Below are 114,951 nucleotides of genomic sequence, written 5' to 3'. Positions count from 1 at the left end.
CCTGGAGCGCATGGCCCAGCAGCCCTGCATCGACGGCAAGGCGATGCGTATCGCGATCATCGGCGGTGGCCAGAGCGCGGCCGAGGCGTTCATCGACCTCAACGACGGCTTCCCGTCGGTGCAAGTCGACATGATCCTGCGCGGTTCGGCGCTCAAGCCGGCGGATGACAGCCCGTTCGTCAACGAAGTGTTCTCGCCGGCGTTCACCGACCTGGTGTTCCAGCAGGTGGGCGAGGAGCGCGAACGCCTGGTCGCCGAATACCAGAACACCAACTATTCGGTGGTGGACCTGGACCTGATCGAGCGCATCTACGGCATCTTCTACCGCCAGAAAGTCTCCGGTATCGCGCGCCAGGCGTTCCGCACCATGACCGTGGTCGAAAAAGCCACGCCTGGCCCGCTGGGCATCGAACTGGTGCTGCGCAACAACGCCAACGGCGAAACCTGCGTCAACCACTACGATGCGGTGATCCTCGCCACCGGCTACGAGCGCCAGACCCATCGCGCCTTGCTGGCACCGCTGGAAGCGTACATGGGCGATTTCGAAGTGGCCCGCGATTACCGCATCGTCACCGACGAGCGCTGCAAGGCCGGCATTTATATCCAGGGCTTCAGCCAGGCCAGCCATGGTTTGAGCGACACGCTGCTGTCGGTCCTGCCGATCCGTGCCGATGAAATTGCCGCGTCGTTGCACGAAAACGACCGCAGCCGTGGCCAGGAGCGTTCGGTGAAGGACCTGCTGCTCGCTACCGCGAGCTGACAGGCTGCACTTGTGACATAGGGGGGGCTGCTGATACTGTACAAAAAACCAGTATCGGTAGCCTTCCATGCAGTTGATCGAAAAACTCAGCATCCTCGCCGACGCCGCCAAGTACGACGCTTCCTGCGCCAGCAGCGGCGCGCCCAAGCGCAGTTCCGAGGGCAAGGCCGGGCTGGGCTCCACCGATGGCATGGGCATCTGCCACAGCTACACACCGGACGGGCGCTGCGTCTCGCTGCTCAAGGTGTTGCTCACCAACTTCTGCCTCTACGACTGCCAATACTGCGTCAACCGCCGCTCCAGCGACGTGCCCCGCGCACGCTTCAGCCCGGAGGAGGTGGTGACCCTCACCCTGGATTTCTACCGGCGCAATTGCGTCAGCGGGCTGTTTCTCAGCTCCGGCATCATCCGTTCCTCCGACTACACCATGGAACAGTTGGTACGCGTCGCCAAACTGCTGCGCGAGGAGCATGACTTCCGTGGCTACATCCACCTCAAGACCATTCCCGATGCCGACCCGGCGCTGATCGCCGAGGCCGGGCGCTATGCCGACCGGCTGAGCGTGAACATCGAGTTGCCCACCGAAGCCAGCCTGCAGACCCTGGCGCCGGAAAAAAAGATCGTGTCGATCAAGCAGGCCATGCAGACCATCTACACCGGCGAGCAGACCGTATTCAACGAGCCGCGCGCGCCGCGTTTCGCGCCAGCGGGGCAGAGCACGCAACTGATCGTCGGCGCCGACGACACCGACGACAGCACCATCCTGCATGGAGCCGAGGCGTTGTACGGCAGCTTCAAGCTGCGCCGCGTGTACTACTCGGCGTTCAGCCCCATCCCCAACAGCCCGAAAAGCGTACCCCTGGCCGCGCCACCGCTGATGCGCGAGCACCGCCTGTATCAAGCCGATTTCCTGCTGCGCAGCTACGGCTTCAACGCCACCGAACTGTTCAAGGGGCCCGGTCACCTGGCCCTGGATATTGATCCCAAGCTGGCCTGGGCCCTGGAAAACCGCGACGTCTTCCCCCTGGACCTCAACCGCGCCGAACCGACCTTGATCGCACGCATTCCCGGCATTGGCCTGCGCACCACCCAACGGCTGGTGGACCTGCGCCGTGAACGCAAGATCCGCTTCGAAGACCTCGCACGCATGCGCTGCGTGTTAGCCAAGGCCAAGCCGTTTTTCATCACCAGCGACTACCACCCGCAACAGGCCGACAGCACCAGCGTGCTGCTGCGCGAGCAATTGCGTGATCGTCCGCAGCCGCAGCAAATGGGCTTGTGGGGATGATCAGCCTGGAATGCGACAACCTGTTCGGCACCTGGCGCGACCAGGCGCGCTGGCTGCTCAGCCATCAGGTCGATCCCAGCCAGGTAAGCTGGGGCGAAGCCGAGGTGGCCGACCTGTTTGCCACTGACGAGCCGATCCCCGCAGGGCTTGGGCCGTTCCAGACGCGGGTGCCCAAGGCGCTGCTCGAATTGCTCGAGTCGGCCGCCTGCTATCACGGCGAGCAGCGTTGGAGCCTGTTGTATGAAGTGTTATGGCGCGTGAGTCATGGCGACCGTACGGCGATGCTGGCGGGGGACAAATTGGGCAGCGAGTTGCAGCGGCGGATCAAACAGGTCAGCCGAGAGGCGCACCACTTGCATGCGTTTGTGCGCTTTGTGGCGCTGCCGGCCGGGGCTGGGCCCGAATTGCCGGAGTACGTGGCGTGGCATGAACCGGCACACGACATCTTGAAATCTGCCAGCCAGCATTTTGTCGGGCGCATGGGGCGCCATCGCTGGATGATCGCCACGCCGTTGGACGGGGTGTATTACGACGGCGAGCAGCTGATCCACCAGCGTGAATGCCCCGAGGCGTGGCGGCAGTTGGCGCAGAATGTCGAGGACCCCCACAGTGAGATGTGGTTGACCTACTACAGCCATATCTTCAATCCGGCGCGCTTGAACCCCAAGGTGATGGAGGGGCATTTGCCCAGTCGGTTCTGGAAGAACCTGCCGGAGGGCAAGTTGATCCCGGGGTTGATCAGCGAGGCGCGCACGGGCAAGCAGAAGGACGGGCAGGCCAAACTGATTGGCGCCAAACCTGGTAAACGAATTTCAAGCGGGCACGCATAAAAATGTGGGAGCGGGCTTGTGTGGGAGTGGGCTTGTGTGGGAGCGGGCTTGCTCGCGAATACGGTGCGTCAGTCGAAACATCTTTGGCTGATACACCGCTTTCGCGAGCAAGCCCGCTCCCACACAAACCCACCCCCACAAGGGTTATGCAGTGTTTGGTGAGTTGCCTTTCAGGTCAGCTCTGTAGCGGTGTTTTTGACCACGGCCAACTCCGGATGCGCCACCAACTTATCGATATGCAACTCGTCATTGTTCAACCAGGTCTCCGTCAGCACCCGGTAATGCTCCATGTCCCGGCAGCGCATGCGCAGGCTGTAGTCGAACGGCCCGCTGATCAGTTGGCATTCGAATACCTGCGGGCAGTTTTTCACACAGGCTTCAAACGCCTTCTGCGCCGAGCGCCCACTTTGGTTGGACAAGGCCACCAGCACCAGCAGTGACAGCCCCGGCGAGACCATCTGCACATCGATGATCGCCCCGTACCCACGAATCACCCCGCGTCGCTCCAGCTTGCGCACCCGTTCCAGGCAGGGCCTGGGCGTGAGGTGCACCAGCGACGAGAGCTTTTCGTAGGTGATGCGCCCCTGGTGACGCAGCACTTCGATGATGGCTTCATCGATGCGATCCAGCGCAGGGGAGGTATGGGGTCCGTTGGCCTTGGTATCCATGGGTTTCACTTCAAACGGTTGGAAAGAAATTGCTGCAAGCGTTCGCTCTTGGGGTGGTCAAGGATCTCGGCGCCGCCTTGTTCCTCGACACGACCCTGGTGCAAGAACAGCACTTGGCTGGACACCTGGCGGGCAAAGCCCATTTCGTGGGTGACCATCAGCATGGTACGACCTTCCTCAGCCAACGTCTGTATGACTTTGAGGACTTCTCCTACAAGTTCCGGGTCGAGGGCCGAGGTGGGTTCATCGAACAGGATGATCTCCGGTTCCATGGCCAGGGCGCGGGCAATCGCCACGCGTTGTTGCTGGCCGCCCGACAGGAAGGCTGGGTATTGATCGGCGACGCGGCCCGGCAGGCCGACCTTGTCCAGGTACATCCGCGCGCGTTTTTCCGCCTCGGCGGCGCTGACGCCCAGTACCCGGCGCGGGGCCATGGTGATGTTTTCCAGCACGGTCATGTGGCTCCACAGGTTGAAGTGCTGGAACACCATGGCCAGGCGCGTGCGCAGGTTTTGCAGTTGGGCCTGGTGCGGCGCGCGGGTGCCGGCGCGACCTTGCTGCATTTCGATGCTGATGCCGTCGAGCGTGATGACCCCGGCGTCGGGTTGTTCGAGAAAGTTGATGCAGCGCAGCATCGTACTTTTACCCGAGCCGCTGGCGCCGATCAGGCTGATCACGTCGCCGTTGCGGGCGTTGAGGGACACGCCCTTGAGCACCTCGTGTTCGCCATAGCGTTTGTGGATGCCTTCGACTTGCAGCTTGACGGCGGCGGTGGCGGCTTTGGCCACGGGTACATCCAGAGGGTATGCGGCCAGGGCCTGCGCGGACTGATTCATGGGTTAGCCTCGGGTAGGAACAAGAAAGCGCATCCAGCGACGTTCGGCCAGTCGGAACAGGCCCACCAGTGCAAAGGACAGCAGCATGTAGAGCAGGGCGGCGATGCCAAAGGCCTGGAACGTGAGGAATGTCTCGGCATTGGCGTCGCGGGCCACCTTGAGGATGTCGGCGACGGTGGCGGTAAACGCCAGGGACGTCGCGTGCAGCATCAGGATCATTTCATTGCTGTAGGCCGGCAATGCGCGGCGCAGTGCGGCGGGCACCACCACAAACAGGTTCAGCCGCCAGCCGTGCAGGCCGTAGGCGCGGGCCGCTTCGATTTCACCATGGGGAATGTTGCGGATCGCCCCGGCGAAGATTTCCACGGTGTAGGCGCAGGTGTTGAGCACGAAGGCGAGCAGGGTGCAGTTCAGCGCGTTGCGGAAAAACTGGTTGAGCAGGGCGTTGTCCTGCACCACTTCCAGGCTGTACAGCCCGGTGTAGCAAATCAGCAGTTGGATATACAGCGGTGTGCCGCGAAACAGGTAGGTGTAGACCTCCACCGGCCAGCGCAGCCAGAAGTGCTCCGAGACCCGCGCGAGCGCCAGGGGGATCGACAGGCAAAAGCCGAACACCACCGAGATGATGAACAACCACAGGGTCATGGCCACGCCGGACAACCCCGCGCCATCGCTGAACAGGTAGGCCAGGCCGTATTGCTGGAACAGTTCGATCATCGCGCCATCCCCTTGATGCCGAGGTTGTAGCGCCGTTCGAGGCGCTTGAAGATGCGGTTGGACAGGGTGGTGATCACCAGATAGACCAGGCCCGCGAGGATCAGGAAATACAACGGCTCGTTGGTGGTCTTGCCGGCGTTTTGCGCGGCCTTGACCAGATCCGACAGGCCGATGATCGACACCAGCGCGGTGGACTTGAGCAGCACCAGCCAGTTATTGCCCAGGCCCGGCAGGGCAAAGCGCATCAGTTGCGGGAACAGCACCAGATGGAAGCGCTGCCAGCGACTCAGGCCGTAGGCGGTGGCCGCTTCCAGTTGGCCGACGGGTACGCTGAGGATCGCGCCGCGGAAGTTCTCGGTGAAATACGCGCCGTAGATAAAGCCCAGGGTCACCACCCCGGCGGTAAACGGGTCGATTTCAAAGTAATCCCAGCCGGCCATTTCGCTCAGGTCGTTGAGCCACAGTTGCAGGCTGTAGAAGATCAGCAGGATCAGCACCAGGTCCGGCACGCTGCGGATCAGCGTGGTGTACAGCGTGGCCGGCACCCGTAGCCATCTGACGCTGGACAGCTTGGCGCCAGCGGCGATCAGGCCCAGGACGAGGCTGAGGGCCAGGGCGAGGAACGCCAGCTTGAGCGTCATCCACGCGCCTTGGGCGAGCATGGGGCCGTAGCCTTGCAAGTTTAGGAATTCGTTCATGGAGGGAGTATCTCTGAAGGGCACAGATATCCCCCTGTGGGAGCGGGCTTGCTCGCGAAGACGGAGTGTCAGTCACTGGATGTGTGTCTGGCACATCGCCTTCGCGAGCAAGCCCGCTCCCACAGGGTCGGTGTTGGCTTACTCGTTGTAGATGTCCTGATCGCCGAAGTATTTCTTCTGGATCTGTGCGTAGGTGCCATCCGCTTGCACCGCCGCGATGCCTTTGTTGATCAGCGCGCGCAATTCCTGGTCGTTCTTGCGCAGGCCCATGGCGATGTCCAGCGGCAGGGTGGGGTCTTTGAACGCCGGGCCGGTCTTGAAGTCGGCGCCTTCCGGCTTGGACAGGAAGTTGAGTTGGGCTTCGAGCTTGTCGGTCAGGGTCGCATCAAGGCGGCCGTTCTGCAGGTCGGCATAGTTCTGGTCCTGGGACTGATACGCCTTGATCTGCGCGCCGAGCTTGGCCAGGTGTGCACGGGCGTAGGCCTCTTGCAGCGAACCTTGCAGAACGCCGACTTGCTTGCCTTTCAACGACTCGGGGGTATCGCCGAAGTCGGCGCTCTTGCGGGTGATCACCGAGGTCGGGCTGAGGAACAGGCGGTCAGTGAAGTCGATGATTTTTTCGCGGGCCGGGGTCACGGCCATGGACGACATGATGGCGTCGAACTTGCGCGCACGCAGGGCCGGGATCATGCCGTCGAATTCGTTGTGCACCCAGGTGCATTTGACTTCGAGCTTGGCGCAGATGGCGTTGCCCAGATCAATGTCGAAACCTTGCAGGCTGCCGTCGGCGGCCACGGATTCGAAGGGCGGGTATTCGGGGAAGACGCCGAAGCGGATTTCTTTCCACTCCTGGGCGTGGGCGGCGGTGGCGCACAGTGGCAACAGCAACGCAGCGAAGAGTGATCGCAGTGGAGTCATGGTGTAGTCCCTATATTTTGTAATTGATGTCAGGGCAGTAAATGAGTTGAAACAAATCGTTCTTGTTGGCGGAGAGAATGCTTCATGGTGGTGCGTTTTTTGTGTCGTTTACCCCTCGCATAAAGCGCGAATTGCGCTGTTAAAACAGGCAATGCAGCGGAATCGGCTGTGACACCCGCTGAATCGGCTTTTGCTCCTTGAATATCTGGCCCACCCTCTGCGCAAAGCGGCAGGCCAGAGCGGTCTCAGGCGCGCTTTTTCTGCTGTGCGACCGGCTGGGCCAGACGCGCAAACAGGTCTTTCGGGTCGGCCAGGTCCGGCACCAGTTCAAGGGTGCTGCCCACGTCCAGGGCGGTGGCCACATCCAGCACGTAGCGCAGCGCCGAGTAGTCTTCGATGGCAAAACCCACCGAGTCGAACAAAGTGACCTGGCGTGGGTTTTCGCGGCCGGGTTTTTGCCCGTTGATCACTTGCCACAGCTCGGTCACCGGCGAATCTTCCGGCATGTGCTGGATTTCACCTTCGATACGGCTTTGCGGCTCGTACTCGACGATCACGCGGGCACGCTCGACGATACGTCGGTCCAGCTCGGTCTTGCCGGGGCAGTCGCCGCCGACGGCGTTGAGGTGCATGCCCGGTTCGATCATGTCGTCGGTCAGGATGGTCGCGTAGGCCTTGTCGGCAGTGACAGTGGTGACGATGTCCGCGCCTTTCACTGCGTCAGCCACGCTGCTGGCCAGGATCACCTTGATTGCCGGGAACGCCTTGAGGTTGGCCGCCAGCTTGGCGGTGGCCTTGGCGTCGATGTCGAACAGGCGGATTTCATTGATGCCGAGCATGGCGTGGAAGGCCAGGGCCTGGAATTCACTCTGCGAGCCGTTGCCGATCAGCGCCATGCTGCGGCTGTTGTCCCGCGCCAGGTAGCGCGCCACCAGCGCCGACGTGGCGGCGGTGCGGATCGCGGTGGTCAGGGTCATTTCCGCCAGCAGCACCGGTTTGCCAGTGTCTACATCGCCCAGGGCGCCGAAGGCCATCACGGTGAGCATGCCGGCCTGGGTGTTTTTCGGGTGGCCGTTGACGTACTTGAAGGCGTACAGCGAGGCATCCGACACCGGCATCAACTCGATCACACCGTCCGGCGAATGGTTGGCCAGGCGTGCACACTTTTCGAAGTCCTGCCAGCGTAGGTAGTCGGCGCGGATGTACTCGGCCATTTCGGTGATGCAGGTTTGCAGGCCTTTTTGCGACACCAGGTAGCTGAGGTCATTGACGTCGATGTAACGGGTCATGGCAAGACTCCTTATTGAAATGAGGGACGGGCTGGCAGATGCACTTCCGCCAGCATGCAGCGGGCACTGCCGCCGCCGATGCGTTCGATGTTGTCGATATTCACCACCACCGGCCGGGTGTGGCGTTCCACATGCGCACGCTGCGCCGGCTGCAGGGCACCCCAGGCGCTGGCCGACATCACCAGCAGCGGTTGGCCGTCGCGGTCGTGGACTTCGAGCATGTTGCCGGCGAAGGCTTCGAGCTGGTCGAAGTCGAGGGCGAGGATGTCCTTGCCGGTGTCGCGCAGCGAGCGTTCCAGGGCCAGGCGTTCGTCGGCATCCGGCAGGGCTTGCAGGCACACCACCGAGAGGTCGCGGCCGACGCTCATCATCACGTTGCTGTGGTAGATCGGCGCGTGGTGGCGGTCGACGGCGTGGAATACGCAGAGCTGGTAGTCGAGGCGCTCGGCGAACTGGCGCAGGGCGTCGTGATGGGTGCGCCCGGAGTGGCAGGCGTAGCTGATGCGGTGCTGACGGTCGAGCACCATGCTGCCGGTGCCTTCGAGAAAGATGTTCTGTTGTTCCAGGTGGCTGAGGTCGATGGTGCTGTTGATCGCAAAGCGTTGTTCCAGCACTTGCAGCACGCCTTTGTTGCGTTCCAGCCGGCGGTTCTGGCCTTCCATCGGGTACAGCACCAGGCTGCCGTCGGCGTGGCTGCTCCACCAGTTGTTGGGGAAGATCGAGTCGGGGGTGTGGGGCGCCGGGGTGTCCTGCACCACCAGCACTTCGACACCGTGCTGGCGCAGGGTGTCGACATAGCCGTCGAACTCTTCCAGCGCTTTCTGCTGTGCACTCAGTGGGTCGGCGGGCTGGCGTTGGAAACGGTTGTTGATCGCGGTGTCCGGGTTGAAGGCAAAGCGCGCCGGGCGAATCATCAAGACGGTGTTGGTGGTTTGCATGGGTGCACGAATCCATGAGGTTGAGCTGTGGGACTATTTTGTGGGTTGTGCGGGATGAATCCCGGCTGAAACGAGGGGGCGGCTCAGCCGGGAAAGCTGAAAGGGGAGGTGGCGCGACCGAATCGGCTGCCAGCTCTGGAATGCAATCAAAAATGTGGGAGCAGGCTTGCTCGCGAATGCGGTGGATCAGCCAGCTCATCCGTTACTGACACACCGCATTCGCGAGCAAGCCCGCTCCCACATTGGTATTGTGGCGTTTGCTAAAACGCCGTCAGCCAGGAGGAATCATGCCTACCGCCGTTCGTCTCGCCCAACCCGCCGATGCCGAGGGCATCAGCCAGGTCATCCTGGCTGCCCTGCACAGCAGCAACGCGAAGGATTACCCGGCAGACGTGATCGCCCGGGTCGCGAGCAACTTCACCCCCGATGCAGTCCTGGCCTTGCTGACGCGCCGGGTGGTGCTGGTGGCGGTGCAGGACGACGTCATCGTCGCCACGGCGGCGCTGGACGCCAATGTGGTGCGTTCGGTATTCGTCAATCCGGCGCTGCAAGGGCAGGGCATTGGCCGGTTGTTGATGAACGAGATCGAACGGCGCGCCCGAGAAGCCGGGGTGACGGTATTGAACGTGCCGTCTTCACTGACGGCCGAGCCGTTCTATACCAAGCTGGGTTTTCACACCGTGCGCGATGTCTATCACGGCAACGAGCGGACGCTGGTAATGGAAAAGACGCTGCTGTCGCGCCACCCCATCGGGCCGTATCGCGACCGCCAGCACCGGGCGCAGGTGGTGGCGTTGTGGCAGGAGGCATTTGGGTATGACACGGCGCACAACCTGCCGACCCTGGCGATCGATAAGAAGCTGGCGGTCAACGATGGGCTGTTTTTTGTGGCCACGGATAAGAAGGCCGTGATCGGGACGATTCTTGCCGGTTACGACGGCCATCGTGGCTGGCTGTATTCAGTGGCGGTGCATGCCGATTATCGGCGGCATGGCCTGGGGTCTTCGCTGGTGCGCCATGCGGAACAGGCATTGACGGCCCTGGGTTGCATGAAGATCAACCTGCAGATTTCCGGCGGGAACGAGGCGGTGACGGGGTTCTACGAGGCGTTGGGGTATGGGGTGGAGCCGCGGATCAGCATGGGCAAGAAGCTTACGCAGAATATCCCTACTCAATCTTGAGAGCACTGAAAACAAATGTGGGAGCTGGCTTGCCTGCGATGGCGGTGGGTCAGTCAATTTATTCAGTAACTGACAGACCGCCATCGCAGGCAAGCCAGCTCCCACACTGGTCCTGCGGTGTTGCTGGGGCAGTGATCAGACCTTGACGATCCAACCCTCTGGCGCTTCAACATCACCGGTCTGCACGCCGGTCAGCTCTTTGTAGAGTTTCTGGGTGATCGGACCCACTTCAGTCTCGCTGTGGAACACATGCAGTTTGCCGTTGTACTGGATACCACCGATCGGCGAGATCACCGCTGCGGTACCACAGGCGCCGGCTTCCTTGAACTGGTCCAGCTGGTCGATGAACACTTCGCCCTCGACCACTTCCAGGCCCAGGCGGGTCTTGGCCAGTTCGATCAGCGACAGGCGGGTAATGCCTGGCAGTACCGAAGGCGACTTCGGCGTGATGAACTTATTGTCGTGGGTGATCCCGAAGAAGTTGGCCGAACCGACTTCCTCGATTTTCGAGTGGGTCATCGGGTCCAGGTAGATCGCGTCGGCGAAACCGGCTTTCTTCGCTTCCGAACCTGGCATCAGGCTGGCGGCGTAGTTGCCACCGACCTTGGCGGCACCGGTGCCTTGTGGCGCGGCGCGGTCGAAGGTGGAAATCTGGAAGTTGTGGGGCACCAGGCCGCCTTTGAAATAGGCGCCGACCGGGATGCAGAACACCGAGAAGATGAACTCCGGCGCGGGGCGCACGCCGATGTTGTCACCGGTGCCGATCACGAACGGGCGCAGGTACAGCGCGCCGCCGCTGCCGTACGGCGGGATGAACCGCTCGTTGGCCGCGACCACTTGTTTGCAGGCGTCGATGAACACGTCGGTCGGCACATGCGGCATCAGCAGGCGGGCGCAGCTGCGTTGCATACGGGCGGCGTTCTGGTCCGGGCGGAACAGGTTGATCGAACCGTCCTTGCAGCGGTAGGCCTTGAGACCTTCGAAGCACTGCTGGCCATAGTGCAGGGCAGTGGAGCCCTCGCTGATGTGCAGCACGTTGTCGTCGGTCAGGGTGCCTTCTTGCCATTCGCCGTTTTTCCAGACCTGGAGAAACCGCTTGTCGGTCTTGATGTAGTCAAAACCCAGCTTGTCCCAATTGATGCTTTCGTTACCCATGACACCCTCTATCTTTGGTCAAGTCGGTTTTTTTCTGAATGGGCGCAACAATACTTCATTCTTGGCTTGTGTGGGAGCCACAGGGTGGACACCTTCAGCCTCTGTATTGGCTGATCCACCGCCATCGCAGGCAAGCCAGCTCCCACATTTTGAATGCATTGCCCTGTGGGAGCCGGGCTTGCCCGCGATGGCCTCGCCTCGGTTTTACAGGTGCAACGCGTGGCCCAAGGCTCTTAACGCCGCTTCCTGCACTGCTTCGCCCAAGGTCGGATGGGCATGGATCGTGCCCGCCACATCCTCCAGGCGCGCGCCCATTTCCAGGCTCAGGCCAAAGGCGGTGGACAGCTCGGACACGCCGACGCCAACCGCTTGCCAGCCGACGATCAGGTGGTTATCGCGGCGTGCCACCACCCGCACGAAGCCGGTTTTCGACTCCAGGGTCATCGCCCGGCCATTGGCGGCGAAGGGGAAGCTCGACACGACGCAGTCCAGGCCTGCGGCCTTGGCTTCATCCGGGGTCTTGCCGACCACCACCAGTTCCGGGTCGGTAAAACACACCGCCGGGATCGCTGCCGGAGTGAACTCACGATGCTTGCCGCTGATCAGTTCGGCGACCATTTCGCCCTGGGCCATGGCCCGGTGCGCCAGCATCGGCTCGCCGCTTACATCACCGATGGCCCACACGTTGCGCATGCTGGTCTGGCAGTGCTGGTCGATCTTGATCGCGGCGCCGTTCATCTCCAGGTCCAGCGCCTCAAGGTTCCAGCCCTGGGTGTTGGGTTTGCGACCAACGGCGACCAGCACCTGATCGGTGCCCAGTGACAAGGTCTCGCCGTTCGGATCACGCACTTGCAGGCGGCCGTCGGCAAACCCGGTGACGCTGTGCTTGAGGTACAGCTTCATCCCCAGTTGCTTGAGGGATTCGTTTACCGGCGCCGTCAGCTCGGCGTCATAGGCCGGCAGGATACGATCCTGCGCCTCGACCACACTGACCTCGGCACCAAGCTTGCGGTAGGCAATCCCCAGTTCCAGGCCGATGTAACCGCCACCCACCACGATCAGCCGCTTGGGCACACGGGTCGGTGCCAGGGCTTCGGTGGACGAGATGATCGGCCCGCCAATCGGCAGCATCGGCAGGTTGACGCTTTTCGAGCCGGTGGCCAGCAGCAGGTGTTCGCAGCGGATGCGCTGGTCGCCGACATCGACGGTCTTGCCGTCGACCACGCTGGCCCAGCCGTGGATCACCTGCACTTTGTGTTTCTTGAGCAGTGCGGCAACGCCGGTGGTCAGGCGGTCAACAATGCCGTCCTTCCATGCCACGCTTTTGCGGATGTCCAATGTCGGCACATCCACATCGATACCCAGGGGCGAACCTTGGCTGAGGTGCACGGTTTGCTGGAATTGCTCGGCCACATGGATCAAGGCCTTGGACGGGATGCAGCCGATATTCAGGCAAGTCCCCCCCAGCGCCTGGCCTTCTACCAGGATGGTCGGGATGCCCAGTTGGCCGGCGCGAATCGCCGCCACATAACCGCCGGGGCCGCCGCCGATAATCAGCAGCGTCGTGTTCAACGTTTGCATGACTTACTCCAAAAACAGGCTGGCGGGTTGTTCGAGCAGGCCGCGAATGGCCTGGATGAATTGCGCCGCGTCCATGCCATCGACCACGCGATGATCGAAGGAGCTGGAGAGGTTCATCATCTTGCGCACCACGATCTGGCCCTTGATCACCATCGGCCGCTCGACGATTCGGTTGACGCCGACGATGGCCACTTCCGGCAGGTTCAGCACCGGCGTGCTGACGATGCCGCCCAACGCGCCCAGGCTGGTCAGGGTGATCGTCGAGCCGGACAGCTCGTCACGGCTGGCCTTGCCATTGCGCGCGGCGGTGGCCAAACGCGCGATCTCCTCGGCGTTGCCCCACAGGCTGCGGGCTTCAGCGTGACGCACCACTGGCACCATCAGGCCGACGTCGCTCTGGGTGGCGACGCCCACATGCACCGCGCCGAGGCGGGTGATGACCTGGGCTTCGTCGTCGTAACGCGCGTTGATCTGCGGGAAATCGCGCAGCGCAACAACCATGGCACGCACGATGAATGGCAGCAGGGTCAGCTTGCCGCGTGTGGCGCCGTGTTTTTCGTTGAGGTGCACACGCAGCTCGTCGAGGGCGGTCACGTCGATTTCTTCCACGTAGCTGAAATGCGCGGCGCGGCGGGTGGCGTCCTGCATGCGCTGGGCAATCTTGCGGCGCATGCCGATCACCGGGATCTGCTCTTCGCTGTTGCGTTCGGCATAGGGGTTGGCGGTGGCTGAAGCCTTCGCTGTGCCTTGTTGGAGGTAGGCGTCGAGGTCTTCGTGCAGGATTCGCCCGGCCGGGCCGGTGCCCTGGACCAGGCGCAACTGAATCCCGGCGTCCAATGCGTGCTTGCGCACGGCCGGGGAGGCCAGGGGACGTTCGTCGGCTGCACGGCAAACAGGTGCCGGCGCGGGTTTGCTGACAACGGCAGCCGGCGCGGGCTTGGCTTCTACCACAGGTGCCACGGGCGCCGCTTTGGGCGCCTCCTTTATCACCGGCGCGTCCTTGGCATTGCCCGCGCCTTCCACTTCAATGCTGATCAAAATACTGCCCACGGCCATGACTTCACCCGGCTCGCCGCCGAGGGCGATCACCTTGCCGTGCACCGGCGAGGGAATATCCACCATCGCCTTGTCGGTCATCACATCCGCCAGCACCTGGTCTTCAACCACCATGTCGCCGACTTTCACATGCCACACCGACAGTTCAACTTCTGCGATGCCTTCGCCAATGTCCGGCATCTTGATTACGTGCGTGCCCATTCAGACCTCCATGACCCGTTTCAACGCCGCGCCCACACGGGACGGCCCTGGGAAATACGCCCACTCTTGCGCGTGCGGGTAGGGGGTGTCCCAGCCGGTGACGCGTTCGATCGGCGCTTCCAGGTGGTGGAAGCAATGCTCTTGCACCAGCGCCACCAGTTCGGCGCCAAAGCCGCAGGTGCGGGTGGCTTCGTGCACCACCACGCAACGGCCGGTCTTTTTCACCGACTTGACGATGGTTTCCAGGTCCAGCGGCCACAGGCTGCGCAGGTCAATGACTTCGGCGTCGATGCCGGTTTCTTCGGCGGCGACTTGCGACACATACACGGTGGTGCCGTAGGTCAGCACGGTCACGGCGGAACCCGGACGCACGATGGCGGCCACGTCCAGCGGCACGGTGTAGTAACCGTCCGGCACTTGCGCTTGCGGGTGTTTCGACCACGGCGTCACCGGACGGTCGTGGTGGCCGTCGAACGGGCCGTTGTACAGGCGCTTGGGCTCGAGGAAGATCACCGGGTCGTCGTTTTCGATCGAGGCGATCAGCAGGCCCTTGGCGTCATAGGGGTTGGACGGCATCACCGTGCGCAGGCCGCAGACCTGGGTGAACACCGCTTCGATACTCTGGCTGTGGGTCTGGCCGCCGTAGATGCCGCCGCCGCAAGGCATGCGCATGGTCAGCGGCGCGGTGAACTGGCCGGCCGAGCGATAACGCAGGCGCGCGGCCTCGGAGATGATCTGGTCGGTGGCGGGATAGACGTAGTCGGCGAACTGGATCTCGGCCACCGGGCGCAGGCCGTAGGCGCCCATGCCCACTGCGACGCCGATGATGCCGCTTTCGGAGATCGGTGCGTCAAACACCCGCGAGCTGCCGTACTTGCCCTGCAAACCTTCGGTGCAACGGAACACGCCACCGAAGTAACCGACGTCCTGGCCGAACACCACCACGTTGTCGTCACGTTCGAGCATCACATCCATGGCCGAGCGCAGCGCCTGGATCATGGTCATGGTGGTGGTGGTCATGGCGGTTTCCACTTCGATACTGTTGTTGTGATCGTTCATGTCAGACCCCCAACTCTTGACGCTGGCGCTTCAAGTGCTCCGGCATCTCTTTATAGACGTCTTCGAACATGGTCGCGGCGCTTGGAATCTGGCCGCCGGCGAGGGTGCCGTATTGTTCGGCTTCTTTTTGCGCGGCGATGACTTCGGCTTCCAGCTGCGCGCTGACTGCGGTGTGTTCCTCTTCGGACCACTGGCCAATCTTGATCAGGTGCTGTTTGAGACGTGCAATCGGGTCGCCGAGGGGGAAGTGGCTCCAGTCGTCGGCCGGGCGGTATTTGGACGGGTCATCCGAGGTGGAGTGCGGACCGGCACGGTAGGTGACCCACTCGATCAGCGTCGGCCCCAGGTTGCGCCGCGCCCGTTCGGCGGCCCAGGCGGAGGCGGCGTACACCGCGATGAAGTCGTTGCCGTCCACGCGCAGGGAGGCGATGCCGCAACCGACGCCGCGTCCGGCGAAGGTGGTGGCTTCACCGCCGGCAATCGCCTGGAAGGTGGAGATGGCCCACTGGTTGTTGACCACGTTGAGGATCACCGGCGCGCGGTACACGTGGGCGAAGGTGAGGGCGGTGTGGAAGTCGGATTCGGCGGTGGCGCCGTCGCCGATCCAGGCGGACGCAATCTTGGTGTCGCCCTTGATGGCCGAGGCCATGCCCCAGCCCACGCCCTGTACGAATTGGGTAGCGAGGTTGCCGGAAATGGTGAAGAAACCGGATTCCTTGACCGAGTACATGATCGGCAACTGGCGGCCCTTGAGCGGATCGCGCTCGTTGGACAGCAGTTGGCAGATCAGGTCCACCAGCGGCACTTCGCGGGCCATCAGGATGCTTTGTTGGCGGTAGGTGGGGAAGCACATGTCGTCGATGTTCAAGGCCAGGGCCTGGGCGCTGCCGATGGCTTCTTCGCCAAGGCTCTGCATGTAGAACGACATTTTTTTCTGACGCTGGGCGACCACCATGCGGTTGTCGAAGATGCGCGTCTTGAGCATGGCGCGCATGCCTTTGCGCAGGATCTCCACTGGCACGCCTTCGGCCCACGGGCCGAGGGCCTGGCCCTGGTCGTCGAGCACGCGGATCAGGCCCTTGGCCAGGTCGGCGGTGTCGGCGGGTTCTACGTCGATGGCGGGTTTGCGCACGGTGCCGGCGTCGGTCAGGCGCAGGTACGTGAAGTCGGTCTTGCAGCCTGGGCGGCCCGAGGGTTCGGGAACGTGCAGGCGCAGTGGTTCGTACTGCTGGGTCATGGCTTTCTACGCTCTATCTTGTGAATTTCTTGTAGTGGGCGCGCTAGCTGACAGTCAGACCCCGGGTAGGGGAAATCTTGTCCTACAACAATCATAGGCGGGGCGTAGGAGAATATTTATCTGTGTTTCGTTGCGCTCGCGATCATTTGCGGATAAAAAAACTGCATAAACATAATAAACAGGTGATTTTGTCTCATGCGCAAACTGGACCGTACCGATATCGGCATTCTCAACGCCTTGCAGGAGAACGCCCGCATCACCAACGCCGACCTGGCCCGCTCGGTCAACCTGTCGCCCACGCCGTGTTTCAACCGGGTCAAGGCGATGGAAGAGTTGGGCTTGATCCGCGAGCAGGTCACGCTGCTGGACCCGGATTTGTTGGGGCTGCACGTGAATGTGTTTATTCATGTGAGCCTGGAGAAGCAGAACGAACTGGCGTTGCAGCAGTTTGAAGGCGCGATCTCGGATCGGCCGGAAGTGATGGAGTGTTACCTGATGGCGGGTGACCCGGATTATCTGATCCGGGTGCTGGTACCGACGATCCAGTCACTGGAGCGCTTCATGATGGACTTTTTGACCAAAGTGCCGGGCGTGGCGAATATCCGCTCCAGTTTTGCCCTTAAACAAGTGCGTTATAAAACTGCGCTGCCGTTACCGCGCGATGGCCTGATGGTGTGAATATCGGCACAAGGCAGTCGCGTTTAATCTGATGTTTAGCTAAGCAATGATATGGGTCATTTTTATTCGCGCTAATTAATAAAAAATTGCATGACGGCTCACGCTTTTTTCACATACTTTTAAACAAAGTTAAACCCGTCAGGTCGTGTCCCATGCGACCAAGGGGAAGGGTGAGCCACGATGTCCATGAGATCCTTGAAGTTGAACTTTCGTACCACATTGTGCTTCGGTGTGGTTTGTTTCTTGCTGTTAATACAGGGCGCGATGACGCTGATAAAAGTCGATAAGGTTTATTCGTCGACGGTTGAAATCGAAAGTAACTGGCTGCCCAGTATTCGCCTGGCGGGCCAGATAGATTCCACGTTCTACAAACTTCGCCTGGATCTGCGTCGTTACGCCATGGAGTTCCCTGACAAGGACCCGGCCTCCCTGGAAAAACTCAAGGCTGTTCGCGCCGAAGTACTGCAGATTGCCGAAAGCTATGCGCCGATGGTGTCGAGCCCCGAGGAGCAAGCCAAGTACAACGACGCACTCAGCGAGATCAAGAATTACAGCCAGAAAATGGATGAATTCCTCGCGCAAGCCGCCACGTTTTCCCCGGAACAAATGTCGGTGTACCTGCGCGACGTCAACGGCCCTATCGCCCGTGAAGTGCAGGGCTCCATCAATGACCTGATTGTGCTCAATGAACAGGGGTCCAAGGCGGCCGTGCAAGTCGCGGCGAGCGAACACGATGCGGCCCGCTTGTTCACTTGGGTGCTGATGGCCAGTTCGGTATTGATCGCGGTGGTCGTCGCACGGTTGTTTGCCCGCAGCATCATTGGCCCGGTGCGTGAGCTGATGATCTCGACCGGCAAAATCGCCGACGGTGATTTGCGCGTGGCGATTGCCATCAACGGCAAGGACGAACTGACCGAGCTGCAACGCTCGACTGCCACCATGCAAATGAACCTGAAAAGCACCTTGCAGCATATCTCGGAGGCATCCGGGCAGTTGGCTTCGGCTGCGGAAGAAATGAGTGCAATCACCCGTGAATCCACCGCTGGCATCGAACGCCAAAGCATGGAGACCGACCAGGCGGCGACGGCGGTCAACGAGATGACGGCGGCAGTGGAGGAAGTCGCGAGGAATGCGGTTTCCGCTTCCCAGTCGACGCAAGACTCCCAGCGCTCGGCAAGCGTGGGCCAGGAGCGCGTCACGCAAACCATCGCCTCGATCGAAAAACTCAGTGCCACGGTGCAGCAGACCGGCGTGGAAGTCGAAGGCCTGGCCAAGCAGGCTCAGGACATTGCCCGGGTGGTCGAAGTGATTCGCTCCATCGCCGAGCAGACCAACCTGCTCGCCTTGAACGCGGCGATTGAGGCAGCAAGGGCCGGGGAGCAGGGCCGGGGCTTTGCGGTAGTGGCCGACGAAGTGCGGGCGCTGGCCCACAGAACGCAAACGTCGACCCAGGAAATCGAACAGATGATTGCGAAAATCCAGGCCTGTTCGAGCGAGGCGGTGGCGTCCATGGTCCTCAATCGCAACGAAGCGGTGGATTCGCTGAAGGTCGCCCATGAAGCCGGCGTGGCCATTACCCAGATCACCCAGGCCATTACCGACATCAACGAGCGCAACCTGATGATTGCGACGGCCTCGGAAGAGCAGGCCCATGTTGCCCGGTCCGTCGATCAGAACCTGATCAGCATCCGCGACCTGTCCATCCAGAGTTCGTCGGCGGCCGGGCAAACGTCGGTGGCCAGTCAGGAACTGTCCCGACTCGCCGTGGACCTCAAGCAGATCGTCGCGAAGTTCGCCGTGAGTTGATCATGTAGCGGGTCAAGCCTTGGGGGGGGTTATAGATGCTCAAATGCATTGCGTGTTCTCAGGTCAGCCTGGGCATGTACCTTCATAAACTGGATGGCCCGTGGATCGGCCACGGGTTCTGGAAGAGCAGCTTTTTATTGGACCGCGAAGACGACCTGCAGCGTTTGTTGACGTCGCAGGTCCAGCGGGTCTGGATAGACACTGCCAAAGGCTGCGACACGCCGCCGCCCGCCCGACCGGCCCAGGTTACGCTCAGCAGCCCGGTCAAAACGCGCCCGGTGGAACCGACTCCGGCAGAGACAAAGGCGGAGGTCGCGCGCGCAGTGAGGGTGTGTGCGGTCGCCAAACGTGCAGTGGTCAGTATGTTCAGCGACCTGCGCATGGGGCGGGCGGTGGATGTGCATCATGTGGCCGGCCTGGTGGAAGAGATTTCGCAGTCCATGCTGCGCCATCCCCATGCCTTGCTCAGCCTGGTGCGGCTGAAAAAGGCCGACGAATACACCTACATGCACTCCGTCGCGGTCAGTGGCTTGATGATCGCGCTGGCACGGCAGTTGGATCTCTCTGCGGAGCTGGTCCAGGAAGCCGGGCTGGCGGGGTTGTTTCATGATGTGGGGAAAATGATGATTCCCGAGGCGATTTTGAACAAGCCGGCCGGGCTTACCGAGGTGGAGTTTCACACCGTCCGCCAGCACCCGGTGGAAGGCGCCCGGTTGCTGCGTCTCTGCCCGCAGATCAGTGCCTTGGTGCTGGATGTGTGCCTGCATCACCACGAAAAATCTGACGGCAGCGGTTATCCCAATGGCTTGCTGCAAGAGCAGATCAGCCTGTTCGCCCAGATGGGGGCGGTATGCGACGTCTACGATGCGATCACCTCGGAGCGCCCTTACAAGCGCGGCTGGGGGCCCGCCGACGCGATCCGGAAAATGGCGGAATGGAAAGGTCATTTCGATGATCAGGTGTTCCAGGCGTTTGTGCGCTGCGTAGGGATTTATCCCGTCGGCGCCTTGGTGCGCCTGGAGAGTGGGCGCATTGGCGTGGTGGTCGAACAAAGCCCGAAATCGCTGCTCACCCCCAGGGTCAAGGTGTTTTTCTCTGCACGTTCACGCTTGCCGATTCCCCAGGTTGTGGTGAACCTGGCCGAACAAAGCGACAAGATTGTCGGCCGGGAAAATGCCGAAGAGTGGGGCTTCAAGCACGTCGACGAACTGTGGTCGGGGCTTGCCCCCTCCAAGACGTCGTATTTTGAGTGACATCGATTCAGAGCTGGTTGAGCGGGATTTTCAGATACACCACCCCATTGTCTTCCGCCGGCGGCATATTCCCCGCCCGTACATTCACCTGGATCGCCGGCAGCAGTAGGGTCGGCATGCCCAGGCCCGCATCGCGTTGGGTGCGCATCGCCACAAACTGCGCCTCATCCACCCCGTCATGCACATGAATATTCCCGGCCCGTTGTTCCGCCACGGTCGTCAGGCATTTCGCCGTGCGGCCCTGCGGTGGGTAGTCATGACAGACGTACAGTTCAGTCTCCAAGGGAAAGCTCAGCAACTTGCGCATCGACCCATACAACTGCCGCGCATCGCCGCCGGGAAAGTCGCAGCGGGCGGTGCCGACGTCGGGCATGAATAGCGTGTCGCCCACCAGGATCAGCCGGCCATCGATCAGGTAGGCCATGTCCGCCGGCGTATGCCCCGGCACGTGCAGGGCCTGGGCCGTGAGGTTGCCGATATGAAACACCTCATCCGGCGCAAACAGATGATCGAACTGCGAGCCATCGGCGCGAAACTCCGGCTCCAGGTTGAACAGGTTCTTGAACACACCCTGCACGGTGCTGATGCACTGGCCGATGGCGATCTTGCCGCCCAGGGTGCGCCGCAGGTAAGGCGCAGCGGACAGGTGGTCGGCGTGGGCGTGGGTTTCCAGCAGCCATTGCACGTGCAAGCCCCGCTCGCGCACGAAGGCGATGACCTTGTCGGCCTGGGTGGTATCGGTACGCCCCGATGCCGGGTCGTAATTGAGTACCGAGTCGACGATGGCACACGGGCTGCCGTGGTCTTCATAGACGACGTAGGTGTAGGTCGACGATGCCTCGTCCAGAAAGGCTTGAATCAACGCTGGCATGGCGGCTGTCCCCGGTGGAGAAAAAAGTGGTTACAATCAGTTTACGTTTTCACATAATGTTTTGAGCTTAAGTGACGCAAAGGACCCGAGGCAAATGGAATCTACTCTGAGTGAAGGCGAAGTCGCCCAGTTGCGCGCATCGGCGTCCAAGGCCTGTTCATTGCTCAAGGCGCTGGCCAATGAGGACCGCCTGCTGATCCTCTGCCAACTGACCCAGGGCGAACGCAATGTCGGCGAGTTGGAAACCATGACCGGCGTGCGTCAGCCCACACTGTCGCAGCAGCTGGGCATCCTGCGTGATGAAGGGTTGGTCGCCACCCGCCGGGAAGGCAAGTACATCTACTACGGGCTGGCCAGTCACGAAGTGATCCAAGTGATGAAGACCCTGTCCGGCCTGTACTGCGGCGCGGTCATCAAAAGTTGGGCGTGACGCCATCCGGCAGCGCCCCTTGTGTGCATTGAATAAAAAAAGGCAATAGACCATGACCGACCAACACTGGGGACCGACCATCAGTGGCGATATCGTAGTCATCGGCGGCGGCTCGGCAGGCATCGGCCTGCTGGCCAGCCTGCTCAAGCGCGACCCCCACCTGAACATCACCCTGATCGAACCCAACGATTACCACTGCTACCAACCTGCCTGGACTCTGGTGGGCGGCGGTGCCTACGACGTGCGCAAGACCCGCCGGCCCCTGGCCGATGTGTTGCCCAATGGCGTTGCCTGGATTCAGGCTGCCGTCAGTGAACTGCTGCCAAACGAGCGCACCCTGGTCCTCGACAGCGGCCAGCGCGTCACCTGGCAAAACTTGATCGTGTGCCCCGGCCTGCGCCTGGCCTGGGAGCAAATCGAAGGATTGCAAGCGACCCTCGGGCACAACGGCGTCACGTCCAACTACAGCTACGAACACGCGGCCTACACCTGGCAACTGGTGCAGCAACTCAAGGGCGGCAAGGCGATCTTTACCCAGCCCGCCATGCCGATCAAATGCGCCGGCGCGCCGCAGAAGGCCATGTACCTGTCCTGTGATCATTGGCTCAAGCAGGGCGACCTGCACAACATCGAGGTTGAATTCAACCTCGCCGGCGTGGCGCTGTTCGGCGTGCCGACGTTCGTGCCGCCGCTGATGAAGTACGTGGAGAAATACAACGCCCGCCTGACCTTCAGGTCCAACCTGATCAAGGTCGACGGCCCGGCCCGCAAAGCCTGGTTCGAGGTGCACGACGCTGACGGCACCGTCACGGTGGAAGAACGATTCTTCGACCTGTTGCACGTGGTCCCGCCCCAAATCGCCCCGGATTTCATCCGCCAAAGCCCGTTAGCCGACGCCGCCGGCTGGTGCGAAGTGCACCCCCACAGCCTGCAACACCTGCGTTACCCGCATATCTTCGGCCTCGGTGACGTGTGCTCCACCAGCAACGCCAAAACCGCTGCGGCGGTGCGCAAGCAGATCGTGGTGGTGGCCGAGAACCTGCTGGCCCTGCGTCAACAGGCGCCGCTGCCGCTCAAGTACGACGGCTATGGTTCGTGCCCGTTGACGGTGGAGAAGGGCAAGGTGGTGCTCGCCGAGTTCGGCTACGGCGGCAAGCTGTTGCCGACCTTTGCCCTGGACCCGACCCGTGCGCGCCGTTCGATGTGGTTGCTCAAGGCCACGTTGCTGCCGTGGTTCTACTGGAACGGCATGCTCAAGGGCCGTGAATGGCTGACCCGTCTGAGCAAGGTGGACTGAATGCTGCTCGCCACGGTGTTGGGATTATTGATGGGCCTGGTGATGGGCCTGACCGGCGCGGGCGGCGGCATCCTCGGGGTGCCGGCGCTGGTGCTGGGGTTGGGCCTGAGCATGACCCAGGCCGCGCCGGTGTCGTTGCTCGCGGTGGGCGCGGCGGCGGCGGTGGGGGCGATCGACGGTTTGCGCCACGGCCTGGTGCGCTACCGCGCCGCGCTGCTGATCGCCTTGTTGGGCGCGTTGTTTTCGCCGGTGGGTGTGTTCCTCGCCCATCAACTGCCGGAAGCCGTGCTGATGGGCCTGTTCAGCGCACTGATGGTGCTGGTGGCCTGGCGCATGTTGCAGCGCGAGAAAACCGAGCCGGGGCCAAGTGATCACGGCACCTCATCCTGGGGCCAGAAGAACTGCATGCTCAACCAGCAGACCGGACGCCTGGCCTGGACCGCCAAATGCAGTGCGACCCTGGCGGCGTTGGGCGCGGTGACAGGCGCTGTCTCCGGGCTGCTCGGCGTCGGTGGCGGCTTCCTGATCGTGCCCGCGTTCAAGCAGCTCACCGATGTACAGATGCGCGGCATCGTCGCCACCTCGTTGATGGTGATCAGCCTGATCTCGTTGATCGGCGTGGCGGGCTCATTCCATGCCGGGGTGCGGATCGAATCGGTGGGCTGGGTGTTTATCGGCGCGAGCATCGTCGGCATGCTCGCCGGCCGGCGCCTGTGCTCGGTGATTCCTGCGCGCACCTTACAGGTCGGGTTTGCCGGCCTCTGTGTACTGGTGGCGGTCGGCATGTTGATCAAGGCCGGTCTTACGCACTAAGTGCCGGGCCTGGCTTACGCCGAACTTGCCGGGCACCCGCGGCCCGCCCAAAGCACCCGCAAACCAAGGCCAAGGCAGCGTAGGCCGTGGCTTGCGGGGTTTCGATAATCGCCTCCGACATCAAGTCCCCGTTGCGGAGCGCGCCATGCATAACAATAAGAATGTCCCCCTGCGTCTGTTGCCTGCCTTCATCGTCGGCCTCGGCCTGAGCCCATTGGCCAACGCCGAAATCATGCTGTACGACAAGGACGAAACCACCTTTTCCACCGATGGCTACATCAACGCCTTCTACGTCAACAGCGACGTCGACCGCGCGGGTGACAAGTACGACCGCCGCCAGGCCCGCGTGAAGATGGGCTTCTTGCCCAACTACCTGGGCTTCAACATGAGCAAGCAGGTCGACGACCTCAAGCTCGGCGCCCGCGCTTCGTTCTGGGTGACCATCAACGACAGCGAAACCAACGGCACCGACACCGCCATCGACGTGCGCCAGTTCTACGGCACCGTGGCCAACCCGGAGTGGGGCGAAGTGCTGATCGGCAAGGACTTCGGCCTGTTCGCCCGCTCCAACATCCTGCTCGATGAGTTGCTCGCCGGTTACGGCCAGGTCAGCGATAGCCTCGGCCTGGTGGACGGCGGTGGCGTGTCGTTCGGCAACATCGGCAGTGGCTACCCGTACCCGTTCCCGAGCTCGCAGATCACCTACCGCACCCCGGTGATGGACGGCCTGCGCGTCGCCGTCGGCATCCTGGACCCGGTCGACACCAACGACAGCAGTGCCCTGGGCAAGGCCTACCAGAAGAACCCGCGCACCGAGAGCGAGATCACCTACCAGTTCGACGTCGGCGGCGCGAAGATCTACAGCTGGCTCAACGGTAGCTACCAGACTTCCGACAACACCGACTCCAACGTCGCCAGCGTCACCTCCAAGGGCCTTGGCTACGGCGTGCAGGCCAAGATGGGCGGCTTGTCGCTGACCGGCTCGGGGTTCCAGGCCAAGGGCATCAACCCGTTCTTCACCAACAACGCCGGGGAGGCGACGTTGCGTAATGTCGACAGCAACGGCTACCTGGTGCAGGGCTCGTACAAACTGGGCAAGAACCGCCTGGCGCTGTCCTATGGCAAGACCAAGGACGACGGCAATGGCGTGGTCGGCAGCGGCGCGGATTATGAAACCCGTGGGATTGCGCTGTTCCATGACGTGAATGCCAACCTGAAGCTGGTGGCGGAGTACAACCAATTCCAGATCAAGGGGCATGACACCAATGCGCAGAATGAAGACACCGACACCTTTGCCGTAGGTGCTGTCTTGACTTGGTAACGCAGTCATAAATGTGGGAGCGGGCTTGCTCGCGAAGACGGAGTGTCAGTCAACAGATTCATTGGCTGATTCACCGCTTTCGCGAGCAAGCCCGCTCCCACATTTTAGTCTCCAGTGTTTATCAGAGTCTCATCCCAACGCATCCCCCCACCCAGTACCCAAGTAGCATAGGGCCCACCCCTCGGCCTTCGTACACTGACGCCTTAGAGGGGGAACCAACGATGCACAACAGTGAAGGCGTAGTCAGTGCCATGTCCCAGGCCACCGATGCCGGGCAGGCCGCCGAAGAGTTGGCCCGGCAGTTGCTGCACCCGTACCTGGGTTTCGTGCTGTTTTTCTGCTCTGCGTCCTATGACCTGCAGGCCCTTGGCCAAGCGCTGCAACAGTGCTTCGGCAAGGTGCGCGTGGTCGGCTGCACCAGTGCCGGCGAGATCACGCCCCAGGGTTACGGACGCAACTGCATCACCGCGATGGGCTTCAACCACGCGCACTTTTCCATCGCCACCGAGCTGATCGATCAAGTCGAGCACTTCAGCCTGATCGGTGCCCAGGACATGGTCGAACGCCTGGTCGGCGGCTGTCGCAGCAACACCCTGGCGCCGATCAAGGGCAACACCTTCGCGCTGACCTTGCTCGACGGGCTGTCGAGCCGGGAAGAAATGGTCCTCGCCGCCCTCAGCGCGGCCCTGGGCGACATCCCGCACTTCGGCGGTTCGGCCGGCGACGACAACTTCCTCACCCACACCCACGTGTACTTCAATGGTGTGTTCCACAGCGGCGCGGCGGTGGTGGTGCTGGTCAATACCTGGCTGGATTTCGAGGTGTTCACCACCCACCACATCCTGCCGCGTACCGAAAAACTGGTGGTGACCGGCGCCGACAGCCCGTCACGCCGGGTGTTCGAACTCAACGCCGAACCGGCCGCCGAAGAATACGCCAGGCACATCGGCGTAGCCGTGGCCGACCTCGACCACCGCGTCTTCGCCGCTCACCCGTTGGCAGTGCGTATCCACGACCAGTACTACGTGCGCGCTATCCAGCAAGTGCACGAAGACCTCAGCCTGAGTTTCTACTGTGCGGTGGAAAACGGCATCGTGCTCACCGTGATGCGGCCCGGGCCGATCCTGCCGAACCTGCAAAGCCTGTTCGACGGCCTGCACACGCGCCTCGGCGACCTGCTGCTGACCATCGGCTGCGACTGCTTCCTGCGCCGCATGGAGTTGGAAGACAACGGCGACCTCGAACACATCGGCAATTACCTGCGCGAGAGACGGGTGCTGGGCTTCAATACCTACGGAGAACAGTTCAATGGCATGCACATCAACCAGACCTTCACCGGGGTCGCCATTGCCCGTGGCCGACGCTGAACTGCGCGCCCAGGTCGCCCAGCTGCAACAGGCCAATCACAAATTGGCGCGGATCAACGCGGCCCTGATCGAGCGCATCGAATCCGGCATGACCCAGGGCAACAACCCGTACACCACGTTCCAGCATTCGGTGGTGCTTGCCGAACAGGTGCGCGAACGCACCGACGCGCTGAACCAGGCGATGGCCGAACTCAAGGCCAGCAACCACCTGCTGATCAACGCGCGGCTGCGCGCCGAAACCCTGCGCGGCGAGCAGGCCGCGGCGCAAAAAGCCCAGGAAAGTGAACGCTGGATTCGTCTGATCACCGACAACGTGCCGGCGCTGATCGGCTACCTCAACGCCGACCTGGTCTACGAGTTCACCAACAAAGTCTACGAAGAATGGTACTGCTGGCCGCGCGGCATGATGCTCGGCCAGAGCCTGCGCGAAGTGCACAGCGAGCAGCACTGCCAGCGCCTCGACGCTTACGTCGCCCGCGCCCTGGCGGGTGAGAGCGTGACCTTCGAATTCGCCGAAACCAACATCAACAACCAGGAGCGCTACATGCTGCGCTCCTACGTGCCCAACCTGCTCGCCAGTGGCGAGGTGGTGGGGATCTTCGTGCTGATCCGCGACATCACCGAACGCCGCCGCACCGCCGAGGCCCTGCACCAGGCCTATCAGCACCTGGAGCAGCGCGTGGCCCAGCGCACCTCGGAACTGACTGCGCTCAACGATCAGTTGTTGCAGGAAATCGACGAGCGCCGACGCATGGAAACCCGCCTGCGCGAAGCCAAACAAGAGGCGGAAAAGGCCAACCTGTCGAAAACCAAGTTCCTCGCCGCCGTCAGCCATGACTTGCTGCAACCGCTCAACGCCGCACGCCTGTTTACCAGCGCACTGCTGGAGCGCCCCAGCGAAACCCTGGTGCGCAACGTGAGCAACTCCCTGGAAGACGTGGAAAACCTGTTGGGCACCCTGGTGGATATTTCCAAGCTCGACGCCGGGGTGATCAAGGCCGACATGGCGCCGTTCGCCCTCAGCGAACTGCTGGAAAACCTCGCCGCCGAATACACCGAACTGGCCCGCGCCGAAGGCCTGGAGCTGCACTTTGTCGGCTGCTCGGCGCTGGTGCGCAGCGACATCCAGCTGCTCGCACGAATCCTGCGCAACCTGCTCAGCAACGCGCTGCGCTACACCTACCAGGGCCGTGTGGTGCTGGGCTGCCGACGCCAGCAGCAGCGTTTGCTGATCCAGGTGTGGGACAGCGGCATGGGCATTGCCGAGGAGCGCCTGGAGGAGATTTTCCAGGAGTTCAAGCGCGGTGACGTCCAGCGCCCGGACCAGGATCGCGGGCTGGGCCTGGGCCTGGCCATCGTCGAGAAAATCGCCGGAATCCTTGGCCATCGCATCAGCGTCAAATCCTGGCCGGGCAAGGGCTCGATGTTTAGCGTGGAAGTGCCGCTCAGCGCCACCGCGCCCAAGTCGCTGCCGATGCCGTGCATGAGCGAAGCGCTGCTGGAACGTTTGCAGGGCGCGCGGGTGTGGGTGCTGGATAACGACGCGGCGATCTGCGCGGGCATGCGCACCTTGCTCGAAGGCTGGGGTTGCCGGGTGACCACCGCCTTGTCGGAACAGGACCTGGCCCGGCAGGTGGACAACTACCATGCCGAGGCGGACCTGCTGATCGCCGACTACCACCTCGACGACGACCAGAACGGCGTCGACGCCGTGGCCCGCATCAACGCCCGGCGCGGCACTGCGATCCCGGCGTTGATGATTACCGCCAACTACAGCAATGAACTCAAGCAGCAGATTCGTGAGTTGGGGCATACGTTGATGCACAAGCCCGTGCGGCCGATGAAGTTAAAGACAGCGATGAGTCACTTACTCGGCCGCCCCTGACAAAACGCAGATCAAAATGTGGGAGCGGGCTTGCTCGCGAATGCGGTGGGTCAGTCAATGAATCCAGTGACTGACCCACCGCATTCGCGAGCAAGCCCGCTCCCACAGTGGATCTCCATAGGGCAGGGGGATCAGCGGCGCAGGTACGAGCCGAAGTCGATATCGCCGGCACTCAGGATCGCCTGCACCCGGTTATGCACATTCAACTTGCGCAGGATCGCCGACACATGGGCCTTCACCGTGGTTTCGGCAATCTCCAGCGTGTAGGCGATCTGCTTGTTCGATTCGCCCTTGGTCATCCGCTCCAGCACCAGCAATTGCTTGCGGGTCAGCGCCTGCAGCAGCTCCGGGGCAAAGCCCGGGGTGTCGTTCATGCGGCGTTGGCTGGGGTTTTTCTGGGTGCGGATGATGTCGGGCGGCAGGTATACGTTGCCGTTGAGGATCTGCTGGATCGCTTCGGTCATTTGTTGGCGCGGCGACGACTTGGTGATGAACCCCACGGCGCCGTAGGTGATGGCTTGCAGCACGATCTGCTTGTCCTGCTCGGCCGAGACGATCACCACCGGGATGGTCGGCGATTCGTTGCGCAGGTTGATCAGGCCATTGAGGCCGTGCATGCCGGGCATGTTCAAATCCAGCAGGATCAGGTCAAGGTCGTCGTGGTCCTGGGTCAGCGCGAGGGCGCTGTCGAGGTCGGCGGTTTCCATCACTTCGCTGCCGGGAAAGCCGTCGCTGATGACGTTGTGGATCGCCTCGCGAAACAGCGGGTGATCGTCGGCAATCAGGATTTTGTACATGGCCGTTCACCTTCTTGTTGTGGTTTTTTATTGAAAGGGCTCGGGTGTCGCAGCCATCACTGGCAGTTTTGCCGCTTCCCATGCATCCAGGCCATCGCGATACCAATACACCGAGGTATAGCCCAGATTGGCGGCTCGTTTTACCGCGTTCCAACTCAACCAGCAATCGGAGCGGCAGTAGAAGACCAACGGCCGGGTCAGCTGACCGCCGGTGAATGTGTACAGGTGGCGTGCGAAGTAGCTTTGCCATTCGGGCGTGAGGTCGCCGTCGCCGGTATTGGCCAGCCAGTGGCTGCCGGGCAGGTTGGCGTGGGGCTGGTCTTCGATGAAGCGGCCTTGCAGGTATTGGCGCCGGTACACATCGATCAACACCGGCGCCGGGGTCTGGGTGAGCAGGGCTTGCAGGGCAGGGGTGTCGACGATGGTCGCACCGGGCGCCTGTGCCGGCGTGGGGCTGCGGTACAGGCTGATGCGGTAGCCGTCGGTGGAAAACAACGGCGCCTCAGCCTGGGCGTTGGCGCAGAGCAGGCACAGCAAGGCCAGCAGGGGCAGTCGGGCGGGCAGCATGGCAGGTCAATCCTTATCGTTATGCGGCCATTACACGTCAGTCCCGCTGCCTTGGGAATGCGACGATAGACACGAAAACCAGTACTAAAGGAGTAGATCAGCCGTTTTTGCGCAGGGCGGCATGCTGCGGATTGAAGGTCAGCACCGCCAGCACCGTGAACACCACGGTCAGCCCCAGGCACACCAGCAGGGCCAGGCCGGCGAAGCGTTGGTAGAGGGCAAAGCGCACCAGTTCCACCGCGTGGGTGAACGGGTTGACCGCGCACAGCCAGTACAGCCACTCGCTGGAATCGCGCATCTTCCACAGTGGGTAGAGCGCCGACGACAGGAAGAACAGCGGGAAGATCACGAAATTCATCACCCCGGCAAAGTTCTCCAATTGGCGTATCCCATTGGACAGCAGCAAGCCCAGCGCGCTGAGCATCAACGCCACCAGCAACAGCGCCGGCAAGGCGATCAGCAAGCCCAGGGCCGGCGGTTGCACACCATACACCCAGGCAATCGCCAGGAACCCGTAGACCTGCAACAGCGAAATCAACGAGGTCGCCAGCAGCTTGCTGCACAGCAAAAACGTGCGCGGCAGCGGGCTGGTCAGCAGTACGCGCATGCTGCCCATCTCACGGTCGTAGACCATCGACAGCGAGCCCTGCATGCCGTTGAACAGCAGGATCATGCAGGCCAGCCCCGGGATGATGTACACCTCGTAGGGGATGTAGGTGTCGTAGGGTTCGATCACCGAGATGCCCAGCGCTGCACGAAAGCCTGCGGCGAAGACCAGCAGCCACAGCAATGGCCGCACCAGGGCGCTGAGGAACCGTGTGCGCTGCAAGACAAAACGCAGCCATTCGCGCAGGACGATGCCGCTGAAACACTGCCAGTAGGCGTTCATGCCGCCACCTCTGCGTGGGTCAGTCGTGCGAACAAACCGCTCAGGTCGTCGCCTTGCTCCAGCAGCAGGTGGTCGAGTTGCCCGCTGGCCACCAGGCGGCCCCGATGCAAAATCATCAAGGCGTCGTCAGCCTGCACTTCATCGAGCAAATGGGTGGTCCACAGCACGCTGATGCCTTGTTCCAGGCACAGCGTGCGCACGTGTTGGTTCAGCGCCAGGCGGCTGGCCGGGTCGAGGCCGACGCTGGCTTCGTCGAGCAACAGCAGGCGTGGCTCGTGCAGCAGGGCGCGGGCGATTTCCACACGGCGGCGGTGGCCGCCATTGAGTTCGCGGACCTTTTCCCGGCGCCGCTCGCCGAGGGCCTGGCGCGCCAGTTCGGCCTCCACCCGCAACCCGGTCTGACGCCGCGACAGGCCGTGCAGCGCGGCGTGGTAACGCAGGTTCTGTTCGACGCTCAAATCCAGGTCCAGGGTGCTTTGCTGGAACACCACGCCGAGTTGGCGCAACGCCTCACGCGGCGCCTCGCGCAATGAATGCCCACCCACGCGGATGTCGCCGGCCTGCAAGTCATACAAGCGCGTGAGCAGCGCAATCAACGTCGATTTGCCCGCACCATTGGGCCCTAGCAACGCCGCAAAACGCCCGGGCGCCAGGCTGAAACTCACCTCGCACAACGCCTGGCGCGCGCCGTAGGAGAAGCTGATGGCGCTGGCGTCCAGCGCGTTCATGGCGTGACCACCACGCCCCACGGATAACGCCCGACCTTGACCGACTTGAGCACCTTGAGGCTGTCCACGTCGATCACCGACACGTCGCCGCTCACGCCGTTGGTGGCCAGCAACTGTTTCTCATCCGGGGTGAATGCCAGCTGCCACACACGACGGCCCACCAGCAGGTAGTCGAGGATCTCGTAGGTCTTGGCGTCGATCACCGCCACATGGTTGGCCGGGCCGAGGGCGACAAAGGCGTATTTGCCGTCGGCACTCAGCTTGATGCCCACCGGCTGCACCTTGTCCGGGTGCACGCCTTTGATCTTGAAGGTCAGGGTCTTGAGGATTGCGCGGCTGGCCACATCCAGGATGGTCACGGTGCCGCCGATTTCCGCCGAGGCCCACAGTTGCGTGCCGTCATGGTTGAATTCGACGAAGCGCGGGCGTTGGTCCACCAGGGTGCTGTCGGCCAGGGTCTGGGTGCTGGTGTCGATCCAGTGCAGCATGTTCGTGGTTTCGCTGGTGTTCACCGCCCACTTGCCGTCGGGGCTCACGGCCATGCCTTCGGGCTCGACGCCGACGTTGATCTGGCCGAGCACCTTGGCGGTCTCGGTGTCGATCACGGTGACCAGCGCGTCGTCTTCGTTGGAGACGTACAGCCAGCGGTTGTTGGGGTGCAACGCGAATTGCTCGGGGTCTTTGCCGGAGGGCAGCTCCTTGACGATCTTGCGCGTGGCCACGTCCATCACCTGCACGCGGTCCGAGTCGCTGGCGCAGATGTACAGCAGCTTGTTGTCATGGGACAGCAGCAGGCCGCGTGGGCGCTGGCCGACCTTGAGGGTGTCGGTGACTTGCAGGGTCTGCATGTCGATCAGGCTCAGGCTGTTGTCTTTCTCGTTGGAGACCCAGGCCGTGGCGGCCACGGCGTGTCCGGCGGCAAGCAGCAGGGCGCAGGAGAGCAGGGTGCGGCGCATGGCGTATTCCTTATTGTTGTTGTGTGTTCAGGGAAAGCGGCAGGTCACCTCGGGTTTGTCGTAGCCCAGGCTGTCCATTTCGTTGAAAGGGTGCAGGAAACCGTCCTGGGGCGAGGTGCTCACCAGTGCACGGGGTTGCACGATGGGGATTGGCTGGCGCAGTTGGCCATTCCACGGGCGATAGCTGAGCTTGCGGCCCTTGAAACCGTCCAGCGGCAACTGCTCGCTGATCTCCAGCTGGCGGATGTTCATCGGGTCGACCTCGCGCAGCTTGCTCACCGCACTGGCGACGCTGCGCACGGCCATCCAGGCGGCGAAGTCGCGGTCGTTCATCCAGCGTCCGGCGAGGGCTTCGAAGCGTTTTTGCAGTTGGGCGGCGCCATAGGTTTCGACGCTCTTGTGCCAGCCAGTGGGCGTCAGGCCCTGGGTGCCGGCGACCGGGCGCGGGTACCAGGTCTGGTAGGGCACGTATTCGCCGAAGTCGCCGCGCTCGTCGGCGACCAGCACCACGTCGTATTCGGCGGTCTGGGTGAACAACGGCATGTCGGCCTGGGCGCTGCGGCGCTGGTCGTTGTCGAAACGCCAGGCTTTCTCGGCCACCAGTTGCAGGCCAAAACGCTTGGCTGCGCGGCGCAGGGCGGCGGCGTAGGCTTGATCGTCCGCGGTGGGGCCGACGATCAGCAGCGCCTTCTGCCATTTGCGCGTCACCAGAAATTGCGCCAGCGCATCGGCGAGCATGGCCCGGCTGGGCAGGCTGTGCAGCACGTTGCCCAGGCAGTCGGTGCTGCGCAGGCTGTCATCGGGGCTGCCGGCGTTGAACAGCAGGCTGTCGGGCAGTGCGGCGCTGAGTTGGCGCAGGCTGGCGGCGGGGGCGTTGACGACAAACAGGCGCAGGCCTTGGTCGTGTTGTTTCTGCGCGGCGGCAAGCAGGTCTTCGGGGTTATCGACTGTCGCGTCGATCAGGCTGTAGCGCTGGTTGAGAAAGGCGCCGGTGCTGTTGCTGTCGATGATCGCCAATTCGGCGCCGCGCAACCCGGCATCGGTGGGTTCGGCAATCACGTTGGACAGCAACGGCCCCGGGTCCGGGCGATAGCCGAGGTAGCCGATCTGCACTTGCAACGGTGCCTCGGCGGCCTGGCCGGCGGTAGCCCAGGTGAGTGCCAGCAGGCAGGTCACGGCGAAAGGGGCGAGCTGGCGCATAAGGCACTCCAAGACAGTTGGCGCCAGCATATAAAGCCCGGTTACCCCTGCAAATATGCAGAAAGTAGCGCTGGGGCAGTACCAAGGTAGTAGCTCGCCGCACGCGGTGCGGTTTTAGCATGGGGCTCCAGTATCCGCTGCGGGGGTTGCACGATCATGCGAATTATCAAGGCGTTGCTCTTGCCGTTCCTGCTGATCGTCAGCCTGATCGGCATCGACCGCCCCCACGCACCGCGCTCGGCGGCGCTCGTGCCGACTGTGCTGGCGCGCTAGGCATGTCGGCGCTGTGGCGGATCAACCTGTGGGTGTGCGGTTTCTTCGCGCTGGTCACCTGCGCCTGCACGGCGTTGCTGATGCATCAGGCCCTGGCGGATGTGGAGCGCGAGTTGCAATCGGCCGAAGCGGTGGTGCATTACCTGAGTGAAACCGCCGTGCGCGATCCGGCCAGCCTGCAACCACGCCTCACGGCCAGCCTGCGCCATGTGCGCGTGCACTGGTTGGGCGCCGATGAAACCCCGCCCGCGCCGGAGCAAGAGGGGCTGGATGCGTGGCTCGGGCGCCTGCTGTTTGCCCAGGCGCGCCACAGTGCCGAGGTGCTGGACCTGGCCGATGGCCGGCGCGTGTCCATCGGCGTCGACCCGCGTGACGAGATCGATGAGGTCTGGGATTCCTTGCAGCAACTGCTGGGCCTGTGTGCGCTGGCATTGGCCCTGAGCCTGTTGACCATTCGCTGGGCGGTGCGCCGTGGCATGGGCGTGCTGGACGAATTGCTGTTGGCCCTGCAGCACGTGTGCAGCGGCCGTCTCAATGTGCGCCTGCGCGGCGCCGGGGTGCCGGAGGCGCAGCAACTGGCGCGGCATTTCAACCGCATGACCGATGCCCTCGAACAGGCGCGCACCGACAACACCCGGCTGACCCAAACCCTGCTGGCGGTGCAGGAACAAGAGCGCACCCGCCTGGCCCAGACCCTGCACGATGACCTCGGCCAGTACCTGGCGGGGATTCGCGCCCAGGTGTGCCTGTTGCCGCTGATCGCCCATCAACCCGCCACGCTGACGCGTACCGTGCATCTGCTGGAAGAACACTGCGACCACTTGCAGCAGGGCTTTCGCGAACTGGTCCACGACCTTTACCCGGTGGCCCTGCAACACCTGCCGATGGCCGAGGCGTTCGGCATGTTGGTGACGCAATGGCGTGCCAGCCATGGCATCGACTGCCAGTTGCAGGTCAGCGAGGCGCTGCCGCCGCTGTCCCCGGCCGACAAGACCCACCTGTATCGCTTGCTCCAGGAAGCCTTGACCAACATCGCGCGCCACGCCGGTGCCAGCCAGGTGCGCGTGCGTTTGCAGCGTCGCGGTACGCGCCTGCGCCTGTGGGTGCGCGACAACGGCCACGGCGCGCAGCAGCCTCAGCGGCGCGGTGTGGGCCTGCATTCGATGTATGAACGTGCGCGCTGTTTGGGCGGCGAATTGAAGATCATCAGTCATCCCGGCGCCGGTTGGGCGCTGGCGTTGGACATGCCTGTGGAGGCGTCATGAATATTCTGTTGGTGGATGACCACGCCGTGGTTCGCCAGGGTTATGCCAGTTTGTTGCGCGCGTTGTTGCCGGCCATTGAAGTGCGCGAGGCGGCCAGCGGCGAAGAAGCCTTGGCGCGGGTACATGAGGCGGTGCCGAATCTGGTGATCATGGACTTCGGTTTGCCCGGCATCAGCGGCCTGGAAACCACCCGGCGCCTGCGCCAGCGCTTGCCGCAACTGCGTGTGCTGTTTTTCAGCATGCACGATGAACTGCCATTGGTGCGCCAGGCGCTCGACGCCGGCGCGGCGGGCTACCTGACCAAAAGCTCGGCGCCCCAGGTGTTGATCGAAGCGGTGCGGCGCATCCTCGATGGCCACGCCTACATTGAACAACCCCTGGCAACCCAACTCGCCTGCCAGCCCACCGACCCGCGTTTGCACAGCATGACACCGCGGGAGTTGGAGATTTTCCTGATGCTCGCCAAAGGCACCCCGGCGCGGCAGATTGCCGAACAGCTGAGTATCAGCAGCAAGACGGTGTCCAACCACCTGACCTTGCTCAAGAGCAAGTTGCAGGTGAGTTCCCATGCGGAGTTGGTGCATGTGGGGATTGATATGGGGGTGGTGCGGGTGGCGGGGTGACGAGTTCTCTCTGATGCACACCGGCCTCATGTGGGAGCGGGCTCGCGAAAGCGGTGGGTCAGCTAGCACATCTGATACTGACACACCGCATTCGCGAGCAAGCCCACTCCCACACAAGCTCACACACCTATAGATCTGCGGTGCGCTAACGATCCCAGGTGGTGGGGCAATCCTTGCAGCCCTCCATATTCGCATCCTGGAAGTTCGCATAGTGCTGGCGGCTACCCGTAAGGGTGGCCTTCTCCAGATTGCTTTCCCCGAATTTGGCCTCCTGCAAATTGGCATCGCTCAAATCCGCCCCTTGCAGATCTGCCTTGCTCAGCCAGGTCATTTCCAGGTCTGCCGCACGCAGGTTGGCCTTGTGCATCTTCGCTCCCGACAGTCGTGCGAATTGCAGATAGGCCGCGCTGAGGTTGGCGTTTTCAAATTGCGCGCCCTGGGCAAACAGGCCCCAGCCTTGTACGGCCATCAAGGTGGCGCCGCTGAAGTCGGCGAGGCGCAGGTTGGCCTGTTGCAGGCTGGCACGGGTGAGGTTGGCGCCTTGCAGTTGGGCTTTTTCCAGGTTGGCCAGGTCGAGGTTGACGTGGCGCAGGTCGGCATCGCGCAGGTCGGCGCCGGCCAGGTTCATGCCGCTGAGGTTCTGGTTGCGCAGGTTGGCGCCCTTGAGGTTGGCGCCGGGGCATTGGCTGTGTTCGGCAAGGGTGCAGCCGTTGATGATCAGCGGGGCGTCGTCATCGGCGTGGGCCACGCAGACCGCGATCAGGAGCAATACGGGCAAATAGTTCATCACGATACCTTTGTAGTGAGCGGGCTTGCCCCGCGCTGGGCGGCGAAGCCGCCCCAAACGGTCCGCCGCGGTGTTTCAGAGAGACCGAGGTGTCTGGTCTTGGGGCGGCTTCGCCGCCCAGCGCGGGGCAAGCCCGCTCACTACGGCCACCTTGTAAGGGTTATTGTTGGGCGGTTTTCAGATCCCAACTCGGAATCTTGAATACCCAGAACGACCCGCCCTGTGCCACCGGCTTGGTCAGCTCGGCCATGTCGCCGCCCCACAACGGCACCGCGCCGCCGTAGCCGACGGTCACGCCGATGTACTGCTCGCCATCCTGTTCCCAGGTGATCGGCGGGGAGACGATGCCGCTGCCGGTCTGGAACTTCCACAGCTCCTTGCCGGTTTTCGCGTCGAAGGCTTTGAAGAATCCGTCGCCGGTGCCGGTGAACACCAGGTTGCCCTTGGTCGCCAGCACGCCGGCCCACAGTGGCAGGTGTTCCTTATGCTCCCACACCACCTTGCCGGTAGTGGGGTTCATCGCCCGCAGGGTGCCGACGTGGTCGTCATACATGCGCTTGATGCGGAAACCCATGCCCAGGTACGCCGAGCCCTTCTTGTAGTTGACCTCTTCGGTCCAGTATTCCTCTTTCCACTGGTTGCCCGGGATGTAGAACAGGCCGGTGTCCTGGCTGTAGGCCATGGGGTTCCAGTTCTTGCCGCCGAGGAACGGCGGCGACACCTCCACCGGCTTGCCTTTGGTTTCACCCGGCAACGGTTTGGCTGGGCGTTGACCTTCGTTCTCGACGGGGCGGCCAGTCTTGAGGTCGATGTGGCTGGCCCAGGTGATGTTGTCCACGAACGGGAAGGCGTTTTGCAGCTTGCCGTTGTTGCGGTCCACCACATAGAAGAAACCGTTGCGGTCGGCGTGGCCGGTGGCCTTGACCACTTTGCCGTCTTTGCCCTTGTAGTCGAACAACACCAGTTCGTTGTTGCCGGAGAAGTCCCAGGCATCGTTTGGTGTGTGCTGGTAGAACCACTTCACTTCCCCGGTGTTTGGATCGACGCCGACCTGGCCGGAGGTGTAGAGGCTGTCGAAGTTGTGGGGGTTGCCGTCCTTGGACGTGCGCGCCCAGGTGTTCCACGGGCCGGGGTTGCCGGCGCCGACGATGATGGTGTTGGTCTCGGCATCGAAGCTTGCGCTTTGCCAAGGTGCGCCGCCGCCGTGGCTCCAGGCCTCGACCTTGCCGGTTTCGGTCGTCGGGTCATCCGGCCACGAAGGTGCCTTGACGTCGCCGGTCGGGGTGCTGTCCTTGCCGTTGAGGCGGCCCATGTGGCCCTCCACGAACGGACGCATCCACACTTCTTCGCCGGTGTCCGGGTCGCGCGCATACAGCTGGCCGACCACGCCGAATTCATCGCCGGAGCTGCCGTGGATCAGCAGCACCTTGCCGCTGACCTTGTCCTTGATCAGCACGGGTGCGCCGGTCATGGTGTAGCCGGCGGCGTGGTCGCCGAACTTCTTGTTCCACACCACTTTGCCGGTGTTTTTGTCGAGGGCGATCAGGCGCGCATCAAGGGTGCCGAAGTAGATTTTGTCGCCGAAAATCGCTGCGCCGCGGTTGACCACGTCACAGCACGGGCGAATGTTGTCTGGCAGGCGGTGGTTGTAGGTCCACAGGCGTTTGCCGGTCTTCGCGTCGAGGGCGAATACGCGGGAGTACGAGCCGGTGACGTAGACCACGCCGTCGCTGACGATGGCCTGGGATTCCTGGCCGCGTTGTTTTTCATCGCCGAACGAGTAAGACCAGGCCGGCGTGAGCTTGAATACGTTCTTGTCGTTGACCTGGGCCAGCGGGCTCCAGCGCTGGGCGTTGGTGCCCATGCCGTACTGCAGCACGTCCTTGGTGGTCAGGTGGTCGTTGGCGATGTCTTCCCAGGTGACGTTGCGCGTTTGCTTGGCGGCAGGTTCGGCGGCGGCAAAACCTGCCGCACTGAAGGACAGGCTGCCCACCAGCAAAAAGGCTTGCACGGCAAGGCTTACGGGGGAGCGGGAGGGGAGCGATCTTATTGTCATGGTTTGCAGTTCCCAGTTGAGGTTTTGGCCTGCACAGGGTGGTGCGCCGAGGCGCTGGCTGGATACGGAAAATTTCCCGCTGTTGCCGGGAAGACTTCCCGAACCGCCGCTGATTTGGACGTGCCCCACAAGCCCTACTACCAAGGGAGTAGGACGCGACCACCAAAGCAGCATACGGTGCGGGACTGCGGGTTCCTAAGATGGTTGCCATAGCCTCTGCAATGAGGTTTGCGTGCAATCCTGAGGACAAAAATAATGACAACAAAACGCAATGCCTTGCTCGTGGCCGGCTTGTTGGTGGGTGTGATCGGTGTGGGTAACGTCTGGGCCCATGGCAACGTGGTGCCCCAGGCTGTGGAGACCAAAGGACTGACGCCGATCAAGGATACGGGCGTACCGCTCGACGCCGATGGCTGGGCTGCCAACAACCCGTATCGCAAGTCCCCTGAGCACGACAGGGCCGTCGAAATCGGCTCCTCCGCCTACAACCAGAACTGCGCCGCGTGCCACGGTCTGGAAGCCAAGTCCGGCGGCATCGCCCCCGACCTGCGCATGCTCGACGAAGGCGACGCCGGGGATGAGTGGTTTGTCGAGCGCGTGCGCCACGGTGCGGTGCGGGATGGCCGTGTATACATGCCGAAAATGGCCGACTACCTGAGCCAGGAAGCCTTGTGGGCGGTGCGTACGTACCTGGATTCCGTGCGCGTCGAGGAGTAAGCCATGCGCCTGCTCAGCGTCGTGTTCGGCCTGGCCTTGCTGTGCTGCCAGGCGGCACAGGCCCAGGTGCGCAGCTATGACCAGATGATCGCCGCCGGCGAGTTGAAGGTGGCGGTGTACAAGGATTTTGCCCCCTACAGTTTCGACGACGGCGGCACCCCGCGCGGGGTGGACGTGGAGTTGGCCCAGGCGCTGGCCAAGGCCCTGGGCGTGCAACTGAAGCTGATCTGGGCGCCGGCCGGCGAGAAGCTCGACGACGACCTGCGCGACTACATCTGGCGCGGCAGCCCGTTGCACAACCAGCAACTGGCCGACCTGATGCTGCGCGCGCCTTACGACCACGAATACGCGCAGCGGCGCAACGACCAGGGTGAATTGGAAAATGGCCATGTGGTGATGTTCGGGCCGTACCAGAACGAACAATGGCAGGTGGCGTACGACCGCCGCCGCCTGGACAAGGTCGCCAGCGTGGCGGTGTTCGAGGAACACCCCATTGGTGTCGAAGTCGACAGCGTGCCGTCGTTTTACCTGACCTCGGTGTTCAACGGCATGCTGGCACGCAAGACCCGTCACTATCCCAACGTGCCCCAGGCCTTTGCGGCGATGAAGGCCGGGGAGATCGATGCGGTGATGGCGATGCGTGGCGAGATTGACTGGCAGGTGCATCAGGCCAACGACCCGCAACTGGCCCTGGCGCAAAACGCTTACCCGAACATGGGGCGGCAACGTTGGGAGATCGGCATGGCGGTGCATGAAAGCAATCGGCAACTGGCCTATGCCGTGGAGGAAGCGCTGGAAGGCCTGATCCGCAATGGCAGCCTGCAAGCGATCTACAGCCGTTACGGCCTGCGTTACGAAGTGCCCGAGATGTACCAATGAACTGGCGCCTGACGGTGTTACTGGCCTGCCTGTTGCCGTTGGCCGCGCCCGCCAGTGAGGTCGATCCGGTGCCGTCGGTGATGTGGGCGTTCTATCACAAGCAGTTCCTGAACGACGCGCCGTTCGTGTTCGACGAGCGGGTCAAGCTGTTGGCGCCGCCGTTCGCCGAAGACGCGCGGCAGGTACCGTTGGAAATCGATGCGCGGGCCTTCAAGGGCAGGGTGGTGCGCATCTTCGCCTGGGCCGAACTGAATCCGCTGCCCAAAATCGTCGACTTTCAGCCCAAGGCCGGGGTGTTGCCCTGGCTGTCGCTGCGCATCCGCATCGAGCAGGCCACGCCGCTGCGCGCCGCCGTGCTGACCGATGACGGCGTGTGGCACGTCGGCTCGACCCTGATCGACGCCGCCGGCGGCGGCTGCACCGCGCCGAGCGTGGTGCGCACCCAGCCAGGGTGGGAAGAGCATATCGGCGAGGTACTCGGCGGGCGCTACCCCCGTGGCGAGTACAGCCGCGTGCGCGTGCAGGTCGCGCATCCGATGGACAACGGCATGGTCAGCGGCATCCCCGAGTTTTACCTCAACCACGCCCAACTGCTTGGGGACAACGGCCAGGTCATGGCCGAGCTGGAGCTGTTCCCGGCGGTCAGCGAGAACCCCAACCTGGCCTTCGATATTGAGGGCGCCGGGCGGACGCGCCTGGTGCTGCGCGACAACAGCGGCAACGAGTTCGACGCGGCCATCCCCTGACCAGAAGGAGCGCGGCATGCGCTGGATACTGTTGTTGTGCCTGGCCCTGAGCCTGCCCGCCATGGCCGACATGGACTATGCCCTCAAACCCCGGCAGATCGCCGAAGACACCTGGCTGCTGGAAGGCAGCACCGAGAATTTCGCCAAGGCCAATGGTGGCAATATCGTCAATGTGGCGTTTATCGTCACCGAGGCGGGCGTGGTGGTGATCGACACCGGGCCGTCCAGACGCTACGGCGAAGCACTGCGCCAGGCCATCGCCAGTGTCACGTCCAAACCGGTGATCCAGGTGTTGCTGACCCATCATCACCCCGACCACGCCTTGGGCAATCAGGCGTTCAAGGATGTGCCCATTGGCGCCCTGGCCAACACCACAAAGCTGTTGCACGAGCAAGGCGACAGCATGGCGGAAAACCTCTATCGCATGGTCGGCGACTGGATGCGCGGCACTGAAGTGGTGTTGCCGGGCCAAGTGCTGGAGCCCGGTGTGCGCAGCTTCGGCAATCATGATCTGCGCCTGCTGGCGCTGACCGGGCACACCGGCACCGACCTGGCGATTCTTGACCAGAGCACCGGCGTATTGTTTACCGGCGACCTGGTCTTCTACCAACGCGCCCTGACCACCCCCAACAGCCCCGGACTCGCCGCCTGGCTGGCCGACATCACCACTCTGCAAGGGTTGCCCTGGACCCTGGTGGTGCCCGGTCACGGCCCGATCGCCACGGATGCGCAACCCTTCGAACAGATGCGCGACTACCTGACCTGGCTCGATCAACTGTTGCGCGACGGTGCCGCCAACGGCAGCGACATGACCGAGATGATCCGCAGCCCGATCCCCGAGCGCTTCGCCGCCATCAGCCTGAGCCGCTATGAATTGATCCGCAGCGTCAGCCACCTGTACCCGGGCTACGAGCGCGAACAGATGCACCCGCTACTAAGGAACTAGCAAACTCGATACTGCGGTCAATTGTGACGACGGCCCCTGCGCCCAAGAATCTGCACCAGACCGGGAAAATTTCCCGGGTATAACAAAAAACCGCAGAGGTAGCCGTCATGACCCAACCCGCACGCCGCCAACCCTTCGCCTTGAGTGTGTTGCTCGGTGCCATCCTGTTATCCGGCCAGGCCCTGGCCGCCGTGACCGACCAGGACATTCTCCAGGACCCGAAAAACCCCGAGCAGATCGTCACCAACGGCCTCGGCGTGCAGGGCCAGCGCTACAGCCCGCTGGATACGCTGAACGTGGACAACGTCAAGGACCTGCGCCCGGTCTGGGCGTTTTCGTTTGGCGGCGAAAAACAGCGCGGCCAGCAGGCGCAACCGATGGTCAAGGACGGGGTGATGTACCTCACCGGTTCCTATTCGCGGGTGTTCGCGGTGGATGCGCGCACCGGCAAGAAACTCTGGCAATACGACGCGCGCCTGCCCGATGACATTCGTCCGTGCTGCGACGTGATCAACCGTGGCGTGGCGCTGTATGGCGACCTGGTGTTCTTCGGCACCCTTGACGCCAAGCTGGTGGCGTTGAACAAGGACACTGGCAAGGTGGTGTGGAGCAAGAAGGTGGCCGACCACAAGGAAGGCTACTCCATCAGCGCCGCGCCCCTGGTGATCAACGGCAAGCTGATCACCGGCGTGGCCGGTGGCGAGTTCGGCGTGGTCGGCAAGATCGAAGCCTATGACCCGAAAAACGGCGACCTGCTGTGGACCCGTCCGACTGTCGAAGGCCATATGGGCTACGTGTACAAGGACGGCAAGGCGGTGGAGAACGGTATTTCCGGCGGCGAGGCGGGCAAGACCTGGCCCGGCGACCTGTGGAAGACCGGCGGTGCGGCGCCGTGGCTGGGCGGCTACTACGATCCGGAAACCAACCTGCTGCTGTTCGGCACCGGCAACCCGGCGCCGTGGAACTCCCACCTGCGCCCGGGCGACAACCTCTATTCGTCTTCGCGCCTGGCGCTGAACCCGGACGACGGCACCATCAAATGGCACTTCCAGAGCACCCCCCACGACGGTTGGGACTTTGACGGCGTGAACGAGCTGATCTCGTTCAACTACACCGAAGGCGGCAAGGAAATCAAAGCGGCGGCTACCGCCGACCGCAACGGCTTCTTCTACGTGCTGGACCGCACCAACGGCAAATTCATCCGTGGCTTCCCGTTCGTGGACAAGATCACCTGGGCCACCGGCCTGGATAAGAACGGTCGGCCGATCTACAACGAAGCCAGCCGCCCCGGCGCGCCGGGCAGTGAAACCAAGGGCACTTCGGTGTTCGTAGCGCCGGCGTTCCTCGGTGCGAAGAACTGGATGCCAATGGCCTACAACCGCGACACCGGGCTGTTCTACGTGCCGTCCAACGAGTGGGGCATGGACATCTGGAACGAAGGCATCGCCTACAAGAAAGGCGCGGCGTTCCTCGGCGCGGGCTTCACCATCAAGCCGTTGAACGAGGACTACATCGGCGTGCTGCGCGCCATCGACCCGAAAACCGGCAAGGAAGTGTGGCGCCACAAGAACTTCGCGCCGCTGTGGGGCGGGGTGCTGACCACCAAGGGCAACCTGGTGTTCACCGGCACGCCGGAAGGTTTCCTGCAAGCGTTCAACGCCAAGACCGGCGAGAAAGTCTGGGAGTTCCAGACCGGCTCCGGCGTGCTCGGCTCGCCGGTGACCTGGGACATGGACGGCGAACAGTACGTCTCGGTGGTCTCCGGCTGGGGTGGCGCAGTGCCGTTGTGGGGCGGTGAAGTGGCCAAGCGCGTGAAGGACTTCAACCAGGGCGGCATGCTCTGGACCTTCAAGTTGCCCAAGGAACTGGTGGCCAAGCACTAGTTCTACGACCAAATGACCATAGCCCCCCTGCCAACGGCGCATTCGCCCGGTAGCGGGGGCTCTTTACTATCGGCTCATCGCCTGTTGACCAACAGGCCCGGACCCCGACAGAGGCCTCATCATGATCTACGCACAACCCGGCACCCCAGGCGCCATCGTCAGCTTCAAGGCGCGCTACGGCAACTACATCGGCGGTGAATTTGTCGCGCCGATCGATGGCAAGTACTTCACCAATACGTCGCCGGTGACCGGCGAAGTCATCGCCGAATTCCCACGCTCCAGCGCCGCCGACATCGACAAGGCCCTCGACGCCGCCCACGCCGCCGCCGACGCCTGGGGCAAGACCTCGGCCCAGGACCGTGCGCTGGTGCTGCTGAAAATCGCCGACCGCATCGAGCAGCACCTTGAAGTACTGGCCGTGGCCGAGACCTGGGACAACGGCAAGGCCGTGCGCGAAACCCTCAACGCCGACGTGCCTCTGGCTGCCGACCACTTCCGTTACTTCGCCGGCTGCATCCGCGCCCAGGAAGGCGGCGCCGCCGAGATCAACGAACACACCGCTGCCTATCACTTCCACGAGCCATTGGGTGTGGTCGGGCAGATCATTCCGTGGAACTTCCCGCTGCTGATGGCGGCCTGGAAACTCGCCCCGGCGCTGGCCGCTGGTAACTGCATCGTGCTCAAGCCGGCCGAGCAGACGCCGCTGTCGATCATGGTGTTTGCCGAGTTGATCAATGACCTGCTGCCACCGGGCGTGCTGAATATCGTCCAGGGCTTTGGCCGCGAAGCCGGCGAAGCGCTGGCCACCAGCAAGCGCATCGCCAAGATCGCCTTTACCGGCTCGACGCCCATCGGCGCGCACATCATGCATGCGGCCGCCGAGAACATCATCCCGTCGACCGTGGAACTGGGCGGCAAGTCGCCGAACATCTTCTTCGAAGACATCATGAGCGCCGAGCCACAGTTCATCGAAAAGGCCGCCGAAGGCCTGGTGCTGGCGTTCTTCAACCAGGGCGAAGTGTGCACCTGCCCGTCGCGGGCGCTGGTGCAGGAGTCGATCTACGACGCGTTCATGGCCGAGGTGATGAAAAAGATCGTCAAGATCAAGCGCGGCAACCCGCTGGACACCGAGACCATGGTCGGCGCCCAGGCGTCCGAGCAGCAATACGACAAGATCCTCTCGTACCTGAAAATCGCCCAGGAAGAAGGCGCGGTGCTGCTCACCGGCGGCGCGGCCGAGCGTTTGGAGGGGGACCTGTCCAGCGGTTACTACATCCAGCCGACCCTGCTCAAGGGCCACAACAAGATGCGCGTGTTCCAGGAAGAAATCTTCGGCCCGGTGGTGGGCATCACCACCTTCAAGGACGAAGCCGAAGCCCTGGCGATCGCCAACGACAGCGAATTCGGCCTCGGTGCCGGCCTGTGGACCCGCGACATCAACCGTGCCTACCGCATGGGCCGCGCGATCAAGGCCGGCCGCGTGTGGACCAACTGCTACCACCTGTACCCGGCGCATGCGGCGTTTGGCGGGTACAAGAAGTCGGGTGTGGGGCGTGAGAACCACAAGATGATGCTGGATCACTACCAGCAGACCAAGAACCTGCTGGTGAGCTACGACATCAACCCACTCGGGTTCTTCTAACTCTCAAATTGCAATGCAATCCCCCTGTGGGAGCTGGCTTGCCTGCGATGGCGGTGTATCAGTTACAAGTTTGTAGCTGACCCACCGCTATCGCAGGCAAGCCAGCTCCCACATTTTGATCTCTGCATGCCTGAGACTAATGCAGTGTGGCCGCTACTTCGAAAGTACCATTCACCCCCCACCCCCCCCATGCATTAATGACCCGACCGGAATCTTCCGGCACAACAAGAGGAACGTCCCATGTGGAAAAAACCCGCGTTTACCGACCTGCGTATCGGCTTTGAAGTGACCATGTACTTCGCCAGCCGTTGATCTACCGCCGGCCAGTCTCGTGCTGGCCGGTGCTCAAGCGGTCTTTGGGACCCGTCCTACGACCCCCTCGGAAAGTCTCACCTGAGAAATAACGGTACTGCGTGATTTGATCCTGCCTTTTCGGACAGGGACTGTTGCGCATGACGGATACGCTGTGGGCTGCCCGCGAGGGCGACGCGCTGTTGCACAGCTCGATGCTGGCGGACGTGTTGGGCGGCGTGCTGGAAGTTGCGGCGACGGTGGCCGTGACGGCACTGGCCACGGCGGCCGTCGTGGCTGCAACCGGCATCAGCGTGGCGACAGGTGGCCTGGGCTGCGTTGTGCTGGGGGCCGTGGTCGGTGTGGTGGTCGGGCTCGGCATGGGTGCAAGCGGCGCCGATAAAGGCCTTTCGCGATTATGTGAGTCTTTCGCCAACGCACTCTTCCCACCCGTCATCGATGCATTCATCAGCAACGGTTCGCCGGATGTGTTTATCAACGGCAAGCCTGCAGCGCGGGCGGCCGGAAAAGTCGGCGCCGCCGTGCCAGAAGCGGGCAGTGAACCGACTTATCTGGATATCGCCGAAGGTTTTTTCTCTCAGCTCTGGCGCCCTACGGTCGCTGCGCCGGTGGCGGGCGCTATACCTTGTCCTGCCGATACCGTCGACTGCACTAAACACCCGCCCATGCCGGAGCAGTACCTCGCCGAAGGTTCCAGCAAGGTATTCATCAACGGCCAGCCCGCCGTACGCAGTGGGGACAGAAGCACCTGCGAAGCCACGGTGGGCAAGGTGCAGATTTCGTCCAACGTGGTCATCGGCGGCGCGCCGGTGGTGGTGCGTGAGATTCGCAGCGGCAAGACGCCGGGTGTAGGGCTGGCGGTAACGGCGCTGTTGGCATTGCGCGGTGGTGGGGCGAAGTTCTTCAGCACGTTGCCCTGTATGACGGTGGGTGGGTTGGTGTCGTGGGGCACAGGGCAGGTGAGCAACGCGCTTGCGTCAGCAGTGCGCGGCTCGCCCAACCCGGTGCACTGCGCCACGGGGGCGAAGATTCTCGACGGTGACGACGACCTGGATTTTGCATTGCCTGGCCTGTTGCCAATCGAGTGGCAGCGCTATTACAGCAGCCGGGATGAGCGCCGTAACGGTCTGTTCGGTGCGAGTTGGAGTGTGGCCTATGAGGTTTTCGTCGAAATGGGCCCGCATCCCGAAGGCGGCGAACGGCTGATCTACACCGACGAGCAGGCTCGGCAGATCGACATGGGCGTGATCCCGCTAGGTGCTGCGGTGTTCAGCGCCGGCGAAGGCTTGAGCGTACGCCGCCATGCCAGCGGCCACCTGCTGATTGAGCGTGTCGACGGGCTGTATCGGCTGTTCGAACCCACACCGGACAACCCTGCGCATTTGCGCTTGGGCCAGTGGGGAGATCGCAATGACAACCGCGTTTTCCTCGACTATGACGATCAGGGCCGCCTGAGCCAGTTGCGCGATACCTTTGGCGTTGTGCGAATCGAGCTGAGCTACAGCCAGCAATGGCCCCGCCGTGTCGAACAGATCGAGCGCCTGTACCCCGATCACCGTCGTGAAACGCTCTCCAGCTATACCTACGACACGCGCGGCGATCTCGCAGCCGTGCGCGATGCCGATGGGCATGTTCAGCGCCGCTTCGCCTATGACAGCGCCCAGCGCATGGTCGAACACCAACTGCCCACCGGCCTGCGCTGCTTTTACCAATGGGCCTGTGTGGACGACCGTGAATGGCGAGTGGTACGGCACTGGACCGATGAGGGCGACGATTATCAGTTTGACTACGACCTGCTAGTCGGGCTTACGCGGATTACCGATGGCTTGCAACGGGCCAGCTCCCGCAAGTGGAACCCGCAGTACCAGATCACCGAATACACCGACAACCTGGGGCACACCTGGCAGTTCGATTGGAATGACGAGCGCCAGTTGTTGGGGGCTACCGATCCTCTGGGTGGCCAGTGGCGATTCGGCTACGACGAATCCGGCAACCTGTGCAGCACACAAGATCCGCTGGGCCGTATTGAATCGACGGTGTGGCTGGAACACTGGTCGCTGCCATTGGTTGAAACCGATGCAGCCGGCCACAGCTGGCAGTATCGATACGATCAACGCGGCAATTGCGTCAGTGAAACCGACCCGCTGGGGCACGTCACGCGCTATCACCATGATGGGTTTGGACAGGTGGTGGAGATCATCGACGCCACGGGCAAGCACAAGACCCAACGCTGGAATGAAACCGGGCAGTTGCTTGAACAGGTCGATTGTTCGGGCTATGCCACAAGGTTCGAGTACGACCGTCGAGGTCATTTACAAACCGTTATCGATGCAGTCGGTGAACGCCAGCGTTATCAACACGACAGCCGCGGCCGATTGCTTCAAATCGAAAGGCCCTACGGTTACATCGAACACTACCTGCGCAACACCAGTGGTCAGTTGAGCGCCTACATCGATGCGGCGAGCCACACTACCCGCTACCAATATGACCGGCGCGGGCAACTGCTGCGGCGCATAGATGCCCATGGCCGCCAGATCGAATATCGGCACGATGCCTACGGTCGATTGCAAACCCTGACCAACGAAAACGGCGAGCACTATCGCTTCGCCTGGGACCAGGGCGACCGCCTCACGCAACAGCAAGACCTCGATGGCAGTGCGCGGTGTTATGCCTATGACGCGCTGGGTTACTTGATCGCAGTCGAATACCTCCCTTTGGATGAGGCCTCTTCCCTCGTGCATCGCCTGGAGCGTGACGCAGTCGGTCGTCTGTTAGCCAAGGAGACCGACGATGGCCGAACCGAATATGCCTACGACGCGTTGGACCAACTCACCGACGTCACCACCACCGACCGGCAAGGCAATGCTCAAGCACTGGGTTTTGCCTATGACGCGCTTGGCCAACTGACGTGCGAGCAGAGTGCAACCGGCAAGCTGCAACACCACTACGACGAACTCGGCAACCGGATCCAGACGCAACTGCCCGATGGCCGCAGGCTCAACCGCCTGCACTACGGCAGCGGCCACCTGCACCAGATCAACCTGGACGGCCAAGTCATCAGCGACTTCGAACGCGACCGCCTGCACCGCGAAGTCCTGCGTACCCAAGGCCGGCTCAGTACCCGCCACGCCTACGACCGCAGCGGTCGCCTGCGAACGCGCACGCGTCAGTCTCAACTGTCGGCCACTGTACAAACGCACTACGAATACGACCCAGCCGACAACCTGATCGGTCGCGTCGAACCCCATCGCAACCATCGCCAACTGCTGCACTACGACGCAACCGGCCGGATTATCGCTAGTCAGGACAGCACTCAAAGCCAGCTGGAAACCTTCGGCTACGACGCTGCCGCCAACTTGTTGGACGGGGCACAGTCTAGTGCCGGCTTAGTGAGGCACAACAAGCTACTGACCTACCAGGACAAACGCTACCGCTACGACGGCTTCGGTCGAATGATCGAAAAACGCAGTGCTCTGCGTGGCCTGCAACGCTTCACCTACGACGCCGAACACCGGCTGATTGAAGTGCAAAGCCACAATGGCAGCGTAGTACGCATGACCTACGATCCGCTGGGCCGGCGCATCGCCAAAACCGAGCAGGACAGCAGCGGTTATCTATTGGGCGAAACCCGCTTCACCTGGGATGGCCTGCGCCTGTTGCAGGAGCATAAACACCGCCAGACCAGCCTTTACGTCTACGTAGACGAAGGCTACGAGCCGTTGGCGCGAGTCGATGGCATCGGTCCGCAACAGAAGATCCGCTACTACCACAACGACCTCAACGGCTTGCCGGAGCAGTTGACTGAAACCGACGGGCACAACGTCTGGAGCGCGACCTATCGGGTGTGGGGCAGCACGCTGGAAGAGGTACGTGAGCCTGACTACATTGAAGAACAGAACCTGCGGTTCCAGGGGCAGTATCTGGATCGCGAGACGGGGCTGCACTTCAATACGTTCAGGTTTTATGACCCGGATGTGGGGCGGTTTACGACGCCGGATCCTATAGGGTTAATGGGCGGTCTGAATCTCTATCAATATGGGCCTAACCCCATTTTCTGGATCGATCCATGGGGTTGGAGTTGTGTTCAGTTCAAGCGTTGGAGAAGAGGGCAGGCGATAGATAAACCTATGCCCAACGGCAAGGCGCCCGAGTGGGATGTAGTCAGAAGCCGATACTGGAAAAACCGCTATACGGCCTCAAAGTCTTCAGGTGAGTTCAGCCCTGCCAACATGAGTCGTATGGAGCGCGGCGCTGCGCCGACGGATGCGAACGGAAAATCGATGGAGTTGCATCACCACATCCCCCAACGTAAGGGTGGAGCAGATATCAACAACCCTATAAATTTGCGTGAGGTCACTCGGGAACAGCACGCTGCGATTGATGAATTCAGACACCTAGGAACAAACAATGACCGCTATTGAAATCATCACGGAATTCGTCGAAGGGGCCATTTCACCCAAAGCATTTGAAGCGATGGTCTACTCAGATCCAGAAGTCAAAGCGTTGCTTGAAGTTGAGAGCAACCTTCCGGCCTATATCAATGAGCCCGATCTTTACAGCTATGTAATCGCTCAGGACTATCTGAATCTGGAGTGCATCTACAATGTTCAAACGCTGCTTTCTGCAGTTTTGAGTAAAAACGGCATTGCTCATACCGTAGAAAAAAAGTATGAAAACCTATTCAACCTGACACTAAAAGTTCAGCCTAAATGGCTGTCGTTGTCTGCTGAATATTTTTCAAAACTGGTAGAAGAGCAAAAAAATCTTAGCCCTAAGGAGCTGCAGTCTTGGCTGAAGAATAAAATAAAAACTGATTTCAGGTGCCTGAAAGCAACTCCTAAATGGTTGCAAGGCCCCGATTGGCCGGTGGTAGACGGAAGACCGACGGTTTTCCTAGGGCAGCTCGACATCAGTGAGTTGAGTCATGACTACGCCCAGGCTTACCTGTTTTTTGATGAAGAGAAAAAGATCTTCCATACCATCACTCAAGCATGTTGATTATTCTGCGCTGACGCTTGCCCAGTAGTGTGCGGGTACCGCGTCCCGTGATGTTTATGGCTTGCTGAGACAAGGCAGGTAGCGCTGGATTCTGCACGGTAGTGGTCTTGAAAATGACCCATTGGTCTGATTGCAATCGCCCCCGGATCGGTTAGTGTGGAGCCCATCCTTCCAAAATAATAAAAACAGGCTTTCCAATGAGCCCAAACCTCAGCCTCCTGCGTAAATTCGTCTCGCCAGAAATCATTTTTGGCGCCGGCTGCCGGCACAACGTCGGCAATTACGCGAAGACCTTCGGCGCGCGTAAGGTGCTGGTGGTCAGCGACCCCGGGGTGATCGCCGCCGGTTGGGTCGCCGACGTCGAAGCCAGCCTGCAAGCCATCGGTATCGATTACTGCCTGTACTCCGCCGTGTCCCCCAACCCCCGCGTTGAAGAAGTGATGACCGGCGCCGAGGTCTACCGTGAAAACCACTGTGACGTGATCGTCGCCATCGGCGGCGGCAGCCCGATGGACTGCGGCAAGGCCATCGGTATCGTGGTCGCCCACGGGCGCAGCATTCTCGAGTTCGAAGGCGTGGACACCATCCGCGTGCCCAGCCCGCCGCTGATCCTGATCCCCACCACCGCCGGCACCTCGGCGGATGTCTCGCAGTTCGTGATCATTTCCAATCAGCAGGAGCGCATGAAGTTTTCCATCGTCAGCAAGGCGGTGGTGCCAGATGTGTCGCTGATCGACCCGGAAACCACGGCGAGCATGGACCCGTTCCTGTCCGCCTGCACTGGCATCGACGCGCTGGTGCATGCCATCGAGGCGTTCGTCTCCACCGGCCATGGCCCGCTGACCGATCCCCATGCCCTGGAAGCCATGCGCCTGATCAACGGCAACCTGGTGCAGATGATCGCCAACCCCACCGACATCGCCCTGCGCGAGAAGATCATGCTCGGCAGCATGCAGGCCGGACTGGCGTTCTCCAATGCGATCCTTGGCGCGGTGCATGCCATGTCCCACAGCCTCGGCGGCTTCCTCGACCTGCCCCACGGGCTGTGCAACGCGGTGTTGGTGGAGCATGTGGTGGCGTTCAACTACAGCTCGGCGCCGGAGCGTTTCCAGGTGATTGCCGAGACGTTCGGCATCGACTGCCGGGGCCTCAACCACCGGCAGATCTGCGGGCGGTTGGTGGAGCATCTGATCGCGTTGAAGCACGCGATCGGTTTCCACGAAACCCTCGGCCTGCACGGGGTACGTGTGGCGGATATTCCGTTTTTGTCCGAGCATGCAATGGATGACCCGTGCATCCTCACCAACCCGCGCGCGTCGAGCCAGCGTGATGTTGAGGTCGTTTATGGCGAAGCACTCTGACGACCCGCAACGCGCGCTGTCTGCGCTGCTGGGGCTGGGCGACCAGTCGGCGCGCAAGAGTCACTACCCGGAGCTGACCGCACGCCTGGATGAGTTGGAGGCCGAGCGCAAGCGCTATATCCGCCTCAACGACGAGTTGGAGCAGCGCGTCGCCGCACGCACCGAAGAATTGCTGGAAGCCAACCACAACCTGCAGCAGCAGATCGCCCAGCGCGAACAGATCGAACAGGATCTGCGCGACGCCCGCGACGCCGCCCAGGCCGCCAACCGCAGCAAGGACAAGTACCTCGCCGCCGCCAGCCATGACCTGCTGCAACCACTGAACGCGGCACGGCTTTTGATCGCCACCTTGCGTGAGCGCCAGTTGCCCGATGTCGAGCGGGTACTGGTGGAACGCACGCACCAGGCGCTGGAAGGCGCCGAGGATCTGCTCACCGACCTGCTCGACATCTCGCGACTCGACCAGGCAGCGGTCAAGCCGGATGTGGCCCTGTATCGCCTGGATGAAGTATTCGCGCCGCTGGTCTCGGAATTCCAGTCGGTGGCCCAGGCGGCCGGGCTGAATTTGCGCGTGCACACCGGGCATTACGCGGTGCGCACCGACCTGCGCTTGTTGACGCGGATTCTGCGTAACTTTCTCAGCAACGCCTGCCGCTACACCGACGACGGCTGCATCCTCCTCGGCGCACGACGCCGGGGCGATTGCCTGCGCCTGGAGGTGTGGGACACTGGGCGCGGGATTGCGGCGGATCGGCTGGAGGCGATTTTCCTTGAGTTCAACCAGCTGGATGTCGGCCGTGCAGCGGATCGCAAGGGGGTGGGGTTGGGCTTGGCGATTGTCGAGCGGATCGCCGAGATCCTTGGCTACCCGATTGCCGTGCGCTCCTGGCCGGGGCGCGGCTCGATGTTCAGCATCGAAGTGCCGCTGAGTGCCGAGATGCCCCTGGCGATCAGCCAACTGCCGGTACAACCGACCACCGGCAATCCGCTGCCGGGGCGGCGCTTGCTGGTGATCGACAACGAAACCAGCATCCTCGAAAGCATGAGCGCGCTGCTCGAACAGTGGGGCTGCGAAGTGCTCACCGCCACCGACCAGGCCGGTGCGATGGCGGCGTTGCAGGGCAGGGCGCCGGAGTTGATCCTCGCCGACTATCACCTCGACCACGGCGTGGTCGGCTGCGAGGTGGTCAAGCAGTTGCGCGAGCATTTCGCCTGCAAGATCCCCGCGGTGATCATCACCGCCGACCGCACCGACCAATGCCGTCGCGCCTTGCGTCGGCTGGAAGCGCCGTTGCTGAACAAACCGGTCAAGCCCGGCAAGCTGCGGGCAGTGTTGAGCCAGTTGCTCAGCTGAATATCCAGGTCCAGCTATGTAAACCCGATCCTCTGTGGGAGCGGGCTTGCTCGCGAATGCGGTGTATCAGTGAATACATTTGCTGACTGACACTCCGCATTCGCGAGCAAGCCCGCTCCCACATTTGAATCGCTTGATACCCGTCAACACCGCGTGCGGCAAAATGCACCATGCTCAAGGCCCGATCTAGAGCCTTGGAGCACCCGATGAGCGCTGCACCCTTCAAATTGCCCTTGGGCCTGGTCATCGCCGTACTGGTGATGGCCGGGGTGCTGCTGTTGCCGCTGCCGGCGGATTTGCCGGTGGCCGGGCATCGCATGCTGGCGATCCTCGCGTTTGCCGTAGTGGTGTGGATCACCGAGGCGGTGTCCTACGAGGCCAGCGCGATCATGATCACGTCGCTGATGGCGTTCCTGTTGGGCACTGCGCCGTCGCTGCAAGACCCTGCGCATCTGATCGGCACCAGCCCGGCCATCAGCATGGCGTTGACCGGGTTCTCCAACCCGGCGCTGGCGCTGGTGGCGGGTGCGCTGTTTATCGCGGCGGCCATGACCCACACTGGCCTGGACCGGCGCATTGCGTTGGTGACGCTGAGCCGGGTCGGCACCAGCACCCGGCGCATCCTGCTGGGGGCGATTGCCGTGACCATCCTGCTCAGCCTGGTGGTGCCCAGCGCCACGGCGCGCAGTGCCTGTGTGGTGCCGATCATGATGGGCGTGATCGCTGCATTCGGCGTGGACAAGCGTTCGAACATCGCCGCCGCGATCATGATCGTGGTGGCCCAGGGCACCAGTATCTGGAACGTCGGCATCCAGACTGCTGCGGCGCAGAACCTGCTCACCGTCGGTTTCATGGACAAGATGCTTGGCCAACGCGTGTCGTGGATCGACTGGCTGATCGCCGGGGCGCCGTGGGCGTTGATCATGTCGGCGGTGCTGTTGTTCCTGGTGCTCAAGCTGCTGCCGCCGGAGACCGATAGCATTCCCGGTGGCAAGGAGGCGGTGGCCCAGTCACTGGTGGACATCGGCCCGATGACCGGGCCGCAGAAACGCCTGCTGAGCGTGTCGGTATTGTTGCTGCTGGCCTGGGCCACCGAAGGGCGCCTGCACAACTTCGACACCACCTCGACCACTTACGCCGGGCTGGTGTTCCTGCTGCTGCCGGGGCTTGGGGTGATGACCTGGAAGGATGTGCAGTCGCGCATTCCGTGGGGCACGGTGATTGTGTTTGGTGTGGGCATCAGCCTGGGCACCGCGCTGCTGACCACCCAGGCCGGGCAATGGCTGGGCTCCCAGGTGGTGGCGCATACCGGCCTGGATCAAGTCGGGCCGCTGGGGGTGTTTGCGATCCTGGGGGCGTTTTTGATCCTGATTCATTTGGGCTTCGCCAGCGCCACGGCGCTGACCTCGGCGTTGCTGCCGATTTTGATTGCGGTGTTGCAGACCTTGCCTGGGGAATTCAGTCGGTTGGGCATGACCATGTTGCTGGGGTTTGTAATGAGCTACGGGTTTATCCTGCCGATCAATGCGCCGCAGAATATGGTGTGTTTGGGCACCGGAACGTTTACGGCGCGGCAGTTTGCCAAGGTGGGGATTCTGGTGACGCTGATCGGCTATGGCTTGATGCTGGTGTTCGCTGCCACTTACTGGAGCTGGCTGGGCTGGATCTGACTCAGAACACGCCGCAGATCCAATGTGGGGCTTGCTCGCGAATGCGCAGTGTCAGTCAGCAAATGTAGTGACTGATCCACCGCATTCGCGAGCAAGCCCGCTCCCACACAAGCCTGCTCCCACATTTTTTCTGGTGCACACTTCAGTCATCATTTGGACCTTCTCGATGGCAAGATGAACTTCGCTCAGGTTTACTGTCTCTGAGTACCGGTTTACCTGAGTCGTCGAATGGACAAATACACCCCCCTCACCTGGCAGCCCCACGAGCGGCCGAGCCTGCCCGGTTCGCCGTCCACCCCCTTGCACCCGACGCCCAAGCGCTGGCTGTTCGCACTGGTCGGCGTGCTGGTGGCAATCACCGGCGGCTTGGGCAACGCGCTGGTCATCGCCAACCTGCAATACCTGCAAGGCGCCCTCGGTGCGACCACTGCGGAAATGGCCTGGCTGCCCGCCGCCTATGTGATGACCAACGTGTGCATGAACCTGTTGCTGGTGAAGTTCCGCCAGCAGTTCGGCCTGCGTGCGTTTACCGAGGTGTTCCTGGTGCTGTACGCGCTGGTGACCTTCGGGCACTTGTTCGTCAACGACCTCAGTTCGGCGATTGCGGTGCGGGCGGCCCACGGCATGGTCGGCGCGGCGCTGAGTTCGTTGGGCTTGTATTACATGATCCAGGCCTTCCCGGCCAAGTGGCGTTTGAAATCCCTGGTGCTGGGCCTGGGCACGGCACAACTGGCGTTGCCGCTGGCGCGGTTGTTCTCCGAGGACTTGCTGCAAATTGCCGAATGGCGCGGCTTGTACCTGTTCGAACTGGGCCTGGCGCTGATCTGCCTGGGCTGTGTGTTCCTGCTCAAGTTGCCGCCTGGTGATCGTTTCAAGACCTTCGAAAAACTCGACTTCCTGACCTTCGCCCTCTTGGCCAGCGGCGTGGCCCTGCTGTGTGCGGTGCTGTCCCTGGGCCGGATCGACTGGTGGCTGGAAGCGCCGTGGATCGGCGTCGCCTCGGCGTGTTCCCTGGTGTTGATCATGGCTGGCCTGGCCATCGAGCATAACCGCGCCAACCCGATGCTGATGACTCGTTGGCTGGGCAGCGGGGTGATGATCCGCCTGGCGTTGGCGGTGATCCTGATCCGCATGGTGCTGTCCGAGCAGTCCACCGGCGCCGTGGGGTTCATGCAGGTGCTGAACATGAGCTACCAGCAAATGCACACGCTGTACCTGGTGATGCTGGCCGGGGCGATTGCCGGGCTTGCGGTCAGCGCGTTGACGATCAACCCGGCGCATCTGCTGATGCCTCTGGTGATTTCCCTGGCGTTGATGGCCACAGGTTCGGTGATGGACAGTTTCTCCAGCAACCTGACCCGCCCGCAGAACCTGTACATCAGCCAGTTCCTGCTAGGCTTCGGCGGCACGTTCTTCCTTGGGCCGACCATGGTGCTGGGCACCAAGAACGTGCTGGCCAACCCACGCAATCTGGTGAGTTTTTCAGTGATGTTCGGCATTTGCCAGAACCTCGGCGGCCTGATCGGCGCGGCGCTGCTGGGGACGTTCCAGATCGTGCGCGAGAAGTTTCATTCGAGCATGATCGTCGAACACCTGACCCTGCTGGACCCCCGTGTGGCCGCGCGGGTGGCGAGCGGTGGCTCGGCCTACGGTGGTGTGATCGCCGACCCTGAGTTGCGCAACCTCATGGGCATCCGCAGTCTCGCGACGGCGGCCACCCGTGAGGCGAATGTGATGGCCTACAACGATGTGTTCATGCTGATCGCGATCATCGCGATGCTGACCATGATCTGGATCTTTATCCGCAGTCTGTGGCTGATGAGTACCACTCGAGCAGCCACTCCCGTTCAACCCAGCGGCGCACCTACATGACCGAACCTTCAACCACGACCACCACCGCCATCGCCGCCACCCCCGAAGGCAGCACGCCGCCGGGCGCGGTGCCCACCGAACTGCGCCCGCTGCGGGTGCGGATCATCTCGTCCCTGGGCTTTGCCGCGATTGCCATTGTCGGCGTGCTGATCGTGCTTTACGCCTGGCAACTGCCGCCGTTCAGCAGTGCAGTGGAAACCACCGAAAACGCCCTGGTGCGCGGGCAGGTCACGATCATCGGGCCGCAGCTCAGCGGCTACGTGTTTGAAGTCCCGGTGCAGGACTTCCAATACGTAAAGACCGGCGACCTGCTGGTGCGCCTGGATGATCGCATCTACAAACAACGCCTCGACCAGGCGCTGGCACAGTTGGCGGTGCAGAAGGCGTCGCTGGCCAACGTGGTGCAGCAACGCAACAGCGCCGAAGCCACCATCAAGCTGCGCCAGGCGGCGTTGGCGGACAGCGAGGCGCAGGCGCGCAAGAGCACCGCGGATTTGCGCCGCAATGAAGAGCTGATCAGCGATGGTTCGGTGTCCCGGCGCGAGCTGGACGTGACCCGTGCCGCGAACGCGCAGACCCTCGCGGCGGTGGCCCAGGCCCAGGCGAGCCTGGAAATCGCGCGGCAGGATTTACAGACGGTGATCGTCAATCGCGGTTCCCTGGAAGCGGCGGTGGCGAGTGCGGATGCAGCCGTGGAACTGGCGCGGATCGACCTGTCGAACACGCGCATCACCGCACCACGTGACGGCCAGCTGGGGCAGATTGGCGTGCGCCTGGGGGCCTACGTCAACTCCGGCGCGCAACTGATGGCACTGGTGCCGCCGCAGTTGTGGGTGATCGCAAACATGAAGGAAACCCAGATGGACAACGTGCAGGTGGGGCAACCCGTGACGTTCACCGTGGATGCACTGAACCACCGCAAGTTTCATGGCACGGTGCAGCATATTTCACCGGCCACCGGGTCGGAGTTCAGCCTGTTGCAGGCAGACAATGCCACCGGCAACTTTGTGAAAATTGCCCAGCGGGTGCCGGTGCGGATTACGGTAGATGCGGATCAGGCCGAGAGCGAACGGCTGAGGCCGGGGTTGTCCGTGGTGGTCAGTATCGACACCGCAGGGCGCCTCAAAAACAGCCCACCGTGACACTGACACAACAGCGATCAAAACTGTGGAAGCGGGCTTGCTCGCGAAAGCGGTGTGCCAGGCGTTGAATGAGTTACTGCGCCACCGTATTCGCGAGCAAGCCCGCTCCCCCGGTTGGAAGGTATTTCAGCTTGAATGACAGGTGTGCCGACTGGTTTTGTTCCAGCAACTTCAACCCCGGCTTGCCGGGCAGATGATGGGCATTCACCGGGTGGCTCACCGGCTCGATGCAAAAGAACTCCAACCCCGGCGGGCAGTAGAGCAGGAAGTAATCGGCGCCGCTGGCCTGGCATTCCAGGGCGTAACCCAGGTCCGGTTGCTCGATGCGGCACTGCCCATCCCAGTGACAGAAGCCGTTGTCGACCAGGCCGTCGGGCAGGCCTTTCAACTGCTGGAAATCCCAATCCACTGGCACCGGCGCCAGGCCCGTGGGCAGTTTCGCCGCATCACTGAGCCACACCTGCGAAGCCTTGGCCCGCAACCGCGTGCTGGCTGTGCGGGGCAAATACGGATGCAGTCCCAAGCCATGCCACGCGGCTTTCTCGGCCAGGTGCGTGACCGTTAACGCGATGTTCAACTCACCGTCCCGCAAGCCAAAGCGTTGCTCGGCGCGATAGGCGAACGGTGTGTCGCACAACACCTGCATCACCACTTCATCCGCCGACTGGCTGACCACCTGCCACGCCTGCTGCCACGCCGAACCGTGGATCGGCAACGGGTCGGTGCGGCTGTTGGGTTGCAGGGCCAGCCAGCCGTCGGGGTTGTTGAAGCCGCCTGCCGCGATGCGGTTGGACCAGGGCGCGAGTGGGTAGCAGCCCAGCTTGCCCGGCAGGCCGCTGTTCACGGCGTGCTCATCGCTGTGGCGCAACAACGGCTGGCCGGTGGCGATGACCTGCCAGTTGACGATGCTGCCGCCGATGGCGGGGGCCAGGGTGAGGTGGGTGAGGGCGTCTTTGAGTTCGATCATCAGGGCTGTCCCATCAGAGGGTGAAAGTCGGCTCGGGCAAACCCTGCACGCCAGGATTGAGGGCAAACACGCCACCCGACAGCGACTGTTCGCTCTGGTCATCGCGGATCGAGGTGACGAACAGTGTGTCCAACCGGCTGCCGCCAAAGGCGCACATGGTGGGCTTTTTCACCGGGACGCTGAGGGAGCGGTCGAGGTGTCCGTCGGGGGTGAAACGGTGGATCAGCCCGGCGTCGTTGGCGCAGATCCAGTAGCAACCGTCGGCGTCCACTGCGGCGCCGTCGGGGCGGCCGGGGTGCTGGTGCATGTCCACGAATAGGCGGCGGTTGGATGGCGTGCCGCTGTCGATGTCGTAGTCGAATGCCCAGATCTGTTGCACCAACGGGTGAGAGTCCGAGGCGTACATCGTGCGCCCATCGGGGCTGAAGGCCAGGCCGTTGAGGGTGATGAAACCGTCCAATTCGGCATGGGGCGCCTGGCCAGTGGTGTAGCGATACAGAATGCCTGCGGCCGCATTCAAGCCCATGTCCAGCACCATGCTGCCGGCCCAGAAGCGGCCCTGGCGATCACAGCGGCCATCGTTCAGGCGCATGTCCGCGCGGGGGTGTTCGACGCGGGCCAGGGGCGTGCTGTCGAGGCTGCCGTCGTTGTGCGCGGTGAGCTGGAAAAAGCCGCTTTCCATGCCGGCGACCCAGTTGCCCGCCGTCGTGCGGGCAATGCAGGCGAGCATCTGCGGGGCTTTCCAGGCGGCGACGTGGCCGCTGGCGGCGCTCCAGCGTTGCAGGCCGCCGTGGGGGATGTCCACCCAATACAGCGCGTTTTCTGCGGGCACCCACACCGGGCATTCGCCTACGGCGTTGCGGGCGTCGACAATCAGTTCTGCACTCATGGGTCAGTCCCCGAACGGCCCGGCCACGCAGAAGGCGCCGCCCTGGTAGACCTTGGCCGGATCATCGGCGGCCACCGGTGGCAGGGCTTCGACCTGGGCGCGGAACACTTCGGAGTTATCCTTGGGCGCGTAGCCCAGGTGTGCGGCGTAGCGGTTGTCCCACCAGGTGTCGAGGTTATCCGACATGCCGTAGACCACGGTGTGGCCGACGTTTGGCGTGTACAGCGCGCGTTCGAGCAGTTGGGTCAGGTCATCGAAGCTTAGCCAGGTGTGCATCATGCGGCGGTTCTGCGGTTGCGGGAACGACGAGCCGATGCGGATGCTCACGGTCTGGATGCCGTAGCGATCGAAGTAGAAACTGGCCATGTCCTCGCCGTAGGACTTGGACAGGCCGTAGTAGCTGTCCGGGCGACGGGGCGAATGGGCGTCGAGGATTTCACCTTGTTTGTGAAAGCCGATCACGTGGTTGGAACTGGCGAAGATCACACGTTTGACCCCATGCCGACGTGCAGCTTCGTAGATATGGAAAATCCCGCTGATGTTGGCGCCGAGGACCTCTTCAAAGGAGCGCTCCACCGATACACCGCCAAAGTGCAGGATGGCGTCGACGCCTTCCACCAACTGGTGCACGGCTTGTTTGTCGGCGAGGTCGCAGGGCTGGACTTCTTCGGCTTCGTCAGCGGCCGGGGCCATCTCGGCGATGTCCGACAGGCGCAGTACGCGGGCATAAGGGCGCAGACGTTCACGCAGGACTTTGCCCAGGCCACCGGCGGCACCAGTGAGCAGCAGGCGGTTGAAGGGAGCGGGAGTGGTCGTGGTCATGGGCGTTCCATTGTTGTTGTAGGTTGTCGTATGACTAGGTCAAAGTATCGTTACAGATTCCCAGGCTTGTCAACGCTCCTCGCGGCGAATGCAATTCAAGTGTGGGAGCGGGCTTGCTCGCGAAAGCGGTGTGTCAGTTACAGGTGTGCTGACTGATCCACCGCTTTCGCGAGCAAGCCCGCTCCCACAGGGGGATTTGCGTTGGTTGCACAGGCGGGTTCGACGTGAATGTTTACAGCAGTGAGATCGGGTAGCTGATGAAGAGTCGGTTCTCGTCGAACTCATTGTTGCTGAAGTCGCGACGCATGGTCGAGTTTCGCCATTTCACGTTCAGGTTCTTCAGCGCGCCACTTTGCACGGTGTAGGCCAGTTCCGACTCGCGGCCCCATTCCTTGCCGTCGGTGATCGTTCCGGTGTGCACGTTACTGCCACTGATGTAGCGATTCATCAGCGTCAGCCCCGGCACGCCAAGCACCACGAAGTTGAAGTCGTGCCGCACCTGCCAGGACTTTTCCTGGGCGTTGTCGTAGCTGGCGTTGTAGCTGTCGTTGGCCAGGGTGCCGCCGCTGGTGCCGTTGATCTTCATCCAGGCGCTGTCGCCGGTGAGTTTCTGCAGGCCCACATAGAAGGTGTTGCCGCCGTAGCGTGCCGAGAGCAGGGCGAAAGCGGTCTTGTTGTCGAGGTCGCCAGCCAGGGCGCTGCCGTCTTCCTTGCCGGTGAAGAAACCGAGGTTGGCGCCCAGGGTCCAGTCGCCCACGGGCTGGCTGTGCGTGAGGTTGAGGTACTGTTGCTGGTAGATGTCGCTGAGTTCGGCGTACCACAAGCCGACCTGGGTGCGCTTTTCGTTGAAGCTGTATTCGGCGCCGCCGAAGTTGAAACGATCGGAGGTGAACGCGGCTTTGCCGTTCATGAACATGTCTTCCATGCTCGCGTCGTTGCGTGGGCTGTTGCCACGGAACTGGCCGCCGTAGAGGGTCAGGCCGGCGATTTCATTGGAGGTGAGCTGGCCGCCACGAAAGGTCTGGGGCAGGGAGCGGCCGTCGTCGGAGCGCAGGATCGGCAGCACCGGCATCCATTCGCCGACCTTCAGTTCGGTCTTCGACAAGCGGGTTTTCAGCGCCACGCCCAGGCGTCCGAAGTTGTCGGCCGGGCGGCCGTCGCTGTGGATCGGCAACAATTGGGTGCCACCCGTGCCTTTGCCGCCGTCGAGCTTCTGCGAGTACAGGCCCAGCACGTCAATGCCAAAGCCCACGGTGCCTTGGGTGAAGCCGGACTTGGCGTCGAGAATGAAGTTCTGCGTCCACTCTTGCGCCTTGGCCTGGGGGTTGCTCGGGTTGGTGAAGTTGCGGTTGAAGTAAGCGTTGCGCAGGTTGAGCGTGGCCTTGGCGTCGTCGAGAAAGCCGTCGGCGTGGGCGCCGAGGGGCAGGGTGACGATCAGGCTGCCGAGGCTGACAAGGCCCAGGCGTACGCAGGAATTGCGGGCGAATTGACTCACAGTGGAGCTCCCTTGCTTTGTTGTTTTTATTATTTGTCGTACGTCGTCGTACAACATCGGGCTGAGTATTTGCGTGGTTTGTGGGGGTTGTCAATCAGAAGTTATACGATGACCTGGCTCGCCACCGTTTACAGAATGGGCACGGTTCAAGTGTGGGAGCGGGCTTGCTCGCGAAAGCGGTGTGTCAGTTACAGGTGTATTGGCTGATCCACCGTATTCGCGAGCAAGCCCGCTCCCACACAAGCCCGCTCCCACACCAATCCGCTCCCACATTTGGATTGATGTTCGACTTGAGGGGGGCTACTGGGTCATGACCATCGGCGGCAGGGTGCCGAGGAGGGAAACGGCGGCGACCGCTGAAATGCCCAGCAGCCACTCCAGCAGCACACTGGCCTTCAGGCTGCCTTGGCGTTCGTCACAGCCTTCGATTCGTAATCGATTCAACAGCGCCAGGGCGAGCATGCCCAGCACCAGCATCACCTTGATCAGCAGAATCAACGCGAAACCGCTGAACAGCGGCGTTGGCCATAGCTGACCAGTCAGCACGCGTACGTTGATCAACCCGGTCACCAACAATCCCGCGACCAAGCCATAGCCCACGCCGCTGAACCGCCGCAAGATCGGCTCCAGCGCATAGCCCTGGGGTTGGCGCAGGATCAACACCAGCACCCACAAACCGCCGAGCCAGGCGCCGACGCAGGCCAGGTGCACCACCTGATTGAGGATCAGCAGGCGCCCGCTGAGCCCATCGAGCATCGCGCCATGGCCCACGGGGGCGAGGGTGGCCAGCAGCAACGCGATCAGCGGCAGGCGCAGCGTCGGCCAGGGTTTGATCAATGCGCTCAGCAGCAACAGGTTGAGCAGCAGATGCCACACCCAAACCTGGCCAAAAAACGTCTTGCCCAGCACCAACTCGACGGTGGTCGGTTGCCATGCCGCGTCCCAACTGCCAGCCATGCTGGCGGTGATCAGCAGCAGCCAGGTGATCCCAGACAACAGCGCGACCCAGGCCAGTGCCCGGGTGCAGCGCAGCAGTTGCCGGTCCAGCGCCGGTTGCACTTCGTTGCCGAGCAGCCAGGGCTTGAGCACGCAGGCCCCGAACATCAACAACACCGCAATGAAATGCACGAAACGGCACAGCACCAACAGCGTCGCCATGGCTTATTGGCCGACCTTGAAGCTGTATTCACCGTTGCTCTTGTGGGTGTCGACCGATACGGCGTTCCACACCACCTTGTAGTTGCCGGCAGCCAGCGGCGCGGCAGGGGTGACCACCAGGGTTTTCTTGTCCTTGTCCGGGGTTGCCAGACCCTTGATGGCGACTTCGGTGCCGTCTTTGCTCAGGGAGACCTTGGTGAAGGTGGCTTCGACGCCTTCGCTGAAGGTCAGGCGCAGGTCGGCGGGCGCGGCGACGGTGCTGTCGGCAGCGGGCGTGGCGCTTTTCAGGTGGGCGTGGGCAAAGGCCGCCGAAGCGCCCAGCAGGGAAGCGAGCAGGGTAAGGGTGGTCAGGGTCTTTTTGATCAACATTGTTCAATACCAATCAATGGGGAGAAGCGGGCAGTGTACGAAGTTTCGGTATGGCCTGTCGCCGCGATCTAGAGCCGGTGGTAGTCTCTAACCCATGTTGTTGTCGGGGAGCCCTCATGGGCAATCACAAGATTGGCATTCGTCGGGTCAACGTCGAGAAAATCCTGCTGGCGGCAGAGAAGATCTTCGCCGAAAAGGGCTATGGCAGCACCGCCATGGCCGACATCGCTGAAGAAGTGCAACTGCCGCGTTCCAACCTGCACTACTACTTCACCACCAAGAGCGAGCTGTACAGCGCGGTGCTGTTCGACCTGCTGGAAGTGTGGAAGCAGGACGCCCTGAGCTTCGAGACCTTCGATGATCCGCGCGTGGTGCTCAGCAGCTACATCCGCGCCAAGATGCAACGCTCGCGCACGCGGCCGTATGGCTCGAAAGTCTGGGCCAACGAAATCATCCACGGCGCGCCCACACTGGGTGAGGCGTTGGATGCCAGCCTGTACGACTGGGCCAAGATGAAAGAGGCGAAGATTCGCCAGTGGGTGGAGGACAAGCGCATCCTGCCGGTGGAACCGTCGAGCCTGCTGTACATGATCTGGGCGTCGACCCAGCACTACGCGGACTTTGATCACCAGGTGAAGATTCTGAATGATCACCAGCCGTTGTCGGATATGCAGTTCGAGCGGGCGATCCAGACGGTGACCGGGGTGATTTTGCGCGGGATTGGGTTGGAGCCCTGATTTTTGTGGTGGGGCTGAGGGCCTCTTCGCGAGCAAGCCCGCTCCCACAGTGGACCGCATTTTATCTGGAGGAATGCGGTTGAATGTGGGAGCGGGCTTGCTCGCGAAGGCGGCTTAAAGGACTACACAGCGTCCCGATAAGGATTACGCGGGTCCTGCGTCCAGTTCAGGTACGGCTTGCCAGTGTCTATCGCCACCATCTCGATGCAGTCCGCCACCGGGCAGGTGATCTGGCACAGGTTGCAGCCCACGCACTCGTCATCGATGACCTCGTATAGGTGCGTGCCATCCGCCTGTTTCAAACTCGCAATCGCCTGGTGCGAGGTGTCCTCGCAGGCAATATGGCAACGTCCGCAACCTATGCATGCCGCCTGATCGATCTTGGCGATGACCTGGTAGTTGATGTCGAGGTACTTCCAGTCCGTGGTATTGCCCACCGCCCGCCCGGAGAATTCCTGCAAGCTCTTGTAGCCCTGGCTGTCCATCCACCGCGATAGCCCGTCCTTCATCTCTTCCACAATCCGGAACCCGTGCAGCATCGCCGCCGTGCACACCTGCACCGCGCCGCAGCCAAGGGCCACGAACTCCGCCGCATCGCGCCAGTTGCCGATACCGCCAATGCCGCAGATCGGCAGGCCCTGGGTCTGCGGGTCGCGGGCAATTTCGGCGACCATGTTCAGCGCGATCGGCTTGACCGCCGAGCCGCAATAACCGCCGTGGGTGCTTTGGCTGCCGACCACGGGCAGGGCGACCATGCGCTCCAGGTCCACGCTGGTGATGGAGTTGATGGTGTTGATCAGCGACACCGCATCCGCGCCGCCGCGATAGGCCGCCCGCGCCGCCACGCGGATGTCGGTGATGTTCGGCGTGAGCTTGACGATCACCGGCAGTGAGCAATACGTCTTGCACCAGCGCGTCACCTGTTCGACGTACTCCGGCACTTGGCCGACCGCTGCGCCCATACCGCGCTCGGGCATGCCGTGGGGGCAGCCGAAGTTCAGCTCGATACCGTCGCAGCCGGTGGCTTCCACCAGGGGCAGGATATTTTTCCAGGATTGCTCTACACACGGCACCATCAGCGAGACGATCAGCGCGCGGTCGGGCCAGTCTTTTTTCACCTGGGTGATTTCCCGCAGGTTGATCTCCAGGGAGCGGTCGGTGATCAGCTCGATATTGTTGATGCCCAGCACTTCGCGGTTGGCGCCGTAGTGCGCCGAGTAACGTGACGACACGTTGACCGCCGCCGGGTCTTCACCGAGGGTTTTCCAGACCACGCCGCCCCAGCCGGCTTCGAAGGCGCGGACTACGTTGTAGGCCTTGTCGGTGGGTGGCGCAGAGGCCAGCCAGAATGGGTTGGGGGCTTTGATACCGGCGAACACAATCGAGAGATCGGCCATTACGCAGCCTCCATGTTCAGCATGAGTTGGGCGTGCATGGCAATGGCTGCCAGCTTGCCGTGTTGCACCGCCTGCACGGTGAGGTCCTGGCCGAGGCTGACGCAATCGCCGCCGGCATACACCCCGGGAATGCTGGTGCGCAGCTGCTCGTCGACAAAGATCCGCTCGCCGACGCGTTGCAGTTGCTGGGCCAGTGGATCGTGCAGCGCCGCGTTGTCGAAGCCTTGGCCGATGGCTTTGAAGATCGCATCGGCGGCCAGTTCGAAGGTTTCGCCGGTGGGGTGCAGGCGGCCGTTTTCCAGGCGTGTGCGCAGGAAACGCATGCCGCGTACGTGGCCTTGTTCATCCAGCAGGACTTCTTCGGGTTGGGCCCAGGTCAGTAGGCGCACCTGGTTGGCTTTGGCGATGTCCTGCTCATGCTGGGTGGCGCCCATGTCCGCCAGGCCACGGCGGTACACCAGGTTTACATCGCGGGCACCGAGGCGGGCCATCTGCACGGCCATGTCGATGGCGGTGTTGCCGGCGCCAAGCACGATGCAACGGTCAGCCAGGGGCAGTTGGGTGAGGTCATCGGCCTGGCGCAGTTCGCGGATGTAGTCGGTGGCGGCGAGCAGGCCGGGGGCATCTTCATGGGGCAGGCCCAGTTGTTTGCTGGCAGCCAGGCCGAGGCCGAGGAACACTGCGTCGAACTGCTGGTGCAGGTCGCTCAGCGTGAGGTTGTCGCCCAGGCGCTGGCCGTGGCGGATCTCGATGCCGCCGATCTGCAGGAGGAAATCCAGTTCCTTCTGGGCGAAGTCATCCACCAGTTTGTACTTGGCGATCCCGTATTCATTCAGGCCGCCGGCTTTTTCCCGGGCTTCGAAGATCACCACGTCATGGCCGTGCAGGGCGCTGCGATGGGCACAGGCCAGACCGGCGGGCCCGGCGCCGACCACGGCGATGCGCTTGCCGGTGGACGCCGCGCGGTGGAACGGGTGTTCGCTGAAGTGCGCGTTGTCCACGGCGTAGCGTTGCAGCAGGCCGATCAGCACGGGGGCGCATTCCTCGGCGTTGTTGCGCACGCAGGCTTGCTGGCACAGGATTTCGGTGGGGCAAACCCGGGCGCAGCTGCCGCCGAGGATGTTGGCCGAGAGGATTTTCTGCGCGGCGCCTTGCACGTTGTCGGTGTGGATATTGCGGATGAACGACGGGATGTCGATCTCACTGGGGCAGGCGTTCACGCACGGCGCGTCGTAACAGTACAGGCAGCGCGAGGCTTCCAGTTGGGCCTGGCGGGCGTTGAGGGGCGGTGCCAGGTCGGTGAAGTGGCTGGCGAGGGTGGCTCCATCCTCGGTGGGATGGGGGAGGTGGGTCAGGGTCTGGATCACGGGTTTGGCCTCACTTTTTTTCAATTGCCTCTGGCGGGCATTTTTGTTGTCTGCACTGGCCTCATCGCAGGCAAGCCAGCTCCCACATGCGACCCCGTTTTGCCTGGGCGAACGCGGTCAAATGTGGGAGCGGGCTTGCCCGCGAAGGCGATATCAGCGGTTCACAGCCACTGGCTTGGAATGCGCAGCTCGCTTGCTCAACTGCTCAAACACCGCCGGATACGCCGGCCGCTCCACATACCGCCCGGCACCGCGCTCGGCGCGCAGGTCGCCATCAGCCCAGACCAGCTTGCCCTGGCTGATGGTATGGCTCGGCACGCCGCGCACGGTCTTGCCTTCGAAGATGTTGAAGTCGACTTGTTGATGGTGGGTCTTGGCGGAAATCGTCCGCGTACCCTCGGGGTCCCACAGCACCAGGTCGGCATCCGCGCCCACCCGGATCGCGCCTTTGCGCGGGTAGAGGTTGAAGATCTTCGCGGTGTTGGTGGAGGTCAGCGCAACGAAGTCCTGCATCGACAGGCGCCCACTGTTGACGCCTTCGTCCCACAGCACCGCCATGCGGTCTTCGATACCGGCAGTGCCGTTGGGGATCTTGCTGAAATCGTCACGCCCGGCGGCTTTTTGCTCGGCGCAGAAGCAGCAGTGGTCGGTGGCGGTGGTGTGCAGGTTGCCCGATTGCAGCCCCTGCCAGAGCGCCTCCTGATGCCCGCGTGGGCGGAACGGCGGGCTCATTACGTAGCCCGCGGCGGTTTGCCAGTCGGGGTGGCGGTAGACGCTGTCGTCCAGCAGCAGGTGGCCGGCGAGGACTTCGCCATACACCGGCTGGCCTTTGCCACGGGCGTAGGTGATTTCATCCAGCGCTTCTTTGGTGGAGACATGCACCAGATACAGCGGTGTGCCGATGGTTTCGGCGATGCGGATCGCGCGGCTGGCCGCTTCGCCTTCGACCTGGGAGGGGCGCGACAGCGGATGCGCTTCCGGCCCGGTAATGCCCTGGGCCATCAGCTTGCGTTGCAGGTGATACACCAGCTCGCCGTTTTCGGCGTGCACGGTGGGCACCGCGCCCAGTTCCAGGCAGCGCTCGAAGCTGGCGACCAGGGTGTCGTCCGCCGCCATGATCGCGTTCTTGTAGGCCATGAAGTGCTTGAAGCTGTTGATGCCGTGGTGGCTGACCAGTTCGGCCATCTCTTCGCGGACCTGCTCGCTCCACCAGGTGATCGCCACGTGGAAGCCGTAGTCGGCGGCGGATTTTTCCGCCCAGCCGCGCCATTGGTGAAAGGCTTCGAGCAAGGACTGCTGCGGGTTGGGAATTACAAAGTCGATGATCGAGGTGGTGCCCCCCGCCAGGCCTGCCGCCGTGCCACTGAAAAAATCTTCGCTGGCCACGGTGCCCATGAAGGGCAGTTGCATATGGGTGTGGGGGTCGATGCCGCCGGGCATCAGGTATTGGCCGCTGCCGTCGAGTATTTCAGTGCCGGCGGGTATATCCAGGTTTGTACCAATAGCCCGGATTAGACCGCCTGCGCATAAAACATCGGCGCGGTAACTTTCATCATGGGTAATAACGGTGGCGCCACGGATCAACAGCGACATGTCGAGTTCCTCACAGGCTTGACCGGCTTGTGCCAGTTCTAAGTGTTGTAATGCTGCATGCCGATGAGTGGTTTATTCCTGTCATCGGTGACAGGAATAGAAACTAGCCCGAGTTTTTCGATTGGGCAAGCAGAATTTACATAAGCTTATATCGTGTTTAAGTGCATGATTTCTAAAGATAAAAAACAACAATCACCAAAATGAAGCGTGTGTTCACCGTTTTGACGCACTTGACAGGTTCATAAATTGAGCAACATTTCTTATTGCAAATCAGACGCTTGAGATATGCCGCTTGACGGGGCTAGGAAATAAAAATAATTGTGTTGCACCAGATTGAGTCCTGACAGTTCGGGCAACTTCCAGATTATTTAGCCTGAGTAACCTGGCAAGTACCCTGGGTTCAATCGGAAAGCTGATAAACATCAGTTGGTTATATAAGCGGTGCGGGTAGCGGGGCAGTGGTCGGCACGGTTATTGAGTGCAGTGGCGGCTGGCCGGGCCCGTGATGTCATGTTGTTTACGAGGTACTCCGGCCATCCGGCGCAACACGCTGGGTGAGCAACAATAATTCGAAAAAACCGTGGAGCGGCCATGCAACAGAACAGATCGCAAGTCATTGAACGCAACGGCCTGTACGAACTCGACGCCGGCCCCGACGTCCTCGACAGCCCGCGCTATAACCACGACATGGCACCGACCAAGGTGCATGAACGAACCTGGAACAAATGGCACATCACCGCGCTGTGGGTCGGCATGTCGATCTGCGTGCCCACCTATACGCTGGGTGGCGTGCTGACGGCGTATTTCGGCTTGTCGGTGGGCGAGGCGCTGATGGCGATTTTGCTGGCCAACATCGTGGTGCTGATCCCGCTGACCCTCAATGCCTTTCCTGGCACCAAGTACGGGATTCCATTCCCGGTGTTGCTGCGTTCGTCGTTCGGCATTCTTGGCTCCAACGTGCCGTGCCTGATCCGCGCGCTGGTGGCGTGCGGCTGGTTTGGTATCCAGACGATGTTTGGCGGGCTCGCGATCCACCTGTTCCTGGGCTCGGTTTTCGAGGGCTGGAAGTCCCTCGGGGGTACCGGCGAGGTGATCGGCTTCATGATTTTCTGGACGTTGAACCTCTGGGTGGTGCTGCGCGGCGCCGAGTCGATCAAGCGCCTGGAGACCCTCTCGGCACCGCTGTTGGTGGCGGTCGGGATTGGTTTGCTGGTGTGGGCGATGCCCAATGTGTCCATCAGCGAGTTGATGGCGATCCCGCCGAAACGCCCGGAAGGCGCGAGCCTCACCGGTTACTTCATGGCCGGCCTGACCGCAATGGTGGGCTTCTGGGCCACCTTGTCGCTGAATATTCCTGATTTCAGCCGCTACGCGAAAAGTCAGAAAGACCAGATCCTCGGGCAGATCTTCGGCCTGCCGCTGACTATGTTCCTGTTCGCCGCCCTCGGCGTGATCATGACCGCGGCGTCGGTGAAACTGGTCGGCGTGAGTGTGTCCGACCCGGTGACGTTGATCGGGCATATCCAGAGCCCGGTATGGGTGGCGATTGCAATGTTGCTGATCATCATCGCGACCCTGTCCACCAATACGGCGGCGAACATTGTCTCGCCGACCAATGACTTCCAGAACATCGCGCCCAAGCTGATCAACCGCACCACGGCGGTGATTCTCACCGGGTTGGTGGGGCTGGTGTTGATGGGGCATGAACTGCTGAAAAAGCTCGGGCTGATCGTTTCCGATGTGAGCCTGGAGACCGTCTATTCCAACTGGTTGCTCGGCTATTCGAGCCTGCTGGGACCGATCGCCGGGATCATGGTGGTGGACTACTTCATCACCCGCAAACAACAACTCGACCTTGCCGGTTTGTACCGCGATGACGTGTACCCGGCGTGGAACTGGAGCGGGTTTATCGCGTTTGGCGTGCCGGTGGTGCTGACGTTGCTGTCGTTGGGCAGCGATGCGTTCAGCTGGTTCTACAGCTACGGCTGGTTTACCGGCTCGGCGTTGGGTGGGTTGTTGTATTACGGCTTGAATGCCAAGCGCGGGGCCAGTCCGGTTGCCGTCAAGACTTGACCTCTTTTCACTGTTGCAAAGGGTTCAATCCATAAGAAATGTAGCCTGAGGAGATCCCCAATGAACGCTGCCCTCGACGTTCTGCAATCGCCCCATCAGCACATCAACCGTGACCGCCTGTGGCAGTCGCTGATGGACCTGGCCAGGCTCGGCGCCACGCCCAAGGGCGGCGTGTGTCGCCTGGCCCTTACCGACCTCGACCGCCAGGCCCGCGACCTGTTCGTGCAATGGTGCGAAGACGCCGGTTGCACGGTGACGGTCGACGGCATCGGCAACATCTTCGCCCGTCGCCCTGGTCGCAACCCTAACCTGCCCCCGGTGATGACCGGCAGCCACATCGATACCCAGCCCACGGGTGGCAAGTTCGACGGATGCTTCGGCGTGCTCGCCGGCGTGGAAGTCCTGCGCACCCTCAATGACCTCAAGGTGGAAACCGAAGCGCCGTTGGAAGTGGTGGTCTGGACCAATGAAGAAGGCTCGCGCTTTCCTCCGTGCATGATGGGCTCGGGAGTGTTTGCGCAGAAGTTTACCTTGGCCGATACCCTGGCCAAGCAGGATGCCGATGGCGTCTCGGTCGGCGATGCGTTGAATGCCATTGGTTACGCGGGTACACGGCCGGAGAGCGGGCACAAGGTTGGCGCCTATTTCGAGGCACATATCGAGCAGGGGCCGATTCTTGAGGACGAGAAAAAGACCATCGGCGTGGTGCTCGGCGCGTTGGGGCAGAAGTGGTTCGACCTGAAGTTGCGCGGCGTTGAAGCCCATGCGGGGCCGACGCCGATGCACCTGCGCAAGGATGCCCTGGTCGGTGCGGCAGCCGTGGTCGCCGCGGTGAATGCCGCGGCGTTGGGGCATCAGCCTCATGCGTGTGGGACGGTGGGTTGCCTGCAGGCTTACCCCGGTTCACGCAACGTGATTCCTGGCGAAGTACGCATGACCCTGGACTTCCGTCACCTGGAACCGGCGCGGTTGGATTCGATGATTGCCCAGGTGCGCCAGGTGATCGACGACACCTGTGCCAAGCATGGCCTGACGTTCGAGATGGTACCGACGGCGGACTTCCCGCCGCTGTATTTCGATAAGGGCTGCGTGGACGCGGTGCGGGATGCGGCGAACGGGTTGGGCCTGTCGAACATGGATATTGTCAGCGGGGCAGGGCACGACGCGATCTTCGTCGCCGAGCTGGGCCCGGCGGGGATGATTTTTGTGCCGTGTGAAGGGGGCATCAGCCATAACGAAATCGAGAATGCTGCCCCGGATGATCTGGCGGCGGGCTGTGCGGTGTTGCTGCGCGCAATGGTTGCCGCCTCCGCCGCTATCGCCAACGGCAAACTCGCCGCCTGATTGTAGTGAGCGGGCTTGCCCGCGCTGGGGGGCGAAGCCGCCCCAAACGGGACGCCGCGGTGTGTCTGAAAGACCGAGGTGCCTGGATTCAGGGCGGCTGCGCCCCCCAGCGCGGGGCAAGCCCGCTCACTACAAGGTGTTGCGCCAGCCGCCGCCGAGGGCGGTGAGCAGGCCGACACTTGCTTGCAACTGCCGCGTTTGCACCGCCTGTAATGTCCGCTGCGCCTGCAACGCGGCAGTTTGGGCGGTCACCACATCCAGATAACTCACGGCGCCCGCCTGGTAGCTGTTCATCGCCAGCGCTTGGGTATGCTGCGCCGCGTCTGCCGCTGCTTGTTCATCCTGGGCTTGCTGCTGCAAATCCCGTAGTTGCGCCAGGTTGTCTTCGACTTCGCGCACGGCTCTCAACACCTGGCTGCGGTACTGCGCCGAGGCTTCTTCGAATTCGGCCTTGGCTTGGCGTTCATTGGCGCTCAAGCGACCACCGTCGAAGATCGGCAAGTTGACCAGCGGCCCCAGCGCCCAATAGCGATTGCCTGCCGAAAGCAGGTTGCCGACGCCTTGGGTCTGCCCGCCGATCAAGCCGGTCAAGCTGAAATCCGGGTACCACGCCGCCTTGGCCACGCCGATATTGGCGTTGGCGGCGAACACCCGCCGTTCTGCTGCGGCAATGTCCGGGCGACGTTGCAGCAGGTGGCTGGGCAACTGCGTTGGGATCTGCGGCAGCGCGATCAACTGTGGGCTCGGCGGTAGCGTGAAATCGCTGGCCGCCACACCGACCAATTCGCCTATCGCATGCTCAGTGAGGTTGCGCTGGCCGTGGATGTCATCCAATTGCGCCTTGGCTTCGGCCAGTTGGTTTTGTGCGCGGGTCAGGTCCAGTTCCGAGGCGATCTGGCCTTCATAGCGGCTGCGGGTCAGTTGCAATGCCTGGCTGAAGTCCTCCAGCGAGCTGTTGAGAATGCGTGCCTGTGCATCCAGCCCGTTGAGCTGCACATACAAGCTCGCCAACTGATGCTGCAGGCTCAAGCGCGCCACTGCCAGGTCGTCGCCAGAGGCCTGTGCCTGGGCATCGCCGGCGGCGACCTGGTTGCGGACTCTGCCCCACAGGTCCAAGTCGTAGCTCAACGAAAACCCGGCGGTATTGCTGTTGTACACCGATGGCTGGGTGCTGCCCCGCAGCGGTCGCGAGTCGGATTGCCGTTGGCGCAGTGGCTGCGCACTGGCGCTGATTTGCGGGAACAGCCCGGCATGCAATTGGCTGGCGTATGCCTGGGACGCATCGAAGTGGGCCAGTGCCGCCGCGAGGTCCGGGTTGGCCTTGAGCAGTTGCTGTTGCAGGTCGTCCAGGCGCGCATCGTTGTAGAGCTTCCACCATGCCGGCGCCAATGTGTCGGCCGGTTGCGCGCTGTGCCATGGGCCATCGCGGGTCTGTTCGCGATAGCCCGCCGGCAGGTTGACCGAGGGCACCTGGTAGGTCGGTGCCATGGAGCAGCCCTGCAAGGTCAGCAGCATCAAGGCGGCGAGGGGGTTAAGCCTTGGGCGCATGGGCACCTCCGCTGGCGTCCGCCAGTTGCACCGGATCGCCTTCGCGCAGGGCGTCGGGCGGATTGTCGACCACTCGGTCGGCGGGTTTGAGGCCCTGGTCGATCACCAGGCGTTCGCCGAGGTCGAGGCCGATGTGGATGGTTTGCAGGTGCACGTGGTTGCGCGCATCCAGCACCGCGACCTGAGTGCCTTGGGCGCGGAAGATCAGCGCACTGGCCGGGATGCTCACGCCGTGGGTGTCGGCCGGAATCGGCAGCGTCGCCTCGGCGTAGTCACCGGGCAGCAGTTCGCCGTTGGGGTTGTCGGCGACGAACTGTGCGAGCAGGGTGCCGGAGCGGCGGTCGATGGCGGTGGAGTCGCCGATCAGCCGCGCCTTGAAGTGTTGGCCTGGATGCTCGGGCACCGTCAGTTGGGCTTCAAGGCCCGGGTGGATCACCGCGGCATAGTTCTGCGGCACCGGCACATACAGGCGCAGTTGGTGAGTGTCGGCGATGTTGAACAACTCCGGATCGCTGTCGGTATCGGCCTTGATCAACTGGCCGATGTCGGTGTTGCGGGCGGTGATGGTGCCGGCGAACGGTGCGCGGATGGTCTTGTAGCTGGCCAGGGCCGACAGGCGCGCGCAGTCGGCGGCGGCGGCGTCGGCGTTGGCCTTCGCGGCGGCGGCGTTGGAGGTTTTTTCATCGGCCTCCTGGCGTGACACCGAGTGGCTGGCCAGCAGGTTTTGCCAGCGGGTGGCGGTGGTTTGCGCCAGGCGTGCGTTGGCTTGTTCCTGCACCAGTCGTGCATGGGCTTGGGCCAGTTGCTGGTCGAGGTCAGGGCTGTCGATTTCGGCGAGAGCCTGCCCGGCCTTGACCTGGGTGCCGATGTCGGCTTTCCAGTCCTTCAAATAGCCGCTGACCCGCGCGTGGATCGGCGCCTTGCTCCACGCTTCCAGGTGCGCCGGCAACCGCAGGGTATCGCCGGCGGCGTTCTGTTGTGGCTGGAACACCAGCACCTGGGGAATGGCCGCGGTTTCCGTCCAGGCGGTCACCGCTTGTTCATGTAACGTGCGGGCGTGCAGGCCGTTGGCGACCAGCAGGGCGGCCAGGGTCAGGCCGCCGACACCCATGAGCATCAGACGCTTGCGCGAGGGTTTGTGATCAGGCGACATGTGGGGTTTCTCCAGCAACTGCGCGAGTAGGGTGACGACCGTGGACCAGGCTGAAGACCACGGGGACAAACAACAGGGTGGCGATGGTGGCGAAGATCAACCCACCGATCACCGCTCGGCCAAGGGGGGCGTTTTGTTCTTCGGAAAGGGCCAGTGGCAACATGCCGATGATCATCGCCAGGGCGGTCATGCACACCGGGCGAAAACGCGTGTAACCGGCCTCCATCGCGGCCTTGAGCGCATCGCCATGTTCGGCCAGGCGTTCGCGGCAGAAGCTCACCACCAGGATCGAGTTGGCGGTGGCCACGCCCATGCACAGGATCGCGCCGGTGAGCGCCGGCACCGACAATGAGGTGCCGCTGAGGAACAGCATCCATACGATCCCCGCGAGAGCGGCCGGTAATGCCGTGATGATTACGAACGGGTCGGCCCACGACTGGAAGTTGACCACGATCAGCAGGTAGATCAGCACCACCGCACCGAGCAGGCCCAGGCTTAAACCGCTGAAGGCTTCATGCAATGCGTCGATCTGCCCATGCAGGCTGATGGTCGCGCCTTTGGGGCGCATCGACGCGGTGTCATCCAGCACTTTTTGCACGTCGCGCGCTACGCCGCCGAGGTCGCGGCCTTGTACGTTGGCGTAGAGGTCCAGGGTCGGCTCGATGTTGTAGTGGGTCACCACCGCCGGGCTTTGCACGCGGGAGATGTCCGCCACGCCGCCGAGGATCTGCGATTGGCCGTCGGCGCCGGTGACCGGCAAGGCTTCCAGGGATGGCAGGCTGTCGAGGCGGTATTGCGGGGTCGCCGCGACGATCGAGTACGACACACCGTTGGCTGGGTTGAGCCAGAAGGTCGGCGCGGTCTGCGAGCTGCCGGCGAGGGAAGCGACCATGCTGTTGGTCACGTCACGCTCGGTGATGCCCAGGCCATTGGCGCGCAGGCGGTCGACATTGACTTGCAACGACGGGTAGCCGGTGGACTGCTGGATACGCAGGTCGGCGATGCCGGGTACGTGTTGAAGGCGGCGTTCAAGTTCCACCGCATAGGCACGGTTTTCTGCATCGTTGCGCCCGGAGATTTTCACGTCCAGCGGGGCCGGGGCGCCGAAGTTGAGGATCTGGCTGCTGATGTCGGCAGGCAGGAACGCGAAGTGGCTGCCAGGGAAACTTTGCGGCAGGGCTTCGCGCAGTTTTTTCACGTAGTCGGCGGTGGGCGCGTGGTGTGGTTTCAGGCTGACCTGGATGTCGCCGTCCTGTGGACCGATGGTGCCGCTGCTGCTGTAGGCCATGTCGATGCCGCTGAGCGGGATACCGATGTTGTCGACGATGGTGTCGAGTTCATCGCTTGGGATCACTTCGCGAATCCGCGCTTCGATGCGGTCGAAGGCGGCGGCGCTTTCTTCGATGCGCGTGCCCAGCGGCAGGCGCACGTGCAGGGCGAGGGCGCCGGCGTCGGTGGCCGGGAAGAAGTCCTGGCCCAGGCTTGGCAGCAGCAGGAACGAGGCGAGCACGCAGGCCAGGAAGCCGACGATAAAGCGCTTGCGATTGCCCAGCGCCAACAGCAGCAGGCTGTGATAGGTGTCGCGGATATTCGAGAAATGGCGCTCAAAACCCTGCTGGAAATTCAGCACCGCTTGCAGCGCGGCATGGCGCGGTTTGGCGTGTTGCTCACCCTCGTGGTGGTTGATGAACTCGTCTTCCGGGTGATGACCCGCACCCGGTTCCGGCGTGTGCGGCTTGAGCAAAAACATCGCGAGTGTCGGCACCAGGGTGCGCGAGAGGATGAACGAGCTGGCCATGGCAAAGATCACCGCCAGGGCCATCGGCCGGAACAGGTAACCGGCGATGCCTTGCAGCATAAACATCGGCACGAACACGATGCAGATGCACAGCAGCGAGACGAACGCGGGGCCGACGATCTGCGCGGCGCCGTCGAGGATCGCGGTCTTCACCGCCTTGCCTTGTTCCAGGTGCCAGTTGATGTTTTCGATGGTCACGGTGGCGTCGTCCACCAGAATCCCCACCGCCAATGCCAACCCGCCGAGGGTCATCACGTTGAGGGTTTGCCCGCTGACGGCCAGTAGCGCGATGGCTGACAACACGGCCAGGGGAATCGACGCGGCGATAATCAGGGTCGAGCGCCAACTGCCAAGGAACAGCAGGATCATCGCGCTGGTCAGCAGGGCGGCGATGATGCCTTCCTGTGCCACGCTGCCCACCGATTGCTTGACGAACACCGAGGCGTCGCCCAGCAGCGAGGTCTTCAGCGAGGGCGGCAGGGTCTCGTCGATGCGCGGCAGCATCTGGCGGATGCCGTCGATGATCGACAGGGTCGAGATGCTGCCGTTTTTCAGGGCCGGCATCAGCACGGCGCGGTGGCCGTCGACACGTACGATGTTGGTTTGGGGCGGCGAGCCGTCACGCACGTGGGCGACTTGGCCGATAGTGATCAGCGCGCCGTCGACGGTCTTGATCGGCAAGTCGTTGAGTTCATCGATCGCCTTGGGGCTGTTGTTGAGCAGGATCGTGTATTCGTTGGGGCCGAGTTTGGCGGTGCCCACCGGGATGATCTGGTTTTGCAGGGCCAGGGCGGTGCCCACGTCCTGGGCCGACAGGCCTTTGGCGGCCAGTGCCTGCGGGTCGAGGTCGAGGGTGATCTGGCGTTGCTTGCCGCCCATGGGCGTGGGCATGGCCAGGCCGGGCAGGGCGCTGAGGGGCAGGCGGATATTGTTCTGCACCAGGTCGCGGATCTTCGCTTCCGACAGGCTCGGGCTGGAGAATGCCAGTTGCAGGATCGGCACGGTGGAGGCGCTGTAGTTGAGGATCAACGGCGGCGTGATGCCGGGTGGCATCTGCTTGAGCACGGTTTGTGACACGGCGGTCACTTGGGCGTTGGCGGTGCGGATGTCCACGCCGGGTTGGAAGAAGATCTTGACGATGCCCATGCCGGGCAGCGATTGCGATTCGATGTGTTCGATGTCGTTGACAGTGGTGCTCAGGGAGCGTTCGTAGGTGTAGATCACCCGACCGGCCATGGCATCCGGCGACAAGCCGTTGTACTGCCAGACCACGGCGACCACGGGGATGCCGATGTCGGGGAACACATCCGTGGGGGTGCGCAGGGCCGCCATCGGCCCGATGATGCAGATGAATATGGCCAACACGATAAACGTGTACGGCTTTTGCAGTGCGGTCTTTACCAGCCCGAGCATGCGTGAACCTCCGAAAGGAGCAGGATTGCAAACCCCGGCAGTCTTGCCCGACCCACCTAACACGCGCCTTTCAGCCAGGTGAAGGAACATTTAGGAAGGGGCTGAAGATCGTTTCATGCGTATTCATTTGTTCAACACAGGTCGGCTCCGCAAGCTTGTAACCCATCGGACACATCGTCTTTTTTGGAGCCCTGCCATGTCACTTAAACCTCTGTTGTTGATTCCAGCCCTCGGTGCCGTGCTGTTGTTGTCGGCGTGCGCCGGCCCGATCCCCAAGGCGGACCCGAGCGAAGCATGGATTGGATTGAAGGAAGAAGCGCCGAATGACCTGATGGCCGAACGCGTGGATGGCAAGCGCGTGGACGATGGGCGCTTTTTTGAAGTGACACCGGGCGACCATCGCCTGGACGTGACGTTGTACGAGGAAGAGCCGGGCGACGACAATCAGCAGGACTGCCAGGGGCGGGTCGAGTACAAGAATTTCAAGGCCGGTGAGCACTACACCCTGGTGGAGTCGAGCCTGGGCACTACCGTGCGCGCGTCGCTGAAGGATGGCCACGGCAAGGAAGTTGCCGCGACCCAGGATTTCAGCTGCATGCCTGGTTAGGCGTGGTGCACCGCGGCCTTGTGGGGCTTGGCGGGTTTGGCGTGGGGGTGGTGTCGACGGGCAATGCGCAGCACTCCCCACAACATGGCGGCGGCAACGGCCAGCCAACCGCAGATAAACAGGATTATCGTCGTTGCAAGGCTCATCAGGGCCTCCTTTCGCCCCGCTCGGGGCACACACAGTCTTCTCAATGGACAGTCTAGCTACCTGGCGGTTGCCTGCTATTGACCAATGGTCGTGTCCGTCCAACTTGTTTGCTCTATGCCGCACGCTTAACTGACGCCTGAGGCTATACCCGCGTGGCGGAGCGCCCTATGATCAGGGCCCTTACCGGCAGTTGATCAAGAGAGTAAAAAATTGCGGTTACGGTCGAACGTAAAAACATCCTTGTTGCTGGCCTTTGCCCTGGGGCTCGCGGCCTGTTCCGGGTACCCGTCGAAACTGCCGGGCCTGCCGGAGCGGGTCGAGCTCAATGGCGTGCCGACTTTCCGCAGCGAGGCGTATCAGAGTGGCCCTGCTGCTCTGGCCAGCATGCTGTCGCAACAAGGCATTGTCATGACACCGGGTCTGCTGGATAAGCCGCTGCGCTTGCCGGGCGGCGAGGCGGACCTGGAGCGCAACATGCAGGTGCTGGCGCGTGAGTACGGGTTGATGGTGTATCCGCTGGATACCCAGCTGACGGCGGTGCTGGCACAGGTTGCAGCCGGTTACCCGGTGATGGCGCGGATTGGCGGCAGCCTGTGGTCTGACGCACGGTACGTGGTCGTGGTGGGGTTCAATCAGCAGAAAAGCACGGTGCTGCTGCGCTCCGGGATGGACCGGCGCCTGTTGATGAGCTTCAGCGAGTTTGAATCGAAGTGGAAGAGCGCCGGGAGTTGGGCGATCCTCACCCAACGGCCAAGCCAGTTGCCTGCCAAGGTGGACGCGCAGCGCTGGCGTGAGGCGGCGAATGCCACGGCCCAGGCCGGGCAGGAGCGGGCGGCGGCGCAGGCGCTCAAGGTGTTGGCAGAAACAAAGTAAAGCAGGACGCCGCGAACCTTATTTGGGAACAGGCTTGTGTGGGATGTGGGAGCGGGCTTGCTCGCGAATGCGGTGGGTCAGCTGAGGTATCTGTATCTGATACACCGCATTCGCGAGCAAGCCCGCTCCCACACAAGCCCGCTCCCACATTCTTTTAGCGGCGCACTTCTGCCGCGTTCGGGCGGTTTTTCAGATTCTTGTCGGCCTTGTAGCGCAACGCTACATCCGGCACCGAGCCGCTCTTGCCGGTCTCGACCCAGTTGCGAATGCGGCTGGCATCGGCAAAGTGCGTGAATTTGCCGAAGGCATCCAGAATCACCAGCGATACCGGACGATTCCCCATGCTGGTCACCAGCACCAGGCAGTGGCCGGCCTGGTTGGTGAAGCCGGTCTTGGTCAGCTTGATGTCCCAATTGGCGCGATTGATCAGGTGGTCGGTATTGGAGAAACCCAAGGTGTAGTTGGGTTTGCGGAAAGACACCGTCTTTTCCTTGGTGGTGCTCAGTTGGCTGAGCATCGGGTAGTGGCGCGCGGCGGCCAGCAATTTGCTCAGGTCGCGAGCAGTCGATACGTTGTGGATCGACAGGCCGGTAGGCTCGACGTAGTGGGTGCTGGTCATGCCCAGCGCCTTGGCCTTGGCATTCATTGCGGCGATAAACGCCGGGTAGCCGCCCGGGTAGTGGTGGGCCAGGCTGGCGGCGGCGCGGTTTTCCGAGGACATCAGGGCGATCAACAGCATTTCTTTGCGCGGCATTTCGCTGCCGATCTTCACGCGGGAGAACACGCCTTTCATTTCTGGCGTGTCCTTGATGTTGATGTCGATGTATTCGTCCATGTTCTGCTTGGCTTCGAGCACAATCAGGCCGGTCATCAGCTTGCTCACCGAGGCAATCGGCACCACCACGTCGGGGTTGCTGGAGTAGATGACTTTGTTGGTCTGCAGATCCACGAGCATGGCACTGCCGGAAGCGATCTGCAGTTTGGAGGTGTCGCGCGGGGCCTGGGTGGTCTCGGCGGCGTGCGCGAAGGTGCCTGTAAATACAAAAAATAGGCTGGCGATGGAGAGACGAATTTTCACGCGGATGAACTCGCTAAGAAGTAAGGAAATACCGTTGGAAAACGGGTGCTTTGAAAAATTACGTTACATTCTAGAAGTATGGATCAGAAACTGTCGAATGTTCTTCGAGAACCAGACGAAAGTGCTTAAAAACTAAGAAAAAAAGGTTTTTATGCCGGGCAATAAAAAGCCCTGCGATAAGGCAGGGCTTTTTCAGTGCTGCTGGTTATTAGCTGTGCAGGGTTTCTGCCGCATACAGCGTGTTTTCCAGCAGGCAGGCGCGGGTCATCGGGCCGACGCCGCCTGGCACCGGAGTGATCCAGCCGGCGCGGGGCAGGGCGGTGTCGTAGACCACGTCGCCGACCAGCTTGCCGTCTTCCTGACGGTTGATGCCGACGTCGATGACGATGGCGCCTTGCTTGATCCACTCACCCTTGACCAGGCCTGGCTTGCCGGCGGCAACCACCACCAGGTCGGCGCGACCGACGTGGCCGGCAAGGTCCTTGGTGAAGCGGTGGGTGACGGTCACGGTGCAGCCGGCCAGCAGCAGTTCCATGGCCATTGGGCGACCTACGATATTGGAGGCGCCCACGACTACGGCGTCGAGACCGTACAGGTCGACACCGGTGCTTTCCAGCAGGGTCATGATGCCTTTGGGGGTGCAAGGGCGCAGCAGCGGGATGCGCTGGGCCAGGCGGCCGACGTTATAGGGGTGGAAGCCGTCGACGTCCTTGTCCGGGCGGATACGCTCCAGCAGCTTGGACGCGTCCAGGTGCTCGGGCAGCGGCAATTGCAACAGGATGCCGTCCATTGCGGGGTCGTCATTAAGGCTGTCGATCAGGTCGGTCAGGGCCTGTTGGGTGGTGTCGGAAGGCAAGTCGTAGGCCTTGGAAATAAAGCCGACCTCTTCACAGTCTTTACGCTTGTGCGAGACATAAACCTGAGAGGCAGGATCGCTGCCGACCAGGATCACCGCGAGGCCAGGCGTGCGCAGGCCTTGCTGGCTACGCTCGGTGACGCGTTTGGCGATCTGCTGGCGCAGGCTGGCGGCGATTGATTTGCCGTCGATAAGTTGTGCAGTCATTACGCGTGATTAACCATCGAGAGGGGGAAGAAATGTGTGCGCATTCTCGCATGCCACAGCGTTAGGGCAAAGGCGCTTGGTCTGCAAATTGCCCTAACCCCTTAAATAAAATGAATTTTTTTCAAAAAAGATTTGACGGCTTTCCGAGGCGTCTATACTATTCGTCGCACTTGTCGGGCACAGCCTAGCACTGGTTAAGAAGGTCGAGCAGAATAGAGTGTTGTTCTGCAAGGCTGGAAGCACTTAGTTTGTAATCCTCCAAGAGTACAGATTAACAAGGCGCCCGTAGCTCAGCTGGATAGAGCATCCGCCTTCTAAGCGGATGGTCGCAGGTTCGAGTCCTGCCGGGTGCGCCATTAGGCAGCTTTGGCACAAGTAGCGTTAGATGGTGGGCGTAGCTCAGTTGGTAGAGCACGGGATTGTGACTCCCGTTGTCGAGGGTTCGATCCCCTTCGTCCACCCCATATTTTGAAAGGCGCCAGATTAATCGTCTGGCGCCTTTGCTTTAAGAGCTCCAGCGCGGATGTGGTGGAATTGGTAGACACACTGGATTTAGGTTCCAGCGCCGCGAGGCGTAAGAGTTCGAGTCTCTTCATCCGCACCAATTTCAAGGCGTCGCCCTGCCGTAAGGTGAGGTGAGGTTCAACAAAGAAGATGTTTGAGTTCTTTGTTAATGCAATATGGTGGGCGTAGCTCAGTTGGTAGAGCACGGGATTGTGACTCCCGTTGTCGAGGGTTCGATCCCCTTCGTCCACCCCATATTCGAAAGGCGCCAGATTTAACAGTCTGGCGCCTTTTTTGGTTTTAGCGGTTCTGGTTTTCGCGGCTGCAGGTGCTGGGCCGCAACGGCAGGGCGTTTCATCGTATTTTTGTGTCTCGATGATACCGCACTGTCTGCTTGCCCTGTTTGCGGGGTGGGCCGTCAGGGGGGTGGATGACGACGTCTTCTATATATAGAAGGGGCGACGCAGAGCCCTGGCGTGATGGGGTGTATTTGTCACCGGGGCGGGGTGCATCAGTGCCTTCGTACCGATAAATTGCCGGCTGTTTTCGGGCGTATTTGCAGTAGGGTGACTTCTTGAGTTTGACCCTCTAGAATGCATGCCCTTGATTGGGGTCGGAAATGGCCGGCTAACGTCTGTGCAACGAGGAATATCCATGCAAGTTTCTGTTGAAAATACTACTGCTATCGAGCGCCGCCTGAGCATTACCGTGCCGGCAGAGCGTATTGAGACTGCGGTCAACAAGCGTCTGCAGCAGACTGCCCAGAAGGCCAAGATCGCTGGTTTCCGTCCAGGCAAAGTGCCAATGAGCGAAATCAAGCGTCGTTTTGGTGCTGATGCGCGCCAGGACGCTGTGGGTGACGTGATCCAGGCTTCCTTCTACGAAGCCGTAGAAGCGCAGAACCTGAAGCCTGCTGGCTCGCCGTCGATCGAGCCTAAGTCCCTGGAAGCTGGCAAGGACCTGGAATACGTTGCCGTATTCGAAGTGTTCCCGGAGTTCGAAGTTGCCAGCTTCGAAGGTATCGCCGTAGAGCGCCTGAGCGCTGACGTGGCCGATGCCGACCTGGACAACATGCTGGAAATCCTGCGCAAGCAGAACACCCGTTTTGAAGTGACCGATCGCGCCGCTCAGAACGAAGACCAGCTGAACATCGATTTCGTTGGCAAGGTTGACGGCGAAGTATTCGCTGGCGGCTCCGCCAAGGGTACTCAGCTGGTGCTGGGCTCCAACCGCATGATCCCTGGCTTCGAAGACGGTCTGGTTGGCGCTAAAGCCGGCGAAGAGCGTGTTCTGAACCTGACTTTCCCTGCTGACTACCAGAACCTGGACCTGGCTGGCAAAGCCGCCGAGTTCACCGTGACCGTCAACAGTGTTTCCGAGCCTAAGCTGCCAGAGCTGAACGAAGAGTTCTTCGCTCAATTCGGCATCAAGGAAGCGACCCTGGAAGGTTTCCGCACCGAAGTTCGCAAGAACATGGAGCGCGAGCTGCGCCAGGCTATCAAGTCCAAGGTGAAAAACCAGGTCATGGACGGTCTGCTGGCCGCCAACCCGATCGAAGTGCCTAAGGCCCTGCTGTCCAACGAAGTGGATCGCCTGCGCGTTCAAGCGGTTCAGCAGTTCGGTGGCAACATCAAGCCTGATCAACTGCCGGCCGAGCTGTTCGAAGAACAAGCCAAGCGTCGCGTTGTGCTGGGTCTGGTCGTGGCAAAAGTGGTTGAGCAGTTCGAGCTCAAGCCTGACGAAGATCGCGTTCGCGAAATGATCCAGGAAATGGCTTCGGCCTACCAGGAGCCTGAGCAGGTCGTGGCTTGGTACTACAAGAACGACCAGCAACTGAACGAAGTACGTTCGGTTGTGCTGGAAGAACAAGTTGTGGATACTGTTCTGCAGAAGGCTAAGGTGACCGATAAAGCGGTCTCTTACGAAGAAGCAGTCAAACCGGCGGAAGCAGCACAAGCCGACTGATTGTCCAACTCGTTGGAAATACAACCATAAGCCAGCCTCGCGCTGGCTTATGCGTTTTCAAGACATGACTATTTGGGAGTAACTGCAGAGCATGTTCCGTAATTCCTATATTCAGCAGAACTCTGATATCCAGGCCGCTGGCGGCCTGGTCCCGATGGTTGTAGAGCAGTCCGCTCGTGGCGAACGCGCCTACGACATCTACTCGCGCCTGCTCAAGGAGCGAGTGATCTTTCTGGTTGGCCCCGTAGAGGACTACATGGCCAACCTGATCTGTGCGCAGCTGCTGTTCCTTGAAGCCGAAAACCCGGACAAGGACATCCATCTCTACATCAACTCCCCAGGCGGTTCGGTGACGGCGGGTATGTCGATCTACGACACCATGCAGTTCATCAAGCCGAACGTGTCGACCACCTGCATTGGCCAGGCCTGCAGCATGGGCGCATTCCTGCTGACCGCGGGTGCCGAGGGCAAGCGCTTCTGCCTGCCGAACTCGCGCGTGATGATTCACCAACCACTGGGCGGTTTCCAAGGCCAGGCGTCGGACATCGAGATCCATGCCAAGGAAATCCTGTTTATCCGTGAGCGTCTCAACACGCTGATGGCCAAGCACAGCGGACGCACCCTGGAAGAAATCGAGCGCGACACCAACCGTGACAACTTCATGAGTGCCGAAGCCGCGCAAGCCTATGGCCTGATCGACAAAGTGATTGACCGTCGCCCAGCTTAATTAAGCCGCTCAAAATAGGGCTGGTCGGCATACCCGACCACTTGCGGGCTTGAAAAAGCCCGCATAAGCCTTCATCTTGTGTTGCAAGCCTATCGGATTTGGATCGAACGAATGACTGACACCCGCAACGGCGAGGACAACGGCAAGCTGCTCTATTGCTCCTTCTGTGGCAAAAGCCAGCATGAAGTGCGCAAGTTGATTGCCGGCCCCTCGGTGTTTATCTGCGACGAGTGCGTCGACCTGTGCAATGACATCATCCGCGAGGAGGTGCAGGAAGCCCAGGCCGAGAGCAGTGCGCATAAATTGCCTTCGCCTAAAGAAATCAGCGGCATCCTTGACCAATATGTCATCGGTCAAGAGCGTGCAAAGAAGGTTCTGGCCGTAGCGGTGTACAACCACTACAAGCGCTTGAACCAGCGTGACAAGAAAGGTGACGAGGTCGAACTCGGCAAGAGCAACATCTTGCTGATCGGTCCTACAGGCTCGGGTAAAACCCTGCTTGCAGAAACCCTCGCTCGCCTGCTGAACGTTCCGTTCACCATCGCCGACGCCACCACCCTCACCGAGGCTGGCTACGTGGGTGAAGACGTCGAGAACATCATTCAGAAACTGCTGCAGAAGTGCGACTACGACGTAGAGAAGGCCCAGATGGGTATTGTCTACATCGACGAAATCGACAAGATCTCGCGCAAGTCCGACAACCCGTCGATCACCCGGGACGTTTCCGGTGAAGGCGTGCAGCAAGCCCTGTTGAAACTGATCGAAGGCACAGTTGCTTCTGTACCGCCACAAGGCGGCCGCAAGCACCCGCAGCAGGAATTCCTACAGGTTGATACGCGTAACATCCTGTTTATCTGTGGCGGCGCGTTCTCTGGTCTGGAAAAAGTAATTCAACAACGTTCCACCCGTGGTGGTATTGGTTTCAGTGCGGAAGTACGCAGCAAGGAAGAAGGCAAGAAGGTTGGCGAGTCCCTGCGTGAAGTCGAGCCTGACGATCTGGTCAAGTTCGGTCTGATCCCGGAATTCGTTGGTCGTCTGCCGGTCCTGGCGACGTTGGATGAGCTGGATGAGGCTGCTCTGATTCAGATCCTCACCGAGCCGAAAAACGCCCTGACAAAGCAATACGCCAAGCTGTTCGAGATGGAAGGTGTGGACCTCGAGTTCCGTACCGACGCGCTCAAATCGGTGGCCAAGCGGGCGCTGGAGCGCAAGACCGGTGCACGTGGTCTGCGTTCCATCCTGGAAGGCGTGTTGCTCGACACCATGTACGAAATCCCCTCGCAGTCCGAGGTGAGTAAAGTGGTGATCGACGAAAGCGTTATAGAAGGTAAGTCCAAGCCACTGTATATCTACGAAAACAGTGAGCCGACTGCCAAGGCTGCGCCAGACGCGTAAGCGTTTTGCAGTTGCTTTACAAACAAGGGGCCTCTAGGGGCCCCTTTGTTTTTGCACTCACTTTTAATTGCGGGATTTTTCCTGCGTTTTCCTGCTGGCATTAAGCTTGTTTTTTTTGCATGCAGCCCCCATCTTGGTTTCAAGCTTATTTTTCATCTGTCATAGAGGCGAAATCATGAAGACCACCATTGAATTGCCTCTCCTGCCGTTGCGTGATGTCGTCGTCTATCCGCACATGGTTATCCCGCTGTTCGTGGGGCGCGAGAAGTCAATCGAGGCGCTCGAAGCCGCGATGACGGGCGACAAGCAAATCCTGCTGTTGGCCCAGAAGAATCCCGCTGATGATGATCCGGGCGAAGATGCCCTGTATCGCGTCGGCACCATTGCCACTGTCCTGCAATTGCTCAAGCTGCCTGATGGCACCGTCAAGGTGTTGGTCGAAGGCGAGCAGCGCGGTGCGGTCGAGCGCTTCATGGAGGTGGACGGCCACCTGCGCGCTGAAGTGGCGCTGATCGACGAAGTCGAAGCGCCGGAGCGCGAATCCGAAGTCTTTGTACGCAGCCTGCTCTCGCAGTTCGAGCAGTATGTGCAGTTGGGCAAGAAGGTCCCGGCTGAAGTCCTGTCGTCCCTCAATAGCATTGATGAGCCAAGCCGCCTGGTCGATACCATGGCCGCGCACATGGCGCTGAAGATCGAGCAGAAGCAGGACATCCTCGAAATCATCGACCTGTCGACCCGTGTTGAACACGTGTTGGCGCTGCTGGATGCCGAAATCGACCTGCTGCAGGTCGAGAAGCGCATCCGTGGTCGTGTGAAGAAACAAATGGAGCGTAGCCAGCGCGAGTACTACCTGAATGAGCAGATGAAGGCCATTCAGAAAGAGCTCGGCGACAGCGAGGAAGGCCACAACGAAATCGAGGAGCTGAAAAAGCGCATCGATGCCGCCGGCCTGCCTAAAGACGCCCTGACCAAGGCCACTGCCGAGTTGAACAAGCTCAAGCAGATGTCGCCGATGTCGGCCGAAGCCACCGTGGTTCGTTCCTACATCGACTGGCTGGTGCAGGTGCCTTGGAAGGCCCAGACCAAAGTGCGCCTGGACCTGGCCCGTGCCGAAGACATCCTTGATGCCGACCACTACGGTCTTGAGGAAGTCAAAGAACGCATCCTCGAATACCTCGCGGTGCAAAAGCGCGTGAAGAAAATTCGTGGTCCGGTGTTGTGCCTGGTCGGTCCACCGGGTGTGGGTAAAACCTCCCTGGCCGAATCGATTGCCAATGCGACCAACCGCAAATTCGTGCGCATGGCCCTCGGTGGCGTGCGTGATGAGGCGGAAATCCGTGGTCATCGCCGTACTTACATCGGTTCGATGCCAGGAAGATTGATTCAAAAGATGACAAAGGTGGGTGTGCGCAACCCGCTGTTCCTGCTCGATGAAATCGACAAAATGGGCAGCGACATGCGTGGCGATCCGGCATCGGCCTTGCTCGAAGTGCTCGACCCTGAGCAGAACCACAATTTCAACGACCATTACCTGGAAGTCGACTACGACCTGTCTGACGTAATGTTCCTGTGCACCTCCAACTCCATGAACATCCCGCCAGCCTTGCTGGACCGGATGGAGGTGATTCGTCTGCCGGGTTACACCGAAGACGAGAAGATCAACATCGCCGTCAAATACCTCGCGCCCAAGCAGATTTCTGCCAACGGCCTGAAGAAGGGCGAGATCGAATTCGAGGTCGGGACCATCCGCGACATCGTGCGTTATTACACCCGCGAGGCCGGTGTACGGGGCCTGGAGCGCCAGATCGCGAAGATCTGCCGCAAGGCGGTCAAGGAACATGCACTGGAAAAACGCTTCTCGGTGAAGGTCACGGCTGACTCCCTGGAACACTTCCTCGGCGTGCGTAAATTCAGCTACGGCCTGGCCGAGCAGCAGGATCAAGTCGGTCAGGTCACCGGCCTGGCGTGGACCCAGGTGGGTGGCGAATTGCTGACCATCGAAGCCGCGGTGATCCCTGGCAAAGGCCAGCTGATCAAGACCGGTTCGCTGGGTGACGTGATGGTCGAATCCATCACCGCCGCACAGACCGTGGTGCGCAGCCGCGCCAAGAGCCTGGGGATTCCCCTGGACTTCCACGAGAAGCACGATACGCATATCCACATGCCGGAAGGGGCGACCCCGAAGGATGGTCCTAGCGCAGGTGTAGGCATGTGCACGGCCCTGGTGTCGGCGTTGACTGGTATTCCTGTGCGAGCTGACGTGGCCATGACCGGCGAAATTACCTTGCGTGGTCAGGTACTGGCCATTGGTGGCTTGAAAGAGAAATTGCTTGCGGCACACCGTGGCGGGATCAAGACCGTGATCATTCCTGAAGAGAATGTTCGCGACTTGAAGGAAATTCCTGACAACATCAAGCAGGATCTGCAGATTAAACCGGTTAAATGGATTGACGAGGTCCTGCAAATTGCGCTGCAATACGCGCCGGAGCCCTTGCCGGATGTGGCTCCGGAGATAGTCGCAAAGGATGAAAAGCGCGAGTCTGATTCCAAGGAAAGAATTAGCACGCATTAATGCGAATAAGCCTGGGGGCTTCCTTGACAGCTTTTTAGAGCCCTTGTTATAAAGCGGCTCTTATAAGTGTCTGTAGGCCATTCAGCACTGATTTTTGCTGTTTACCAAAAAACTTAGAATCATACTCAATAGATATATAAGGGGACTTAGAGTGAACAAGTCGGAACTGATTGATGCTATCGCTGCATCCGCTGATATCCCGAAAGCTGCTGCTGGCCGTGCGCTGGATGCAGTAATCGAATCCGTCACTGGCGCTCTGAAGGCCGGCGACTCCGTAGTACTGGTAGGCTTCGGTACTTTCTCTGTGACCGACCGCCCAGCTCGCACTGGCCGTAACCCACAGACTGGCAAAGCACTGCAAATCGCTGCTGCCAAGAAACCAGGTTTCAAAGCCGGTAAAGCCCTGAAAGAAGCCGTTAACTAAGCTTCGATCCAGCCTTTACCTACCCGGGTCGAACGCAGGTTCGACCTGGCAGCGGAGCGGCAGCAGACCCATGTATCCATCGGGTCGCCAAGCCGGGGGCAGATACCAACCCCGTCCGCTCCGCCAGTTGCGAGAAGGCGCATCCTTGGATGCGCCTTTCTTATATCCGTACTCTACCCACGCTCCACGGTTGCCAATTTTTGAAGTTCAACCGTTTCTGGGGGACGCATGCTGCAAAATATCAGGGACAATTCACAAGGCTGGATTGCCAAGACCATTATCGGGATCATCGTCGCGTTGATGGCGTTCACCGGTATCGAGGCCATTTTCCAGGCATCGGGTAACAACAAGCAGGACGTGGCCAAGGTCAACGGTGAAGAGATTACTCAAACCGAATTGAGCCAGGCCGTCGACATGCAACGCCGTCAGCTGATGCAACAGCTGGGCAAGGATTTCGATGCTTCACTGTTGGACGAAAAACTGCTGCGCGAAGCGGCCCTCAAGGGGCTGATCGATCGCAAGCTGTTGCTGCAAGGCGCTGCCGACTCCAAGTTCGGCTTCTCCGAGGCGGCACTGGATCAAACGATCCTGCTGACTCCCGAGTTCCAGGTGGATGGCAAGTTCAGCCCCGAGCGCTTTGATCAGGTGATCCGTCAGCTGGGCTACAGCCGTATGCAATTCCGTCAGATGCTGACCCAGGAAATGCTCATCGGCCAGGTTCGCGCAGGCATTGCCGGCAGCAGTTTCGTCACCGATGCCGAAGTGCTGGCATTCGCCCGTCTGGAAAAACAGACCCGCGATTTCGCCACCGTCAATATCAAGGCCAACCCGGCCGCGGTGAAGCTCACCGACGATGAGGTCAAGGCTTACTACGACCAGCACGCCAAAGAGTTCATGACGCCGGACCAAGTGGTCATCGACTATCTGGAGCTGAAGAAGGCATCGTTCTTTGATCAAGTCAGCGTCAAGGACGAAGATCTGCAGGCTGCCTATCAGAAAGAAACCGCCAACCTCGCTGAACAGCGTCGTGCCGCGCACATACTGATTGAAGTCAACGACAAGGTCACCGACGCGCAAGCCAAGGCGAAGATCGAAGACATCCAGGCGCGCCTGGCCAAGGGCGAGAAGTTCGAAGCCCTGGCCAAGGAGTTCTCCCAGGACCCCGGTTCGGCCAACAACGGCGGCGACCTCGGTTTTGCCGGTCCTGGCGTCTACGATCCAGACTTCGAAACTGCCTTGTACGCGTTGAACAAGGATCAGGTGTCGGCGCCGGTTCGTTCGACCTTCGGTTGGCACCTGATCAAGCTGTTGGGCGTTGAAGCACCTCAAGTGCCATCGTTTGCCAGCCTGAAAGACAAGCTGACCCGCGACCTCAAGACCCAACAGGTTGAGCAGCGTTTTGTCGAAGCGACCAAGCAATTGGAAGATGCGGCATTCGAAGCCTCCGACCTGGCCCAGCCAGCGTCCGACCTGAAGCTGACCGTGCACACCTCCGCGCCGTTTGGCCGTGAAGGTGGCGAAGGCATTACGGCCAACCGTGCCGTGATCACCGCAGCGTTCAGCCCGGAAGTGCTGGATGAGGGTGCCAACAGCAGCGCCATCGAACTGGACCCGGAAACCATCATCGTACTGCGTGCCAAAGAGCATCTGAAGCCAACGCAACTGCCGCTGGAAAGCGTTGCAGCGGCGATTCGCGCCCAGATGACCAAGGAACGTGCCAGTGCGGCGGCCAAGGTTCACGCTGACGAGTTGATCGCCAGCCTGCGTGATGGCAAGACCCCGCTGAATCAAGCCATCGACGGCCAGGCGTGGAAAGTGACTGAAGCGGCCACCCGCAATCAGGAATCTATCGACCCAGCCGTGCTGCAAGCCCTGTTCCGCATGCCAAAGCCTGCGGCCAAGGACAAGCCGACCTTTACCACCGTGACCCTGGCTGACGGTAGCCTGGTGATCGTGCGCTTGAATGGCGTCAACGAGGCTGTTGCCCCGACGGACGAAGAAAAGGCGCAAATCCGCCGCTTCCTCGCTTCCCGCAGTGGCCAGCAGGACTTTGCTGCGTACCGCAAGCAGTTGGAAACCCAGGCTGACATCAAGAAATTCTGATGCCCGCTTGAATAAAAAGCCCTCGGCCTGAAAAGACCGGGGGCTTTTTCATGGGCGTTTGCAAAGAGCCAGGAGCATCAACACCACCACCGCCCATGGAAATGCAATCACGCCCCAGCCTTGCAACAACACGCCGCCGACCAATCCTCCACCCGCGATGCCCAGGTTCCAAACGGTGACCAGCATCGATTGCGCGGCATCCGCCGAGTCGCCGGCTGACTTGGCCAGTGCCGTTTGCAGCAGGGCTGGCAGGCCACCGAACGCCAGGCCCCACAAGGCCACGCAGAGGTAGATCACGCTCGGCGAAGTGATCCAGAATGCCAGCGCCAGGGCGATCAGCCCGAACAACGCGCAACTGATCAGCACCAGCTTGCGCAGCCAGCGATCGATCAACACGCCCGTCAGCCAGATGCTCAACAGCGCGGCCAAGCCGAACACCAGCAGTACGCGGTCAATCTCGCCCGCAAGTCCGGCGGGCACCAACAACGGGGCGACGTAGGTATAGAGAATGTTGTGGGCCAGCACGTAGGTAAACGTTACCCATAACACCGGACGAATCCCGGGCAGGGTCAGTACCTGACGCAACCCCAGGCGTTTGCCTGCGGTTTGCCCGGCAAAGTCCGGCAAGGTCCAGCGGGCCCAGATCAGCAGCACGAGCGTCAGCCCGGTCATGATCGCAAAGCTCAGGCGCCAGCCTACGACGGTGCCGAGCAAAGTCCCCGCAGGGACCCCCAGCGACAACGCCAGCGGTGCCCCCAGCATCGCCAAGGCAATCGCTCGACCTTGCAGATGTGGCGCGACCATCCGGCTTGCGTAACCCGCCAGCAACGCCCAGAGCAACCCAGCGAAAACTCCGGCGAAAAAGCGCGCCACCAGGGTCAGCCCGTAATGGCTGGAGAATGCGGTGATGCTGTTGACCACGGCAAAGCCGCCAATGGCCACCAGCAGCAATGGCCGTCGGCGCCAGCCACGGGTCCACATCGTCAGCGGGATGGCCGCGAGCAAGGAACCCAAGGCGTAAAGCGTGACCAATTGGCCGACGAGCGCGGGTGACACACCCAGGCCTTCGCCCATTTGTGGCAGCAGCCCGGCGGGCATGGCTTCGGTGAGGATGGTGATAAATCCGGCAAACGCCAGTGCCAATAAACCGCCCAGCGGCAACCCATCATGCTGGGCTGTCGGGGTGGACTCGGTAAGTGATGTCATAACGCTGTATCCCTGCAAAAGGCCAGGAGACAGGGTAGGGGGCTGTGGGTGGCGGAAAAACAGGCTAAGGTTCCGAACTTATCGGACATCAGTGTCCGCAATTTAGGGCCACATCATGGACAGTCTGGGCAGCCTTTCGGTATTCGTGCAGGTGGCGGACGCCCGCAGTTTTACCGCTGCCGGTCGAGTGTTAGGGATTTCCTCCTCGGCTGTAGGCAAAAGCATCGCACGCATGGAGGAGCGTCTCGGTGTGCGCCTGTTCCACCGCAGTACGCGCAGTATCACCTTGACCGCCGAAGGGGCGCTGTTCCTTGAGCGTTCACGGCGCATCTTGGCTGAAGTCGAGGCCGCCGAGCGCGAGCTGACCGACGCCAGCGCCACGCCTCGGGGCAAACTACGCATCAGTGTGCCGCAGGTACGCGGTTTATTGATGCCGGTGCTCAGCGACTTCATGCGGGCTTATCCGCAGATCGAGCTGGATGTGGATTTTTCCGACCGCATGGTGGATGTGATCGAGGAAGGGTTCGACGCGGTGATTCGCACCGGCAAGCCGGAAGATTCGCGCCTGATGGCACGCCACCTGGGGCATTACCAACTGGTGCTGGTGGGTACGCCGGCGTATTTCCAGGAACACGGCACCCCACAACAGCCGCGGCACTTGAACGATCACGCGTGCCTGCGGCACAAGTTCTGTGCGACCGGCAAGCTGGAGCCCTGGCCCTTGCGCCTCGAAGCCGGCGCGGCAGAACCGATCCTGCGTGCACCGCTGGTCAGCACCACCATCGAGTCCCTCAACCATGTGGTGCACGAGGGGTTGGGCATCGCCTGCCTGCCCGATTACATGGTCAACCACGCCGTGCGGGAAGGGCGCTTGCAGCGGGTGCTGGATGACTACCTGGAACACCGTGGCAGTTTCTGGCTGCTGTGGCCATCAAGTCGCCACGCCTCGGCCAAATTGCGCGTATTTATTGATCATATGTGCGCAGGGCTTTTTCCTGCGGGGCCCACGACGTAAGGCTGTGACGTTTTACCGACAGGAATGCGCGCGCCAAGGCCTCGTTCTGTTGCACAATACCGCCCGAACTGTTTTGCTCAGGATTTTCAATGTCGACATCATTTCACTTGCGCAGCCTTGGGTTGGCGCTGGTGCTGGCGGGCGCCGCGGGCTGCTCGTCACCCAAGACCGCTATTTATGAACATGAGAATTTCGACGATTCCGGCACCTTTTCCCGATCCTATCCGGTCAGTGATGTGGCGGCGTGCGAAGCGGCGCGACGCGCCCTGCTCAGCCAGGGCTACATCATCACCAGCAGCGATCCGAAGTTGGTGGTGGGTAACAAGAGTTTCCAGCAGACCGGCGAGACCCATCTGCAGATCAGCTTCAACGTGGTGTGCGCCGATGATGGCAAAGGCACCAACCACTCGACGATGTTCGCCAACGCCTTGCAGGATCGCTACGCGCTGAAGAAGGTCAACAACTCCGCGAGCCTGGGCGTTGGCGTGCTGGGTTCGGTGTCGATGCCGATTGGCTCCACCGATGACTCAATGGTCAAAGTCGCAAGCGAGACCGTCTCGGCGCCGAAGTTCTACGAGCGTTACTTTGCGCTGGTGGATGTGTTCCTGCCCCAGGAAGTGAAAAAGGCCGAGCATATTCCCGAGCAGCCGAAAGCTGACTTGGGCGTGCCAGAGCCTAAAGTCGCTCCGGCTGCCGAGAAGGTCGAGGCGCCGAAGGAAGAGCCTGCCGTTTCAGAACCGCTTGCGCCGCCTGTGGAACCCGCGCCGATTGCGCCGCAGCAAGAGCCTGCCGCCGCACCGGCGACCAGCAACCCGGCGCTACCGGCACCAACAGAAGCAATTGCGCCCCTGCCGACACCGGCGCCGTAAATCAGACCGTCACGGGGTTGGCCTTGTCGACGTTGATCCCGTAGCGTCTGATCGCTTCACTGACTTTATCGCGACCGATCACGCCGTCATCCGCCAGCGCCTTGAGCGCCGCCAGTGCGATGAAGTGGCGGTCCACCTCGAAGAGCGCACGCAAGGTTTCCCGCGTATCCGATTGCCCAAAGCCATCGGTGCCCAAGGCAACAAAGCGGCGGCCGGGGACGAACGGGCGAATCTGATCGGCAAACAACTTCATGTAGTCCGTCGCCACCACCACCGGCCCGGTTTGACCGGCCAGGCATTGTTCGACATAGCTCACTCGGGGCTCGCTCTGCGGGTGCAACAGGTTCCAGCGTTCCACCTCATGCCCGTTACGGCGCAGTTCGGTGAGGCTGGTCGCGCTCCACACAGTGCTGTGCACGGAGAAATCCTTCTCCAGTAACTCGGCAGCCGCAATCACTTCCCGCAGGATCGAACCGCTGCCCATCAGTTGTACCTGGGCCTGCGCGTGTTGGGTGAGCGGGTAAATGCCCTTGAGAATGCCATCCTCCACACCGTCTGGCATCGCAGGGTGCGGGTAGTTTTCGTTGAGCAGGGTGATGTAGTAGTAAATGTCCTCCTGCTCGACATACATGCGCCGCATGCCCTCGCGAATAATTACCGCGAGCTCGTAGGCAAAGGTTGGGTCGTAGGACACGCAGCACGGAATCACCGACGACAGGATATGGCTGTGACCATCGTCATGCTGCAAGCCTTCGCCCATCAGCGTAGTACGTCCGGCGGTGGCTCCCAGCAGGAAACCCCGTGCCCGCGCATCGCCTGCTGCCCAGGCCAAGTCACCGATGCGCTGGAAGCCGAACATTGAATAGAAAATGTAGAACGGCACGGTCATCAAACCGTGGTTGCTGTAGGACGTACTCGCCGCAATCCATGCGGAAATCGCGCCGGACTCGTTCAGACCTTCCTGCATGATCTGCCCGTCCTTGCTCTCCTTGTAGTAGCTCAATTGCCCGGCGTCCTGCGGCGTATAGAGCTGTCCGACGGCAGAGTGGATGCCTATCTGGCGAAACAGGCTTTCCATGCCGAAGGTGCGCGATTCATCCGGCACGATGGGCACTATCAGTTTGCCCAGGTGCGGGTCCTTGAGCAGCGTGCCGAGAATGCGCACGAAGGCCATGGTGGTGGAAATCGAGCGCTCGCCGGTGTCCTTGAGCTGGGCGCCGAAGGCCGATAGCTCAGGGATCTGCAGCGACTCCACGGCGCTGTGACGCTCAGGCACATAGCCGCCCAACGCCTGGCGGCGGGCGGCGAAGTAGCGCGCCTCTTCACTGTCGGCGGCAGGTTTGATGTAGGGAATCTCGGCGAGTTGTTCGTCGGCCACTTCCAGGTCGAAGCGGTCGCGAAACGCTTTCACGGCATCAGCGCCCATTTTCTTCAATTGGTGATTGATATTCTGGCCTTCGCCGGCTTCGCCCATGCCGAAGCCCTTGACGGTTTTCGCCAGGATCACCGTGGGTTGGCCGGTGTGACGCATGGCGGCGGCGTAGGCGTTATAGACCTTGTCCGGATCATGCCCGCCTCGTGAGAGCTTCCAGATGTCGTCGTCGGACATATCTGCAACCAGTGCCAGCAGCTCCGGGTATTTGCCGAAGAAATGTTCACGCACGTAGGCGCCGTTCTGGGACTTGTAGTTTTGATAGTCGCCATCCACGCATTCCATCATGCGTTGGCGCAGCAGGCCGGTCTGGTCTTTCTCCAGCAGGGCATCCCAGCCGCCACCCCAGATGACCTTGATCACGTTCCAGCCGGCGGCGCGGTACAGACTTTCGAATTCCTGGATCACTTTGGCGTTGCCGCGTACCGGGCCGTCCAGCCGTTGCAGGTTGCAGTTGACGACAAAGATCAGGTTGTCGAGTTTCTCGCGCCCGGCCAGGGAAATGGCCGCCAGGGATTCCGGTTGGTCCATCTCGCCGTCGCCCAGGAACGCCCAGACTTTACGGCCCTGGTGCTGCTTGAGGCCGCGTAATTCCAGGTAACGCATAAAGCGCGCCTGGTACGCCGCGGTGATCGGCCCGAGGCCCATGGACACCGTAGGAAATTGCCAGAAATCCGGCATCAGTCGTGGATGCGGATACGAGGAAATACCCTCGCCACCGGCCTCGCGACGGAAGTTGTCCAGTTGCGCCTCGCTGATGCGGCCTTCGAGATAGGCGCGGCCATAGATGCCGGGTGAGGAGTGGCCCTGGATGTACACCAGGTCGCCGTCAAAAGTGTCGGTTCGGCCACGGAAGAAGTGGTCGAAACCTACGTCATACAGCACAGCGGCTGACGCATAGGTAGCGATATGCCCACCGACACCGGAGTGTTTGCCCGCCCGCAACACCATGGCCATGGCGTTCCAGCGGATGTAGGCATTGGTGCGCCGCTCGATGGCCAGGTTGCCGGGGTAGGGCAATTGGCGGTCCACCGCAATGGTGTTGACGTAGGGGGTGGTCACCCGTCCGTAGAAATCACCGTGGCGCGCAACGTCGAAATCCAGCAACTGATCGATCAGGTAGTGGGCGCGCGGGCGGCCTTCGGTGGACAACACCGATTCGATGGACTCCAGCCACTCGCGGGTTTCCTGTGGGTCGTCGTCGTGTCTGACTGCGTTGTTCGGGGACATGTGAGGCTCCAGGGTAGGTGGATGTCAGGTGGCGGGCTCTTTGTGGGAGTGTCGGCCATATAGTTGCAATTACAACTACATGGCCGAATCTAACGCGGGATGAGCTACTATTGCAACCTTCTTGAAATTCCCCGGATGGTGTTGCATGTCGTCGAAAGAGCCGGATGTATGGTTCCGTTTTGTCAGGGCCCACAGGACCGTCATCCGTGAAATCGAACGGCGCCTGGCCGCTGCCGGATTGCCGGCGTATGCCTGGTACGACGCCTTGTGGGGCCTGGAAAGCGGCCCCGAGGGCACCCGCCGCATGCATGAACTGGCGGATGTACTGGCCATCGAGCGCTACAACCTCACGCGGCTGGTGGACCGCCTGGAAAAAGACGGGCTGGTGGTGCGTTCGCGTTTTGACGGCGATGGCCGCGGGTCATTCGCCACCATCACGGAGGCGGGCAAAGTGCTGCGCAAGAAAATGTGGAAGATCTACGAAAGCACGGTGGATGAGTTGTTCCTGTCGCAAATTGAACCGGAGCAGCGCCAGGTGTTTGCCGATACCCTGGAGCGCACGGCCACGTTGGCAGTGCGCAGTCGCAGCAAGACCTGAAGAACCTTGCAGTCCACTTCATGACAGTGGATAGCGGGCCATTGCCGTTTCTACCTGCTGTGAATCTATACGCCCCTCATCGGCCAAAGCCCTGAGCGCCGCCACCACAATCCAATACCGACTCGGCGCCGAAGCCTGCACCGTTCCCGCCCCCAGCGGTACAAACCGGGCATCCACATACCCCGCCAACTGATCAACGATCGGCTGCGGGTAACCTGTGACAGCGATCACCGGCGCGTCACTCCCCGACAGGCAACTGCGCAAGTGGCAACCGCGCCGGGGCGCTGTGGGGTGCAGGCGGTTCCAGCGTTCAGCGCCTGCCGCTTCACGGGCTAGGCGCGTGTAGCTGGGGCAACTCCATAGTTGTGCGCGGATATTCCAATCTTGCTTGAGCAGCCGCGCGGCGTGGACGACCTCTTCAAGCGCCTGACCGGCGCCGAGCAAGCGCACATCTCCCGTATGCCCTCGCTGTAGCGGATACATGCCCTTGAGCGCGTCCTCACGGTCTTGCTCGCTCAAGGTGCGCGCACCGTCTTGATCATGCAGCGCCAGGTAATAGAACCCAGGTTTGCCGTCGACATACAGTGCCTGCAACCCCGCCAGCACAATCGCCCGGGTTTCTGCGCCCGAAGCCGGATCGTACGGCATGCAATGCGGGTTGGTGGCGAGCCACAACGGCAAGGACGGTTGTGCGCCCTTGGGCCAGGCGGAAGGATGGTTTTCGATGTCATTGCACAGAATGCCGCGCTGAGCCGTCTGCCCGGACAGCGCACACAATTGCGCCGACGACGCGGCGCTGTGCAGGTACAGCAGCGGTTTTTCCGCGGTATTGCGCGCGAACCAGGTGGGCCAGCTGCCTACCCGCCGCGAGCGGGACTGAGCGCGAATCACCCAGGCCTGCCTGCTCGATTCCAGGGTGTTGGCCATGGACATCACCGTGTATAGCGGCGAATTGTGCGAGTGCGCGGCGCTATCGAGCGCCGCGATGCAAAGTTGTGCGGCGTGGGCAGTAGAGGCGGGCATGGGTGGGCTCCCTGAAGACGGATGGCCGTACCCTAATGGAGTTTCACATATAATTGCAATTGCAACTAAAACCCCAAGTGCTAAATCGACACAACGCTGCTACGTTTAATCCTGAGGTGCAGGAACGTCATGACGCTGACTTTTTTTCGTCATAACGGCACTTTAGGCTGGTCAGGCAGGTCATTTATCTGCAACCGCTTTCAATCAGACAAGGAGCCAAGCATGGACGACTACCAGGAAGAACTGCTCGAGTATCGCGCGATTGAGTTGGACCCGCTGGAACCCGCAGACGATGCCACCGAGCTGTAAGACCGACTTCAGGCGGAATGCCGCTGACTGCGGCGAAATTCCCCTGGGGTCTGGTTGTTCCATCGCCTGAACGCCCGTTGAAACGCCTGGGCCGAGGCAAACCCGAGCAAGTAGGCGATCTCGCCGAACGCCAACTCCGTATCGCGAATGTAGGTCATGGCCAGGTCGCGGCGGGTGTCGTTGAGAATCGCGCGGAACTGGGTACCTTCGTCGGCCAGTTTGCGGCGCAATGTCCAGGTCGGCAGCTTCAAGCGTGCCGCCACTTCTTCCAGGTCGGGTTCCCGGCCGCCATTGAGCATCGGCCCGAGCAACCGGGTAATGCGCTCGCGCAGGCTGCGGGTGCGGGTCAACTGCTCCAATTCCCGTTCACACAATTGCAACAACAAATGCCAGGTACTGGGGCAATGCTGTGGATTGCGCAGGGCCAGGGTGGATTGGTTCAGGCGCAGCTGATTCGACGCGGCACCAAACTGCACCGGGCTGTCGCCCAGCCGGTTGTATTGTTCGCTGTAGTCCGGTGCTTCAAATTCGATTTCAATGCGTTGTGCCTGCACCGGCTGTTGGGCCAGGCTCGATAGCTGGTGCAGCCAGCCGGCGATGATCGAATCCACCACAAAGCGGTTATAGGCGTTGTAGGGGCTGATGGAATAGAAGCGCAGCCAGGCGCCTTCGGCGTCCTCATGAAAACTCGATTGCCCGCGATAGTTGGAGCCGTACAACGCTTCAAAACGCGTCAGCGTGCGTGCGGCTTCACGAACGTTGGGCGCCTGGGCGGCGGTGACCCCGGCCAGGCCCGCCTGGCTCAGCCGGCTGAGCTGGCCCATGCGTAGGCCCAGGCTCGGGTCGCCAGTGAGCTGGATGGCCGCGTGGCCCAGGCGCATGTAACGGGGGATCGATAACCGCGCACCGGCTTCGGCGAGGCGCGCAGGGTCCAGGCCGTATTGCAGCAGTAGCGGTTGCGGGTCCAGGCCGTGGCTTTGAATGGCATCTGCAAGGGTGTGCACAAAGCCCACCGACAGATCCCCCAGGCGCACCGGCTTCACAGCCAGACATTCAACATGCGCGCGCCACGGGCTTCACCGTCGGCGCTGATCTGCCCGTTGTCGCTCAGGAAGCTGTGGCCGGCGGTGCCCAGGTCCCAGAATTGCCCGCGCAAAAACACGCTCATGCCGGCGGTTGCCTGGCTGATGGGTTGTTGGCTGATCAGGGTGAGGCGGCGCCAGGCCTCGCCTTCGCTGAGCTCTTCGGGCTTGAGGCTGATTTCCGGCGGTGTCGACACGCTTTTGAAACCGCGCCACGGTCGGTCCCAGGTATCGCGACCGAGCACAAAGGCCGGCACTGCGATCAGTTGCGCGCCTTGTTCGTTGAGTTTGCGGTAGTTGTCCGGATACCAACTGTCACTGCCTACCAGCACGCCGAGGCGGCCGGCCGGGGTGTCGACCACGCTGACGACGTTCTCATCGCCTGGCGTGATAAAGCCGCGCTCATCGTAGATCGGGTAGAGCTGGCGCTGCGGCTGGCCCACCGGCAGGCCTTCGGCGCTGAACACCAGGCTGGCGTTGTACAGCGCGCCATGGCCGACCTGCAGTTGCCCCTGGCTCACACTCGGGTTGGGCAGGGCAATGGAGCCGGCCACCAGGGTGACGCCGAACTCCTTGGCCAAACCGCCGAACACCAACTGATAGTCCCGCGCCATGCCGGAGGCTTTCATGCGCAGGTAGGCATCGTCCATGCGGTTGTCGCCGGTGGCGCTGATCCAGGCACGGGCGAACAGCAGGGGGTTGCTGGCCGACAGCCAGTTCATCGCATCCTTCGCGTGCAGGGCCTGGTAGACCTCATTTTTTTCGCCGGTGAGCATCAGCCAGGTGCCGATATGTTCCGGCAGCACCACGATGGTCTTGTGGTTGATCAGCCCCTGATCCCGGGCATTTTGCAGATAGGCCGCCAGCTTCAGGTGCAGGCGTTCCAGGCTCTGGTAGTCGGCAGGGAACAATTCCGGCTGGATGCCCAGCAGGTTGCCACGATCGGCCGGCACCCCTTCGTTCACCGCAAGGGTAATGCGCAGGTCCGACAGGTAATGCGCCACAGGGCGCTCCTGGGTCCAGACCAGATACGTGGCGACGGCGGCAACCAGGGCCAGGGAGACGGTAAAAGCTAGAAGTTTACGCATGGGGCAACAGACAACAGACCGTGTGCAGGGTTCGCCGACTAGGGTAGGGCCCATGGGGCGGCTTGCCAAGGGGCGCTGCGCATTTGGATCAATAACTTGTCAGTTTCGGTCATTGAGCCGTAGTCCAGTGCCTCTTAGTCTGTGGGACATAAACCGATGGCACACCGTTCGAGTGCGCCACGTCCCGTGATGATCCGTTGTGGAGCTGTACCATGACCGCTGCTGCCTACCCGCACCTGTTGGCCCCGTTGGACCTGGGATTTACCACCCTGCGCAACCGCACCTTGATGGGCTCGATGCACACCGGCCTGGAAGAGAAACCCGGCGGTTTCGAGCGCATGGCGGCCTACTTCGCCGAGCGCGCCCGTGGCGGCGTGGGCCTGATGGTCACCGGCGGCATTGGCCCGAACGATGAAGGCGGGGTGTATGCCGGCGCGGCCAAGTTGACCACCGACGACGAGGCGCAAAAGCACAAGATCGTGACGCAGGCCGTGCACGACGCCGGCGGCAAGATCTGCATGCAGATCCTCCACGCCGGTCGCTATGCCTACAGCCCCAAGCAGGTTGCACCGAGCGCGATCCAAGCGCCGATCAACCCGTTCAAGCCCAAGGAGCTGGACGAAGAGGGCATCGAGAAGCAGATCCAGGATTTCGTCAGCTGCTCGTTGCTGGCCCAGGTCGCCGAGTACGACGGCGTGGAAATCATGGGTTCCGAAGGCTACTTCATCAACCAGTTCCTCGCCGCCCACACCAACCACCGTACCGACCGTTGGGGTGGCAGCTACGAAAACCGCATGCGCCTGGCCGTGGAAATCGTGCGCCGTGTGCGTGAGGCGGTAGGCCCGAACTTCATTATCATTTTCCGCCTGTCGATGCTCGACCTGGTAGAAGGCGGCAGCACCTGGGAAGAGATCGTGCAGTTGGCCAAAGCCATCGAGCAGGCCGGTGCGACGCTTATCAACACCGGCATCGGCTGGCACGAAGCGCGGATCCCGACCATCGCCACCAAGGTGCCGCGTGGCGCGTTCAGCAAAGTCACCGCCAAGCTGCGTGGCGCGGTGCAGATCCCGCTGATCACCACCAACCGTATCAACACCCCGGAAATCGCCGAGCAGATCCTTGCTGAAGGCGATGCCGATATGGTCTCCATGGCGCGGCCGTTCCTGGCCGACCCGGAATTCGTCAACAAGGCCGCCGCTGGACGTGCCGATGAAATCAACACCTGCATCGGCTGCAACCAGGCGTGCCTGGACCACACCTTTGGCGGCAAGTTGACCACTTGCCTGGTCAACCCGCGGGCGTGCTACGAGACCGAGCTGAACTACCTGCCGGTCAAGCAGATCAAGAAGATCGCGGTGGTGGGCGCCGGGCCTGCCGGTCTGGCTGCGGCGACGGTTGCCGCCGAGCGGGGGCATCAGGTGACGCTGTTCGATTCCGCCAGCGAAATCGGCGGCCAGTTCAATATCGCCAAGCGTGTACCGGGCAAGGAAGAGTTCTTCGAAACCCTGCGCTACTTCAAGCGCAAATTGCAAACCACCCATGTGGAGGTGTGCCTCAATACCCGCGTCGACGTCGAGCAACTCAAAGCCGGCGGTTACGACGAGATCATCCTGGCCACCGGTATTGCGCCGCGCACCCCGGCGATCCCGGGCATCGAACATGCCAAGGTGTTGAGCTACCTGGATGTGATCCTGGAACGCAAGCCGGTGGGTAAGCGCGTGGCGGTGATCGGCGCGGGCGGTATCGGTTTCGACGTTTCGGAATTCCTCGTGCATCAGGGTGTGTCCACCAGCCTTGACCGCGAAGCGTTCTGGAAAGAGTGGGGCATCGACACCCAGTTGCAGGCCCGTGGTGGTGTAGCCGGGATCAAGCCGCAAGTACATGCGCCGGCGCGTGAAGTGTTCCTGCTGCAACGCAAGGCCTCCAAGGTCGGCGACGGCCTGGGCAAGACCACCGGCTGGATCCACCGCACCGGTCTGAAGAACAAGCAGGTGCAGATGCTCAACAGCGTCGAATACCTGAAGATCGACGATGCAGGTTTACATATCCGCATCGGCGCCGAGGGCGAGCCCCAGGTGCTGGCGGTGGACAACATCGTCATCTGCGCCGGCCAGGACCCGCTGCGCGAGTTGCAGGACGGTTTGCTCGCAGCGGGCCAGCATGTGCACCTGATCGGCGGCGCAGATGTGGCGGCCGAGCTGGACGCCAAACGCGCGATCAACCAGGGCTCGCGACTGGCCGCCGAGCTGTAAGGCACATAGACTACGGGCCCTTTGCGCACAGAGATGCACCTGATGGGCCCGTTTGACTGGCTTCCCCACGCTCCCCTTGAACCCTTGCGCCTGGACTGGCTGCAAGGCGTCGAGTTGGCCGTGCTGCGCCTGGATCGCATCGACCCGCTGATCAGCGGCAACAAGTGGTTCAAGCTCAGCGGGCACCTGGCGCAGGCGCACAACGCCCAAGGCATCATCAGCCTGGGCGGCGCCTACTCCAACCATCTGCACGCGCTGGCGGCGGCGGGCAAGCGCTTTGGTTTTCCGACTGTGGGCCTGCTGCGCGGCCATCCCCAGGACACGCCCACCGTACTCGACCTGAAAGCCTTCGGCATGCAACTGCACTGGCTGGGTTATGGCGGCTATCGCGCGCGGCATGAGCCGGGGTTCTGGACGCCGTGGTGTGAGCAATATCCCGATCTGCATGCGGTGCCCGAAGGTGGCGGCGGGCTCGCCGGTGCAACAGGTTGCGGCGTGCTCATCGAGCAGGTTCGCGCGCAGTTGCACGTGCTGGGCTGGGCCGACTACGACGCCTGGTGGCTGGCGGCGGGCACCGGCACCACGTTGGCCGGATTGGCATTGGCGGAGGCGGGCGCGCACCCGGTGTACGGCGCTATGGCGGTACCGGACGACCATGGTGTGGCGCAGAACGTGGAGGCTATCGTGCAGGGCGGTTATGAACTGCTGGACGCCAGCCGAGGTGGTTTTGCCAAGGTCGATCCGCTGCTGCTGGACTTTATCGAGCAAACAGAAAAGGCCTGCGGCCTGCCCCTGGAACCGCTCTATACCGGCAAAGCGCTGCTGGCCTTGAAGCAGCAGATCGAAGCCGGGCGTTTTCGGCCCGGCACCCGCCTGATCTTCATCCACACTGGCGGCCTTCAGGGCCGCCGGGGCTTCATGGGGTAGCGCGCTTGCCGGGTATCATGCGCAAGGCCGTGTTATCGCGCAGGATGTAATGGTGAAAAATCCCCGCCAATGCATGCAACCCAATCAACCAATACCCGACCTTGCCGAACCACACATGCCAGCCCTCGATTTCTTTGGCCAGTGCCTTGTTCTCCGCGATCAACGGCGGCAATTCAATGCCATAGAACATCACCGAGTGCCCTTCGGCACTGACGACCAGCCAACCGGCGATCGGCATGCCAATCATCAGTGCGTACAGCGCGACGTGCATCAGCGTCGCCAACAGGCTCTGCCATTTCGGCGGCGTCGGCACAATTTTCGGCGCCACCCCCAGGCTGCGTGCAAACAGGCGTAGCCACACCAGCACAAACACGGTGAGGCCCAACATGAAGTGCATCTCGACAATCAGGGTTCGCGCCCCGCTGCCTTTGGGGAACTGGCCGCGCAATTCAATGCAGGCGTAGACCACCGCCAGTAGCACCACCATCAACCAGTGCAACGCAATCGACATGGTGCTGTAACGCGTATCGGAGTTTTTCCACGGCATCGCTGTGTTCCTCACTCATCAGGGCAAACCTGTGGCGAGGGCGCTTGCTCCCGTTGGGCTGCGCAGCAGTCCCTCTGTTCAGGGCCGCTTCGCGCCCCAATGGGAGCAAGCACCCTCGCCACAGCTACAGTTTCTTCACGGAACAGCATTGCGTTCTTCAGTGACGCAGTGACTTAACTGTATGCCGGTTTTGAGCGCTTTGCCTGGGGTAAATGCCGTTGTCTTGACCTCTATCAGTGAGCTTGCGGAATTTCCCCACGGGCCAGCCGTGCGTTGATCTCGGCGATCACCGCTGGCAACTCGGCGATGGTGTCGATCAGGTAGTGCGGGCGCGAGCCTGCGAACAGTGCTTCGATGCGCGTGCGTTCACTGGCCAAGGTGCTCGCGTCCAGGGCGCGGAACTGCTCATGGGTCAGGCCCAGCGCATTGCCGGAGCAGGTCAGCGCGACGGTCCACATCCCGGCGCGGCGGCCTTCGAGGATGCCCGGCACGGTGTCGTCGACCTTCACGCAGGCGGCCACGTCATCGATGCCCAGGGCGATCACGTTGGCCAGGGCCTGGGCCGGCCAGGGGCGGCCGTTGGGCACTTCGTCGGTGGCGACCACATGGTCGGCGTAATAGCCGTTGGTGGCGGCCAGCGCGACCACCTTGTCCATCACCTGCTTGGGGTAGCCGGAGCAGGAACCGATCTTGAGCCCTTGCAAGCGCAACCGGGCAATGGTGTCGAGGGCGCCGGGGATCAGCGCCGAGTGCTCGGCGATCTTCTCGATCTGCAAGGGCATGAAGCGCTGGTAGATGGCCGTCACGTCATCATCCGTTGGCGTGCGCCCGAATGCCTGGCGGTAGCGCTCGGCCACCTGCGGCAGGTTGCACAGGGTGCGGATGTGGTCCCACTTGCCCATGCCCATCGGGCCGCGGGCTTCTTCGATGGAGACTTGCACGTCGAACTCGGCAAATGCCTCGACAAAGATCTGCGTGGGCGCAAAGGAGCCGAAGTCGACCACGGTGCCGGCCCAGTCGAGGATCACGGCCTGGAGGGTGTTGGGGGTCTGATAGTTCATGCTGGCGATCCAATAGAGGAAGGGGTGATGCCCATGGCACGCAGTGCGTCGCCGATGGCGGTGATGGCGGCGCGCATTTGCGGGGTGTCGACATGGCCGATACAGCCGACGCGGAAGGTGTCGACTTCGGTCAATTTGCCGGGGTAGAGGATGAAACCCTTGGCCTTGACCCGTTCGTAGAAGTCCTTGAACTGGTAACGCGGGTCGTGCGGGGCGTGGAACGTGACGATGATCGGCGCCTGGATCGCCGCCGGCAGAAAGCTGCGCAGGCCCAGGTCGGCCATGCCGTCCAGCAGCGCCTGGCAATTGCGCGCATAGCGTTGATGGCGTGCGCGCAGGCCGCCTTCTTCGGCGTATTGCACCAGCGCTTCATGCAGTGCGGCGACCACGTGGGTCGGCGGGGTGAAGCGCCATTGGCCGGTCTTGGCCATGTACGCGTGCTGGTCGAACAGGTCCAGCGCCAGGGAGTGGCAGTTGCCCTGGGCGGCGGCCAAGGCCTGTTTGTCGGCAAAGACAAAGCCCATGCCCGGCACGCCTTCCAGGCACTTGCCCGAGGCGGCGATCAGCGCATCGAACGGCACGGCGCGGGCGTCAATGGGCAGTGCGCCGAAGGAGCTCATGGCGTCGATGATCAGGCGCTTGCCGTGGCGCTTGACCACGTCGGCGATCGCGGCCAGCGGGTTGAGGATGCCGGTGCTGGTTTCGCAGTGAATCAAGGCAACGTGGCTGATGCGCGGGTCGGCGCGCAGCAGGCGGTCGACATCGGTGGCGGTGGTGGGTTGGCCTTCGGCGGTTTCAAAGGTGCTGACGGCACGGCCCAGCACGTCGCAGATCTTCGCCAGGCGCTTGCCGTAGGCGCCGTTGATCAGCACCAGCACCTTGCCCTCGCGGGGCACCAGCGTGCCGATGGCGGCTTCGACGGCGAAGGTGCCGCTGCCCTGCAACGGTACGCAGTGATGACTGTCGGCGCCGTCGATGATCGCCAGCAATTGCTCGCAGACGCTGGCGGTCAGTTGGTTGAAGCGCTCATCCCAGGAACCCCAGTCCACCAGCATCGCCTGGCGGGTGCGGGCAGAGGTGGTCAGGGGGCCGGGGGTGAGCAGTACAGGCGCGGTCATTGCAAATCCTCGTCAAGCCATCGATTCAAGCTACGGCGCCTAAATTGCAGTTTGGCTTGTTATCAATCAAATTGTTTGTTGTTATGCGAGCTATCAGTGAGGCCGATAACCATGAACCTGTTCCAACTGCGTGCATTCGATGCCGTGGCCCGCGAGGGCAGCTTTACCCGGGCGGCGGCGCGGCTGTTTATCAGCCAACCGGCGGTGACCGGGCACATCAAGGCCCTGGAAGAGCACTACCAGATCCCCTTGCTGCGCCGTACCGCGCGACGGGTGGAATTGACCGAAGAGGGCGCACGTTTGGCGGCGATCACCCGGGCGATTTTCGGCCTGGTGGACGAGGCGCAGACGATGCTGGAGGCCAATCGCCAGTTGCTCAGCGGGCGCCTCGAAGTGGCGGCCGACGGCCCGCATCTGGTGATGCCGATGCTCGCCAGCCTGCGTGCGCGCTACCCCGGCATCACCGTCAACCTGCGCCTGGGCAACGCCCAGGAAACCCTGGCGGCGTTACTCTCGGAGCACGCGGATGTGGCGGTGTTGACCGAAGTGGAACCGCGCAACGGCCTGCATCTGCAAGCGTTGAGTGAATCGCGGATCTGCGCGCTGGTGCCGGTCAGCCACCCCTGGGCGATGCAGCCCGAGGGCATTGCGCTGGAGCAGTTGCACGGGGTGATCATGGTGCTGCGTGAGCCGACCTCCATCACCCGGCGCACTTTTGATGAGGCCTGTCAGGCGGCCGCTGTGCAGCCCAAGGTGTTGCTGGAACTGGACAGCCGCGAGGCGGTGACCGAGGCCGTCGCCGCTGAACTGGGCGTGGGGGTGGTGTCGTCGATGGAAGTCAGCCCCGACCCACGGGTGCGGGCGATTCCCCTGCAAGGTGACGGCTTGGTCAACCGCCATCTGCTCGGCTGCCTGGAGCGGCGTCGCTCATTGCGCTTGATCCAGGCATTTTTCGAGTTGGCGCCCTGACGGTTTTTTGGTGGAACGTTGCGTTTTTGCCCTATAAACTCTGCCCCCAAAGCGCCCGCCAGTAGACGTTTGGGCGCGATGGACAGAAGAGAGTGAGTCATGGGCGCACAGTGGAAAGTCAAACATAAAGAAGCGGCAGCCAATGCCAAGGGCAAGATCTTCGGCAAGCTGGTGAAAGAAATCACCATCGCTGCCCGCAACGGCGCCGACACCTCCACCAACGCCCACCTGCGTCTGGTGGTGGAACAGGCCAAAAAGGCCTCGATGCCCAAGGAAACCCTGGACCGCGCGATCAAGAAAGGCGCAGGCCTGCTGGGTGAAACCGTGCAGTACCACCGCGTGACCTACGAAGGGTTCGCGCCGCACCAGGTGCCGCTGATCGTCGAGTGCGTGACCGACAACATCAACCGCACCGTGGCGGAAATCCGCGTGGCGTTCCGCAAGGGCCAACTCGGTGCTTCCGGCTCCGTGGCCTGGGACTTCAACCATGTCGGCCTGATCGAAGCCTCGGCGGACACGCCGGACGCTGATCCTGAAATGGCCGCGATCGAAGCCGGTGCCCAGGATTTCGAAGCCGGTGAAGAAGAGGGCACCACCCTGTTCATCACCGAGACCACTGACCTGGATGCGGTACAGAAAGCACTGCCGGAGCAGGGTTTCACCGTGTTGTCGGCCAAGTTGGGCTACCTCGCGAAGAACCCGGTGAGCGGTTTGAGCGATGAGCAGATGGCCGAAGTCGAGGCTTTCCTCGAAGGCCTGGACAACCACGACGACGTGCAGGACATGTTCGTCGGCCTGGCTGGCTGATTCCAGCAGACCACATGCAATCCGAAATCTGGGAGCGGGCTTGCTCGCGAAAGCGCGGGATCAGTTGGAACACCTTTGACTGACACACCGCTTTCGCGGGCAAGCCCGCTCCCACATGGGGTTAGTGGTGTCCGATAGCGCTTAGCAAGGTTTCGATTTCTGCGAAACCTGGACGCGCCAGCACATCAGGTTGGCAGCAACGCTCGCGCAACCCGATCAGCTCGTCACTCACCCGGGTCTCGACCCGCGCCAACAACTCTCCCAACAGCACCCCAAACGCTCTCACTTCAATGCGCTGCAACGCCCGGGTCTCCTCGGTATCCGTCGTGGCATGGAACGACGCCGCGCCAAAATCCCCAAGCAGGCAATCACCGGCTTCATTCCACAAAATATTGTGGCCATACAGGTCACCATGGGTGATGCCATGCCGGTGCAGATGCGCGGCGACCGAGGCGATGCCCCGTGCCATGCGCAACGCCACCTCCAGGCTGAACACGGTGCCCGGTGCGTAGATGTCACGGGTGCACGAGGCCAGGCTCGGCAGGGCGGCGAGGTTGCGGTAGCTCGGGTCGATCAGGTCCATCACCAGCGCCGCTTGACCCTCAGGATGGCCGATCACGCGACCTTCGACCTTGATCAGGTTGGGGTGCAGCCCGGCGGCGATGCACGCTTGCATCTCATGCAGGGGCGAGCCGTCGCTGGTGATGGTGCCTTTGTAGAGCTTCACCGCGACGGATTGCCCCGTGGTTTTCCACAGCGCCTTATGGATCACCCCCGAGGCGCCTTCGCCCAGCACTTCGGCCAGCTCCAGTTCGGACCAGGGGATATTCGGCGTGCTGTCATCGCCAGGCAGCTCCACCGCCATTTCCACCGGATTGCCGGCATACGCCAGCCAGGTCAGGCTTGGCAGCGTCAGCAGCCATTGCGGCAGGCGGGTGAAGCGGTTGGCGGCGATGCGCAGCAGTTCGAGGTTGTGGCAGTCGGCCAGGCTTTCCGGCAGGTGCGTCAGTTGGTTGCCGGCCAGCATCAGTTTTTGCAGCAAGGGGCGCCGTCCCAATTCGCTGGGCAATTGGCTGATCTGGTTATCGGTGAGGATCAGCCAGCGCAGCAGTGGCGGCAGTGCGGCGGCGTGCACCTGCGTGATCTGGTTGGCCTTGAAGCCGATCATGCTCAGCTTGGCGCACTGGCCCAGGCATGGCGGCAGTTCGGTGAAGCGGTTGTCCGAGCAGAACAGCACGCGCAGGTGCGGCAGGCGGTGCAGGTCCTCAGGCAGGTGGCTCAGGGCGTTGCCGCTGAGGTTGAGGATTTCCAGGGAGTCGGCCAGCGCGAAGATTTCCCGGGGGAATTCCGTCAGCCCGCAGGACAGGTCCAGGCGCGTGATGCCAGCCAGTTGGCCGGCCTTGAGTTGGGCGAGGGTATGCATGAACGGCGCAGTCTCTGGGCGGTGGGGACGCAAGCGGCGCCCATGATAACGGTTACGCGTCGCTCTGTTGCAATTGCCCCAGGCGACTGACGGTGCGGGAGAGGTCGATGGCCTGGCCGCGCAACGCGTGGGCAAGGGGTTGTTCGCCGATCAGGATCAGGTGTTTGTCCTTGTCGTAGAGCACGTCCACCAAATTGATAAAACGCTGCTGCACGGCAATCGGACACTCCGCCAGCTCCGGCAGGCCGTCGATGATCCAGTGGTCGAAGTCGTCGCACAGCAACAGGTAGTCCAGCACCGCCGTGGGTTGCTCGCACACATCGTTGAAGGTAAAGGCGATGGTGCGCCCCTCGTGGCCACGGACTCGCAGCTGGCGGGTGCCGACGGTCAGGCTGAGGGCGGCGCAATCGGCCGCTGGCAAGCTCAGTGCCTGGCGTTGTGCCGGGCTGCCCGGGCACACGAAGCGGCCCTGGGTGAAGCGCTGTTGGTCGTGATTTTGCGCCAAGCCACGGTAGTCCTGGGGCGCGTTGACCTCCATGACGTCCATGCGCGCATCGATCAGTTTGATCACCGGCTTGAACCGCTGGTGGTACAGCGGGTTCGGCAGCAGCCCCGCCGGCGCGTAGTTAGAGGTCACCAGTACCAGCACACCCCGTTCGAACAACGCTTTGAACAGGCGTGTGATAAGCATCGCGTCGCCGATGTCATGGACGTGGAATTCGTCGAAACACAGCACGCGACAGTCTTCCAGCAATTCATCCAGGGTCACCGCGAGGGCGTCGGGCTGCTGGCGATGGCGGAACATACCCTGGTGCAGGCGGGCAAAAAAATCGTGGAAGTGCACGCGGCGCTTCTCGGCCAGGGGCAGTGCCTGGAAAAAACCATCGAGCAACCAGCTTTTACCGCGTCCCACGGCGCCATGCAGATACAGGCTGCGCGGCGCTGGCCCCGCTTGCTGCAAGGCCCCGGCCAGCAGCGTCATGCGTTCGATGACCTGCTGCTGGCTGGGGCTGAGGGTGTAGCCCTGGCGTTGGGCCTTGTCCTGAAAATACGCAGACACCTCGTCAACCTCGGCCGCGGCAGGCTTGGCGAATAAACGGCGCAGGGTGCTGGGTAGGGCCAATGGGGCGGGTTCCGTCTAGTGAGGGGCGCTATTTTGCGGGAAAGCGCGCCAATTTAACCAATACAAAATGCGCTGGCCAGCGATCGCAAAAGCAGATGGCCAGCTCCCGCCGCCGGCCGGTATCGACTTGCGCAACGTGACTGTGGCGGGGGCTTCTAGAACTTCAGCAGTGCCGTGGTGGGTTCGCCCTCTGGGCTGACCATCGCATAGTTGTAGCCGCCGCCGGACCAGTACTCGGCCTGCAAGCCATCGGCGCTGCGGCTGCCACGGGGCAGGAAACCGTTGTCCGGGCCCGGTGGGCGAATATAGAAGCTGATGCGCCGACCTTGTTGATCCTCATACAACACCATCGCCGCCGCGCCTTGGTCGGTCGTGAGCAAACGCCCGCTGACCGCTGTGTAGCCGGCTGCGCTCAAGTCCGGCAGGCGGCTGGCTTGGCTGAAGTAGCGGTCGATCCAGGCTTGCATGCTGCCGCCGTCCTGCACGTGATAGTCGGCGGGCAGCACACCGTCCCTGGCAAACAAGCGATACGCCTGCATGGCGTCGGCCATGGGCAGCAGGGGCGTTTGCGTTGCTTCGCGGGCCTGCCAACCGCCGATGCCGCCGAGGCTGACGGCGAGCAACAGCAGCGCCGCCGTGGCGAAGTGTCGGCGGGTCTGGCGTTTGCGGCGTTGGCGGATCAGCGCCGGGTCCAGCGCGGGGTTGCTCGGCTGTTGCAGGGCTGCGCCGAGTGCGGCGCGCAGCAATTGTGCGTCCTGCTGCCAGGCGTGGACCTGGGCCGCGACGTCGGGGTGGGCGGCCAGCCAGGTGTCGAGGAGGCGCCGGTCACTGTCCGCCAATTGGTGGTCGACGTAGGCATGCAAATCGCGTTCGCTGGGGGGCAGGCTGATCATTTGAGTATCCGCAGGGAAGGGCTGGCAATTTCGCCATCGCTGAGTTGACGCAAGGCTTGGCGCGCGCGGGACAGACGCGACATCACGGTGCCGATGGGCACCTCCAGGATGTCGGCGACTTCCTTGTAGCTCAAGCCTTCGACCGAGACCCACAGCAGCAGGGCCCGCTGCTCGGTGTTGAGCAGGTCGAAGGCTTGCAGGGTGGATTGGGCGATCACCGTGCGTTCCACCGACGGCTGCGCCTCCTCGCGGCCGGTGAACAATTCGAGCATGCGCGCATAGCGTCGGGTGCGCCGGTGAGCGTCGAGGAACTGCCGGTAGAGGATCGAAAACAGCCACGCACGCAAATCGCCTTCGCTGCGCTTGCCGACCCAGCGGGTGAGCGCCCGTTCCAGGGTCGATTGCACCAGGTCGTCGGCGCTGCTGGCGTTACGGGTCAGGGACACGGCAAAGCGCCGTAGCCTGGGGATGAGTTCACGTAACGCTGCGTCGAGTTCATGCATGGAGTTCTGGCTGGTCATTGCGCTGGGACTAGAGAGACGTCCGGCGTTGGCGGTTATTCCCGGGGCCGGAAAATTAAGTCGTTGGCCAGGGAATAGAGGCGGTTGGTGTTCGTCCTAATGCTCCGACCTTATGTTCCATCCCCCCTGAGGCCCCTGGCCCTGGAGTTCCTTCATGGTAGATCACTCATCACCACCCCGTCCCCCGTTGAGTACGGCGAGCCTGATCGCGCGACTCGCCGGTATCGGTGCCGTGGTCGCGCTGGTGGCCGGGGCGTTTGCCTACGTCAACGGCACGCTCGACCCACAACGCCTGCGTCCGAAAACCTTGGTGAATGCCTTGGAAACCAACAACGGTGTGCACCCGGGTTTCCGGCGTAACCATGCCAAGGGCGTATGCGTTGCGGGTTATTTCGAAAGTAGCCCCGAGGCACGTGCCTATTCCAGCGCACAGGTATTCAGCGCGGCCAAGACTCCGGTCATCGGCCGTTTTGCCTTGCCCAGCGGCAACCCGTATGCGCCGGACGGCAGTGTGCCGATCCGCAGTTTTGCCGTGCAATTCACTCAGGCCAACGGCCAGCAATGGCGCACCGGGATGAACAGCATGCCGGTATTCCCGGTGGGTACGCCCGAGGCGTTTTACGCGCTGCTCAAGGCCGGCGCGCCGGACCCGGCTACCGGCAAGCCGAACCCGTCGAGCATGCCCGCATTTTTCGCCACGCATCCGGAGACGGCGGCGTTTCTGGCGTGGGTCAAGACGGCCAAGCCATCGGCCAGCTATGCGACCGAAACCTACAACGGGATCAATGCGTTTTATCTGGTGGACGCCGATGGCAAGCGCCAGGCCGTGCGTTGGGCAATGGTGCCGCTGAGTCAGGATGCAGCGGGTGATACCGCGCCGGCGGTGCCTGATTTTCTTGAGCAGGACCTGGTGCAGCGGCTAGGCGCCGGCCCCCTGCGTTGGCAGTTGAACATGGCCCTGGCCAACCCCGGCGACCCGCTGGACGACGCGAGCAAGACCTGGGCAGGCGCGCACAAGGTGCTGAACGCCGGGACGCTGGTGTTGCAGAGTAGCCAGCCGCAAGCGAACGGCGATTGTCGCGACATCAACTTCGACCCGCTGATTTTGCCCAGCGGTATCGAAGCCTCCAATGATCCGCTGTTGGCCGCACGTTCGGCGGCGTATGCCAGTTCATATCTGCGCCGTGCCGGTGAAGTCAGCCCGCTGCACCGTGCCCCTCAGGAGTCGAAGCCATGAATACTCAACCGCGGTTTTTTGCGCCATTGGCGCGCTTGCTGCACTGGCTGATGGCGCTGATGGTCATCGCCATGCTGTTTATCGGCGCGGGGCTGGCGGCGTCAGTGTCGCAGCGGCACGAATGGTTGATCCATCTGCATAAGCCGTTGGGGATAGCGATTCTGGCGCTGGTGATCGTGCGCTTGGTGGTGCGCTTTTCCACGCGCCAACCGCCGTTGCCTGCCGATCTGCCGATGTGGCAAGTGCTGGCAGCCAAGGCGTCCCACTGGGTGTTGTACGGGTTGATGCTGGTGTTGCCGCTGTTGGGCTGGGCGATGATCTCGGCCGCCGGCGACCCGGTGATGCTCGGCAGCTCGGTGCAATTGCCCGCGCTGGTGGCGGCAAATGCACCGTTGTTCGCGGTGCTGCGCAAGGCCCATGGCTTTCTCGCCTACCTGTTGTTCCTGACGGTGCTGTTGCACCTGGCGGCGGCGTTGTTCCACGGGCTGATCCGCCGCGATGGCGTGCTGCGCAGCATGACAGGCGTCAGCGCAAAACGCTGACGATGTCGGCGACGGTGCTCAACACGTCCTTGCCCAACTGCATCGAACGTTTGCCCGACCAGCCAGTGTGCGGGTTGGGCGCGTCGTCGTTGTCCTTGAACGGCATTTCCAGGGTCAGCGACAGGCAGTCGTACTTTTCCCCAACGGCATTGCAGGCCAGGGTCATGTTGGCTTCGCCCGGCAGGTCGCGGGTGTAGCCGTGGGTGGTCTGGAAGTCGCGGGTCAGGGCGCTCAGGTGACTGCGAAAGTGTTTTTCCAAGGCTTCTATACGCGGCGTGTAACCTGGGTTGCCTTCGCAGCCA

At 62.0% G+C, this 114,951-nt stretch carries 99 protein-coding genes and 4 tRNA genes (2 of these 103 cut by a window edge); 54 read left to right on the top strand and 49 right to left on the bottom strand.

Annotated elements, in window-relative coordinates:
* The 3 genes from AC3ISR_RS18035 to AC3ISR_RS18025 all read left to right on the top strand — a co-directional run.
* Positions 1-760: the 3' portion of a lysine N(6)-hydroxylase/L-ornithine N(5)-oxygenase family protein gene (locus AC3ISR_RS18035; protein ID WP_226455200.1), read on the top strand. Its footprint begins 578 nt before the window's first position; 760 of the gene's 1,338 nt are visible here — the last part of the coding sequence; the start codon falls outside the window, past its left edge; it ends in the stop codon at positions 758-760.
* Between the two features lie 67 nt (positions 761-827).
* Complete coding sequence (locus AC3ISR_RS18030) at positions 828-2,048, top strand: putative DNA modification/repair radical SAM protein (protein WP_192296719.1); 1,221 nt, start codon at positions 828-830, stop codon at positions 2,046-2,048.
* Positions 2,045-2,878, top strand: coding sequence for a TIGR03915 family putative DNA repair protein (locus AC3ISR_RS18025; protein WP_463983513.1), 834 nt, complete (start codon positions 2,045-2,047; stop codon positions 2,876-2,878). Before AC3ISR_RS18030 ends, AC3ISR_RS18025 begins: the two co-directional genes overlap by 4 nt.
* 170 nt (positions 2,879-3,048) lie before the next feature.
* Here AC3ISR_RS18025 and AC3ISR_RS18020 read toward each other — a convergent pair whose 3' ends face one another.
* From AC3ISR_RS18020 to ctlX, 7 genes are all read right to left on the bottom strand, one after another.
* The gene (locus tag AC3ISR_RS18020) at positions 3,049-3,546 is read right to left on the bottom strand and encodes an Lrp/AsnC family transcriptional regulator (protein ID WP_192296717.1); all 498 of its coding nucleotides are present in this window, start codon (positions 3,544-3,546) and stop codon (positions 3,049-3,051) included.
* 5 nt (positions 3,547-3,551) lie between these two features.
* Positions 3,552-4,382, bottom strand: a complete 831-nt coding sequence (locus AC3ISR_RS18015) for an ABC transporter ATP-binding protein (RefSeq protein ID WP_225595206.1) — start codon at positions 4,380-4,382, stop codon at positions 3,552-3,554.
* A gap of 3 nt (positions 4,383-4,385) precedes the next feature.
* On the bottom strand, positions 4,386-5,099 hold the full coding sequence (locus AC3ISR_RS18010; RefSeq protein WP_192296716.1) for an ABC transporter permease: 714 nt from the start codon (positions 5,097-5,099) through the stop codon (positions 4,386-4,388).
* On the bottom strand, positions 5,096-5,797 hold the full coding sequence (locus AC3ISR_RS18005) for an ABC transporter permease (RefSeq protein ID WP_192296715.1): 702 nt from the start codon (positions 5,795-5,797) through the stop codon (positions 5,096-5,098). The genes AC3ISR_RS18010 and AC3ISR_RS18005 overlap by 4 nt, the downstream gene beginning before the upstream one ends.
* Before the next feature lie 138 nt (positions 5,798-5,935).
* Positions 5,936-6,715 (bottom strand): ABC transporter substrate-binding protein, encoded by a 780-nt coding sequence (locus AC3ISR_RS18000; RefSeq protein WP_192296714.1) that lies wholly within the window; start codon positions 6,713-6,715, stop codon positions 5,936-5,938.
* A gap of 245 nt (positions 6,716-6,960) precedes the next feature.
* Positions 6,961-8,004 carry an ornithine cyclodeaminase gene (ocd, locus tag AC3ISR_RS17995; protein ID WP_192296713.1) on the bottom strand — a complete coding sequence of 348 codons (1,044 nt, stop codon included), beginning with the start codon at positions 8,002-8,004 and terminating at the stop codon, positions 6,961-6,963.
* Positions 8,005-8,015: 11 nt separating this feature from the next.
* Positions 8,016-8,942 (bottom strand): citrulline utilization hydrolase CtlX, encoded by a 927-nt coding sequence (gene ctlX, locus AC3ISR_RS17990; RefSeq protein WP_192296712.1) that lies wholly within the window; start codon positions 8,940-8,942, stop codon positions 8,016-8,018.
* Between the two features lie 287 nt (positions 8,943-9,229).
* Between ctlX and AC3ISR_RS17985 the strand changes: the two genes are divergently transcribed.
* Complete coding sequence (locus AC3ISR_RS17985; RefSeq protein ID WP_463983514.1) at positions 9,230-10,123, top strand: GNAT family acetyltransferase; 894 nt, start codon at positions 9,230-9,232, stop codon at positions 10,121-10,123.
* Between the two features lie 135 nt (positions 10,124-10,258).
* On the opposite strand, the gene AC3ISR_RS17980 is transcribed toward AC3ISR_RS17985, so the two are convergent.
* The 5 genes from AC3ISR_RS17980 to AC3ISR_RS17960 all read right to left on the bottom strand — a co-directional run bounded on the left by AC3ISR_RS17980 (position 10,259) and on the right by AC3ISR_RS17960 (position 16,412).
* Positions 10,259-11,278, bottom strand: a complete 1,020-nt coding sequence (locus tag AC3ISR_RS17980; RefSeq protein WP_192296709.1) for a branched-chain amino acid aminotransferase — start codon at positions 11,276-11,278, stop codon at positions 10,259-10,261.
* Positions 11,279-11,482: 204 nt separating this feature from the next.
* Positions 11,483-12,859, bottom strand: a complete 1,377-nt coding sequence (gene lpdA / locus AC3ISR_RS17975) for a dihydrolipoyl dehydrogenase (protein ID WP_192296708.1) — start codon at positions 12,857-12,859, stop codon at positions 11,483-11,485.
* A gap of 3 nt (positions 12,860-12,862) precedes the next feature.
* A complete protein-coding gene (locus AC3ISR_RS17970; RefSeq protein WP_192296707.1) occupies positions 12,863-14,116 on the bottom strand; it encodes a dihydrolipoamide acetyltransferase family protein in 1,254 nt (417 codons plus the stop codon).
* On the bottom strand, positions 14,117-15,175 hold the full coding sequence (locus tag AC3ISR_RS17965; protein WP_192296706.1) for an alpha-ketoacid dehydrogenase subunit beta: 1,059 nt from the start codon (positions 15,173-15,175) through the stop codon (positions 14,117-14,119). It lies immediately after the preceding gene.
* Position 15,176: 1 nt separating this feature from the next.
* Positions 15,177-16,412 (bottom strand): 3-methyl-2-oxobutanoate dehydrogenase (2-methylpropanoyl-transferring) subunit alpha, encoded by a 1,236-nt coding sequence (locus AC3ISR_RS17960; RefSeq protein WP_192296705.1) that lies wholly within the window; start codon positions 16,410-16,412, stop codon positions 15,177-15,179.
* A 195-nt stretch (positions 16,413-16,607) separates the two neighbouring features.
* Between AC3ISR_RS17960 and bkdR the strand changes: the two genes are divergently transcribed.
* The 3 genes from bkdR (at position 16,608) to AC3ISR_RS17945 (ending at position 20,149) form a co-directional block, all read left to right on the top strand.
* On the top strand, positions 16,608-17,090 hold the full coding sequence (gene bkdR, locus AC3ISR_RS17955; protein WP_192296704.1) for a Bkd operon transcriptional regulator BkdR: 483 nt from the start codon (positions 16,608-16,610) through the stop codon (positions 17,088-17,090).
* Between the two features lie 180 nt (positions 17,091-17,270).
* Positions 17,271-18,896 carry a methyl-accepting chemotaxis protein gene (locus tag AC3ISR_RS17950; protein WP_463983515.1) on the top strand — a complete coding sequence of 542 codons (1,626 nt, stop codon included), beginning with the start codon at positions 17,271-17,273 and terminating at the stop codon, positions 18,894-18,896.
* A gap of 35 nt (positions 18,897-18,931) precedes the next feature.
* Positions 18,932-20,149, top strand: a complete 1,218-nt coding sequence (locus AC3ISR_RS17945) for a cyclic di-GMP phosphodiesterase (protein ID WP_192296702.1) — start codon at positions 18,932-18,934, stop codon at positions 20,147-20,149.
* Positions 20,150-20,156: 7 nt separating this feature from the next.
* Here AC3ISR_RS17945 and AC3ISR_RS17940 read toward each other — a convergent pair whose 3' ends face one another.
* The gene (locus AC3ISR_RS17940) at positions 20,157-21,020 is read right to left on the bottom strand and encodes an MBL fold metallo-hydrolase (RefSeq protein WP_463983516.1); all 864 of its coding nucleotides are present in this window, start codon (positions 21,018-21,020) and stop codon (positions 20,157-20,159) included.
* Between the two features lie 94 nt (positions 21,021-21,114).
* On the opposite strand from AC3ISR_RS17940, the gene AC3ISR_RS17935 reads away from it, so the two are divergent.
* The 6 genes from AC3ISR_RS17935 (at position 21,115) to AC3ISR_RS17910 (ending at position 28,133) form a co-directional block, all read left to right on the top strand.
* Complete coding sequence (locus tag AC3ISR_RS17935; RefSeq protein ID WP_071487178.1) at positions 21,115-21,450, top strand: ArsR/SmtB family transcription factor; 336 nt, start codon at positions 21,115-21,117, stop codon at positions 21,448-21,450.
* A gap of 52 nt (positions 21,451-21,502) precedes the next feature.
* Positions 21,503-22,747 (top strand): NAD(P)/FAD-dependent oxidoreductase, encoded by a 1,245-nt coding sequence (locus AC3ISR_RS17930; RefSeq protein ID WP_463983517.1) that lies wholly within the window; start codon positions 21,503-21,505, stop codon positions 22,745-22,747.
* A complete protein-coding gene (locus tag AC3ISR_RS17925; protein ID WP_192296699.1) occupies positions 22,748-23,560 on the top strand; it encodes a sulfite exporter TauE/SafE family protein in 813 nt (270 codons plus the stop codon).
* Positions 23,561-23,705: 145 nt separating this feature from the next.
* Positions 23,706-24,881 (top strand): porin, encoded by a 1,176-nt coding sequence (locus tag AC3ISR_RS17920; RefSeq protein WP_192296698.1) that lies wholly within the window; start codon positions 23,706-23,708, stop codon positions 24,879-24,881.
* Positions 24,882-25,102: 221 nt separating this feature from the next.
* Entirely contained in the window at positions 25,103-26,248 is a 1,146-nt protein-coding gene (nosP, locus tag AC3ISR_RS17915; RefSeq protein ID WP_192296697.1) for a nitric oxide-sensing protein NosP, read from the top strand.
* Entirely contained in the window at positions 26,190-28,133 is a 1,944-nt protein-coding gene (locus AC3ISR_RS17910; protein ID WP_192296696.1) for a PAS domain-containing hybrid sensor histidine kinase/response regulator, read from the top strand. Before nosP ends, AC3ISR_RS17910 begins: the two co-directional genes overlap by 59 nt.
* Before the next feature lie 131 nt (positions 28,134-28,264).
* On the opposite strand, the gene AC3ISR_RS17905 is transcribed toward AC3ISR_RS17910, so the two are convergent.
* From AC3ISR_RS17905 to AC3ISR_RS17880, 6 genes are all read right to left on the bottom strand, one after another.
* Positions 28,265-28,930 carry a response regulator transcription factor gene (locus AC3ISR_RS17905; RefSeq protein ID WP_192296695.1) on the bottom strand — a complete coding sequence of 222 codons (666 nt, stop codon included), beginning with the start codon at positions 28,928-28,930 and terminating at the stop codon, positions 28,265-28,267.
* Between the two features lie 27 nt (positions 28,931-28,957).
* The gene (locus tag AC3ISR_RS17900) at positions 28,958-29,497 is read right to left on the bottom strand and encodes a PQQ-dependent catabolism-associated CXXCW motif protein (protein ID WP_192296694.1); all 540 of its coding nucleotides are present in this window, start codon (positions 29,495-29,497) and stop codon (positions 28,958-28,960) included.
* Between the two features lie 97 nt (positions 29,498-29,594).
* Positions 29,595-30,386: an ABC transporter permease gene (locus AC3ISR_RS17895; RefSeq protein WP_192296693.1), complete on the bottom strand. Its 792-nt coding sequence runs from the start codon at positions 30,384-30,386 to the stop codon at positions 29,595-29,597.
* A complete protein-coding gene (locus tag AC3ISR_RS17890; protein ID WP_463983518.1) occupies positions 30,383-31,114 on the bottom strand; it encodes an ABC transporter ATP-binding protein in 732 nt (243 codons plus the stop codon). The genes AC3ISR_RS17895 and AC3ISR_RS17890 overlap by 4 nt, the downstream gene beginning before the upstream one ends.
* Positions 31,111-32,070, bottom strand: a complete 960-nt coding sequence (locus AC3ISR_RS17885; RefSeq protein WP_192296691.1) for a YVTN family beta-propeller repeat protein — start codon at positions 32,068-32,070, stop codon at positions 31,111-31,113. Before AC3ISR_RS17885 ends, AC3ISR_RS17890 begins: the two co-directional genes overlap by 4 nt.
* 27 nt (positions 32,071-32,097) lie before the next feature.
* Positions 32,098-33,270, bottom strand: coding sequence for an ABC transporter substrate-binding protein (locus AC3ISR_RS17880; protein WP_192296690.1), 1,173 nt, complete (start codon positions 33,268-33,270; stop codon positions 32,098-32,100).
* A 275-nt stretch (positions 33,271-33,545) separates the two neighbouring features.
* On the opposite strand from AC3ISR_RS17880, the gene AC3ISR_RS17875 reads away from it, so the two are divergent.
* Positions 33,546-34,808: a HAMP domain-containing sensor histidine kinase gene (locus AC3ISR_RS17875; protein WP_463983519.1), complete on the top strand. Its 1,263-nt coding sequence runs from the start codon at positions 33,546-33,548 to the stop codon at positions 34,806-34,808.
* Complete coding sequence (locus AC3ISR_RS17870) at positions 34,805-35,431, top strand: response regulator (protein ID WP_192296688.1); 627 nt, start codon at positions 34,805-34,807, stop codon at positions 35,429-35,431. Before AC3ISR_RS17875 ends, AC3ISR_RS17870 begins: the two co-directional genes overlap by 4 nt.
* Positions 35,432-35,576: 145 nt before the next feature.
* Here the strand turns inward: AC3ISR_RS17870 and AC3ISR_RS17865 are convergent, their stop codons facing one another.
* A complete protein-coding gene (locus AC3ISR_RS17865) occupies positions 35,577-36,218 on the bottom strand; it encodes a pentapeptide repeat-containing protein (RefSeq protein WP_463983520.1) in 642 nt (213 codons plus the stop codon).
* Positions 36,219-36,378: 160 nt separating this feature from the next.
* Positions 36,379-38,274: a quinoprotein ethanol dehydrogenase gene (gene exaA, locus AC3ISR_RS17860; protein WP_463983521.1), complete on the bottom strand. Its 1,896-nt coding sequence runs from the start codon at positions 38,272-38,274 to the stop codon at positions 36,379-36,381.
* Positions 38,275-38,529: 255 nt separating this feature from the next.
* Between exaA and pedF the strand changes: the two genes are divergently transcribed.
* The 14 genes from pedF (at position 38,530) to AC3ISR_RS17790 (ending at position 57,796) form a co-directional block, all read left to right on the top strand.
* On the top strand, positions 38,530-38,991 hold the full coding sequence (gene pedF, locus AC3ISR_RS17855) for a cytochrome c-550 PedF (protein ID WP_192296685.1): 462 nt from the start codon (positions 38,530-38,532) through the stop codon (positions 38,989-38,991).
* A gap of 3 nt (positions 38,992-38,994) precedes the next feature.
* Positions 38,995-39,870 (top strand): substrate-binding periplasmic protein, encoded by an 876-nt coding sequence (locus AC3ISR_RS17850; protein WP_463983522.1) that lies wholly within the window; start codon positions 38,995-38,997, stop codon positions 39,868-39,870.
* On the top strand, positions 39,867-40,616 hold the full coding sequence (locus AC3ISR_RS17845) for a quinoprotein dehydrogenase-associated SoxYZ-like carrier (protein WP_463983523.1): 750 nt from the start codon (positions 39,867-39,869) through the stop codon (positions 40,614-40,616). The genes AC3ISR_RS17850 and AC3ISR_RS17845 overlap by 4 nt, the downstream gene beginning before the upstream one ends.
* A 16-nt stretch (positions 40,617-40,632) precedes the next feature.
* Positions 40,633-41,562: a quinoprotein relay system zinc metallohydrolase 1 gene (locus AC3ISR_RS17840; protein ID WP_463983524.1), complete on the top strand. Its 930-nt coding sequence runs from the start codon at positions 40,633-40,635 to the stop codon at positions 41,560-41,562.
* Between the two features lie 107 nt (positions 41,563-41,669).
* A complete protein-coding gene (locus AC3ISR_RS17835) occupies positions 41,670-43,445 on the top strand; it encodes a PQQ-dependent methanol/ethanol family dehydrogenase (protein ID WP_192296681.1) in 1,776 nt (591 codons plus the stop codon).
* A 121-nt stretch (positions 43,446-43,566) separates the two neighbouring features.
* Positions 43,567-45,087: an acetaldehyde dehydrogenase ExaC gene (gene exaC / locus AC3ISR_RS17830; protein ID WP_463983525.1), complete on the top strand. Its 1,521-nt coding sequence runs from the start codon at positions 43,567-43,569 to the stop codon at positions 45,085-45,087.
* Positions 45,088-45,327: 240 nt separating this feature from the next.
* On the top strand, positions 45,328-45,399 hold the full coding sequence (pqqA, locus tag AC3ISR_RS17825; protein ID WP_020289857.1) for a pyrroloquinoline quinone precursor peptide PqqA: 72 nt from the start codon (positions 45,328-45,330) through the stop codon (positions 45,397-45,399).
* 140 nt (positions 45,400-45,539) lie between these two features.
* On the top strand, positions 45,540-49,820 hold the full coding sequence (locus tag AC3ISR_RS17820) for an RHS repeat-associated core domain-containing protein (RefSeq protein WP_489324393.1): 4,281 nt from the start codon (positions 45,540-45,542) through the stop codon (positions 49,818-49,820).
* Entirely contained in the window at positions 49,807-50,397 is a 591-nt protein-coding gene (locus AC3ISR_RS17815; RefSeq protein WP_463983527.1) for a hypothetical protein, read from the top strand. The genes AC3ISR_RS17820 and AC3ISR_RS17815 overlap by 14 nt, the downstream gene beginning before the upstream one ends.
* Before the next feature lie 197 nt (positions 50,398-50,594).
* A complete protein-coding gene (gene ercA / locus AC3ISR_RS17810) occupies positions 50,595-51,758 on the top strand; it encodes an alcohol dehydrogenase-like regulatory protein ErcA (RefSeq protein ID WP_124528356.1) in 1,164 nt (387 codons plus the stop codon).
* Positions 51,742-53,112: an ATP-binding response regulator gene (locus tag AC3ISR_RS17805; protein ID WP_463983528.1), complete on the top strand. Its 1,371-nt coding sequence runs from the start codon at positions 51,742-51,744 to the stop codon at positions 53,110-53,112. Before ercA ends, AC3ISR_RS17805 begins: the two co-directional genes overlap by 17 nt.
* 206 nt (positions 53,113-53,318) lie before the next feature.
* Complete coding sequence (locus AC3ISR_RS17800) at positions 53,319-54,782, top strand: DASS family sodium-coupled anion symporter (RefSeq protein WP_463983529.1); 1,464 nt, start codon at positions 53,319-53,321, stop codon at positions 54,780-54,782.
* Positions 54,783-55,010: 228 nt separating this feature from the next.
* Positions 55,011-56,654, top strand: a complete 1,644-nt coding sequence (locus AC3ISR_RS17795; RefSeq protein WP_463983530.1) for an MFS transporter — start codon at positions 55,011-55,013, stop codon at positions 56,652-56,654.
* The gene (locus tag AC3ISR_RS17790) at positions 56,651-57,796 is read left to right on the top strand and encodes an HlyD family secretion protein (protein WP_192296671.1); all 1,146 of its coding nucleotides are present in this window, start codon (positions 56,651-56,653) and stop codon (positions 57,794-57,796) included. The genes AC3ISR_RS17795 and AC3ISR_RS17790 overlap by 4 nt, the downstream gene beginning before the upstream one ends.
* A gap of 73 nt (positions 57,797-57,869) precedes the next feature.
* Here AC3ISR_RS17790 and AC3ISR_RS17785 read toward each other — a convergent pair whose 3' ends face one another.
* From AC3ISR_RS17785 to copC, 6 genes are all read right to left on the bottom strand, one after another.
* Positions 57,870-58,763 (bottom strand): aldose 1-epimerase, encoded by an 894-nt coding sequence (locus tag AC3ISR_RS17785; RefSeq protein ID WP_463983531.1) that lies wholly within the window; start codon positions 58,761-58,763, stop codon positions 57,870-57,872.
* A 13-nt stretch (positions 58,764-58,776) separates the two neighbouring features.
* Positions 58,777-59,652 (bottom strand): SMP-30/gluconolactonase/LRE family protein, encoded by an 876-nt coding sequence (locus tag AC3ISR_RS17780; protein WP_463983532.1) that lies wholly within the window; start codon positions 59,650-59,652, stop codon positions 58,777-58,779.
* 3 nt (positions 59,653-59,655) lie between these two features.
* A complete protein-coding gene (locus AC3ISR_RS17775; RefSeq protein WP_192296668.1) occupies positions 59,656-60,474 on the bottom strand; it encodes an NAD-dependent epimerase/dehydratase family protein in 819 nt (272 codons plus the stop codon).
* A 232-nt stretch (positions 60,475-60,706) separates the two neighbouring features.
* Positions 60,707-61,969 carry an OprD family porin gene (locus AC3ISR_RS17770; protein WP_463983533.1) on the bottom strand — a complete coding sequence of 421 codons (1,263 nt, stop codon included), beginning with the start codon at positions 61,967-61,969 and terminating at the stop codon, positions 60,707-60,709.
* Between the two features lie 300 nt (positions 61,970-62,269).
* Entirely contained in the window at positions 62,270-63,127 is an 858-nt protein-coding gene (gene copD / locus AC3ISR_RS17765; protein ID WP_463983534.1) for a copper homeostasis membrane protein CopD, read from the bottom strand.
* A 3-nt stretch (positions 63,128-63,130) separates the two neighbouring features.
* Positions 63,131-63,496 (bottom strand): copper homeostasis periplasmic binding protein CopC, encoded by a 366-nt coding sequence (gene copC, locus AC3ISR_RS17760; RefSeq protein WP_192296665.1) that lies wholly within the window; start codon positions 63,494-63,496, stop codon positions 63,131-63,133.
* A gap of 116 nt (positions 63,497-63,612) precedes the next feature.
* Here copC and AC3ISR_RS17755 point away from each other — a divergent pair, with 116 nt between their 5' ends.
* Entirely contained in the window at positions 63,613-64,233 is a 621-nt protein-coding gene (locus tag AC3ISR_RS17755; protein WP_226457766.1) for a TetR/AcrR family transcriptional regulator, read from the top strand.
* 122 nt (positions 64,234-64,355) lie between these two features.
* On the opposite strand, the gene preA is transcribed toward AC3ISR_RS17755, so the two are convergent.
* The 3 genes from preA to hydA all read right to left on the bottom strand — a co-directional run bounded on the left by preA (position 64,356) and on the right by hydA (position 68,590).
* Positions 64,356-65,630, bottom strand: coding sequence for an NAD-dependent dihydropyrimidine dehydrogenase subunit PreA (gene preA, locus AC3ISR_RS17750; protein ID WP_463983535.1), 1,275 nt, complete (start codon positions 65,628-65,630; stop codon positions 64,356-64,358).
* Positions 65,630-66,997 (bottom strand): NAD(P)-dependent oxidoreductase, encoded by a 1,368-nt coding sequence (locus AC3ISR_RS17745; RefSeq protein ID WP_463983612.1) that lies wholly within the window; start codon positions 66,995-66,997, stop codon positions 65,630-65,632. Before AC3ISR_RS17745 ends, preA begins: the two co-directional genes overlap by 1 nt.
* A 153-nt stretch (positions 66,998-67,150) precedes the next feature.
* Entirely contained in the window at positions 67,151-68,590 is a 1,440-nt protein-coding gene (hydA, locus tag AC3ISR_RS17740) for a dihydropyrimidinase (protein ID WP_463983536.1), read from the bottom strand.
* 591 nt (positions 68,591-69,181) lie between these two features.
* Here hydA and AC3ISR_RS17735 point away from each other — a divergent pair.
* Both AC3ISR_RS17735 and AC3ISR_RS17730 read left to right on the top strand, forming a co-directional pair.
* Positions 69,182-70,663 (top strand): NCS1 family nucleobase:cation symporter-1, encoded by a 1,482-nt coding sequence (locus AC3ISR_RS17735; RefSeq protein WP_192296661.1) that lies wholly within the window; start codon positions 69,182-69,184, stop codon positions 70,661-70,663.
* 60 nt (positions 70,664-70,723) lie between these two features.
* Positions 70,724-72,007, top strand: a complete 1,284-nt coding sequence (locus AC3ISR_RS17730) for a Zn-dependent hydrolase (RefSeq protein ID WP_192296660.1) — start codon at positions 70,724-70,726, stop codon at positions 72,005-72,007.
* Positions 72,008-72,136: 129 nt separating this feature from the next.
* Here the strand turns inward: AC3ISR_RS17730 and AC3ISR_RS17725 are convergent, their stop codons facing one another.
* The 3 genes from AC3ISR_RS17725 to AC3ISR_RS17715 are packed head-to-tail and all read right to left on the bottom strand — an operon-like array spanning position 72,137 to position 77,919.
* On the bottom strand, positions 72,137-73,555 hold the full coding sequence (locus tag AC3ISR_RS17725) for an efflux transporter outer membrane subunit (protein ID WP_463983537.1): 1,419 nt from the start codon (positions 73,553-73,555) through the stop codon (positions 72,137-72,139).
* Positions 73,539-74,708, bottom strand: a complete 1,170-nt coding sequence (locus AC3ISR_RS17720) for an efflux RND transporter periplasmic adaptor subunit (protein WP_463983538.1) — start codon at positions 74,706-74,708, stop codon at positions 73,539-73,541. Before AC3ISR_RS17720 ends, AC3ISR_RS17725 begins: the two co-directional genes overlap by 17 nt.
* Positions 74,698-77,919: an efflux RND transporter permease subunit gene (locus AC3ISR_RS17715; RefSeq protein ID WP_192296657.1), complete on the bottom strand. Its 3,222-nt coding sequence runs from the start codon at positions 77,917-77,919 to the stop codon at positions 74,698-74,700. Before AC3ISR_RS17715 ends, AC3ISR_RS17720 begins: the two co-directional genes overlap by 11 nt.
* Positions 77,920-78,115: 196 nt before the next feature.
* On the opposite strand from AC3ISR_RS17715, the gene AC3ISR_RS17710 reads away from it, so the two are divergent.
* Positions 78,116-78,526 carry a PA0061/PA0062 family lipoprotein gene (locus AC3ISR_RS17710; protein ID WP_463983539.1) on the top strand — a complete coding sequence of 137 codons (411 nt, stop codon included), beginning with the start codon at positions 78,116-78,118 and terminating at the stop codon, positions 78,524-78,526.
* On the opposite strand, the gene AC3ISR_RS17705 is transcribed toward AC3ISR_RS17710, so the two are convergent.
* Positions 78,523-78,672, bottom strand: coding sequence for a hypothetical protein (locus AC3ISR_RS17705; RefSeq protein ID WP_463983540.1), 150 nt, complete (start codon positions 78,670-78,672; stop codon positions 78,523-78,525). The two genes, AC3ISR_RS17710 and AC3ISR_RS17705, sit on opposite strands and share 4 nt — an antisense overlap.
* Positions 78,673-78,883: 211 nt before the next feature.
* Between AC3ISR_RS17705 and AC3ISR_RS17700 the strand changes: the two genes are divergently transcribed.
* Positions 78,884-79,546 (top strand): peptidase C39 family protein, encoded by a 663-nt coding sequence (locus tag AC3ISR_RS17700; RefSeq protein WP_192296654.1) that lies wholly within the window; start codon positions 78,884-78,886, stop codon positions 79,544-79,546.
* A 154-nt stretch (positions 79,547-79,700) separates the two neighbouring features.
* On the opposite strand, the gene pbpG is transcribed toward AC3ISR_RS17700, so the two are convergent.
* On the bottom strand, positions 79,701-80,624 hold the full coding sequence (pbpG, locus tag AC3ISR_RS17695; protein WP_192296653.1) for a D-alanyl-D-alanine endopeptidase: 924 nt from the start codon (positions 80,622-80,624) through the stop codon (positions 79,701-79,703).
* Between the two features lie 208 nt (positions 80,625-80,832).
* Entirely contained in the window at positions 80,833-81,687 is an 855-nt protein-coding gene (gene folD, locus AC3ISR_RS17690) for a bifunctional methylenetetrahydrofolate dehydrogenase/methenyltetrahydrofolate cyclohydrolase FolD (protein WP_192296652.1), read from the bottom strand.
* Positions 81,688-81,966: 279 nt separating this feature from the next.
* On the opposite strand from folD, the gene AC3ISR_RS17685 reads away from it, so the two are divergent.
* The 10 genes from AC3ISR_RS17685 (at position 81,967) to AC3ISR_RS17640 (ending at position 91,377) form a co-directional block, all read left to right on the top strand.
* Positions 81,967-82,043: transfer RNA gene (locus tag AC3ISR_RS17685), tRNA-Arg, on the top strand.
* A gap of 32 nt (positions 82,044-82,075) precedes the next feature.
* Positions 82,076-82,151: transfer RNA gene (locus AC3ISR_RS17680), tRNA-His, on the top strand.
* 55 nt (positions 82,152-82,206) lie between these two features.
* Positions 82,207-82,291: transfer RNA gene (locus AC3ISR_RS17675), tRNA-Leu, on the top strand.
* Positions 82,292-82,370: 79 nt separating this feature from the next.
* Positions 82,371-82,446: transfer RNA gene (locus AC3ISR_RS17670), tRNA-His, on the top strand.
* Between the two features lie 399 nt (positions 82,447-82,845).
* Positions 82,846-84,156: a trigger factor gene (tig, locus tag AC3ISR_RS17665; protein WP_192296651.1), complete on the top strand. Its 1,311-nt coding sequence runs from the start codon at positions 82,846-82,848 to the stop codon at positions 84,154-84,156.
* Between the two features lie 91 nt (positions 84,157-84,247).
* A complete protein-coding gene (gene clpP / locus AC3ISR_RS17660) occupies positions 84,248-84,883 on the top strand; it encodes an ATP-dependent Clp endopeptidase proteolytic subunit ClpP (protein ID WP_071487154.1) in 636 nt (211 codons plus the stop codon).
* A gap of 111 nt (positions 84,884-84,994) precedes the next feature.
* Positions 84,995-86,278 (top strand): ATP-dependent Clp protease ATP-binding subunit ClpX, encoded by a 1,284-nt coding sequence (gene clpX / locus AC3ISR_RS17655; RefSeq protein WP_003238279.1) that lies wholly within the window; start codon positions 84,995-84,997, stop codon positions 86,276-86,278.
* Between the two features lie 175 nt (positions 86,279-86,453).
* Positions 86,454-88,850, top strand: a complete 2,397-nt coding sequence (lon, locus tag AC3ISR_RS17650; RefSeq protein WP_192296650.1) for an endopeptidase La — start codon at positions 86,454-86,456, stop codon at positions 88,848-88,850.
* A gap of 151 nt (positions 88,851-89,001) precedes the next feature.
* Positions 89,002-89,274 (top strand): HU family DNA-binding protein, encoded by a 273-nt coding sequence (locus AC3ISR_RS17645; protein ID WP_003174819.1) that lies wholly within the window; start codon positions 89,002-89,004, stop codon positions 89,272-89,274.
* Positions 89,275-89,502: 228 nt separating this feature from the next.
* Positions 89,503-91,377 carry a SurA N-terminal domain-containing protein gene (locus AC3ISR_RS17640; protein ID WP_463983541.1) on the top strand — a complete coding sequence of 625 codons (1,875 nt, stop codon included), beginning with the start codon at positions 89,503-89,505 and terminating at the stop codon, positions 91,375-91,377.
* Between the two features lie 48 nt (positions 91,378-91,425).
* Here the strand turns inward: AC3ISR_RS17640 and AC3ISR_RS17635 are convergent, their stop codons facing one another.
* A complete protein-coding gene (locus AC3ISR_RS17635; RefSeq protein WP_463983542.1) occupies positions 91,426-92,583 on the bottom strand; it encodes an MFS transporter in 1,158 nt (385 codons plus the stop codon).
* A gap of 115 nt (positions 92,584-92,698) precedes the next feature.
* Here AC3ISR_RS17635 and AC3ISR_RS17630 point away from each other — a divergent pair, with 115 nt between their 5' ends.
* On the top strand, positions 92,699-93,598 hold the full coding sequence (locus tag AC3ISR_RS17630; RefSeq protein ID WP_463983543.1) for a LysR family transcriptional regulator: 900 nt from the start codon (positions 92,699-92,701) through the stop codon (positions 93,596-93,598).
* Positions 93,599-93,687: 89 nt separating this feature from the next.
* On the top strand, positions 93,688-94,467 hold the full coding sequence (locus tag AC3ISR_RS17625) for a DUF2242 domain-containing protein (protein ID WP_192296646.1): 780 nt from the start codon (positions 93,688-93,690) through the stop codon (positions 94,465-94,467).
* Between the two features lies 1 nt (position 94,468).
* Here the strand turns inward: AC3ISR_RS17625 and aceE are convergent, their stop codons facing one another.
* Entirely contained in the window at positions 94,469-97,129 is a 2,661-nt protein-coding gene (aceE, locus tag AC3ISR_RS17620) for a pyruvate dehydrogenase (acetyl-transferring), homodimeric type (protein WP_489324392.1), read from the bottom strand.
* A 145-nt stretch (positions 97,130-97,274) separates the two neighbouring features.
* Between aceE and AC3ISR_RS17615 the strand changes: the two genes are divergently transcribed.
* Entirely contained in the window at positions 97,275-97,727 is a 453-nt protein-coding gene (locus AC3ISR_RS17615) for a MarR family winged helix-turn-helix transcriptional regulator (RefSeq protein WP_192296644.1), read from the top strand.
* Positions 97,728-97,745: 18 nt separating this feature from the next.
* Here AC3ISR_RS17615 and AC3ISR_RS17610 read toward each other — a convergent pair whose 3' ends face one another.
* Positions 97,746-98,750, bottom strand: a complete 1,005-nt coding sequence (locus AC3ISR_RS17610) for a transketolase-like TK C-terminal-containing protein (protein WP_192296643.1) — start codon at positions 98,748-98,750, stop codon at positions 97,746-97,748.
* A 129-nt stretch (positions 98,751-98,879) separates the two neighbouring features.
* Between AC3ISR_RS17610 and AC3ISR_RS17605 the strand changes: the two genes are divergently transcribed.
* The gene (locus AC3ISR_RS17605) at positions 98,880-99,059 is read left to right on the top strand and encodes a hypothetical protein (RefSeq protein WP_192297246.1); all 180 of its coding nucleotides are present in this window, start codon (positions 98,880-98,882) and stop codon (positions 99,057-99,059) included.
* A gap of 8 nt (positions 99,060-99,067) precedes the next feature.
* Here the strand turns inward: AC3ISR_RS17605 and AC3ISR_RS17600 are convergent, their stop codons facing one another.
* Together AC3ISR_RS17600 and AC3ISR_RS17595 are read right to left on the bottom strand one after the other, a co-directional pair.
* On the bottom strand, positions 99,068-100,102 hold the full coding sequence (locus AC3ISR_RS17600; protein ID WP_192296642.1) for an AraC family transcriptional regulator: 1,035 nt from the start codon (positions 100,100-100,102) through the stop codon (positions 99,068-99,070).
* A complete protein-coding gene (locus AC3ISR_RS17595) occupies positions 100,099-101,229 on the bottom strand; it encodes a carbon-nitrogen hydrolase family protein (RefSeq protein ID WP_192296641.1) in 1,131 nt (376 codons plus the stop codon). Before AC3ISR_RS17595 ends, AC3ISR_RS17600 begins: the two co-directional genes overlap by 4 nt.
* A 212-nt stretch (positions 101,230-101,441) precedes the next feature.
* Between AC3ISR_RS17595 and AC3ISR_RS17590 the strand changes: the two genes are divergently transcribed.
* Positions 101,442-103,481, top strand: coding sequence for an oxidoreductase (locus AC3ISR_RS17590; RefSeq protein WP_463983545.1), 2,040 nt, complete (start codon positions 101,442-101,444; stop codon positions 103,479-103,481).
* 42 nt (positions 103,482-103,523) lie between these two features.
* Positions 103,524-104,408, top strand: a complete 885-nt coding sequence (locus tag AC3ISR_RS17585) for a 1-aminocyclopropane-1-carboxylate deaminase/D-cysteine desulfhydrase (RefSeq protein WP_463983546.1) — start codon at positions 103,524-103,526, stop codon at positions 104,406-104,408.
* On the opposite strand, the gene AC3ISR_RS17580 is transcribed toward AC3ISR_RS17585, so the two are convergent.
* The 3 genes from AC3ISR_RS17580 to AC3ISR_RS17570 all read right to left on the bottom strand — a co-directional run bounded on the left by AC3ISR_RS17580 (position 104,398) and on the right by AC3ISR_RS17570 (position 107,134).
* Positions 104,398-104,955 (bottom strand): cytochrome b, encoded by a 558-nt coding sequence (locus tag AC3ISR_RS17580; protein WP_192296638.1) that lies wholly within the window; start codon positions 104,953-104,955, stop codon positions 104,398-104,400. The two genes, AC3ISR_RS17585 and AC3ISR_RS17580, sit on opposite strands and share 11 nt — an antisense overlap.
* A 233-nt stretch (positions 104,956-105,188) precedes the next feature.
* Complete coding sequence (gene phnX, locus AC3ISR_RS17575) at positions 105,189-106,016, bottom strand: phosphonoacetaldehyde hydrolase (RefSeq protein WP_463983547.1); 828 nt, start codon at positions 106,014-106,016, stop codon at positions 105,189-105,191.
* The gene (locus tag AC3ISR_RS17570; protein ID WP_192296636.1) at positions 106,013-107,134 is read right to left on the bottom strand and encodes a 2-aminoethylphosphonate--pyruvate transaminase; all 1,122 of its coding nucleotides are present in this window, start codon (positions 107,132-107,134) and stop codon (positions 106,013-106,015) included. Before AC3ISR_RS17570 ends, phnX begins: the two co-directional genes overlap by 4 nt.
* 111 nt (positions 107,135-107,245) lie before the next feature.
* On the opposite strand from AC3ISR_RS17570, the gene AC3ISR_RS17565 reads away from it, so the two are divergent.
* Together AC3ISR_RS17565 and AC3ISR_RS17560 are read left to right on the top strand one after the other, a co-directional pair.
* On the top strand, positions 107,246-108,103 hold the full coding sequence (locus AC3ISR_RS17565; protein WP_192296635.1) for a LysR substrate-binding domain-containing protein: 858 nt from the start codon (positions 107,246-107,248) through the stop codon (positions 108,101-108,103).
* Positions 108,104-108,202: 99 nt separating this feature from the next.
* Positions 108,203-108,910, top strand: coding sequence for a YebC/PmpR family DNA-binding transcriptional regulator (locus AC3ISR_RS17560; RefSeq protein WP_192296634.1), 708 nt, complete (start codon positions 108,203-108,205; stop codon positions 108,908-108,910).
* Between the two features lie 121 nt (positions 108,911-109,031).
* On the opposite strand, the gene AC3ISR_RS17555 is transcribed toward AC3ISR_RS17560, so the two are convergent.
* From AC3ISR_RS17555 to AC3ISR_RS17540, 4 genes are all read right to left on the bottom strand, one after another.
* Positions 109,032-110,333 (bottom strand): protein kinase, encoded by a 1,302-nt coding sequence (locus AC3ISR_RS17555; RefSeq protein WP_192296633.1) that lies wholly within the window; start codon positions 110,331-110,333, stop codon positions 109,032-109,034.
* A gap of 52 nt (positions 110,334-110,385) precedes the next feature.
* A complete protein-coding gene (zapE, locus tag AC3ISR_RS17550; protein WP_463983548.1) occupies positions 110,386-111,456 on the bottom strand; it encodes a cell division protein ZapE in 1,071 nt (356 codons plus the stop codon).
* Positions 111,457-111,611: 155 nt separating this feature from the next.
* Entirely contained in the window at positions 111,612-112,349 is a 738-nt protein-coding gene (locus AC3ISR_RS17545; protein ID WP_192296631.1) for an anti-sigma factor family protein, read from the bottom strand.
* Entirely contained in the window at positions 112,346-112,852 is a 507-nt protein-coding gene (locus tag AC3ISR_RS17540) for a sigma-70 family RNA polymerase sigma factor (RefSeq protein WP_192297222.1), read from the bottom strand. Before AC3ISR_RS17540 ends, AC3ISR_RS17545 begins: the two co-directional genes overlap by 4 nt.
* A gap of 172 nt (positions 112,853-113,024) precedes the next feature.
* Between AC3ISR_RS17540 and AC3ISR_RS17535 the strand changes: the two genes are divergently transcribed.
* Complete coding sequence (locus tag AC3ISR_RS17535; protein WP_463983549.1) at positions 113,025-114,107, top strand: catalase family peroxidase; 1,083 nt, start codon at positions 113,025-113,027, stop codon at positions 114,105-114,107.
* Entirely contained in the window at positions 114,104-114,649 is a 546-nt protein-coding gene (locus tag AC3ISR_RS17530) for a cytochrome b (protein ID WP_192296629.1), read from the top strand. Before AC3ISR_RS17535 ends, AC3ISR_RS17530 begins: the two co-directional genes overlap by 4 nt.
* Here AC3ISR_RS17530 and AC3ISR_RS17525 read toward each other — a convergent pair.
* Positions 114,633-114,951 carry the end of a M14 family metallopeptidase gene (locus AC3ISR_RS17525; RefSeq protein ID WP_192296628.1) on the bottom strand. It continues 833 nt past the right edge of the window, so only the last 319 of its 1,152 coding nucleotides appear in the window; the start codon falls outside the window, past its right edge — the gene reads right to left on this strand; the stop codon is at positions 114,633-114,635. The genes AC3ISR_RS17530 and AC3ISR_RS17525 overlap by 17 nt on opposite strands.

The sequence above is a fragment of the Pseudomonas sp. GL_117 genome, assembly GCF_057835125.1.
This window is presented reverse-complemented; position numbering and strand designations above follow the sequence as displayed.

Coding starts and splice junctions, on each gene's coding strand:
- AC3ISR_RS17875 (WP_463983519.1), top strand. CDS start 33,546: ATGTCGGCGCTGTGGCGGATCAACCTGTGGGTGTGCGGTTTCTTCGCG.
- AC3ISR_RS17720 (WP_463983538.1), bottom strand. CDS start 74,708: ATGTCGCCTGATCACAAACCCTCGCGCAAGCGTCTGATGCTCATGGGT.
- AC3ISR_RS17605 (WP_192297246.1), top strand. CDS start 98,880: ATGACGCTGACTTTTTTTCGTCATAACGGCACTTTAGGCTGGTCAGGC.
- AC3ISR_RS17920 (WP_192296698.1), top strand. CDS start 23,706: ATGCATAACAATAAGAATGTCCCCCTGCGTCTGTTGCCTGCCTTCATC.
- AC3ISR_RS17805 (WP_463983528.1), top strand. CDS start 51,742: ATGGCGAAGCACTCTGACGACCCGCAACGCGCGCTGTCTGCGCTGCTG.
- AC3ISR_RS17905 (WP_192296695.1), bottom strand. CDS start 28,930: ATGTACAAAATCCTGATTGCCGACGATCACCCGCTGTTTCGCGAGGCG.
- AC3ISR_RS17820 (WP_489324393.1), top strand. CDS start 45,540: ATGACGGATACGCTGTGGGCTGCCCGCGAGGGCGACGCGCTGTTGCAC.
- AC3ISR_RS17705 (WP_463983540.1), bottom strand. CDS start 78,672: ATGAGCCTTGCAACGACGATAATCCTGTTTATCTGCGGTTGGCTGGCC.
- AC3ISR_RS17815 (WP_463983527.1), top strand. CDS start 49,807: ATGACCGCTATTGAAATCATCACGGAATTCGTCGAAGGGGCCATTTCA.
- pedF (WP_192296685.1), top strand. CDS start 38,530: ATGACAACAAAACGCAATGCCTTGCTCGTGGCCGGCTTGTTGGTGGGT.
- AC3ISR_RS17900 (WP_192296694.1), bottom strand. CDS start 29,497: ATGCTGCCCGCCCGACTGCCCCTGCTGGCCTTGCTGTGCCTGCTCTGC.
- folD (WP_192296652.1), bottom strand. CDS start 81,687: ATGACTGCACAACTTATCGACGGCAAATCAATCGCCGCCAGCCTGCGC.
- AC3ISR_RS17890 (WP_463983518.1), bottom strand. CDS start 31,114: ATGAACGCGCTGGACGCCAGCGCCATCAGCTTCTCCTACGGCGCGCGC.
- preA (WP_463983535.1), bottom strand. CDS start 65,630: ATGGCCGATCTCTCGATTGTGTTCGCCGGTATCAAAGCCCCCAACCCA.
- AC3ISR_RS17585 (WP_463983546.1), top strand. CDS start 103,524: ATGGGCCCGTTTGACTGGCTTCCCCACGCTCCCCTTGAACCCTTGCGC.
- AC3ISR_RS17965 (WP_192296706.1), bottom strand. CDS start 15,175: ATGAACGATCACAACAACAGTATCGAAGTGGAAACCGCCATGACCACC.
- AC3ISR_RS17625 (WP_192296646.1), top strand. CDS start 93,688: ATGTCGACATCATTTCACTTGCGCAGCCTTGGGTTGGCGCTGGTGCTG.
- AC3ISR_RS17735 (WP_192296661.1), top strand. CDS start 69,182: ATGCAACAGAACAGATCGCAAGTCATTGAACGCAACGGCCTGTACGAA.
- AC3ISR_RS17935 (WP_071487178.1), top strand. CDS start 21,115: ATGGAATCTACTCTGAGTGAAGGCGAAGTCGCCCAGTTGCGCGCATCG.
- AC3ISR_RS17560 (WP_192296634.1), top strand. CDS start 108,203: ATGGGCGCACAGTGGAAAGTCAAACATAAAGAAGCGGCAGCCAATGCC.
- AC3ISR_RS17580 (WP_192296638.1), bottom strand. CDS start 104,955: ATGCCGTGGAAAAACTCCGATACGCGTTACAGCACCATGTCGATTGCG.
- AC3ISR_RS17835 (WP_192296681.1), top strand. CDS start 41,670: ATGACCCAACCCGCACGCCGCCAACCCTTCGCCTTGAGTGTGTTGCTC.
- clpX (WP_003238279.1), top strand. CDS start 84,995: ATGACTGACACCCGCAACGGCGAGGACAACGGCAAGCTGCTCTATTGC.
- copD (WP_463983534.1), bottom strand. CDS start 63,127: ATGGCGACGCTGTTGGTGCTGTGCCGTTTCGTGCATTTCATTGCGGTG.
- AC3ISR_RS17775 (WP_192296668.1), bottom strand. CDS start 60,474: ATGACCACGACCACTCCCGCTCCCTTCAACCGCCTGCTGCTCACTGGT.
- exaC (WP_463983525.1), top strand. CDS start 43,567: ATGATCTACGCACAACCCGGCACCCCAGGCGCCATCGTCAGCTTCAAG.
- AC3ISR_RS17780 (WP_463983532.1), bottom strand. CDS start 59,652: ATGAGTGCAGAACTGATTGTCGACGCCCGCAACGCCGTAGGCGAATGC.
- AC3ISR_RS17530 (WP_192296629.1), top strand. CDS start 114,104: ATGAATACTCAACCGCGGTTTTTTGCGCCATTGGCGCGCTTGCTGCAC.
- lpdA (WP_192296708.1), bottom strand. CDS start 12,859: ATGCAAACGTTGAACACGACGCTGCTGATTATCGGCGGCGGCCCCGGC.
- AC3ISR_RS17950 (WP_463983515.1), top strand. CDS start 17,271: ATGTCCATGAGATCCTTGAAGTTGAACTTTCGTACCACATTGTGCTTC.
- AC3ISR_RS17980 (WP_192296709.1), bottom strand. CDS start 11,278: ATGGGTAACGAAAGCATCAATTGGGACAAGCTGGGTTTTGACTACATC.
- AC3ISR_RS17590 (WP_463983545.1), top strand. CDS start 101,442: ATGACCGCTGCTGCCTACCCGCACCTGTTGGCCCCGTTGGACCTGGGA.
- AC3ISR_RS17940 (WP_463983516.1), bottom strand. CDS start 21,020: ATGCCAGCGTTGATTCAAGCCTTTCTGGACGAGGCATCGTCGACCTAC.
- clpP (WP_071487154.1), top strand. CDS start 84,248: ATGTTCCGTAATTCCTATATTCAGCAGAACTCTGATATCCAGGCCGCT.
- AC3ISR_RS17925 (WP_192296699.1), top strand. CDS start 22,748: ATGCTGCTCGCCACGGTGTTGGGATTATTGATGGGCCTGGTGATGGGC.
- AC3ISR_RS17640 (WP_463983541.1), top strand. CDS start 89,503: ATGCTGCAAAATATCAGGGACAATTCACAAGGCTGGATTGCCAAGACC.
- AC3ISR_RS17545 (WP_192296631.1), bottom strand. CDS start 112,349: ATGATCAGCCTGCCCCCCAGCGAACGCGATTTGCATGCCTACGTCGAC.
- AC3ISR_RS17555 (WP_192296633.1), bottom strand. CDS start 110,333: ATGCATACCCTCGCCCAACTCAAGGCCGGCCAACTGGCTGGCATCACG.
- AC3ISR_RS17535 (WP_463983549.1), top strand. CDS start 113,025: ATGGTAGATCACTCATCACCACCCCGTCCCCCGTTGAGTACGGCGAGC.
- AC3ISR_RS17725 (WP_463983537.1), bottom strand. CDS start 73,555: ATGCGCCCAAGGCTTAACCCCCTCGCCGCCTTGATGCTGCTGACCTTG.
- AC3ISR_RS17850 (WP_463983522.1), top strand. CDS start 38,995: ATGCGCCTGCTCAGCGTCGTGTTCGGCCTGGCCTTGCTGTGCTGCCAG.
- ctlX (WP_192296712.1), bottom strand. CDS start 8,942: ATGCAAACCACCAACACCGTCTTGATGATTCGCCCGGCGCGCTTTGCC.
- AC3ISR_RS17730 (WP_192296660.1), top strand. CDS start 70,724: ATGAACGCTGCCCTCGACGTTCTGCAATCGCCCCATCAGCACATCAAC.
- AC3ISR_RS18025 (WP_463983513.1), top strand. CDS start 2,045: ATGATCAGCCTGGAATGCGACAACCTGTTCGGCACCTGGCGCGACCAG.
- tig (WP_192296651.1), top strand. CDS start 82,846: ATGCAAGTTTCTGTTGAAAATACTACTGCTATCGAGCGCCGCCTGAGC.
- AC3ISR_RS18030 (WP_192296719.1), top strand. CDS start 828: ATGCAGTTGATCGAAAAACTCAGCATCCTCGCCGACGCCGCCAAGTAC.
- AC3ISR_RS18015 (WP_225595206.1), bottom strand. CDS start 4,382: ATGAATCAGTCCGCGCAGGCCCTGGCCGCATACCCTCTGGATGTACCC.
- hydA (WP_463983536.1), bottom strand. CDS start 68,590: ATGTCGCTGTTGATCCGTGGCGCCACCGTTATTACCCATGATGAAAGT.
- bkdR (WP_192296704.1), top strand. CDS start 16,608: ATGCGCAAACTGGACCGTACCGATATCGGCATTCTCAACGCCTTGCAG.
- AC3ISR_RS17845 (WP_463983523.1), top strand. CDS start 39,867: ATGAACTGGCGCCTGACGGTGTTACTGGCCTGCCTGTTGCCGTTGGCC.
- AC3ISR_RS17800 (WP_463983529.1), top strand. CDS start 53,319: ATGAGCGCTGCACCCTTCAAATTGCCCTTGGGCCTGGTCATCGCCGTA.
- AC3ISR_RS17945 (WP_192296702.1), top strand. CDS start 18,932: ATGCTCAAATGCATTGCGTGTTCTCAGGTCAGCCTGGGCATGTACCTT.
- AC3ISR_RS17895 (WP_192296693.1), bottom strand. CDS start 30,386: ATGAACGCCTACTGGCAGTGTTTCAGCGGCATCGTCCTGCGCGAATGG.
- AC3ISR_RS18000 (WP_192296714.1), bottom strand. CDS start 6,715: ATGACTCCACTGCGATCACTCTTCGCTGCGTTGCTGTTGCCACTGTGC.
- AC3ISR_RS17970 (WP_192296707.1), bottom strand. CDS start 14,116: ATGGGCACGCACGTAATCAAGATGCCGGACATTGGCGAAGGCATCGCA.
- AC3ISR_RS17715 (WP_192296657.1), bottom strand. CDS start 77,919: ATGCTCGGGCTGGTAAAGACCGCACTGCAAAAGCCGTACACGTTTATC.
- AC3ISR_RS17865 (WP_463983520.1), bottom strand. CDS start 36,218: ATGAACTATTTGCCCGTATTGCTCCTGATCGCGGTCTGCGTGGCCCAC.
- aceE (WP_489324392.1), bottom strand. CDS start 97,129: ATGTCCCCGAACAACGCAGTCAGACACGACGACGACCCACAGGAAACC.
- nosP (WP_192296697.1), top strand. CDS start 25,103: ATGCACAACAGTGAAGGCGTAGTCAGTGCCATGTCCCAGGCCACCGAT.
- AC3ISR_RS17910 (WP_192296696.1), top strand. CDS start 26,190: ATGGCATGCACATCAACCAGACCTTCACCGGGGTCGCCATTGCCCGTG.
- AC3ISR_RS17595 (WP_192296641.1), bottom strand. CDS start 101,229: ATGCGTAAACTTCTAGCTTTTACCGTCTCCCTGGCCCTGGTTGCCGCC.
- ercA (WP_124528356.1), top strand. CDS start 50,595: ATGAGCCCAAACCTCAGCCTCCTGCGTAAATTCGTCTCGCCAGAAATC.
- ocd (WP_192296713.1), bottom strand. CDS start 8,004: ATGACCCGTTACATCGACGTCAATGACCTCAGCTACCTGGTGTCGCAA.
- AC3ISR_RS17540 (WP_192297222.1), bottom strand. CDS start 112,852: ATGCATGAACTCGACGCAGCGTTACGTGAACTCATCCCCAGGCTACGG.
- phnX (WP_463983547.1), bottom strand. CDS start 106,016: ATGAACTATCAGACCCCCAACACCCTCCAGGCCGTGATCCTCGACTGG.
- AC3ISR_RS17840 (WP_463983524.1), top strand. CDS start 40,633: ATGCGCTGGATACTGTTGTTGTGCCTGGCCCTGAGCCTGCCCGCCATG.
- exaA (WP_463983521.1), bottom strand. CDS start 38,274: ATGACAATAAGATCGCTCCCCTCCCGCTCCCCCGTAAGCCTTGCCGTG.
- AC3ISR_RS17610 (WP_192296643.1), bottom strand. CDS start 98,750: ATGCCCGCCTCTACTGCCCACGCCGCACAACTTTGCATCGCGGCGCTC.
- AC3ISR_RS18020 (WP_192296717.1), bottom strand. CDS start 3,546: ATGGATACCAAGGCCAACGGACCCCATACCTCCCCTGCGCTGGATCGC.
- AC3ISR_RS18010 (WP_192296716.1), bottom strand. CDS start 5,099: ATGATCGAACTGTTCCAGCAATACGGCCTGGCCTACCTGTTCAGCGAT.
- AC3ISR_RS17885 (WP_192296691.1), bottom strand. CDS start 32,070: ATGCGCCGCACCCTGCTCTCCTGCGCCCTGCTGCTTGCCGCCGGACAC.
- AC3ISR_RS17630 (WP_463983543.1), top strand. CDS start 92,699: ATGGACAGTCTGGGCAGCCTTTCGGTATTCGTGCAGGTGGCGGACGCC.
- AC3ISR_RS17985 (WP_463983514.1), top strand. CDS start 9,230: ATGCCTACCGCCGTTCGTCTCGCCCAACCCGCCGATGCCGAGGGCATC.
- AC3ISR_RS17790 (WP_192296671.1), top strand. CDS start 56,651: ATGACCGAACCTTCAACCACGACCACCACCGCCATCGCCGCCACCCCC.
- AC3ISR_RS17795 (WP_463983530.1), top strand. CDS start 55,011: ATGGACAAATACACCCCCCTCACCTGGCAGCCCCACGAGCGGCCGAGC.
- AC3ISR_RS17615 (WP_192296644.1), top strand. CDS start 97,275: ATGTCGTCGAAAGAGCCGGATGTATGGTTCCGTTTTGTCAGGGCCCAC.
- AC3ISR_RS17570 (WP_192296636.1), bottom strand. CDS start 107,134: ATGACCGCGCCTGTACTGCTCACCCCCGGCCCCCTGACCACCTCTGCC.
- AC3ISR_RS17870 (WP_192296688.1), top strand. CDS start 34,805: ATGAATATTCTGTTGGTGGATGACCACGCCGTGGTTCGCCAGGGTTAT.
- AC3ISR_RS18005 (WP_192296715.1), bottom strand. CDS start 5,797: ATGAACGAATTCCTAAACTTGCAAGGCTACGGCCCCATGCTCGCCCAA.
- AC3ISR_RS17785 (WP_463983531.1), bottom strand. CDS start 58,763: ATGATCGAACTCAAAGACGCCCTCACCCACCTCACCCTGGCCCCCGCC.
- AC3ISR_RS17880 (WP_192296690.1), bottom strand. CDS start 33,270: ATGCGCCAGCTCGCCCCTTTCGCCGTGACCTGCCTGCTGGCACTCACC.
- copC (WP_192296665.1), bottom strand. CDS start 63,496: ATGTTGATCAAAAAGACCCTGACCACCCTTACCCTGCTCGCTTCCCTG.
- AC3ISR_RS17930 (WP_463983517.1), top strand. CDS start 21,503: ATGACCGACCAACACTGGGGACCGACCATCAGTGGCGATATCGTAGTC.
- lon (WP_192296650.1), top strand. CDS start 86,454: ATGAAGACCACCATTGAATTGCCTCTCCTGCCGTTGCGTGATGTCGTC.
- AC3ISR_RS17635 (WP_463983542.1), bottom strand. CDS start 92,583: ATGACATCACTTACCGAGTCCACCCCGACAGCCCAGCATGATGGGTTG.
- AC3ISR_RS17710 (WP_463983539.1), top strand. CDS start 78,116: ATGTCACTTAAACCTCTGTTGTTGATTCCAGCCCTCGGTGCCGTGCTG.
- AC3ISR_RS17960 (WP_192296705.1), bottom strand. CDS start 16,412: ATGACCCAGCAGTACGAACCACTGCGCCTGCACGTTCCCGAACCCTCG.
- AC3ISR_RS17565 (WP_192296635.1), top strand. CDS start 107,246: ATGAACCTGTTCCAACTGCGTGCATTCGATGCCGTGGCCCGCGAGGGC.
- AC3ISR_RS17755 (WP_226457766.1), top strand. CDS start 63,613: ATGGGCAATCACAAGATTGGCATTCGTCGGGTCAACGTCGAGAAAATC.